109 protein-coding genes and 1 tRNA gene (2 of these 110 running past the window's edge) are annotated in these 112969 nt (G+C 73.6%); 49 read left to right on the top strand and 61 right to left on the bottom strand.

Annotated elements, in window-relative coordinates; genetic code table 11:
* The 8 genes from LC193_RS22890 to LC193_RS22855 all read left to right on the top strand — a co-directional run.
* Positions 1 to 2024, top strand: the 3' portion of a protein-coding gene (locus LC193_RS22890) for a hypothetical protein (RefSeq protein ID WP_318842181.1). 1285 nt of this gene lie to the left of the window's left edge; 2024 of the gene's 3309 nt are visible here — the last part of the coding sequence; its start codon lies beyond the left edge, outside the window; its stop codon occupies positions 2022 to 2024.
* Between the two features lie 224 nt (positions 2025 to 2248).
* Complete coding sequence (locus LC193_RS22885) at positions 2249 to 3190, top strand: coiled-coil domain-containing protein (protein ID WP_226077049.1); 942 nt, start codon at positions 2249 to 2251, stop codon at positions 3188 to 3190.
* A 113-nt stretch (positions 3191 to 3303) separates the two neighbouring features.
* A complete protein-coding gene (locus LC193_RS22880) occupies positions 3304 to 4218 on the top strand; it encodes an ATP-binding cassette domain-containing protein (RefSeq protein WP_226077048.1) in 915 nt (304 codons plus the stop codon).
* On the top strand, positions 4215 to 4982 hold the full coding sequence (locus tag LC193_RS22875; RefSeq protein ID WP_226077046.1) for an ABC transporter permease: 768 nt from the start codon (positions 4215 to 4217) through the stop codon (positions 4980 to 4982). Before LC193_RS22880 ends, LC193_RS22875 begins: the two co-directional genes overlap by 4 nt.
* Before the next feature lie 154 nt (positions 4983 to 5136).
* A complete protein-coding gene (locus LC193_RS22870; RefSeq protein WP_226077044.1) occupies positions 5137 to 5589 on the top strand; it encodes an SRPBCC family protein in 453 nt (150 codons plus the stop codon).
* Between the two features lie 80 nt (positions 5590 to 5669).
* Positions 5670 to 6092, top strand: a complete 423-nt coding sequence (locus LC193_RS22865) for an ester cyclase (protein ID WP_226077042.1) — start codon at positions 5670 to 5672, stop codon at positions 6090 to 6092.
* A gap of 194 nt (positions 6093 to 6286) precedes the next feature.
* Positions 6287 to 7618, top strand: a complete 1332-nt coding sequence (locus LC193_RS22860; protein ID WP_226077040.1) for an ABC transporter ATP-binding protein — start codon at positions 6287 to 6289, stop codon at positions 7616 to 7618.
* A complete protein-coding gene (locus LC193_RS22855) occupies positions 7615 to 8541 on the top strand; it encodes an ABC transporter permease (protein WP_226077037.1) in 927 nt (308 codons plus the stop codon). The genes LC193_RS22860 and LC193_RS22855 overlap by 4 nt, the downstream gene beginning before the upstream one ends.
* An 85-nt stretch (positions 8542 to 8626) precedes the next feature.
* On the opposite strand, the gene LC193_RS22850 is transcribed toward LC193_RS22855, so the two are convergent.
* Positions 8627 to 8941, bottom strand: coding sequence for an ATP/GTP-binding protein (locus tag LC193_RS22850; protein WP_086157925.1), 315 nt, complete (start codon positions 8939 to 8941; stop codon positions 8627 to 8629).
* 195 nt (positions 8942 to 9136) lie between these two features.
* Between LC193_RS22850 and LC193_RS22845 the strand changes: the two genes are divergently transcribed.
* Positions 9137 to 10204: an LLM class flavin-dependent oxidoreductase gene (locus tag LC193_RS22845; RefSeq protein WP_226077035.1), complete on the top strand. Its 1068-nt coding sequence runs from the start codon at positions 9137 to 9139 to the stop codon at positions 10202 to 10204.
* On the opposite strand, the gene LC193_RS22840 is transcribed toward LC193_RS22845, so the two are convergent.
* Positions 10173 to 10571, bottom strand: a complete 399-nt coding sequence (locus LC193_RS22840; RefSeq protein ID WP_226077034.1) for an SCO5389 family protein — start codon at positions 10569 to 10571, stop codon at positions 10173 to 10175. The genes LC193_RS22845 and LC193_RS22840 overlap by 32 nt on opposite strands.
* A 392-nt stretch (positions 10572 to 10963) precedes the next feature.
* Between LC193_RS22840 and LC193_RS22835 the strand changes: the two genes are divergently transcribed.
* The 3 genes from LC193_RS22835 to nucS all read left to right on the top strand — a co-directional run bounded on the left by LC193_RS22835 (position 10964) and on the right by nucS (position 12844).
* Positions 10964 to 11848 carry a helix-turn-helix domain-containing protein gene (locus LC193_RS22835; RefSeq protein WP_226077032.1) on the top strand — a complete coding sequence of 295 codons (885 nt, stop codon included), beginning with the start codon at positions 10964 to 10966 and terminating at the stop codon, positions 11846 to 11848.
* A gap of 11 nt (positions 11849 to 11859) precedes the next feature.
* Complete coding sequence (locus tag LC193_RS22830) at positions 11860 to 12042, top strand: hypothetical protein (RefSeq protein WP_226077031.1); 183 nt, start codon at positions 11860 to 11862, stop codon at positions 12040 to 12042.
* Between the two features lie 127 nt (positions 12043 to 12169).
* Positions 12170 to 12844: an endonuclease NucS gene (gene nucS / locus LC193_RS22825; protein WP_086157927.1), complete on the top strand. Its 675-nt coding sequence runs from the start codon at positions 12170 to 12172 to the stop codon at positions 12842 to 12844.
* Positions 12845 to 12862: 18 nt separating this feature from the next.
* On the opposite strand, the gene LC193_RS22820 is transcribed toward nucS, so the two are convergent.
* From LC193_RS22820 to LC193_RS22805, 4 genes are all read right to left on the bottom strand, one after another.
* On the bottom strand, positions 12863 to 13558 hold the full coding sequence (locus LC193_RS22820; protein WP_226077029.1) for an alpha/beta fold hydrolase: 696 nt from the start codon (positions 13556 to 13558) through the stop codon (positions 12863 to 12865).
* Positions 13559 to 13770: 212 nt separating this feature from the next.
* Complete coding sequence (locus LC193_RS22815; RefSeq protein WP_226077027.1) at positions 13771 to 16077, bottom strand: ATP-binding protein; 2307 nt, start codon at positions 16075 to 16077, stop codon at positions 13771 to 13773.
* A 115-nt stretch (positions 16078 to 16192) separates the two neighbouring features.
* Positions 16193 to 16486 carry an STAS domain-containing protein gene (locus tag LC193_RS22810; RefSeq protein ID WP_226077024.1) on the bottom strand — a complete coding sequence of 98 codons (294 nt, stop codon included), beginning with the start codon at positions 16484 to 16486 and terminating at the stop codon, positions 16193 to 16195.
* 259 nt (positions 16487 to 16745) lie between these two features.
* Positions 16746 to 17594: a 3-hydroxyacyl-CoA dehydrogenase family protein gene (locus tag LC193_RS22805; RefSeq protein WP_226077023.1), complete on the bottom strand. Its 849-nt coding sequence runs from the start codon at positions 17592 to 17594 to the stop codon at positions 16746 to 16748.
* A 231-nt stretch (positions 17595 to 17825) separates the two neighbouring features.
* Between LC193_RS22805 and LC193_RS22800 the strand changes: the two genes are divergently transcribed.
* Positions 17826 to 18398 (top strand): cob(I)yrinic acid a,c-diamide adenosyltransferase, encoded by a 573-nt coding sequence (locus LC193_RS22800; protein WP_226077022.1) that lies wholly within the window; start codon positions 17826 to 17828, stop codon positions 18396 to 18398.
* Between the two features lie 44 nt (positions 18399 to 18442).
* On the opposite strand, the gene LC193_RS22795 is transcribed toward LC193_RS22800, so the two are convergent.
* Positions 18443 to 19054: a hypothetical protein gene (locus LC193_RS22795; RefSeq protein WP_226077021.1), complete on the bottom strand. Its 612-nt coding sequence runs from the start codon at positions 19052 to 19054 to the stop codon at positions 18443 to 18445.
* Between the two features lie 189 nt (positions 19055 to 19243).
* On the opposite strand from LC193_RS22795, the gene LC193_RS22790 reads away from it, so the two are divergent.
* The 13 genes from LC193_RS22790 (at position 19244) to LC193_RS22730 (ending at position 28198) form a co-directional block, all read left to right on the top strand.
* Positions 19244 to 20503 (top strand): sensor histidine kinase, encoded by a 1260-nt coding sequence (locus LC193_RS22790; RefSeq protein WP_226077020.1) that lies wholly within the window; start codon positions 19244 to 19246, stop codon positions 20501 to 20503.
* Entirely contained in the window at positions 20500 to 21165 is a 666-nt protein-coding gene (locus LC193_RS22785; protein ID WP_226077019.1) for a response regulator, read from the top strand. The genes LC193_RS22790 and LC193_RS22785 overlap by 4 nt, the downstream gene beginning before the upstream one ends.
* Positions 21166 to 21253: 88 nt before the next feature.
* Entirely contained in the window at positions 21254 to 21535 is a 282-nt protein-coding gene (gvpO, locus tag LC193_RS22780; RefSeq protein WP_226077018.1) for a gas vesicle protein GvpO, read from the top strand.
* Between the two features lie 36 nt (positions 21536 to 21571).
* A complete protein-coding gene (gene gvpJ, locus LC193_RS22775; protein ID WP_226077017.1) occupies positions 21572 to 22039 on the top strand; it encodes a gas vesicle protein GvpJ in 468 nt (155 codons plus the stop codon).
* A 71-nt stretch (positions 22040 to 22110) separates the two neighbouring features.
* Complete coding sequence (locus LC193_RS22770; RefSeq protein WP_226077016.1) at positions 22111 to 22875, top strand: GvpL/GvpF family gas vesicle protein; 765 nt, start codon at positions 22111 to 22113, stop codon at positions 22873 to 22875.
* Position 22876: 1 nt separating this feature from the next.
* Positions 22877 to 23122, top strand: coding sequence for a gas vesicle protein GvpG (locus LC193_RS22765; RefSeq protein ID WP_226077015.1), 246 nt, complete (start codon positions 22877 to 22879; stop codon positions 23120 to 23122).
* Positions 23119 to 23562 (top strand): hypothetical protein, encoded by a 444-nt coding sequence (locus LC193_RS22760; protein ID WP_226077013.1) that lies wholly within the window; start codon positions 23119 to 23121, stop codon positions 23560 to 23562. The genes LC193_RS22765 and LC193_RS22760 overlap by 4 nt, the downstream gene beginning before the upstream one ends.
* 5 nt (positions 23563 to 23567) lie before the next feature.
* Positions 23568 to 24515: an SRPBCC family protein gene (locus LC193_RS22755; protein ID WP_226077011.1), complete on the top strand. Its 948-nt coding sequence runs from the start codon at positions 23568 to 23570 to the stop codon at positions 24513 to 24515.
* Positions 24516 to 24523: 8 nt separating this feature from the next.
* Positions 24524 to 24850: a gas vesicle protein gene (locus LC193_RS22750; RefSeq protein WP_226078856.1), complete on the top strand. Its 327-nt coding sequence runs from the start codon at positions 24524 to 24526 to the stop codon at positions 24848 to 24850.
* Positions 24847 to 25680, top strand: a complete 834-nt coding sequence (locus LC193_RS22745; protein ID WP_226077010.1) for a GvpL/GvpF family gas vesicle protein — start codon at positions 24847 to 24849, stop codon at positions 25678 to 25680. The genes LC193_RS22750 and LC193_RS22745 overlap by 4 nt, the downstream gene beginning before the upstream one ends.
* Positions 25677 to 25907 (top strand): gas vesicle protein, encoded by a 231-nt coding sequence (locus LC193_RS22740; RefSeq protein ID WP_226077008.1) that lies wholly within the window; start codon positions 25677 to 25679, stop codon positions 25905 to 25907. Before LC193_RS22745 ends, LC193_RS22740 begins: the two co-directional genes overlap by 4 nt.
* Positions 25904 to 26185 (top strand): gas vesicle protein K, encoded by a 282-nt coding sequence (locus tag LC193_RS22735; RefSeq protein WP_226077006.1) that lies wholly within the window; start codon positions 25904 to 25906, stop codon positions 26183 to 26185. The genes LC193_RS22740 and LC193_RS22735 overlap by 4 nt, the downstream gene beginning before the upstream one ends.
* Before the next feature lie 174 nt (positions 26186 to 26359).
* Positions 26360 to 28198 (top strand): glycosyl hydrolase family 18 protein, encoded by a 1839-nt coding sequence (locus LC193_RS22730; RefSeq protein WP_404819475.1) that lies wholly within the window; start codon positions 26360 to 26362, stop codon positions 28196 to 28198.
* A 71-nt stretch (positions 28199 to 28269) separates the two neighbouring features.
* On the opposite strand, the gene LC193_RS22725 is transcribed toward LC193_RS22730, so the two are convergent.
* The 24 genes from LC193_RS22725 to LC193_RS22610 all read right to left on the bottom strand — a co-directional run bounded on the left by LC193_RS22725 (position 28270) and on the right by LC193_RS22610 (position 52349).
* On the bottom strand, positions 28270 to 28719 hold the full coding sequence (locus LC193_RS22725; protein ID WP_226077004.1) for a DUF2550 domain-containing protein: 450 nt from the start codon (positions 28717 to 28719) through the stop codon (positions 28270 to 28272).
* Between the two features lie 72 nt (positions 28720 to 28791).
* Positions 28792 to 29175 carry a F0F1 ATP synthase subunit epsilon gene (locus tag LC193_RS22720; RefSeq protein ID WP_226077002.1) on the bottom strand — a complete coding sequence of 128 codons (384 nt, stop codon included), beginning with the start codon at positions 29173 to 29175 and terminating at the stop codon, positions 28792 to 28794.
* A gap of 112 nt (positions 29176 to 29287) precedes the next feature.
* On the bottom strand, positions 29288 to 30742 hold the full coding sequence (gene atpD / locus LC193_RS22715; protein WP_226077000.1) for a F0F1 ATP synthase subunit beta: 1455 nt from the start codon (positions 30740 to 30742) through the stop codon (positions 29288 to 29290).
* Between the two features lie 2 nt (positions 30743 to 30744).
* Entirely contained in the window at positions 30745 to 31674 is a 930-nt protein-coding gene (locus LC193_RS22710) for a F0F1 ATP synthase subunit gamma (RefSeq protein ID WP_226076998.1), read from the bottom strand.
* A gap of 2 nt (positions 31675 to 31676) precedes the next feature.
* Positions 31677 to 33248: a F0F1 ATP synthase subunit alpha gene (atpA, locus tag LC193_RS22705; RefSeq protein WP_226076996.1), complete on the bottom strand. Its 1572-nt coding sequence runs from the start codon at positions 33246 to 33248 to the stop codon at positions 31677 to 31679.
* Positions 33249 to 33343: 95 nt separating this feature from the next.
* Positions 33344 to 34168, bottom strand: coding sequence for a F0F1 ATP synthase subunit delta (locus LC193_RS22700; RefSeq protein ID WP_086157941.1), 825 nt, complete (start codon positions 34166 to 34168; stop codon positions 33344 to 33346).
* A gap of 49 nt (positions 34169 to 34217) precedes the next feature.
* Positions 34218 to 34781: a F0F1 ATP synthase subunit B gene (locus LC193_RS22695; RefSeq protein WP_226078854.1), complete on the bottom strand. Its 564-nt coding sequence runs from the start codon at positions 34779 to 34781 to the stop codon at positions 34218 to 34220.
* A 40-nt stretch (positions 34782 to 34821) separates the two neighbouring features.
* On the bottom strand, positions 34822 to 35046 hold the full coding sequence (atpE, locus tag LC193_RS22690; protein WP_086157943.1) for an ATP synthase F0 subunit C: 225 nt from the start codon (positions 35044 to 35046) through the stop codon (positions 34822 to 34824).
* A 91-nt stretch (positions 35047 to 35137) separates the two neighbouring features.
* Entirely contained in the window at positions 35138 to 35965 is an 828-nt protein-coding gene (gene atpB, locus LC193_RS22685; RefSeq protein WP_226076994.1) for a F0F1 ATP synthase subunit A, read from the bottom strand.
* Positions 35966 to 36193: 228 nt separating this feature from the next.
* Positions 36194 to 36619: a hypothetical protein gene (locus LC193_RS22680; protein WP_226076992.1), complete on the bottom strand. Its 426-nt coding sequence runs from the start codon at positions 36617 to 36619 to the stop codon at positions 36194 to 36196.
* A 195-nt stretch (positions 36620 to 36814) separates the two neighbouring features.
* Positions 36815 to 38170, bottom strand: coding sequence for an MraY family glycosyltransferase (locus tag LC193_RS22675; RefSeq protein WP_226076990.1), 1356 nt, complete (start codon positions 38168 to 38170; stop codon positions 36815 to 36817).
* A 288-nt stretch (positions 38171 to 38458) separates the two neighbouring features.
* Positions 38459 to 39154 carry an arsenate reductase/protein-tyrosine-phosphatase family protein gene (locus LC193_RS22670; RefSeq protein WP_404819474.1) on the bottom strand — a complete coding sequence of 232 codons (696 nt, stop codon included), beginning with the start codon at positions 39152 to 39154 and terminating at the stop codon, positions 38459 to 38461.
* Entirely contained in the window at positions 39151 to 39798 is a 648-nt protein-coding gene (locus tag LC193_RS22665; RefSeq protein ID WP_226076988.1) for an L-threonylcarbamoyladenylate synthase, read from the bottom strand. Before LC193_RS22665 ends, LC193_RS22670 begins: the two co-directional genes overlap by 4 nt.
* 31 nt (positions 39799 to 39829) lie before the next feature.
* Positions 39830 to 40744: a peptide chain release factor N(5)-glutamine methyltransferase gene (prmC, locus tag LC193_RS22660; protein ID WP_404819473.1), complete on the bottom strand. Its 915-nt coding sequence runs from the start codon at positions 40742 to 40744 to the stop codon at positions 39830 to 39832.
* Positions 40745 to 40769: 25 nt separating this feature from the next.
* A complete protein-coding gene (gene prfA / locus LC193_RS22655) occupies positions 40770 to 41840 on the bottom strand; it encodes a peptide chain release factor 1 (RefSeq protein ID WP_226076987.1) in 1071 nt (356 codons plus the stop codon).
* Between the two features lie 127 nt (positions 41841 to 41967).
* The gene (gene rpmE / locus LC193_RS22650) at positions 41968 to 42192 is read right to left on the bottom strand and encodes a 50S ribosomal protein L31 (RefSeq protein ID WP_226076985.1); all 225 of its coding nucleotides are present in this window, start codon (positions 42190 to 42192) and stop codon (positions 41968 to 41970) included.
* Between the two features lie 166 nt (positions 42193 to 42358).
* On the bottom strand, positions 42359 to 43471 hold the full coding sequence (locus LC193_RS22645) for an LCP family protein (RefSeq protein WP_226076983.1): 1113 nt from the start codon (positions 43469 to 43471) through the stop codon (positions 42359 to 42361).
* A gap of 124 nt (positions 43472 to 43595) precedes the next feature.
* On the bottom strand, positions 43596 to 45593 hold the full coding sequence (rho, locus tag LC193_RS22640) for a transcription termination factor Rho (protein ID WP_226076981.1): 1998 nt from the start codon (positions 45591 to 45593) through the stop codon (positions 43596 to 43598).
* A 436-nt stretch (positions 45594 to 46029) separates the two neighbouring features.
* Complete coding sequence (thrB, locus tag LC193_RS22635) at positions 46030 to 46956, bottom strand: homoserine kinase (protein ID WP_226076979.1); 927 nt, start codon at positions 46954 to 46956, stop codon at positions 46030 to 46032.
* 242 nt (positions 46957 to 47198) lie between these two features.
* The gene (thrC, locus tag LC193_RS22630) at positions 47199 to 48299 is read right to left on the bottom strand and encodes a threonine synthase (RefSeq protein WP_226076977.1); all 1101 of its coding nucleotides are present in this window, start codon (positions 48297 to 48299) and stop codon (positions 47199 to 47201) included.
* A gap of 78 nt (positions 48300 to 48377) precedes the next feature.
* A complete protein-coding gene (locus LC193_RS22625; protein WP_226076975.1) occupies positions 48378 to 49670 on the bottom strand; it encodes a homoserine dehydrogenase in 1293 nt (430 codons plus the stop codon).
* A 102-nt stretch (positions 49671 to 49772) separates the two neighbouring features.
* On the bottom strand, positions 49773 to 51164 hold the full coding sequence (lysA, locus tag LC193_RS22620; RefSeq protein ID WP_226076973.1) for a diaminopimelate decarboxylase: 1392 nt from the start codon (positions 51162 to 51164) through the stop codon (positions 49773 to 49775).
* A 19-nt stretch (positions 51165 to 51183) separates the two neighbouring features.
* The gene (locus LC193_RS22615) at positions 51184 to 51918 is read right to left on the bottom strand and encodes a DALR anticodon-binding domain-containing protein (RefSeq protein WP_226076971.1); all 735 of its coding nucleotides are present in this window, start codon (positions 51916 to 51918) and stop codon (positions 51184 to 51186) included.
* Complete coding sequence (locus tag LC193_RS22610; protein ID WP_226076969.1) at positions 51915 to 52349, bottom strand: response regulator; 435 nt, start codon at positions 52347 to 52349, stop codon at positions 51915 to 51917. The genes LC193_RS22615 and LC193_RS22610 overlap by 4 nt, the downstream gene beginning before the upstream one ends.
* A gap of 158 nt (positions 52350 to 52507) precedes the next feature.
* Between LC193_RS22610 and LC193_RS22605 the strand changes: the two genes are divergently transcribed.
* From LC193_RS22605 to LC193_RS22595, 3 genes are all read left to right on the top strand, one after another.
* A tRNA-Arg gene (locus tag LC193_RS22605) sits at positions 52508 to 52579 on the top strand.
* Positions 52580 to 52786: 207 nt separating this feature from the next.
* A complete protein-coding gene (locus LC193_RS22600) occupies positions 52787 to 53383 on the top strand; it encodes a DUF6932 family protein (protein ID WP_226076967.1) in 597 nt (198 codons plus the stop codon).
* Positions 53380 to 54372, top strand: coding sequence for a hypothetical protein (locus LC193_RS22595; protein ID WP_226076966.1), 993 nt, complete (start codon positions 53380 to 53382; stop codon positions 54370 to 54372). Before LC193_RS22600 ends, LC193_RS22595 begins: the two co-directional genes overlap by 4 nt.
* 317 nt (positions 54373 to 54689) lie before the next feature.
* On the opposite strand, the gene LC193_RS22590 is transcribed toward LC193_RS22595, so the two are convergent.
* Positions 54690 to 55052 carry an MFS transporter gene (locus LC193_RS22590; protein WP_226076964.1) on the bottom strand — a complete coding sequence of 121 codons (363 nt, stop codon included), beginning with the start codon at positions 55050 to 55052 and terminating at the stop codon, positions 54690 to 54692.
* 93 nt (positions 55053 to 55145) lie between these two features.
* Here LC193_RS22590 and LC193_RS22585 point away from each other — a divergent pair, with 93 nt between their 5' ends.
* A complete protein-coding gene (locus LC193_RS22585; RefSeq protein ID WP_226076962.1) occupies positions 55146 to 55685 on the top strand; it encodes a TetR/AcrR family transcriptional regulator in 540 nt (179 codons plus the stop codon).
* 79 nt (positions 55686 to 55764) lie between these two features.
* Here LC193_RS22585 and LC193_RS22580 read toward each other — a convergent pair whose 3' ends face one another.
* Positions 55765 to 56388: a pyridoxamine 5'-phosphate oxidase family protein gene (locus LC193_RS22580; RefSeq protein ID WP_226076960.1), complete on the bottom strand. Its 624-nt coding sequence runs from the start codon at positions 56386 to 56388 to the stop codon at positions 55765 to 55767.
* 361 nt (positions 56389 to 56749) lie between these two features.
* Between LC193_RS22580 and LC193_RS22575 the strand changes: the two genes are divergently transcribed.
* The 4 genes from LC193_RS22575 to LC193_RS22560 all read left to right on the top strand — a co-directional run bounded on the left by LC193_RS22575 (position 56750) and on the right by LC193_RS22560 (position 60554).
* Positions 56750 to 58336 carry a molybdopterin-dependent oxidoreductase gene (locus LC193_RS22575; RefSeq protein WP_226076958.1) on the top strand — a complete coding sequence of 529 codons (1587 nt, stop codon included), beginning with the start codon at positions 56750 to 56752 and terminating at the stop codon, positions 58334 to 58336.
* 86 nt (positions 58337 to 58422) lie between these two features.
* A complete protein-coding gene (locus LC193_RS22570; RefSeq protein WP_404819555.1) occupies positions 58423 to 59076 on the top strand; it encodes a fasciclin domain-containing protein in 654 nt (217 codons plus the stop codon).
* A gap of 126 nt (positions 59077 to 59202) precedes the next feature.
* Positions 59203 to 59802, top strand: coding sequence for a sigma-70 family RNA polymerase sigma factor (locus tag LC193_RS22565; RefSeq protein WP_226076954.1), 600 nt, complete (start codon positions 59203 to 59205; stop codon positions 59800 to 59802).
* On the top strand, positions 59799 to 60554 hold the full coding sequence (locus tag LC193_RS22560; RefSeq protein ID WP_226076952.1) for an anti-sigma factor: 756 nt from the start codon (positions 59799 to 59801) through the stop codon (positions 60552 to 60554). The genes LC193_RS22565 and LC193_RS22560 overlap by 4 nt, the downstream gene beginning before the upstream one ends.
* Positions 60555 to 60639: 85 nt before the next feature.
* Here LC193_RS22560 and LC193_RS22555 read toward each other — a convergent pair whose 3' ends face one another.
* Together LC193_RS22555 and LC193_RS22550 are read right to left on the bottom strand one after the other, a co-directional pair.
* Complete coding sequence (locus LC193_RS22555) at positions 60640 to 61266, bottom strand: hypothetical protein (RefSeq protein ID WP_226076949.1); 627 nt, start codon at positions 61264 to 61266, stop codon at positions 60640 to 60642.
* Positions 61263 to 61829: an RNA polymerase sigma factor gene (locus tag LC193_RS22550; RefSeq protein ID WP_226078851.1), complete on the bottom strand. Its 567-nt coding sequence runs from the start codon at positions 61827 to 61829 to the stop codon at positions 61263 to 61265. Before LC193_RS22550 ends, LC193_RS22555 begins: the two co-directional genes overlap by 4 nt.
* A 404-nt stretch (positions 61830 to 62233) precedes the next feature.
* Between LC193_RS22550 and LC193_RS22545 the strand changes: the two genes are divergently transcribed.
* Positions 62234 to 63691 (top strand): RICIN domain-containing protein, encoded by a 1458-nt coding sequence (locus LC193_RS22545; protein WP_226076947.1) that lies wholly within the window; start codon positions 62234 to 62236, stop codon positions 63689 to 63691.
* A 62-nt stretch (positions 63692 to 63753) separates the two neighbouring features.
* On the opposite strand, the gene LC193_RS22540 is transcribed toward LC193_RS22545, so the two are convergent.
* From LC193_RS22540 to LC193_RS22505, 8 genes are all read right to left on the bottom strand, one after another.
* Positions 63754 to 63954 carry a DUF397 domain-containing protein gene (locus LC193_RS22540; protein WP_226076945.1) on the bottom strand — a complete coding sequence of 67 codons (201 nt, stop codon included), beginning with the start codon at positions 63952 to 63954 and terminating at the stop codon, positions 63754 to 63756.
* A complete protein-coding gene (locus tag LC193_RS22535) occupies positions 63929 to 64777 on the bottom strand; it encodes a helix-turn-helix domain-containing protein (protein WP_226076943.1) in 849 nt (282 codons plus the stop codon). The genes LC193_RS22540 and LC193_RS22535 overlap by 26 nt, the downstream gene beginning before the upstream one ends.
* Positions 64778 to 64984: 207 nt before the next feature.
* Positions 64985 to 67312, bottom strand: coding sequence for an ATP-binding protein (locus LC193_RS22530; protein WP_226076941.1), 2328 nt, complete (start codon positions 67310 to 67312; stop codon positions 64985 to 64987).
* Positions 67313 to 67387: 75 nt separating this feature from the next.
* Positions 67388 to 68020, bottom strand: a complete 633-nt coding sequence (locus tag LC193_RS22525) for a DUF6879 family protein (protein WP_226076939.1) — start codon at positions 68018 to 68020, stop codon at positions 67388 to 67390.
* Positions 68013 to 68282 carry a hypothetical protein gene (locus LC193_RS22520; RefSeq protein ID WP_226076937.1) on the bottom strand — a complete coding sequence of 90 codons (270 nt, stop codon included), beginning with the start codon at positions 68280 to 68282 and terminating at the stop codon, positions 68013 to 68015. The genes LC193_RS22525 and LC193_RS22520 overlap by 8 nt, the downstream gene beginning before the upstream one ends.
* Positions 68283 to 68415: 133 nt before the next feature.
* Positions 68416 to 69297, bottom strand: coding sequence for a carbohydrate ABC transporter permease (locus tag LC193_RS22515; RefSeq protein WP_226076936.1), 882 nt, complete (start codon positions 69295 to 69297; stop codon positions 68416 to 68418).
* Positions 69294 to 70259 (bottom strand): carbohydrate ABC transporter permease, encoded by a 966-nt coding sequence (locus LC193_RS22510; RefSeq protein ID WP_226076933.1) that lies wholly within the window; start codon positions 70257 to 70259, stop codon positions 69294 to 69296. The genes LC193_RS22515 and LC193_RS22510 overlap by 4 nt, the downstream gene beginning before the upstream one ends.
* Positions 70260 to 70308: 49 nt before the next feature.
* Positions 70309 to 71592, bottom strand: a complete 1284-nt coding sequence (locus LC193_RS22505; protein WP_226076931.1) for an ABC transporter substrate-binding protein — start codon at positions 71590 to 71592, stop codon at positions 70309 to 70311.
* 311 nt (positions 71593 to 71903) lie between these two features.
* On the opposite strand from LC193_RS22505, the gene LC193_RS22500 reads away from it, so the two are divergent.
* Positions 71904 to 73088 (top strand): ROK family transcriptional regulator, encoded by a 1185-nt coding sequence (locus LC193_RS22500; RefSeq protein WP_226076929.1) that lies wholly within the window; start codon positions 71904 to 71906, stop codon positions 73086 to 73088.
* A gap of 103 nt (positions 73089 to 73191) precedes the next feature.
* Here the strand turns inward: LC193_RS22500 and LC193_RS22495 are convergent, their stop codons facing one another.
* The 4 genes from LC193_RS22495 to LC193_RS22480 form a co-directional block, all read right to left on the bottom strand.
* Entirely contained in the window at positions 73192 to 74916 is a 1725-nt protein-coding gene (locus tag LC193_RS22495) for an asparagine synthetase B family protein (protein WP_226076927.1), read from the bottom strand.
* A 13-nt stretch (positions 74917 to 74929) separates the two neighbouring features.
* Positions 74930 to 75439 (bottom strand): hypothetical protein, encoded by a 510-nt coding sequence (locus LC193_RS22490; RefSeq protein WP_226076925.1) that lies wholly within the window; start codon positions 75437 to 75439, stop codon positions 74930 to 74932.
* A 72-nt stretch (positions 75440 to 75511) separates the two neighbouring features.
* Positions 75512 to 76390, bottom strand: a complete 879-nt coding sequence (locus LC193_RS22485; RefSeq protein WP_226076923.1) for a hypothetical protein — start codon at positions 76388 to 76390, stop codon at positions 75512 to 75514.
* Positions 76387 to 77448, bottom strand: coding sequence for a hypothetical protein (locus tag LC193_RS22480; protein WP_226076921.1), 1062 nt, complete (start codon positions 77446 to 77448; stop codon positions 76387 to 76389). The genes LC193_RS22485 and LC193_RS22480 overlap by 4 nt, the downstream gene beginning before the upstream one ends.
* Positions 77449 to 77651: 203 nt before the next feature.
* Here LC193_RS22480 and LC193_RS22475 point away from each other — a divergent pair, with 203 nt between their 5' ends.
* Positions 77652 to 78386, top strand: a complete 735-nt coding sequence (locus tag LC193_RS22475) for a hypothetical protein (RefSeq protein WP_226076919.1) — start codon at positions 77652 to 77654, stop codon at positions 78384 to 78386.
* Between the two features lie 50 nt (positions 78387 to 78436).
* Here LC193_RS22475 and LC193_RS22470 read toward each other — a convergent pair whose 3' ends face one another.
* Positions 78437 to 79012 carry a TerD family protein gene (locus LC193_RS22470; protein WP_226076916.1) on the bottom strand — a complete coding sequence of 192 codons (576 nt, stop codon included), beginning with the start codon at positions 79010 to 79012 and terminating at the stop codon, positions 78437 to 78439.
* A gap of 209 nt (positions 79013 to 79221) precedes the next feature.
* Between LC193_RS22470 and LC193_RS22465 the strand changes: the two genes are divergently transcribed.
* From LC193_RS22465 to LC193_RS22455, 3 genes are all read left to right on the top strand, one after another.
* The gene (locus LC193_RS22465; protein ID WP_226076914.1) at positions 79222 to 79656 is read left to right on the top strand and encodes a GNAT family N-acetyltransferase; all 435 of its coding nucleotides are present in this window, start codon (positions 79222 to 79224) and stop codon (positions 79654 to 79656) included.
* Positions 79657 to 80066: 410 nt separating this feature from the next.
* Positions 80067 to 81254 carry an IS701 family transposase gene (locus tag LC193_RS22460; RefSeq protein WP_226076912.1) on the top strand — a complete coding sequence of 396 codons (1188 nt, stop codon included), beginning with the start codon at positions 80067 to 80069 and terminating at the stop codon, positions 81252 to 81254.
* A gap of 814 nt (positions 81255 to 82068) precedes the next feature.
* On the top strand, positions 82069 to 84915 hold the full coding sequence (locus tag LC193_RS22455) for a helix-turn-helix transcriptional regulator (RefSeq protein ID WP_226076910.1): 2847 nt from the start codon (positions 82069 to 82071) through the stop codon (positions 84913 to 84915).
* 3 nt (positions 84916 to 84918) lie between these two features.
* Here LC193_RS22455 and LC193_RS22450 read toward each other — a convergent pair whose 3' ends face one another.
* The 5 genes from LC193_RS22450 to LC193_RS22430 all read right to left on the bottom strand — a co-directional run bounded on the left by LC193_RS22450 (position 84919) and on the right by LC193_RS22430 (position 92277).
* Complete coding sequence (locus LC193_RS22450; RefSeq protein ID WP_264086278.1) at positions 84919 to 89469, bottom strand: caspase, EACC1-associated type; 4551 nt, start codon at positions 89467 to 89469, stop codon at positions 84919 to 84921.
* Positions 89459 to 89842, bottom strand: a complete 384-nt coding sequence (locus LC193_RS22445; protein WP_226076909.1) for an effector-associated constant component EACC1 — start codon at positions 89840 to 89842, stop codon at positions 89459 to 89461. The genes LC193_RS22450 and LC193_RS22445 overlap by 11 nt, the downstream gene beginning before the upstream one ends.
* A 122-nt stretch (positions 89843 to 89964) precedes the next feature.
* Positions 89965 to 90471: a GNAT family N-acetyltransferase gene (locus LC193_RS22440; protein WP_226076908.1), complete on the bottom strand. Its 507-nt coding sequence runs from the start codon at positions 90469 to 90471 to the stop codon at positions 89965 to 89967.
* A gap of 170 nt (positions 90472 to 90641) precedes the next feature.
* Positions 90642 to 91409: a thioesterase II family protein gene (locus LC193_RS22435; protein WP_226076907.1), complete on the bottom strand. Its 768-nt coding sequence runs from the start codon at positions 91407 to 91409 to the stop codon at positions 90642 to 90644.
* 571 nt (positions 91410 to 91980) lie between these two features.
* Positions 91981 to 92277 (bottom strand): YciI family protein, encoded by a 297-nt coding sequence (locus LC193_RS22430; protein ID WP_226076905.1) that lies wholly within the window; start codon positions 92275 to 92277, stop codon positions 91981 to 91983.
* A 186-nt stretch (positions 92278 to 92463) separates the two neighbouring features.
* Here LC193_RS22430 and LC193_RS22425 point away from each other — a divergent pair, with 186 nt between their 5' ends.
* The 4 genes from LC193_RS22425 (at position 92464) to solA (ending at position 97447) form a co-directional block, all read left to right on the top strand.
* Complete coding sequence (locus LC193_RS22425) at positions 92464 to 93015, top strand: TetR/AcrR family transcriptional regulator (RefSeq protein ID WP_226076902.1); 552 nt, start codon at positions 92464 to 92466, stop codon at positions 93013 to 93015.
* The gene (locus LC193_RS22420) at positions 93012 to 94544 is read left to right on the top strand and encodes an MFS transporter (RefSeq protein ID WP_226076900.1); all 1533 of its coding nucleotides are present in this window, start codon (positions 93012 to 93014) and stop codon (positions 94542 to 94544) included. Before LC193_RS22425 ends, LC193_RS22420 begins: the two co-directional genes overlap by 4 nt.
* Positions 94545 to 94793: 249 nt before the next feature.
* Positions 94794 to 96179 (top strand): sodium/glutamate symporter, encoded by a 1386-nt coding sequence (locus tag LC193_RS22415; protein ID WP_226076898.1) that lies wholly within the window; start codon positions 94794 to 94796, stop codon positions 96177 to 96179.
* A 134-nt stretch (positions 96180 to 96313) separates the two neighbouring features.
* Complete coding sequence (gene solA, locus LC193_RS22410; RefSeq protein ID WP_226076896.1) at positions 96314 to 97447, top strand: N-methyl-L-tryptophan oxidase; 1134 nt, start codon at positions 96314 to 96316, stop codon at positions 97445 to 97447.
* 97 nt (positions 97448 to 97544) lie between these two features.
* Here the strand turns inward: solA and LC193_RS22405 are convergent, their stop codons facing one another.
* The 6 genes from LC193_RS22405 to LC193_RS22380 form a co-directional block, all read right to left on the bottom strand.
* Positions 97545 to 98174, bottom strand: a complete 630-nt coding sequence (locus tag LC193_RS22405) for an HAD-IA family hydrolase (protein ID WP_226076894.1) — start codon at positions 98172 to 98174, stop codon at positions 97545 to 97547.
* Between the two features lie 109 nt (positions 98175 to 98283).
* Positions 98284 to 99180 (bottom strand): LysR family transcriptional regulator, encoded by an 897-nt coding sequence (locus tag LC193_RS22400; protein WP_226076892.1) that lies wholly within the window; start codon positions 99178 to 99180, stop codon positions 98284 to 98286.
* Between the two features lie 55 nt (positions 99181 to 99235).
* Positions 99236 to 101455, bottom strand: a complete 2220-nt coding sequence (locus LC193_RS22395) for an MMPL family transporter (protein ID WP_226076890.1) — start codon at positions 101453 to 101455, stop codon at positions 99236 to 99238.
* A 213-nt stretch (positions 101456 to 101668) separates the two neighbouring features.
* Positions 101669 to 102133 (bottom strand): arsenate reductase ArsC, encoded by a 465-nt coding sequence (locus LC193_RS22390; protein ID WP_226076889.1) that lies wholly within the window; start codon positions 102131 to 102133, stop codon positions 101669 to 101671.
* The gene (arsB, locus tag LC193_RS22385; RefSeq protein WP_226076887.1) at positions 102126 to 103226 is read right to left on the bottom strand and encodes an ACR3 family arsenite efflux transporter; all 1101 of its coding nucleotides are present in this window, start codon (positions 103224 to 103226) and stop codon (positions 102126 to 102128) included. Before arsB ends, LC193_RS22390 begins: the two co-directional genes overlap by 8 nt.
* A complete protein-coding gene (locus LC193_RS22380) occupies positions 103223 to 103618 on the bottom strand; it encodes an ArsR/SmtB family transcription factor (protein WP_226076885.1) in 396 nt (131 codons plus the stop codon). The genes arsB and LC193_RS22380 overlap by 4 nt, the downstream gene beginning before the upstream one ends.
* 84 nt (positions 103619 to 103702) lie before the next feature.
* Here LC193_RS22380 and LC193_RS22375 point away from each other — a divergent pair, with 84 nt between their 5' ends.
* The 3 genes from LC193_RS22375 (at position 103703) to LC193_RS22365 (ending at position 106331) form a co-directional block, all read left to right on the top strand.
* On the top strand, positions 103703 to 104104 hold the full coding sequence (locus tag LC193_RS22375) for an ArsI/CadI family heavy metal resistance metalloenzyme (protein WP_226076883.1): 402 nt from the start codon (positions 103703 to 103705) through the stop codon (positions 104102 to 104104).
* An 89-nt stretch (positions 104105 to 104193) separates the two neighbouring features.
* The gene (locus LC193_RS22370) at positions 104194 to 104793 is read left to right on the top strand and encodes a TetR/AcrR family transcriptional regulator (protein ID WP_226076882.1); all 600 of its coding nucleotides are present in this window, start codon (positions 104194 to 104196) and stop codon (positions 104791 to 104793) included.
* Positions 104790 to 106331 carry an MFS transporter gene (locus tag LC193_RS22365; RefSeq protein WP_226076881.1) on the top strand — a complete coding sequence of 514 codons (1542 nt, stop codon included), beginning with the start codon at positions 104790 to 104792 and terminating at the stop codon, positions 106329 to 106331. Before LC193_RS22370 ends, LC193_RS22365 begins: the two co-directional genes overlap by 4 nt.
* A gap of 31 nt (positions 106332 to 106362) precedes the next feature.
* Here LC193_RS22365 and LC193_RS22360 read toward each other — a convergent pair whose 3' ends face one another.
* Positions 106363 to 107028 (bottom strand): TetR/AcrR family transcriptional regulator, encoded by a 666-nt coding sequence (locus tag LC193_RS22360; protein ID WP_226076880.1) that lies wholly within the window; start codon positions 107026 to 107028, stop codon positions 106363 to 106365.
* A gap of 111 nt (positions 107029 to 107139) precedes the next feature.
* Between LC193_RS22360 and LC193_RS22355 the strand changes: the two genes are divergently transcribed.
* A complete protein-coding gene (locus LC193_RS22355) occupies positions 107140 to 108114 on the top strand; it encodes an SDR family NAD(P)-dependent oxidoreductase (protein WP_226076879.1) in 975 nt (324 codons plus the stop codon).
* Between the two features lie 43 nt (positions 108115 to 108157).
* Here LC193_RS22355 and LC193_RS22350 read toward each other — a convergent pair whose 3' ends face one another.
* The gene (locus LC193_RS22350) at positions 108158 to 111271 is read right to left on the bottom strand and encodes an FG-GAP-like repeat-containing protein (RefSeq protein ID WP_226076878.1); all 3114 of its coding nucleotides are present in this window, start codon (positions 111269 to 111271) and stop codon (positions 108158 to 108160) included.
* Positions 111272 to 111661: 390 nt separating this feature from the next.
* On the opposite strand from LC193_RS22350, the gene LC193_RS22345 reads away from it, so the two are divergent.
* A protein-coding gene (locus LC193_RS22345) for a S8 family peptidase (protein ID WP_226076877.1) crosses the window boundary here: on the top strand, positions 111662 to 112969 show its start. The gene runs 1998 nt beyond the window's last position; the window shows 1308 of its 3306 coding nt (coding positions 1–1308); its start codon is at positions 111662 to 111664; its stop codon lies off the right edge, out of view.

The following is a 112969-nucleotide window of genomic DNA, read 5'->3' as shown; positions in this document are numbered from 1 at the left end:
TGCAGCTCCAGGAGGAGGCGCGGCGGCTGCGCGGCGAGGCGGAGCAGCTGCGCTCGGCCGCGGCCGAGGAGGGCGAGCGGGTCAAGGCGGACGCCAGGCGGGAGTCCGTCGCGCAGATCGAGCAGGCGGCGGCCAGCGCCGAGGAGCTGCTCGCGCAGGCCAGGAGCGACGCGGAGGAGCTGCGTTCCGCGGCGACCGCCGAGAGCGAACGGGTCCGCACCGAGGCGATCGAACGCGCCACGACCCTGCGGAACCAGGCCGAGCAGGCGTTGCGCAAGGCCCGTGCCGAGGCGGACGAGCAGCGCGAGGAGGCCGCCCGGCAGGCCGAACGCGTCTCGCGGGAGGCCGAGGAGGCCGCGCGCCGGCTGCGGGAGGAGGCCAAGGCGGCCACCCGCGCCGAACGGGAGGCAGCGGGCGAGGAGATCGGCCGGCTGCGCGGCGAGGCGGAGCAGCGGGTCGCGGCGGCGGAGGAGGCCCTGGCCTCCGCGAGGGCCGAGGCGGACCGCCTGCGTTCCGAGGCGGGCGCGGAGGCCGAGCGGCTGCGTTCCGAGGCGGCCGAGCGGATCAGGGCGCTGACCGAGCAGGCCGAGCAGGCCGCGGAGCAGGTGCGCGATCAGGCCGCGACGGACGCGGCCAGGGCGCGCGCCGAGGGCGAGGACAGCGCCGTCCGGCTGCGCGCGGAGGCGAGCGCGGAGGCCGACCGGCTGCGCGAGGAGGCGCGGCAGGCGGCGGACCGGGTCCGCGCCGACGCGGCGGCCGCGGCCGAGCGGACGACGGCCGAGGCCGCCGAGACCCTGGCCGCCGCGCGCGAGGAGGCGGACCGGCTGCGCGCCGAGGCGGACCGGCTGCTGACCGAGGCGCGCGACGCGGCGCACCGGGAGCGGGCCCAGGCGCGCGACCAGGCCGAGGAGCTGCTGGCGTCGGCGCAGGCGCGGGTCGACGACGCGGAGCGCCGGGCGGAGACGCTGGTCGCCGCGGCCGAGCACAAGGCACAGCAGGTGCGGGACTCGGTCTCCGGGCTGCGCGAGGCCGCGGAGGCGGAGATCGCCACGCACCGCGCGGAGGCGGAACGCGAGGCCGCGCGCGTGCTGCGGGAGTCGGCCGAGGAGAAGGAGGCGGCCTCGGCGCTCGCGGAACGCACGGTGCGCGAGGCCATCGAGGAGGCCGACCGGCTGCGGACCGGCGCCCAGGAGGCGGCGGACCGCACCAGGGCCGAGGCCGACGAAGTGCTCGACCGGGCCAGGCAGGAGGCGTCGCGCAAGCGCGGCGACGCCGCGGCGCAGGCGGACGAACTGCTCGGCAAGGCGCAGGAGGAGGCGCTGCGCATGGCGTCCGCGGCCGAGGAGCAGTCCGACCGGATGGTCGCCGCGGCCCGCGGGGAGTCGGAACGGCTCGTCGCCGACGCGCGGGAGGCCGGTGCCGAACTGGTGGAGAAGTCGCGCCGGGACGCCAACCAGCTGCTTGAGGAGGCCCGTCGGGACGCGACGGCGATCAGGGAGCGTTCCGAGGAGCTGCGGGCCCGGGTCGAGGCGGAGGTCGAGGAGCTGCACGACCGGGCCAGGCGGGAGTCGGCCGAGCTGCAACGGGCCGCGGGCGAGCGCGTGGACAAACTGATGAAGGCGGCGGAGGAGCAGCGGGCCGAAGCCAGGGCGGCGGCCGAGAAGTTGAACACGGAGGCCAACGCCGAGGCGACCAAGGTGCGCATCGCCGCGGTGAAGAAGGCCGAGGCGCTGCTCAAGGACGCGGAGCGGCAGCGGTCCAAGGTGCTGCGCGAGACGCAGGACATGCGGGCCGAGGCGGAGCGGGAGGCGAAGCAGTTGGTGGACGAGGGCAAGCGGGAGTTGGAGAAACTGACCCGCCGCCGCGCCGACATCAACGCCGAGATCTCGCGTGTGCAGGACGTGTTGGAGGCGCTGGAGTCGTTCGAGGCGCCGAAGCCGAGTGGCAGGGGTGGCGGCAAGGGCGCGGTCTCCGCGGGGGCCTCGGGGTCCGGGTCCGGCGGCAAGCGGTCCGGCGGCCGGTGAAGTCGGGCCAATCACCTGAACACTCGATTGAGCGGAAGGGGCGAACATTCTCCACAGAGAAACCGGTTCCGCTCGAAGACACGCCGGTTCGCCCCCTAGGATGATGGCTCCGAGGGCATGGTCCCGTGTGTGACAAAGGCTTAAGGAACTCGACCTCGAAGCGCTGAACGCCCAGGCCCGACATTCCATCAACCCACTCACCCGTCTGATTCGACAGGAACCCCATGAGCGACACTTCCTCCCCCTTCGGCTTCGAGCTCGTGCGGCGCGGCTACGACCGCGGACAGGTGGACGACCGCATCTCGAAGCTCGTCGCCGACCGTGACAGCGCACTTGCTCGTATCACGTCCCTGGAGAAGCGGATCGAGGAGCTGCACCTCGAAACGCAGAACGCCCAGGCCGCCGTCACCGACTCCGAGCCGTCCTACGCGGGGCTCGGCGCCCGGGTCGAGAAGATCCTCCGCCTCGCCGAGGAGGAGGCGAAGGACCTGCGCGAGGAGGCGCGGCGCGCCGCCGAGCAGCACCGCGAGCTGGCCGAGGGGGCGGCCCAGCAGGTGCGCAACGACGCGGAGTCCTACGCGGCCGATCGCAAGGCGAAGGCCGAGGAAGAGGGCTCGCGCATCGTCGAGAAGGCCCAGGGCGAGGCGGCGGCCACGCGCGCCGAGGCGGACAAGGACGCCGCGGCCAAGCGCGAGGAGGCGGACGCCCTCTTCGAGGACACCCGGGCCAAGGCGGCGCAGGCGGCAGCCGACTTCGAGACCAACCTGGCCAAGCGGCGCGAGCAGTCCGAGCGCGACCTCGCCTCGCGCCAGGCCAAGGCCGAGAAGCGGCTGGCGGAGATCGAGCACCGTGCCGAGCAGCTGCGCCTTGAGGCCGAGAAGCTGCGCACCGACGCGGAGCGGCGCGCGCGTCAGACGGTGGAGACCGCGCAGCGGCAGGCCGAGGACATCGTGGCCGACGCGAACGCCAAGGCGGACCGCGTGCGCAGCGAGTCGGAGCGGGAGCTGGCCGCGCTGACCAACCGCCGCGACAGCATCAACGCGCAGCTGACCAACGTGCGCGAGATGCTGGCCACGCTGACCGGCGCCCAGGTCGCCGCGGCGACGCTCGGCGACGACGAGGACGAGACCGCCTCCAAGGGCGTGCCCGCCCAGCAGTCACGCTGAGTGGACGCCCTCGGGGCGCTCGCTTCCCGGTGCCGCCCGAGGCGGTCACCCCAACGGCGCAGGGGCCGCTGCCTGGACGGGCGGCGGCCCCCGCGCCGTTCTAGCGTCGAGCCATGATCGAGCTGGCGGAGCTGACCAAGCGCTACGGCCGCAAGACGGCCGTGGAGGGGCTGACGTTCGCGGTGCGCCCCGGTGTGGTCACCGGGTTCCTCGGGCCGAACGGCGCGGGCAAGTCGACGACGATGCGGATGATCCTGGGGCTCGACCGTCCGACCAGCGGTGCGGTCAGCGTCGACGGCCAGCCGTACGAGCGGCTGTCCCGACCGCTGACGCGCATCGGCGCCCTGCTCGAAGCCAAGTCGGTGCACCCGGGCAGGACCGCCCACCACCATCTGCTGTGCCTGGCCAGGAGCAACGGCATTCCTGAGCGGCGCATCGGTGAAGTGCTCGACCTGGTGGGTCTTGCGGGGGTGGCGAAGAAGCGGCCCGGCGGGTTTTCGCTGGGCATGGGGCAGCGGCTCGGCATCGCGAGCGCGCTGCTCGGCAATCCCGGCATCGTGATGTTCGACGAACCGGTGAACGGCCTTGATCCGGAAGGCATTCACTGGGTCCGCAATCTGATGAAGCAATTGGCGGCGGACGGGCGCACGGTGTTCGTGTCCAGTCACCTGATGAGTGAAATGGCGTTGACCGCTGATCATCTCGTGGTGATCGGGCGGGGCAGGCTGCTGGCCGACACATCGATGGCGCGGTTCATCGAGGAGAATTCCCGCGGCTTCGTCCGCGTGCGCTCGCCGCAGGCCCAGCGGCTGCGCGACCTGCTCGCGGCGGCGGGGCTGCGCCCGGGGCAGGGTCCTGAGGGCGCGATCGAGGTGGAGGGGGTGCCGGCCGCCCGGGTCGGCGAGATCGCCGCGGAGAACGGTCTGGTGCTGCACGAGCTGAGCCACCGGCAGGCGTCGCTCGAAGAGGCGTTCATGCGGCTGACCCAGGGGGCCGTGGAGTACCAGGCGCGGGGGGCCGGGCGATGACGCGCCCCGGCTGGGTGCTCGCCTCGGAGTGGACGAAGATCCGCTCGGTCCGGTCGACCGTGTGGACGCTGGCCGCGGCGGTCGTGGTGACGGTGGCGCTCGGCATGCTGATCTGCTTCCTGATCAGCGACAGCTTCGAGGACCTGTCGAGCGAGGAACGGCGCACGTTCGACCCGACGTTCATCAGCTTCGCGGGCACCTCGCTCGGGCAGCTCGCGATGATCGCGTTCGGCGTGCTCGTGGTCTCCAACGAGTACAGCACCGGCATGATCCGGGCCTCGCTCGCGGCCGTTCCGCAGCGCGGGGTGCTGATGGCGGCCAAGGTGTCGGTGGCGACGGCGCTCGCGCTGCTGGTGGGGATGCTCACCAGCTTCCTGACGTTCTTCCTCGGCCAGGCGATGCTGGGCGAGCACAGCACGGACCTCGGGCAGCCGGGCGTGCTGCGCGCGGTCGTCGGGGGCGGGCTCTACATGGGGCTGATCGCGCTGTTCGCGATGGGGGTCGCGTGGCTGCTGCGCAGCCCGATGCTGTCGTTCGGCGTGCTGATCCCGTTCTTCTTCATGATCTCCGGCATCCTGGCCAACGTCTCGGCGACGGAGAAGATCGGTGACTACCTGCCGGACCAGGCGGGTTCGCGCATCATGGCGGTGGTGGACGACGGCGAACGGCCCTACGGGCCGTGGACCGGCATGCTGATCATGCTGGCCTGGGTGGCCGCCGCGCTGGCCGCCGGGTACGTGGGGCTGAAGAAGCGGGACGCCTGAGGGCCGCCGCCCGCCGGGCGGACGCCGCCACCGGATCGCGAACGGCGGGTCCTGGCACGGGCGGGAACTCGGCGGCGCGCGACCGATGAGTTCCCGCGCACCCCAAGGTCTCTTCTGTGACGGCCCGTTGGGGGACGAGACAGGGAGACCGAACATGAGCACCGAGCAGACCGGCACGACCGAGGGATTCTCGTACGCGCTGCGGCGGACACTGGACGCCCCGGTCGCGGACGTGTGGCGGGCGTGGACGACGCCCGAGCAGTACGGCCGGTGGGCCGGCGCGGCTCCCGGCTCGGTCGAGCTCGACGTGCGTCCCGGCGGCGCGTGGAAGGCGACGATGGTCACGCCCGACGGCCAGGAGTTCCCGCTGACCGGCTCCTACGTGGAGGTCGTCGAGAACCGCCGCATCGTGATCGGCATGGACGTGCCGGGCAAGGCGTCCCCGGCGATCATGACCGTGGAGCTCGGCGAGCTGGACGGCGGCCGGACGGAGATCGCCGTCAGCCAGACCTGCGACACCGACGAGGAACGCGCCATGACCGAGCAGGGCAGCACCATGCTCCTCGACGGCCTGGACGGCTTCCTGTCCGGAGAGGCGCGGAGCTGACCCGCCGCCGGGCCGGCCGCGCCCCGGGGGGCGGCGGCCCCGGGGAGCGCCGCCGGGGTGACAGCCCCTACGTTGAGAACATGACTTCTCTCTACGACCGTTGGCTGAACGACCTGTGGAACGGCGACCTGGACACGTTGGACGACGTCGCGGCCGGCCTGGTGGCCGAGGACTTCACCGGGCACTGGCCGGGCAGGCCCGCGCTGGTGCGCGGGCCCGCCGCACTGGCCGAGGTGATCCGGCAGGGGCGGCTGCCGTTCGAAGGGCTCACGTTCACCGCGGAGGTGGGCCCGTTGGCCGAAGGGAACCTGATCGCGGCGCGCTGGTCGGCGCGAGGGGCGTACGCCGGTGGCGCGCACGCCCTGCCGGGCGTCACCGCGGCGCCCGGCACGGCCGTGGAGTTCCACGGTCACGACCTGCTGCGGATCGAGGACGGGCGCCCCGTGGAGTACTGGGTGATCTCCGAGGCCGAGCAGCTCATGGCCCAGCTCACCGGCGCGTAGCCGGCCCCCGGGCGCCGGGCGCTTCCGGCGGGGCGGACGGGCGGGCGAGCCGCCCGCCGGTTCCGCGGTGTTTCTTCACACCCCTGTCACGGGTGCCCGCCCGGGGTTCCGCCGGAGCTCCGGGCGACCGGACAGCCGATAGGGTCGTACTCCTATTGGGGGAAGCCTTCTCAGCTGTCTAGCGGGTGAATCACATGATCGAGGCTGTCGGCCTGACCAAGAGCTACGGCTCTCGGACGGCCGTGTACGACTTGACCTTCTCGGTGCAACCGGGCAAGGTCACCGGATTTCTCGGCCCGAACGGGGCGGGCAAGTCCACCACCATGCGCATGATCCTGGGGCTCGACCAGCCGAGCGCGGGGGCGGTGACCATCGGCGGCTACACCTACCGGCAGCTGCCGAACGCTCCCCGCCAGGTCGGCGCGCTGCTCGACGCGAACGCCAAGCACGGCGGGCGCAGCGCCCGGGCGCACCTGCTGAGCCTGGCGCAGCTGTCGGGCATCCCCGCCCGGCGGGTCGACGAGGTGCTCGGCGTGGTCGGGCTCCAGGGCGTGGCGAACAAGCGGTCGAAGGGCTTCTCGCTCGGCATGGGCCAGCGGCTCGGCATCGCCGCGGCCCTGCTGGGCGACCCGCACGTGCTGCTGTTCGACGAGCCGGTGAACGGTCTCGACCCCGAGGGCATCCTGTGGGTCAGGAACCTGATGCGGCGGCTGGCCGCGGAAGGCCGCACGGTGTTCGTCTCCAGTCACCTCATGAGCGAAATGGCGCAGACCGCGGATCACTTGATCGTGATCGGCCGGGGGCAGCTCATGGCCGACCTCCCGGTGCGCGACTTCATCCAGCAGAACTCCACGGGCTACGCGCGCGTCAGGGTCGCCGAGGGCCGGGACGAGGAGCGCGAGGCCCTGGTGCGGGCGCTCGGCGCGGCCGGCGGGCAGGTGCGGCCCGAGCCGGACGGCGCGTTCCAGGTCGTGGGCGTCGACCTGCCCCGCATCAGCGACCTCGCGCACGAGGCGGGCGCGCGGCTGTGGGAGCTGTCGCCGCACACCGCGTCGCTCGAAGAGGCGTACATGCGCATGACGCAGGGCGCGGTCGACTACCGGTCGACACAGGACCGGCGCGACGGCCTCCTCCAGCAGCCGCAGGCCGCGCCGGCCGCTGCCTGGCAACCGCAGCAACCGCAGGGGCCGCAGCAACACCAGGGGCCTTACGCGCCGCAGGCGCAACCGGTGCCCGCGGGCGCCACCATGGCGCTCGGCGCGCCCGCGGTGCGGCCCGCCGCGCCGGCCCAGCCGCCCGCCGCTCCCCCGCCCGCCGACGCGCCGGCCCAGCCGCCCGCGGGCGCGACGATGGCGCTCGGTGCCCCCGCCGTCGCACCGCCCGCCGGCGCGACCGTGGCGCTCGGCGCCCCCGCCGTGCGGTCCGAGGCCCCGCCGCCCGCCGAGCCGGGGACGGGGAAGGCGCCCGGCGCCGAACCCGCGCAGCAGCCGACCACCCCGTCAAGCAGCCCCGAGGACGCCCGATGACCGCCCCGGCCCACCTGCCGCCCCAGATGCCGCACCAGCCCCCGGCCCACCCGGGCCCGCCGCATGCCGTGTCCGGCTACGCGTCGCCGATCCCGGTCGTGCGCACCCACCTCGGCCACGCGATCGCCTCGGAATGGACCAAGATCAAGTCGGTCCGGTCCACGGTGTGGACGCTGGTGCTGATGTTCGTGATCACCGTGGGCGTCGGCCTGCTCCTCGCGGTGGCGCTCAGCTCCGACGACTACGTCGGCTGGCCGCTGCTGTCGGGCGGTTTCTTCGGCGTGATGTTCGGCCAGCTGTGCATCATGACGCTCGGCGTGCTGGTCATGTCCTCGGAGTACACCACCGGCGGCATCCGCACCACGCTCACGGCCTGCCCGCACCGGGGGCGCGTGCTGCTGGCCAAGACGATCGTGCTCTTCTCGCTGGCGTTCGTGATGACGCTGGTCGCGACCTCGCTCACCGCCCTGATCCACTCCTCGCTGCTCGGCGACCAGGACGTGCCGGTGTACGCCGCGCAGGACCCGCTGATGGAGGACTCGATCGAGAACGGGGAGCTCGTCGCCACCGCGGGCCACTGGATGGGCGCGACCCTCGGCGCCTCGCTGTACGTGTCGCTGCTCGGCGTGCTCGGCCTGTCCCTCGGCGCCCTGATCCGGCACTCGGCCGGCGCGATCACCACGGTGATCGGACTGGTGCTGCTCCCGCTGCTCGCGGCCATGTTCATGATGGGCGAGAGCCTGGAGTCGCTGCGTGACACCCTGATCGAGTTCTCGCTGCTCAACGGCCTGGCCACGCTGTTCAGGCTGCCGATGGAGGGGGACGAGTCGGCCACCGGCTGGCCGTTGCTCGCCATGCTCGCGGGCGTCACGGTGGGCGCCCTGGTCGCCGCCTACGCGCGGCTGACCTCCACGGACGCCTGACGGCGTCGCAAGCGCGGGCGCGCACACCCGGCGGGCGCCGGGTGTGCGCGCCCGCGCCGTTCACCGGTCGCGCGCCCCAACGGCCTCAGTAGCGCGGCGCGTTCCGTGACCGCGACGGGCGTACGCCCCTGCGGTCCCGGGCGTTCCAGCACGCGCCGTGCCAGTGCCTGCGGTCGTCCACCGCGCCGGCCCTCGGCCAGGTGACCACGTGCGGAACGCCGGGCGGGATCTCCTGGTCGCAGCCGGGACACCGGTAGTGCTTGGCCGCCGCGCCTCCCGTTATCCGCCGGACGACCCACTCCTCGCCCCGCCACAGGTCGGTCCGCTCGATGCCGAAGTCGGCCCCGCGCACGCCGGGCGGCGGGCCTGAGGCGCGCGGACGGTTGCGACGCGGGGACACGAGAACACCTCGGAGGTCTGACGGCAAGCTGTTTTCCGAGTCTACGCGGCGCCCACCGCCCCCTCCCGAATGATCATCCGAAGAACTTGCCACAGGCCCGTGCCTCCGGCACGCGTTCCGCGTTAGTGCCCACGGAAGAACGGGGCCAGGTGCGGTTCGGCCACCACGGCGAGAGGGGCCACGGCGATGCGGCCGTTGCGGATTGGGACATTTGTGCTGGCAGGTCAGTACCCGGGGCAGAGCGAACGGGAGGCCCTGGCGCGGGCCCTGCGGTCCGCCGAGGTGGCGGACGAGGTGGGCCTCGACGCGGTCTGGCTCGCCGAACACCACTTCGTCCCCTACGGAGTCGTCCCCTCCGCCGCGACCCTCGCCGGACTCCTCCTCGGCCGCACCCGCCGCGTCCGCGTCGGCACGGCCGTCAGCGTGCTGACCACCGCGCACCCGGTCGCCCTCGGCGAGCAGGCGGCCCTGCTGCACCTCGCGTCGGGCGGGCGGTTCACGCTCGGCGTCGGGCGCGGCGGGCCGTGGATCGATCTGGAGGTGTTCGGCGGCGGCATCGAGGCGTTCGAACACGGTTTCCCCGAATCGCTCGACCTGCTGATGCGCTGGCTGAACGAACCGCGCGTCGGCGCGGACGGCGCCCGCTACCGCTTCCCCGAGGTACCGGTGGTACCCAGGTCCTCCGACCGGCCGCCGGTGATCGTCGCCTGCACCTCGCCCGCCACCGTGCGGCTCGCCGCGCGGCACGGCCTGCCGATGCTGCTCGGCATGCACATCGGCGACGAGGAGAAGGCCGCGATGGTCGCGCACTGGCGGGCGTCGGCCGTGGACGCCGGCCGCGCACCGGAGGCCGACCACGTCGCCGCCGGGGTGTGCCAGGTCGCGGACAGCCACACGGAGGCCGTCGAAACGCTGCGCCGCGCCCTGCCCGGCTGGCTGCGCCGGGGACTCGACGCGCACAGGACCGCCGACGGCAGGGAGCGTTCGATGCGCGACCCGCTCGCCTACACGGAACTGCTGTGCGAGCTGCACCCGGTCGGTACGCCCCAGCTGTGCGCGGACCGGCTGGCCGCGACCGCGGAACGCACCGGCATCACGCGCTTCGCCCTGCTCGTCGAGGGCTCGGGGGACCTGGCCGCCACCGAGACGAACGTGCGGCGGCTCGCCGCGGACGTGCTGCCGCTCCTGCCCGGCGGAGCGGCAGGCACGGCAGCACGGCGCGGCACGGCCGTCAGCAGTCCCGCAGCTCCGGCGACTGGTTGAGCAACTGGCCGCGGATCGAGGTGAACCGGGCCAGTGCCGCGTCCGGCGCCTCGGACGTGTCGAGCGGGAAGACCGCCACCCGGTGGCAGTTCTGGAACGCGAGCCGCACGCCGAAGTGCCGTTCCAGAGCACCCCGGATGGCGTTGCTCGCCAGTGCGCGCAGCAACTGGCCGCGGGCCGCCTCGTCGGGCGGCGGCACGGTGTTGTCGGCGAAGTCCCCGCCGTCCACCTTCAGCCGGGCCACCAGGTTGCTGATCATGTCCCACGCGTAGGGCAGGGATGTGCGGACGCAGTCGACGAACTCCGCTTCGTCGACATCGCCCCGCTCGGCCTGTTCGAGCAGTGCCGGTGAGACGTCGAGCGACATGGGCTTCTCCTCTCGCGACCCCTGGCCAGGGGTCTGGCGGACGGCCGGAGAGCACACCGCCGCCGGGCCGGCCGCCGCGCGGCGGCGCGAGCGGAGGTCGGCGGTGCCCCCCGCGCCCACGGTAGGCCGCCTGGCCCGTTCATGTCAGGGGAACGGACCGATATCCGGCCAGCGCGGAATCCCACCGCCGCCACCCATGACACCGGTCACGCCGGCGCACATCCGCCACGCTCCCGGGCGCACCGGCGCGACGCCGTGCGACGGCCGTGCCATGGCCTGCCCGTCCGGGTGGCGTTTGCCGGAACACCCTACGGGCCGGCCGGTACGCACCTACTGTGACCGCGTCGCGGACCACGGTCCGTCAGCAGATTCGCGAGCGGAGAGGTGTGTCCATGCCGGCGAGGAAACCGATCACGGGGCGCGACCGGCCCTCCGCGCGGCTCATGCTCGCCCAGGAGCTGGACCGGTTGCGCAACGAGGCCGGCTGGTCGCTGCGCCGCCTCGCGGACAAGCTGGGCTGGGACCACACGCACCTGCACAAGCTGGAGCGGGGCGAGGGGCTCGGCGGTCCCGACGTCATCGCCGCGCTCGACTCCGCCTACGGCACCACGCCGCACCTGATGATGCTGTGGGAACTCGCGCGCGACGACGCCGCGCGCGAGGAGCACGGCGGCTACCTGCGGCTCGAAGCCCAGGCCAGGGCGATCCACCAGTACGCGGCCGGCGTGGTGCCCCGGCTCCTCCAGACCGCCGAGTACGCGCGCGAGGCGCTGCGCGCCGCGCGCCCGGGGCACGGGGATGTCGAGCCGCAGGTGGCGGCCCGGTTGGCGCGGCAGCTGATCCTGACGGCGGACGACCCGGCCGACTTCCGGGCCGTGCTCGACGAGGCGGTGCTGCGCCGCCCGCTGGCCGACCGCGCCGCCTGGCGGCGCCAGCTCGCGCACCTGGTGGAGATGGCCGCGCACCCCAACATCACGCTGCACGTGCTCCCGTTCTCCGCCGGACCGCACGGGCTGACCGCGACGGACCTCGCGCTGCTCTGGCTGCCCACAGGACGCACGGTGGTGTGCGCGGGTTCGGGCTGCTCCGGTGAACTCGTCCGCGAGCAACGGGAGATGGAACGGCTGCGCACCGTCTACGACCGGGTCCGCGACCTGGCGATGCCGCCGGCCGCGACGATCGCGTTCCTCGAACGCCTGCGGGCGGAGGAACGCCGCGGCACCGAGGAGCGGCCCGCCCGCGGGACGCCCGTCCCCGCGGACGGCTGCGGAAGGTGACGGGCCGCACGATGCCGACGGTGATCCACCTGTCCCGCGCGGAAGCTCTCGCACACCGCGAGGCACTGCTGCGGCGGGCCGGACTGACCTACGAGCAGCTGCGCGACCGGGCCGCCGTGTACGCGGTGACCATGGACCAGCTCATGGTGTGGCACACCGTCGAGGGGCTGGACTATCTCCTCTCGGACGAGTGAGGCCTCCGCTCCCCGGTGTCCTGGCACGGCACACCGCGAGGCACCGCCGTCGCCGGCTCCGGCCGCACGTCCGCTCGGTGGGGACCGGCCGGTCGGGGGCCCGCGGGCGTCGCACTAGGGTGGGCCCATGCGTCTCGTCATCGCCCGCTGCTCGGTCGACTACGCCGGCCGGCTCACCGCCCATCTCCCCCTGGCGCCCCGGCTGATCCTCGTCAAGGCCGACCAGTCCGTCTCGATCCACGCGGACGACCGGGCCTACAAGCCCCTGAACTGGATGTCGCCGCCGTGCACGCTCAAGGAGGCCGAGAACGAGGACGGCGCCCGGGTGTGGACCGTGCAGAACAAGGGCGGCGAGAAGCTGATCATCACGATGGCCGAGGTCCTGCACGACTCCTCGCACGAGCTGGGCGTGGACCCCGGGCTGATCAAGGACGGCGTCGAGGCGCACCTTCAGGAACTGCTCGCGGACCGCATGGACACCCTCGGCGACGGCTGGTCGCTGATCAGGCGCGAGTACCCCACGGCGATCGGGCCCGTGGACATCCTGGGCCGGGACGCGGAGGGCGGAACGGTCGCGGTGGAGATCAAGCGGCGCGGGGAGATCGACGGCGTCGAGCAGTTGACCCGCTACCTCGAACTCCTCAACCGCGACCCGCTGCTCGCGCCCGTGCAGGGGGTGTTCGCGGCGCAGGAGATCAAGCCGCAGGCCCGCACGCTGGCGACGGACCGCGGCATCCGGTGCGTGACCCTCGACTACGACGCGCTGCGCGGCGTCGAGGACGACAAGCTGCGGCTGTTCTAGGGCGGGTGCCGCGGGGGCTCACCGGGCGGAGGCCAGGTCGGCGAGGTGCCGGGCCGTTCCGGCGGGGTCGACGAGCTGGTGGAGGTGCGTGCCGGGCAGGTGCGCCACGCGCCAGCCGCGTGCGCGGGCCTCGGCGGCGAGGCCGCCGTACGGGGGGCTGAACAGCAGGTAGGAGCAGGGGTGGCCGTCCCAGCCTCCGGGCACCGGGATGTGCTGTTCGTAGTAGGCCAGCGGCAGGGTCGGCTGCTCCTCGACGACCGTACGGCGCACCTCCGGGTCGGGGAACATGGGCGCGATGTCCGCCTCGTCCCACCAATCGGTCCAGCGGGGCAGCCTGCCGTCCACCGCCATCGGGCGCAGGAACTCCAGCACCTCGGGTGGGGCGACCGGGCTGGAGCCGGTCCGGGCCGGCAGCGCGGCATCGACGAAGACCGCGCCGCCCGGCGGATGGTCGAGGCCCGCGCGGATTACCGGGAGGAGCAGGCCCGCGTTGCTGTGCGCCACCAACGTGACGGGGCTGGCGGCCGGGACCTGCCGCAGATCGTCGCGGACGGCCTCCACCACCCGCGGCCAGAAGGGGGGCGTTCCGGCACCCGCGCGCAGCAGGGACGGCACCCGCACCCGGTGCCCCGCCGCCGCCAGGTGCCGGGCCGCGGGGCGCCACGTCGAGGGGCCCACGGACGGACTGTGCAGGAGAACGAAGGTCGGCCGCATGGGATGATCCTGCCGCCCGCGCGGGCGGAGGCGCAGCCGTATCGGCCGACAGCAGAACGCCTCGCCCGCAAGACCGGCGCCCCAACGGGCCGCGCGCGGCGGTGCGTTGAGGCCGCGACGCGGGCGGTGACTCCGTCGGCGCATGCCGTGCCGGCACGGCCCCGCCCCCGGCCCGCCTGGTGCGGGCGGGCCGGGGGCGGGGCGCGACTCGTTCAGACGACCGGCCCGCCCGGGGACTCGGACGCGGTCGCCGTGGGGTCGCCGGTGGCCGTCGGGTCGCCCGTGGAGGTGGGGGGCGCACCGACGTTGGTGCCGCCCTCGTCGTCCTCGCCCCCGCCGCCAGGGGCGCCGCCCCCGCCGCCGTCGTCCTCGCCCGGCGGCGTGGTCGGCGGCGGGGGCTCCTCCGTCGTCGGCGGTGGCGGCTCCTCGGTGTCCGGCGGCGGCTCCTGCGTCACCGGCGGCGTGGTCGGCTCCTCGGTCGGGGTGCCGGGGCCGCCCGGCGTCTCCGGGGCGTCGGGCGTGGTCTCCTCCGTCGCACCTGAGTCCGGCTCCCGCTCCGGCTCCTCGGTGGTGGCCTCGTCCTCCGGGGTGGTCTCCGGCGCGCTCGGCGGCGCCGCCGGGCTCTCATCGGCCTCGGGCTCGGTGCGTTCCCGCTCCTCCGCCGGTGTGGTCTCGTCCTCGGTCGTGGCCTCGTCCTCGACGCCCGCGGGCGCGGTGTTGCGCCCGTCGTCCGGCTCGGGGTCGTCAGAACCGCCCGTGAGGCCGAACGCCACGACCGTGCCGAGCACCGCGAGCAGCACGGTCCCGGCCGCGGCGACGACGGCGTTGCGGCGGCGGGCCGCCGCCGTGGCGCGCGGCGCGGGACCAGCGGCCGACGCGTGCCGGGGTATCGCCTGCGTCGCGGCCTCGGTACCGGCCGGCGGCGTCGCGGACGCGGCGGGGAGCCGGGCCGTGGTGGCCGCCGCGGCGGCGGTCAGCAGGCCCGCCGGCAGGCCCACGGTGGGCACGCCGTCGGCCGGGGTCGCGGCGCGGCCTGAGCCGATGTCCTCGACGAGGGCCAGGGCGCGGCGGCCCGCGACGGCGCCGCTCACGTCGCCGAGGCTGTCGCGCAGCGCGGTCGAGGCGGTCAGCTCGGTACGGGCCCGGTCGAGCTGGCCCTGCGTGATGGCCAGAACGCCGCGCTCGTGCCGGAAGTACGCCTGCTGCGCCTCCTCCCCCGCCGTCCCCGCCGCCTCAAGACCGGCGTCGAGCGCCCGTTCCCACGCGCTCCAGCGCAGCCCGGCGGCCAGCCGGGGGGCGGCGGCGCGGGCCAGCGCGGCGACCGCCGCGTCGTGTCCCGCGCGCCTGGCCAGGTCGATCGCGGTGAGCAGCGGTTCCGTCTCGGCCGTGACGGCCGCGGTGGCGAGTTCGGCGCCGCCGAGCCACCAGGTGTAGTGCTGGGCCAGGGCGAGCAGCCGGTCGGCCGACCCCTCGCCGAAGCCGGCCGCGAGCAGTTCGGGAAGGGTGCCGGGGGCCAGGCGGTGCCCCGCGCCCGCCTCGGTGAGGAGCCCGGCCGCGACGAGGGCGGCGTGGTCGTCCGCGGCGGCCGGGTAGCCGGTGAGCGCGGGCAGCCGCTCGGGTCCTGGCACGTCGCCGCCCAGGGCGACGGCGTAGCGCAGGATCTCCCGCGCGCCCTCGGGCAGGGCGCGCACGAGGGTGGCGGTGAGGGTCGCGGCGTCGGGCAGCGGGGCGGCGGCTCCCGGCTCGCGGTGCCGCAGCAGTCCCGCGGCCTGCGTGAAGCGCAGCGGCAGGCCCTCCGTTTCGAACCACAGGTCCGCGGCCCAGTCGGTCTCGGTCTCGTCGAGGGGGCGGCCGATGGCGAGTTCGAGCAGTTCGAGGGACGCGGTGCGGCTGAGGCCGTCCGGCTCGAACGCCTCAAGGCGCCCTTCGGCCACGGAGAGCGGCACGTCGGCGTCCGCGGTGATCAGGAACGCGCACTCGGGTGTGGCGTCGAACAGGTCGTCGAGCGCCGCACCGCCGAACGCGATGTCGTCGATGACGACGATCGCCCCGATCTGCCGCAGCGCGGCGGCCAGTTCGGTCGGCCCCGGCCGGTGGGCCGGTGTGTGGTGCACGGCCGCGTACATCGCGTGCCGCAGGTCGGTGGGCGTGCGGCCCCGGCCGCTGAGGTGGATGACCCCGTCGGGGGCGAGGTCGGCGCAGTCGCGTGCCACGGCGTCGAGCAACGCGGTGCGCCCGCTGCCGGGAGCGCCCGCGAGGTGCACAGAGCCGCCGCGGGCGAGCATGCGGCGCAGGCGCTGCCGGTCCTCGTCACGTTCGAGCAGGGCCGTGGGCGAGGGCGGCTGGGGCGAGGCGCCGGCGGGGCCGCGGCGGGGCACGATGGGGCGGCGTCCGGGCGGGCAGGACTCGATGCCGCTGCCGTCCACGGGATTGATGGTGAGCAGAAAGTCACCCGTGACCAGCTCCACGGCCCTGACGGGTCCGTCGTCCGCGCCCCCTGCGGGGTGAGTGAGGTCCATGGTCAGTGTCTTTTCGGAAGCGGGGCGGCCAGGCGGCCTGTGGGGGCCCACGCTACCGTCGAGACTCGTGCGCCTCGTGACCGGTGTCGCGCAACACGTCGGAATAATCCGGGAATTACGGGGCAATCGTGAGGATGCGGTGAAGGCGCGTCGCGACCAGGACGCGCTGCACGTGCGGCGGAACGGCCCGCAGCACCAGCCGCCGGCCGCACCGGCCCGCGCGCCGGTGCACGCCCATGATCACGCCGAGGCCCGTGGCGTCGCAGGAGTCGAGGTGCTCAAGGTCGAGCACCAGGTCCCCCTGGCCGGCGTCGACAGCACGGTGCAGCGCCATTCTGGCGTCCGCCGCGCTGCGCACGTCCAGGCGTCCGCCGACGACCAGCTCCGCATGGTCGCCTTCGATCTGCATATACGCTCCCCGCTCCCCTGGGACGGCTGCTGGTGACCGCTGCCCGTGACGGCTGTCAACCAATGTCAATGACTGATAAATGTGACAGCTTCCTGACCCAAGAGTTGCTGTCTGTGTTCAAAGCGATACCGAAATCACTCGTGGAGGTGATTGATGCCGTCGGGCGCGGCCGTCCGGCCCGTTCGCGGCGCGGCGCGGCCGGCCCGTTCCCGACCGGGTCTGAGCAGCGCGGGAACGGCCCCGCGCCCGGCTTCCCCCCTCAGTAGCGGTGGAAGCCCTGCCCGCTCTTGCGCCCGAGGTCCCCGGCGTCGACCATGCGCCGCATCAGTTCCGGCGGCGCGAACTTCCCGTCCTGCGTCTCGGCGTGGATGTTCTGCGAGGCGTGCAGCATCACGTCGACACCGGTCAGATCGGCGGTCGCGAGCGGACCCATCGCGTGCCCGAACCCGAGCCGGCAGGCGGCGTCGATGTCCTCGGCGCTGGCCACCCCGGCCTCGTACAGGCGCGCCGCCTCCGTGAGCAGGGCGGCGAACAGCCGGGTCGTGACGAAGCCGGCGACGTCGCGTTCGACGACGATGCAGGTCTTGCCCACGGACTCGGCGAACTCCCGTGCCGTGGCCAGCGTTTCGTCGCTGGTGCGGTGGCCCCTGACCAGCTCGCACAGCGACATCATGGGCACCGGGGAGAAGAAGTGCGTGCCCACGACGCGGTCCGGGCGGCCGGTCGCGGCGGCGAGCTTGGTGATGGGGATGGCGGAGGTGTTGGAGGCCAGCACCGCGGTGTCCCGCACCAGGCCGTCCAGGGTCCGCAGCAGCTCCTGTTTGACCTCGACCTGCTCGAAGACGGCCTCGACGACGAGGTCCGCGTCGGCGGCGGCGTCCAGGTCGGTCGTCGTCGTCACGCGCGCGAGCGCGGCGGACGCGTCGTCCTCCGTCAGCCTGCCGCGCGCGGTGAACTTCGCGAGCGACGACTCGATGCCGGCTCGGCCCCTGGACAGCGCGGCGTCGGTGAGGTCGCGCAGGGTGACGTCCCAGCCGGCGACGGCGGCGACCTGCGCGATGCCTGACCCCATGAGGCCGGCCCCGATGACGGCGAGCTTCCTGGCCACGTTGATCTCCTTTGATGCGTGCCGGGCCGGAACCCCAGACCCTAGCGAGACGGGTGCGCCCGTGGGAACGGAAGAGACGCGCGTCACGGTGTGACTCCCGCCCCACCGGCCGCGCGGCGCCGCGTTCGGCGCGACTCAACGGGCGTGTGCCCGCACCAGTTTGGCGGACCGTCAGCGCCGCGGCCCACGCGCGGGGGCCGCGCGCCGGCGGGCGGCCCTTAAGCTCACCGCATGGTCAACCTCACGCGCATCTACACACGGACCGGGGACGACGGCACCACCGCGCTCGGCGACATGAGCCGCACGGCCAAGACGGACCTGCGCATCGCTGCCTACGCCGACGCCAACGAGGCCAACGCGGTCATCGGCACCGCGCTCGCCCTCGGCGCGCTGCCCGAGGAGGTCGGCGCGGTGCTGACCCGGGTCCAGAACGACCTGTTCGACGTCGGGGCCGATCTGGCCACCCCGGTGGTGCCCGATCCCGAGCACCCGCCGCTGCGCGTCGAGCAGTCCTACATCGACCGCCTGGAGGCCGACTGCGACCGCTTCCTGGCCGACCTGCCGAAACTCCGCAGCTTCATCCTGCCGGGCGGCACGCCCGGCGCCGCGCTGCTGCACCAGGCGTGCACCGTCGTGCGGCGCGCCGAACGTTCCACGTGGGCGGCGCTCGACGAGCACGGCCCCCGGATGAACCCGCTCACCGCCACCTACCTGAACCGCCTGTCCGACCTGCTGTTCATCCTGGCGCGGACCGCGAACAAGGCCACAGGCGACGTGCTCTGGGTGCCGGGCGAGAACCGCTAGCGGGGCGCTGGCGACGCGGGACCGCGCGGGGCCCGCGTTCCCGCTCACCAACGCCCGGACTCGCGTTCCCTGCCCGCCGCGCCCGGCCGCTCGCCGGGAGCACCGCCGGCCGCGGGCTCGCCCTCGGGCGCCTTCTTCCGCCACACCGAATAGCTCAGCGCGATGAGCCCGTGGATGCCGAGCGCGCGCAGCGCGGTGCCCTGCCACGCGCGCAGCGGGTCGTCGCGCTCCGCGTCCCCGACGACCCAGATCATGCCCTGGAGCACCGCGAGCGAGATGGCCGCGGCGACGAGCGTCATCGCCCACAGCCGCCACTCGTGCACGGCCCGCGCCGTCCCGTACCGCGGCGGTTTCGGCGGGCGCGGCCCACCGGCGAGACGATGCGCCGCGTGCCCGTCCGCCCAGCGGACGAGGTAGTGGCCGTAGGCCACGGTGAAGCCCAGGTAGAGCGCGGCGAGGCCGTGCGCGCCCGAGGGCTCGGCGCCGCGCCGCAGGTCCAGGGCCGTCGCCGTGAGCAGCAGCACGTCGATCAGCGGCACGCACAGCAGCAGCGCACCGCCCAGGCGCGGTCGGCGCAGCGCGTAGCGGACGGCGAGACCGGCGCCGAGCACGAGCCAGAAGCCGATCTCGGCGGCGACGATGAACGAGACGATCAACGGTGTTCTCCTCCCCCTGGGCTTCCCCGGATTCCCCTGGTTCCCCCTCGGTGTCCCGTCCTCAAGACTGGCGGACGGCGCGGCCCGCGCCATCGGCCCGCGCGCCGATCCGCGGGCACCGGCCTGCATCGTTCGATGTACACCGGACGACGGTGCCCACCGCGCGCCCCGGCGTGCTGAGATAGGGGCATGCTCAGCCGGCTCCGCCCCCTCCGCGACGACGCGCTGATCGCGGCGGCAGGACTGGTCGGCGGACTGGCCTCGTTCGCCTTCGGCTTCCACACGTGGAGCGCCTCCGTCCTGCACGGCCCGGCCGCCGCGGCCGGCCTGCTGCTCACGTGCGGCGCCGAGCTGCTGCGCCGCAACGCGCCCGGCACGGCCCTGCTGCTCGGCACGGCCGGCCTCGTCCTCGACTTCCTCGGCGGCGGGCTGCTCGTGGTGATCGTGCTGTTCAGCGATCTCGTGTACGCGGCGGCCCTCTACGGCCGGGCCCGCCCGACCCGGGCCGTGGTGCCCGGCAGTGTGGTCTTCTCCGTGGCCGTCACCCTCGGCACGCTGGCCTGGTTCCGCACCCCGGACGCCCTGCTGTTCGGCGCGGTGGCCGCCGCCACCACCGTGGCGCCCGCCTGGACCGGGCTGATCGTCCGCAACCACCGCGACGTCGCGGAGGCCGAGCGGCTGCGCGCCGAGCAGACCGCCCTGCTCGCCGAGAAGGACCGCGCCCAGGCCGTCGCGGCGGAACGCGCCCGGATGGCGCGCGAGCTGCACGACCGCGTCGCCAACCACCTGACCGCCATCGCGATCCACTCCACCGCGGCGCTGTCCCTGGACGAGCCCGCGGCCACGCGCGACGCGCTGGGCGTGATCAGGGAGAACAGCACCCAGGGCCTCGCCGAGATGCGCGGCCTCATCGGGCTGCTGCGCGAGGCAGGCGGCGGGCAGACCATCGAGGCGTCGCCGAGTCTCGACGGCCTCGACGCGCTGCTCGACGGCGCCCGCGGCGCGGGACGCGCGGGCCGGCTCGACTTCACCCTGCGCGACGAACGCCCCCGGGACGCGCCGCGCCCGCCCGCGCCGGTCGAGCTCGCGGCCTACCGCGTCGTTCAGGAGTCCCTGGCCAACGCCGTCAAGCACGCCGCGCCCGGCGAGGTCACCGTGACGCTCACGCAGTCGGCCGACGCGCTCCGCATCGCCGTGACGAGCCCGTACCACGCCAGGACCGCGTCGCGCGCGACGGGCGCGGGCGCGGGGCTGCTCGGCATGCGCGAACGCGTCGACCTGCTGCACGGCACCTTCGCGGCCGGGCCGCGCGAGGACCGCCACTGGCACGTGACGGCGGCCCTGCCGCTCGCCGGGCCGCCTCCTTCGAGACCACCGCGGGGCCGGCGCGGCGGCGGGCAGCCGGGCACGCCGCCGCGCCGGCCGAGGGAAGGGACACCACCGCCATGACCATTCGCGTACTCGTGGCCGAGGACCAGGCGGCCGTCCGGCAGGGCCTGGTGCTCATCCTGCGCAGCGCCCAGGACATCGAGGTCGTGGGCGAGGCCGCCGACGGCGCGGAGGCCGTCCGCCTCGCCGGCGAACTGCGCCCCGACCTCGTGCTGATGGACCTCCAGATGCCGCGGCTCGACGGCGTCTCGGCCACCGCCCGCATCACGGGCGAAGGGCTCGCGGAGGTGCTGGTGCTGACGACGTTCGACTTCGACGAGTACGTCTTCGGCGCGCTGCGCGCCGGGGCCGGCGGGTTCCTGCTCAAGGACAGCGACGCCGCCCAACTGCTCACCGCCGTGCGGACCGTGGCGGCGGGCGAAGGGCTCGTGGCGCCCGCCGTGACGCGGCGCCTGCTCGCGGAGTTCGCCCGCGCCCCCGCGCCGGGGCCCCGCGCGCCGGCCGTCGACGAGGCCCGCCTCGCCGGACTCACCCCGCGCGAACGCGAAGTGCTCGCGCGGCTCGGCGAGGGCCTGTCCAACGCCCAGATCGCCGAGGGCCTCGGCATGGCGGAGGCCACGGTGAAGACGCACGTGAGCCGGGTCCTGGGGAAACTCGGCCTGCGCAGCCGCGTCCAGGCCGCCGTTCTCGCGCGAGAGGCCGGCCTCGTCCCCGGGGCCTGACACCCCCGCGGGCCACTCCGCCCGCCGCGCCTTCCCGAATGGGCGTCTTCAACGGGTGCGCCCCGCGCGGCCCGCCGAGACTGAGGCCATGCCAGACCAAGCCGAGAAGTCCCAGGTCCGCGGCCCCATCGGGGCCGCCCGCCGGGCCAGCCGCCGACTGGCCCGGCTCACCGGCCATCCCGTGGACGGCGTCTCCGCGGTGACCCGCGCGGAACACGGGTGGCACGTCAACGTCGACGTCGTCGAGGTCGCCCGCATCCCGGACACCACGAGCCTGATGGCCACCTACGAGGTGCGGCTCGACGACGAGGGCCGCCTGCTCGAATACCGCAGAGTGCGCCGCTACCGGCGCTGCGCCACCGTCGACTGACGCCGCGGCGCCCGCCGGACGAAGGAGAAGCGCCCCATGACCGTCACCACCACCTACCGCGACGACCTCTCCTGCGTGCCGCGCGCCGGGACGCTGTACGACGTCGTCGACATCATCCTCGACCGCGGCATGGTGATCGACATCTTCGTCCGGGTCTCCCTGGTCGGGATCGAGATCCTGAAGATCGACGTCCGCGTGGTCATCGCCAGCATCGACACCTACCTGCGGTTCGCCGAGGTGTGCGACAGCCTGTGCTCCCAGGAGGACCCGAGCAGCCGGAGCCTGCCCGACCTGCTCGGCGGCGGCCTCGGCGGGACGACCGTCGGGGCCGGTCTGAAGAAGGCGACCCAGCACGTGGGCCGCAAGGCCAAGAACGCCCTGACCGGCGGCGAAGAACCGGAACGGCGGGGCGAGCACGCGCCGGGCGACGGCGGCGGGCGGGGCGGCCGTAAGCGGCACGGCGGCCATGGCCGCGGGCGCGGCGGACACGGCGACGAGGACTGACGGCAGGCCGGGGGGCACCGGCGGGCCGGCCGCCGGCATCGACCAAGGACTCAGGAAGAGGACCGAACACCATGGCAGCACGGCCCGTCTACGTCTACGGAGTGGTCCGGGCGGACCACAGGTTGCGCCCCGAGCACCGCGGGATCGGCGTGCCGCCCACCGCGCCGCGCACGCTGCGGGCCGGCGCGCTCGCGGCCGTCGTCGGCCCGGCCCCCGGTGAACTGCTCGCGCGCCGCCGGGACCTGCTGGCCCACCAGCACCTGCTGCTCTCACTGGCCGACGAGGGGCCCGTGCTGCCGATGCGGTTCGGTGTCGTGGCCCCGGGCGAGGCGGCGATCGTCGACCAGCTCGCCCGCGAGGAGGCGCGTTACCTCGAAGCCCTCGCCCGGGTGGCCGGCCGCCAGGAGATGAACCTCAAGGTGTTCCCCGCCGAGGACGCGCTGCCCGAGCTGGTCCGCACCGATCCCACGCTGCGCAGGCTGCGCGAGGCCGCCAGGCGCAGGCCGGGCTACGAGGCGAGCCTGCGCCTGGGCGAGGCGGTGGCCGGGGCGCTCAACGCCGCCGCCGCGCGCGCCGCCGGGCTCGTGCTGCGGCGGGTGGCGCCGTTCGCCGAGGCGACGGCGAACGGGCCCGAGGTCGCCGGATGCGTCAGGAACGTGTCGTTCCTCGTGCCGCGCGCCGCGCTCGACGACTTCAACGCCGCCGCCTCGGCCGCCACCGGGCCAGGCGCGCGTGCCGACATCCGGCTGACGGGGCCGTTGCCGTGCTTCAGCTTCGTCCCCGCGGTCGCGGGCCCGGCCACCGCCGAGGCCCTGCCCGCCGTCCGGGGAGCGTGACATGGGCCTGCTGACCGGCCTGCTGCTGCTTCCGCTCGCCCCGGCCCGCGGCGCGGCCTGGGTCGCGGAGCGCGTGGCCGACGCCGCCGAGCGGGAGGCGAACGACCCCGCGCCGGTGCACGCGCGGCTCGCGGCGCTGCACCGCGCGCTCGACGAGGGAGAGATCGGCCTCGACGCGTTCGAGGCCGAGGAGGAACGCCTCCTGCGCATGCTCAGGCCGGCAGGACCGAACGGAAGTGCCCGATGAACCAAGCAAGCAAGGCGGCGTTCGCGGCCGGCATCGCCGGCGGCTACCTGATGGGCCGGAGGAAACGGGCCAAGGTCGCGTTCGCCGTGGCCACCTACGCCATCGGCCGGCGCTTCCCGCTCGGCCCGCGCAAGCTCGCGGGCGAGGGCGTGCGGAGGCTGCGCGAGCACCCGCAGTTCTCCGAACTGGGCGGCCGGCTCGGCGACGCGGGCCGGACGGCCGCCTCGGGGGCCGTGGCCCAGCGGATCGAGTCGTTGACCAGCGCCGTCGAGGAACGCACGCACGCGCTGACCGGGCCGCCCGCGCGGGAGGACGGCGCGCGGGAGGACACCGCGCAGGCACCACCCGATGAGCGGGCCGGGCCCCGGGACCGCGCGGGAGAACGGGCCGAGCGGCCGGCGAAGCACGCGAAGTCCAGGAACGGCGGCGGACGGAGGTGACGGCCATGGACGGCAAGAACACAGCGCAGGGGTCCGACGGTCTCGCCCAGGGCCTCGAACGGCTCGGGACCGCGCTCGTCGGCCTCGTCGAGGCCCAGGCCAGGCACCTGGTGGACGCGGCGAGCGACAGGATCACCGACATGGCGGGCCGCGTCGGGGACTCGGCCCGCACGGCCTCGTCGGGGCCGAAGGCGGGCGCGGCCCTGGCCGGCGCGGGCGTCAAGAAGGCGAAGGACAGCGCCATGGGCACGGCACGCAAGGCGGTCGGCAAGAGCGACAAGGGCGACGGGGACGGCGGCGGAGGGGACAGCGGCGGGGGCGGGGGCGGCAGCCCGGACGCCAAGGTCACCACCATCGTCGAGACCATCGACGTCGGCGTCCCGCTCCGCGCCTGCTACAACCACTGGACCAGCTACGAGCACTTCAGCGACTTCATGAAGGGCGTGCAGAGCGTCGACCGCTCCGACGACACCGAGAGCGACTGGAAGCTGAAGGTCGGCCCGTCGAACCGCTCGTGGAAGGCGACCGTCCAGGAGCAGGTTCCGGACCGGCGCATCGAGTGGCGTTCCGAGGGCGGCAAGGGCAGCACCCGGGGCGTGGTCACGTTCCACGAGCTGGCCCGCGACCTCACCCGCGTGGTGGTGGTCGTCGAGTACTACCCGGCCGGGTTCTTCGAGAAGACCGCGAACCTGTGGCGCGCGCAGGGCCGCAGGCTGCGGCTCGACCTGAAGCAGTTCCAGCGCTACGTGACGCTCGTCGCGGACCAGGTGCCGCCCGGCTGGCGCGGCGAGATCCGCGACGGCGAGGTGGTGCGCGGCCCCGACGAGGAGGACGACGGGGACTACGGGGACGACGAGGAGGACGAGGACGAGGACGACGGCCGGTTCGAGGACGACGACCGGTTCGACGACGAGGACGACGAGGACGACGACGAGGAGCGTGACGAACGGTGACGGGCGGCGTGATCGAACCCCTGGTGGCCCATGAGCCCGCGGACGCCTGCCCGCCCCGGGCCGCCAACCTCGCCGACATCCTGGAGCGCGTGCTCGACAAGGGCATCGTCATCGCCGGCGACATCAAGATCAACCTGCTGGACATCGAGCTGCTGACGATCCGCCTGCGCCTGTTCATCTCGTCGGTCGACACCGCCAAGAAGGCGGGCATCGACTGGTGGGAGACCGAACCCGCGCTGTCCTCGCGCGCCGCGCGCGACGCCCTGGCCGAGGAGAACAGCAGGCTGCGGGACCGGGTCGAGGCGCTGGAGCGGCAACGCGAGGAGGAGCGGTGACCGGGGCGCACTCCGTACGGGTGTTCGCCGTCTGCCACGCGGCGGGCGCCGCGCCGCTCGCGGGCCTGCGCGGCCACGCGGGCGGCGGCGCCGTGCGCCGCCTGCGCGCCGGCGCGCTGGCCGCCGTGGTGCAGGCCGTGCCCGCCGCCGAGTTCACGCCCGAGGCGCTGCGCGGGCACCTGTCGGACCGGGCCTCGCTCGAACGGTTCGCGCGCGCCCACCACGAGGTGGTCGCGGCGGTGGCCGCCGCGGGCCCGGCCGTTCCCGTCCCGCTGACGACGCTGTACGCGGACGAGGACCGGGCGCGGCAGGCGATCACGGAGGCCGCCCCCCGTTTCCTCGCCGCCCTGAAGCGGGTCGCGGGCCGCGACGAGTGGGGCGTGAAGGTGTTCGCGACCGCCCCGGCGGGCGGCGGGGCCGAGGCCGCGGGCGGCCCGCCCCCGGCCGGTACCGGGCGCTCCGGCCGCGCCTACCTGGACCTGCTGCGGGAACGCCAGCGGGCGCGCGAGACCCGCAGGGACACGGTGCACGCGGAGGTGGAGCGGATCGACGCGGCGCTGCGCGCCTGCGCCGCCGACGCCCGCAGGCTCCGCACGCACGGCCCCGACCTGACCGGCGCCCAGCACCCGCAGGTGCTGAACGCGGCCTACCTCGTCGACCGGTCGCGGAGCGCCGAACTGGCCGCCACCGTCGCCGCGTTGCGCGGCGGAACGGAACGGGGCGCGCCGCTGCGGATCGAGCTGACGGGGCCGTGGGCGCCGTACTCGTTCGCCGAGGAGGACGAGCAGCGCCCGGCGGAACGGGCCGGCGGCGGGGGCGGGCGCCCATGACGGCCCACGACCCCGTGCCGTGGCAGGGCGCGGACGACCTCACGGGACCGCTGGGCGTGCCGCTGGTCGACCTGCTGGACCGCGTGCTCGCCACGGGCGTGGTGATCAGCGGCGACCTGGTCATCGCCATCGCCGAGGTGCCCCTGGTCCGGCTCTCGCTGCACGCGCTGCTCGCGTCGGTCAGCGACCGGGTGCCGGCGCCCTGGGCCGACAGCGGGCCGCTGTGAACGCCCCGGCGCGCCTCGACCTCGACGCCGACACGGTGGGCCGCGACCTCGCGGCCCTCGTGCTGACCGTCGTGGAGCTGCTGCGGCAGCTGACGGAACGGCAGGCCCTGCGGCGCGTGGACGCGGGAGAGCTGACGGACGCGCAGGTGGAGCGGGTCGGCACGACGCTGATGCTGCTTGAGGAGCGCATGGCGCAGCTGCGCGAGCACTTCGGCCTCGCCCCAGAGGACCTCAACCTGGACCTGGGGCCGCTCGGTTCACTGCTGCCCCGGGACTGACGCCCCCGGTCCGCACGGCCCACGCGCGGGCGCCGACCTTTGGTACAGACCTATTGACCCGTGGTCCAGACCACTCTACTCTCACCGCATCTGCGGTGAGCGCGACATGACAACAGCGCGTGCTCGCGGGCGGCGCAGACTCCCCGATCTGTCCGACCGACTTGAGGAGCGCCCTTGAGATCCGCACGATCCGTGCCCCGGGAACGACGCGGCGGCCTCAGCCGCAGGTTCCTCGCACTGCTCGCCGTTCTCACCCTCCCCCTCACCGGCCTCGTCGCGCTCGCCGGGCCAGCCCAGGCGGCCGAATCCGCCACCGCCACCTACACCAAGGGAGCGGACTGGGGCACCGGGTTCGACGCGCGGTGGACCGTCACCAACACCGGGACCACCACGATCACCTCATGGACGCTGGAGTGGGACTTCCCCGCCGGCACCAGCGTGACCAGCCACTGGGACGCCCGCGTCACCTCATCGGGCAACCACTGGACCGCGCGCAACACGGCGTGGAACGGCACCATCGCGCCCGGCGCGAGCGTCAGCTTCGGGTTCAACGGCTCGGGAGGCGGCAGCCCCAGCGGCTGCCTGCTGAACGGCCGCGCCTGTGACGGCACGGGACAGCCGGGACTCGGCGCGCCCGGCGGGCTCACCAGCGACCAGGTCGGCGAGAACACCGTGCGCCTGCGGTGGAACGCCGCGAGCGGCGACGTCCGCGACTACCAGGTGCTGCGCGACGGCCGCGCCGTCGCCACGACCACCGCAACCACGTACACCGACACCGGCCTGAGCGCCGGCACCTCCTACACCTACACGGTCGTGGCCCGCGACGCGAACGGCCGCACGGGCCCGGCCAGTTCCCCGCTCACCGTGCGCACCACGGGCGGCGGCCAGCAGCCGCCGGGCGACCACGTCAACCTCGGGTACTTCACCGAGTGGGGCGTCTACGGCCGGAACTACCACGTCAAGGACATCGTGGACTCCGGCACCGCCGAGCAGCTCACCCACATCAACTACGCCTTCGGCAACGTGCAGAACGGCGAGTGCACCATCGGCGACTCCTTCGCCGCCCACGACCGCTTCTACAGCGCCGCGGAGAGCGTCAGCGGCGAGGCCGACACCTGGGACAACGGCGCGCTGCGCGGCAACTTCAACCAGCTCCGCCAGCTCAAGGAGATGTACCCGCACATCAAGGTGGTCTGGTCCTTCGGTGGCTGGACCTGGTCCGGCGGCTTCGGCGACGCCATGCGCGACCCGCAGCGCTTCGCCCAGTCCTGCTACGACCTGGTCAACGACCCGCGCTGGGCCGGGGTCTTCGACGGCATCGACCTCGACTGGGAGTACCCCAACGCCTGCGGTCTCGGCTGCGACAGCAGCGGGCCCGAGGTGTTCGAGGACATGATGCGCGCCTTCCGCGGCGCGTTCGGCGACCAGCTGGTCACGGCCGCCATCACCGCGGACGCCTCGGAGGGCGGAAAGATCGACGCCGCCGACTACGCGGGCGGCGCCCAGTACGCCGACCACCTCGCGGTGATGACGTACGACTTCTTCGGGGCCTGGGCCACCGCGGGCCCGACCGCGCCCCACTCGCCCCTGACCGCCTACAACGGCATCCCGCAGCAGGGCTTCAACAGTGAGGCCGCCATCGACAGGCTCGTCGCCCAGGGCGTGCCGCCGGAGAAGCTGCTGCTCGGCATCGGGTTCTACGGACGCGGCTGGAACGGCGTCACGCAGGCCGCGCCGGGCGGCAGCGCGTCCGGGCCCGCTCCCGGCACCTACGAGCAGGGCATCGAGGACTACAAGGTGCTCGCCGAGCGCTGCCCGCCGACCGGCACCATCGCGGGCACGGCCTACGCGCACTGCGGCAACCAGTGGTGGAGCTACGACACCCCCGCGACCATCGCGGGCAAGATGGACTGGGCGCTGAACGAAGGACTCGGCGGCGCGTTCTTCTGGGAGCTGTCGGGCGACACGGCCGACGGCGACCTCGCGCACGCCATCGGGGCCGGGCTGGGCTGACGCCCTTCCCGACGCCCGCCACGACCGGCCGGGCAGGCGGACCGCCCCCGCCTGTCCGGCCACCCGCGCGCTCAGGCCACGTTGACGCGCTGCCCCGGCGGGGCGGCCTCCAGCCACGCGAGGAACCCGGTCAGGGCGTCCTCGCTCATCGCCAGCTCCACGTCCCACCCGTCGTGCCGGCAGCTCAGCACCACCGCGCCCGGCAGCAGCGCCAGCTCCTCCTCGCCGTGCGGGTGGCGCCGTTCACGCACCTGGATGCGGTCGCGCTGGAGCCAGCGGCGCGGGCGCGGCGCGTAGGAGAAGACCCGGAACCACTCGACCCGGTCCCCGTTGTACCGCGCGACGCCGTACAGCCAGCCCTTGCCCTGCGACTGACCGGCGCGCGGGGGCACGAAACGCGCGCTGCAATCGAACGTGCCACCGGGCCGCTGGATCAGCCGCCGGCGCACTCCGAACCCGACAAGCCCCAGGACCACCAGGGCGATCAGCGAGCCGAGCACCACAAGCAGGGCGGAGACCATGTCGATCGACCTCCTCGCCTCGTGGTGTGCCTGCGCGCCTCGTGTGCCGGGTTCCCCTGGTCGTACCGCCCGTCAGCGTCCCGCCGCCGCGGCCCGCAGCCGCACGTCGGCACGGCGCTCGGCCGCCGCGTCCGCGTCGGAACGAGCCTGGTCGAGCGCGCGCTGCGCACGCTCGACGTCGATCTCGTCCGCCAGCTCGGCGATCTCGGCGAGCAGCGACAGCTTACCGTCCGTGTATGAAATGAAGCCGCCGTGCACAGCGGCGACCACCGTGCCCTCGCCGCTCTCACCCGTCGTGCGGACGGTCACCGGGCCCGACTGGAGCACGGCGAGCAGCGGCTGGTGTCCAGGCATGATGCCGATCTCGCCCGAGACGGTGCGCGCGACGACCCGGCTGGCCCGGCCGGACCATACCTGCCGGTCCGCGGCGACCAACTCGACGTGCAGCTCAGCCACGATGGTTCCTCATCCCTTAGTACCTGGCTTGTCGAAGAATAGTTGGCATGCCCTGTCACTCATGGGGCGGGGTCCTGAGAACCCCGCCCCGAACGAGTACCGCGACAGCGCGTCAGGAAACGCCCAGCTGCTTGGCCTTGGCCTTGAGGTCGTCGAGGCCACCGCACATGAAGAACGCCTGCTCGGGGAAGTGGTCGTACTCGCCGTCGGCGATCGCGTTGAACGCCGCGATCGACTCGTCCAGCGGAACGTCCGATCCGTCGAGACCGGTGAACTGCTTCGCCGCGTGCGTGTTCTGCGACAGGAAGCGCTCGATCCGCCGGGCGCGGCTGACCGTGAGCTTGTCCTCCTCGCTCAGCTCGTCCATGCCGAGAATCGCGATGATGTCCTGGAGGTCCTTGTACTTCTGGAGGATCCCCTTGACCCGCGAGGCGCACTCGTAGTGGTCCTGCGAGACGTAGCGCGGGTCCAGGATGCGCGAGGTGGAGTCCAGCGGGTCGACCGCCGGGTAGATGCCCTTCTCGGAGATCGGCCGGGAGAGCACCGTGGTCGCGTCCAGGTGGGCGAACGTCGTGGCCGGCGCGGGGTCGGTCAGGTCGTCCGCGGGCACGTAGATCGCCTGCATCGAGGTGATGGAGTGGCCGCGGGTGGAGGTGATGCGCTCCTGGAGCACGCCCATCTCGTCCGCGAGGTTCGGCTGGTAGCCCACCGCGGAGGGCATGCGGCCCAGCAGCGTGGAGACCTCGGAGCCGGCCTGCGTGAAGCGGAAGATGTTGTCGATGAAGAACAGCACGTCCTGCTTCTGCACGTCGCGGAAGTACTCCGCCATCGTGAGGCCGGCCAGGGCGACGCGCAGGCGGGTGCCCGGCGGCTCGTCCATCTGGCCGAAGACCAGCGCGGTCTGCGGGAGCACGCCGGACTCCTCCATCTCCGCGATGAGGTCGTTGCCCTCACGCGTGCGCTCGCCCACGCCGGCGAACACGGAGACGCCCTCGTGCAGCTTCGCCACACGCATGATCATCTCCTGGATGAGCACGGTCTTGCCCACGCCCGCGCCACCGAACAGGCCGATCTTGCCGCCCTTGACGTACGGGGTCAGCAGGTCGATGACCTTCAGACCGGTCTCGAACATCTCGGTCTTCGACTCGAGCTGGTCGAACGCCGGGGCCTTGCGGTGGATCGTCCACCGCTCGCTGACCTCGGACTCGGCCTCGGGCTCGTTCAGGATGCGGCCCAGGGTGTTGAACACCCGGCCCTTGGTGACGTCGCCCACCGGCACCGTGATGCCGGAGCCGGTGTCGGTCACCGGGGACTGCCGCACCAGGCCGTCGTTCGGCTCAAGGGCGATGGTGCGGACCATGCCCTCGCCGAGGTGCTGCGCGACCTCAAGGGTCAGCGTCTTGGTCTTGCCCGCCTCCGCGGGGTCCGCGATCTGGACGTGGAGGGCGTTGTAGATCTCCGGCATGGCGTCGACGGGGAACTCCACGTCGACGACCGGGCCGATGACGCGCGCGACGCGGCCCGTCGCCGCGGCCTGCCCGGTGGCCGCCTCAGCAGCAGTAGTCATGGTTAGCGTTCACTTCCCGCGGTCGCGTCGGCCAAGGCGCTCGCGCCACCGACGATCTCGGTGATTTCCTGGGTGATTTCGGCCTGGCGGGCCGCGTTGGCAAGCCGCGTGAGGGACCGGATCAGGTCCTCCGCGTTGTCCGTCGCCGACTTCATCGCGCGCCGGGTGGCGGCGTGCTTGGAGGCGGCGGCCTGGAGCAGCGCGTTGTAGATCCGGCTCTCGACGTAGCGAGGCAGGAGGGCGTCGAGCACCTGCTCCGCCGACGGCTCGAAGTCGTAGAGCGCGTGGACGCCCGCACCCTTGGTGAAGGTCTCGGCGGACTCCTCCGCCGACTTCTCCAGCGTCAGGGGCAGCAGCCGGCGCTCGTGCGGCGTCTGCGTCATCATCGAGACGAACTCGGTGTAGGCGATGTGGATCTCGTCCACCCCGCCCTCGGCCGTGTCCCGCCCGATGGCCTCGATCAGGGGCGCCGCCACGGTCTTGGCGTCGACGTAGGTCGGGCTGTCGGTGAACCCGGTCCAGGACTGGGTGATCGCCCGCTCCCTGAACGCGTAGTACGCCACGCCCTTGCGGCCGACGACGTACGTGTCCACCTGCTTGCCCTGCGCGACCAGCTCGCTGGTCAGGTGCTCACCGGCCTTGATCGCGTTGCTGTTGTACCCGCCGGCCAGACCGCGGTCGGAGGTGATCAGCAGCACGGCGGCCCGCTGGGGCCGCTCGGCCTCGGTGGTGAGCGGGTGCTTGACGTCCGAGCCGTGCGCCACGGCCGTGACCGCGGCGGTCAGCTCGTCCGCGTACGGCTTGGAGGCCGCCACCTTGCGCTGCGCCTTGACGATGCGCGAGGCGGCGATCATCTCCATCGCCCGCGTGATCTTCTTCGTTGCGGTGACGGACTTGATCCGGCGCTTGTACACCCGAAGCTGAGCGCCCATGATCAGCCCTCGCCCAGCAGCTTGCCGTCCGACGTCTGGAACTGCCGCTTGAACTGGTTCACCGCGGAGCCGATGGCCTGCACCGTGTCGTCGGACATCTTGCCGCCCTCACGGATGCTGGTCATGAGGTCCTTGTGCTCGCGGCCCAGGTAGTCGAGCAGCTCCCGCTCGAAGCGGCGGATGTCGGAGACCGGGATGTCGTCCATGAGGCCGTTGGTGCCGGACCAGATGGACACGACCTGGTTCTCCGTCGGGTACGGGCTGTACTGCTCCTGCTTCAGCAGCTCCACCATGCGCTGACCGCGGGACAGCGCGGACTTGGAGGCCGCGTCCAGGTCGGAGCCGAAGGCGGCGAACGCCTCGAGCTCGCGGTACTGGGCCAGGTCCACACGCAGCGAACCGGTGATCTGCCGCACCGCCTTGTGCTGCGCGGAGCCACCGACGCGGGAGACGGAGATACCGACGTTGAGCGCCGGGCGCTGCCCCGCGTTGAACAGGTCGGACTCCAGGAAGCACTGACCGTCGGTGATGGAGATCACGTTGGTCGGGATGAACGCGGAGACGTCGTTGGCCTTGGTCTCCACGATCGGCAGGCCCGTCATCGAGCCCCCGCCCATCTCGTCCGACAGCTTCGCGCAGCGCTCAAGCAGCCGGGAGTGCAGGTAGAACACGTCGCCGGGGTACGCCTCGCGGCCCGGCGGGCGGCGCAGCAGCAGCGAGACCGCGCGGTAGGCGTCGGCCTGCTTCGACAGGTCGTCGAAGATGATCAGCACGTGCTTGCCGTCGTACATCCAGTGCTGGCCGATGGCCGAGCCGGTGTACGGGGCGATGTACTTGAAGCCGGCCGGGTCGGACGCCGGAGCCGCCACGATGGTGGTGTACTCGAGCGCGCCCGCCTCCTCCAGCGCGCCGCGCACGGACGCGATGGTGGAGCCCTTCTGGCCGATGGCCACGTAGATGCAGCGGACCTGCTTGCTCGGGTCGCCGGAACGCCAGTTGTCGCGCTGGTTGATGATCGTGTCGACCGCGAGCGCCGTCTTGCCGGTCTGCCGGTCGCCGATGATCAGCTGGCGCTGGCCGCGGCCGATCGGCGTCATGGTGTCGACGGCCTTGTAGCCGGTCTCCATCGGCTCGTGCACCGACTTGCGCTGCATCACCGTGGGGGCCTGGAGCTCAAGGGCGCGGCGGCCCGTGGTCTCGATGTCCCCGAGGCCGTCGATGGGGTTGCCCAGCGGGTCGACGACCCGGCCGAGGTAGCCGTCGCCGACCGCGACGGACAGCACCTCGCCGGTGCGGCGCACCGACTGGCCCTCCTCGATGCCGCTGAACTCGCCGAGGACGACGACGCCGATCTCCCGCTCCTCAAGGTTGAGGGCGAGGCCGAGGGTGCCGTCCTCGAACTTCAGCAGTTCGTTCGCCATGGCCGAGGGCAGCCCCTCGACACGTGCGATGCCGTCGCCGGCAACGCTGACCGTCCCGACCTCTTCCCGCGAGGCCGCGTCCGGCTTGTACGTCTGGACAAAGTTCTCCAGCGCGTCCCGGATCTCATCCGGCCGGATCGTGAGCTCCGCCATCTGGGTTCCCTGCTCTCCTTGTTGGGCCCGTAAGTTCGTCCATTACGGCCCAACCGGGCCGCTTGTCCTGCTTGTGTGGCCGGCCGTTGCCGGCGTCAGCCCGCCATCCGGCGGTTCACCTCGTCGAGGCGGTCCGCGACGGTGCCGTGGATGACCTCGTCGCCGATCCGCACGGAGATCCCGCCGAGCACCGCCGGGTCCACGTCGAGATTCAGCTGGATCTCCCGGCCGTACAGCCGGGCGAGGGCATCCCCGAGGCGCGCACGCTGCTGGTCGCTGAGCGGCACCGCGGAGGTGACCGCGGCGACCGAGCGGCCCCGCCTCGCGGCGGCGAGCGTGCTCAGCGCTTCGAGCCCACTGTCCAGGCTACGTCCACGCGGGCGTTCCACGAGCCGTACGACGAGCCGTTCCGTGACCGGGCGGGCACGCCCGCCCAGCAGGTCCCGCACCAGGGCGGCCCGCGCGGTGCCGCCCGAGGCCGTCTCGTCCTTGGTACCGAGGGCGGCCCGCAGCTGCGGCGCGCCGGCGAGGATGCGGCCGAAGCGGAACAGCTCGTCCTCGACCGCGCCCAGGCTGCCGTCGCGCTCGGCGGCGACGAGGTCCGCCGTGTCCGCCAGCTCCTCGACGGCGTCCACCAGGTCGCGCGAGGCGGACCAGCGGGACCTGACCATGCCGGAGACCAGGTCGACGGCCTCGCCGCCGACCTGCCCGCCCAGCAGGCGCCCGACCAGGTCCGCCTTGCCCTCGCCGGGCTGCGCCGGGTCGGTGAGGACCCTGCGCAGCGACGTCTCGCGGTCGAGCAGCGCGGTGACGGCCGCCAGGTCGGCGGCCAGCGCGGCGGCGTCGACGCCGGTGTTGTCCACCAGCGCGTCAAGCCGCTCGCGCGCGGCGTCGAGCGCCTCGCGACTCGCTCCGATCATCGGTCACGCCTCCCTGCTCGCTCGCGGCCGGCCCAAGCCGTGCCGACGGTCATCGTCCGGCCTCGGTGGACGAGGAGGGAACGGACCGGTCGGCCTGCTCCTCCAGCTCGTCGAGGAAGCGGTCGATGGTGCGGCTCTGCCGGGCGTGGTCCTCCAGGGACTCCCCGACGAGCCGGCCGGCCAGCTCGATGGCGAGCTTGCCGACGTCCTGGCGCAGCAGCTCCGCGGCCTGCTTGCGGTCGGCCGCGATCTGGGCGTGGCCCGCGGCGATGATCTCCTCGCGCTGCCGCTGGCCCTCCTCGCGCATCTCGGCGATGAGCGAGGCACCCTGCTCCTGTGCCTCCTGACGCATCCGGGCGGCCTCGTGGCGCGCCTCGGCGAGCTGCTCCTTGTAGCTCTCCAGCGTCTGCCGGGCCTCCGCCTGGACGGCCTCGGCCTTCTCCATGCCGCCCTCGATCGCCTCCCGCCGCTCGTCGAGCGCCTTGTTGATGGCGGGCAGCAGCTTCTTGTGGAAGACGAAGTAGACGACACCGAAGCAGATCAGGCCGATGACGATCTCGGGGACCACCGGGAGCACAGGGCTCATCGGCTCTTCGGCAGCCAGTTCGATCAGCATGGTGGACCTTTCGTCGGTAGTGGCGTCGCGGTCGCCGTCAGATGGCGAAGGCGAGCACGAAGCCCATCAGCGCCAGGGCCTCGATGACGGCGAAGCCGAGCAGCATGTTCTGCCGGATGACGCCGGTGGCCTCGGGCTGGCGGGCGATGGCCTGGACGCCGTTGCCGAAGATGATGCCGATGCCGACACCGGGGCCGATGGCCGCGAGGCCGAAGCCGATGGTGTTGACGCTGCCTTCAACTGCGGCGAGGGTTGCGGACATGTCCGTTTGATCCTTATCTCTGATGAGCCGGTGGCGGAATGTCCACCGGAGTGGTGCGGTCGGTATGCGGTGGTGGCCGGTGGGGCCTCTCTCAGTGCGCTTCTTCCAGCGCCTGGGAGATGTAGGTGGCGGTCAGCGCGGTGAACACGTACGCCTGGAGCGCCTGGATGAACAGCTCGAAGAACGTCAGGAGCACCGTCATGACCATCGAGGTGGCGGCGTAGAACGTGCCGACCACGGAGCCCAGGGTGTACCAGGTGCCGATGATGAAGACCAGCAGCAGCAGGTGCCCGGCGAACATGTTGGCGAAAAGCCGGACCGTGAGCGTCAGCGGACGGACGATGACGCTCGACAGGAACTCCATGGGCGTGAGGATCACGTAGATCCCCTTCGGGAGCCCGCTGGGCACGCACAGGTTCTTGATGCCGCCGACGAAACCGTTCGTCTTGAAGGTCAGCGTCATGTACGTGACCCAGACGATCAGGGCCAGCGCCGCCGGATAGGCGATGATCGACGTCGCGGGGAACTGGGCGAAGGGGATGATCGCCCAGATGTTCATGATCCACACGAAGAAGAACAACGACATCAGGAGCGGCACGTAGGCTTCCGCCTTCTTGCCGATCGTCTCGCGGGCGATGCCGCGGCGCACGAAGTCGTACAGCACCTCGGCGACCAGCTGGAACTTGCCCGGCACGACCTTCGGCTTCGAGAAGGCGAACCAGAAGAACGAGCAGACGATCGCCGTGCTGAGGACCACCAGCGCCATCGGCTTGTCCACTTCGAACGAGCCGATCGTGAAGAGCGGCTCGAAGATGAACGACCACTCGGACGGGGCGGGGAAGCCGCAGCCGTCGAAGAGATGGCAGTCGGTCTCGAAGGCGAGCACCTGGTCGTCACTCACCGTGAACTCCCTCGACATGACGCATGGATACGGCTACCTCGATGTGTCGGCGCGGCGGCAGGGGCCGCGGAACGGCACTGGACTGGTTGGGGCGGGAGGAGAGCCGGTCAACACCCGCGTGGCTGTCCCGCACAGCCCGCGCGCGGCCCGAAGTGCACGTGGGCACCGCGAACCGGCCTTCCGGCGAGGGACGATAGCAGCCCGCGACCAGGCGCCGTATGCAGCCCCCGCCTCCGTCGGCGCCGGTCACGGCCGGCCGCCGGTCGAGGAGGCGGCAGACGCCGGCTCGACGTACAGGGTCTTGACCTTGAGGTGGGCCCGCACCTGACCCGCGAGCCAGACGGCCGTGCCGGCCAGCACGCCGATCGCGAAGGCCCGCCCGTTGAGGAAGGAGGCGTCCCGCAGCAACAGCAGCAGACCGAGCAGGAAGCCCATCTGCGTCGTGTAGATCAGGAAGGCGGCGCCGAAGAACAGGTCGGGCCAGCGCCGGCCGACATAGCCGAGCGAGATCAGGCCGCCACCGAAGAACACCGCGGCGACGAGCACGCCGAGCGCGACTCCGAGCGCGCCGTCCGCCCCCGCGACCACGGCGCCGATGATGGTGGCGACGACGCCTGCGACAGCAGTGGGGATCGCGGCGCCACGGACGATCCGGGCGTCGTTGGACTGCATCGAAGTGCTTCTCCGGCGGGGCTTCGGGGACATGTCGTCATTGACGAGCGGGTTTCCGGCGCGTGGGGTACCGCGCCGGGTTTCGTGAACGCTATCACAAACTATTTGATGAGGTCTTTACCCGATGGATGTGCATGACCTCACACCATCGAGGTACCAGCGGCGTTGCGCGGCTGACATGGGCGCGGGCAGGTGCTAGGAGCGGGTGTCGATCTTGCGGCGCAGCGCGAACCGCTGCCTGTCCCCCACCGCCGTCGCACCGTGCAGACCGGCCAGCGAGGTCGGCTGGGTGCCCGGCGGCGCCGGCTCCCCGGCCTCCCGCTCCCCCGGCTCGTGCACGTCGGCCGCCGACTCCACCGGCAGCTGCGGGGCCAGCCGCCGCTTGCGGTCCCGGTACCGCGGCGGCACCAGGCCCTGGGCCCACCGGGGCACGCGGGGGGTGAAGCGCGGCAGCAGCAGCACCACGAGCCCGGCGGCGCTCAGCCCCATCACGGTGGGCACGAGCGCCGCGTTCGCCGACTGCACGGAGTAGGCGACCGCGCCGAACGCGATCAGCGCCGACCAGAAGTACATGATCAGCACCGCGCGGCTCTGCGAGTGGCCGATCTCCAGCAGCCGGTGGTGCAGGTGGCCCCGGTCGGCCGAGAACGGGGAGCGGCCGTTCCAGGTGCGGCGCACGATCGCCATCACCAGGTCGGCGAACGGCACGGCGATGATCGTCAGCGGCAGCAGCAGCGGCATGTAGACCGGGACCATCTCGATGACGGCGTCGCGGACGGAGCCGGAGAACAGCCCGATCGCGTCCGGGTCCACCTGCCCGGTGATCGACACCGCGCCGGCCGCGAGCACGAGGCCGATCAGCATCGACCCCGAGTCCCCCATGAAGATCCGCGCCGGGTGCAGGTTGTGCGGCAGGAAGCCCAGGCACATGCCGAGCAGCACGGCGGCGAAGAGCGTGGCGGGCGCCGCGGCCTCGATGCCGTAGCCGTACCAGATCCGGTAGGCGTACAGGAAGAACGCGGCGGCGGCGATCCCGACCATCCCGGCCGCGAGGCCGTCGAGGCCGTCCACGAAGTTCACGGCGTTGATGGTGATGACGACGATCGCCACCGTGAGCAGCGTGCCCTGGAGGGGGGTGAGCGCGACCATGCCCACGGTGGGCACCGGCAGCCACAGAATGGTCAGTCCCTGGAGCACCATGACGCCCGCGGCGATCATCTGGAGCCCTAGTTTGATCAGGGCGTCCACGCCGTACTTGTCGTCGAGCACACCGATCAGCCAGATCAGGGCCGCCCCCGAGAGCAGCGCCCGCGGCTCGTCCGAGACCCGGAACACCTCGCCGACGTTCGTCAGCTGCGAGGCGACCAGCAGGCCGGCGCACAGCCCGCCGAACATCGCGATGCCGCCGAGCCGCGGCGTCGGCTCGCGGTGCACGTCGCGCGCTCTGATGGGCGGCATCGCGCCCCACGCGATGGCGAACTTCCGTACCGGCCCCGTCAGCAGATAGGTGACGGCCGCAACGACGCAGAGCGTCAGCAGGTACTCGCGCACAAGATGCCCCAGAGGTCTCGCAGGACTACCGCGCAACACCCTCTCATGCCCGCGCCCGGTGGCGTGGACTCGGTGTTGCCCCTCCCCTGCCCCGATGTCGTCTCGAAATCGCGCGCCGGCGGCGCCAAGTCGGCCTGCCGGCCGCCTCGTTCGGGTGCCCACCGCTCCGGTGGCCGCCCCGCGGCGCCCCGCCGGGGCGCTGACGCCCTGGGGACTCCCCGGTGGCGCCGCCACCAGGGTAGGCCCGCGCGGGGCCGCCGCTCGCCACGCGCGGGCGCGGCGCCCCGGCTACAGCAGGACGCGCCCGGCCCGCGCGCCGCGCGGGGGCACGCCGGTGAGCGCCGTGACCACCGGGTCGAGCGCGGCGCGGATCTCCTCGCCGATCGACCGGAAGTACGGCAGCGGCGCCCCGTACGGGTCCTGCACCTCGTCCGCCTCGACGTTCGGCGCGAGCAGCCAGCCGCGCAGCGCGGCGGCGGCCCTGGCCAGCGCCCTGGCGCGTTCCACCAGTTCCTCCGGCGAGGCGGCCACCGGCAGCGTGGCCGTGTCGATGGCCCGCACCAGCCGGGTGAACTCCTTCAGCGTGAACGTGCGCAGCCCGGCGGAGTGCCCCATCGAGATCACCTGGGCCCGGTGGTCGCGGGTCGCGGTCAGCACCAGGTCGGCGTCGATGACGTGCTCGTCGAGCAGCTCCCGGCCCATGAAGTCGCCCGGGTCCGCGCCGTACTCGTGCAGCAGCTGGGCCGCGTGGGCCTCCATCGGCGCCCCCTCGTGCCCCCACGTGCCCGCGCTCTCCACGACCAGGCCGGTCGCCGAGCTGCCGAGCCGTTCGGCCAGGGCCTGCCGCGTGAGCCGTTCCGTGATCGGGGAGCGGCACACGTTGCCCGTGCTGACGTGCAGGATGCGGAACACCTGCCGCTGACCGCCGGGAACCTGCGGCGCCGGTATGCCAACGTCCGCGGGGCCGGCCGAGGGCGGCGTCAATGCGCGGTCTCCAGATCGGGAACGACCTTCCGCAGCTCCTCCTCGCTCACCGCCCCGGCACGCAGCAGGACCGGGACCTGCCCGGTGACGTCGACGATGGAGGACGGCACGGTGTCGGGAGTCGGACCGCCGTCGAGGTACACGGCGACGGAGTCGCCCAGCATGTCCTGGGCCGCGTCGCAGGTCTGCGGGGCCGGCTGGCCGGTCAGGTTGGCGCTGGAGACGGCCATCGGGCCGAATTCCTTGAGGAGTTCGAGCGCGACCGGGTGCAGCGGCATCCGGACGGCGACGGTGCCGCGGGTCTCGCCCAGGTCCCAGGTCAGCGAGGGCTGGTGCCGGGCGACCAGCGTCAGCGCGCCGGGCCAGAAGGCGTCCACGAGCTCCCACGCCAGTTCGGAGAAGTCGGTGACCAGGCCGTGCAGCGTGTTCGGCGAGCCGACGAGCACCGGGGACGGCACCCCGCGGCCCCGGCCCTTGGCGTCGAGCAGGTCGGCCACGGCCGTCGTGTTGAACGCGTCCGCGCCGATGCCGTAGACCGTGTCGGTCGGCAGGACGACCAGATCGCCCCGCCGGACGGCGGCGGTGGCCTCCCGCAGACCGTGCTTGCGATCGACCACGTCCGCGCAGTCGTAACGCCGTGCCATGACTGAATGTCCTCCTGTTGCCTCGCCCCGGCTACCGCGTGACGCGGCGGGCGGTGGCGAATCGAGGCCGGTTGTTGAGGTCCGGGTGATCCGCGGCGTCGGCCCAGCCCCGGTCCTCGGTGAAGATCCAGGGCACCTGCCCGCCTTGGGTGTCGGCGTGCTCGACGACCACCATGCCGCCGGGCCGCAGCAGCCGGTGCGCGGCCCGTTCCAGGCCGCGGATGACGTCGAGACCGTCCTCGCCGGAGAACAGCGCGACCTGCGGATCGTAGTCGCGCGCCTCGGGCGCCACGTACTCCCACTCGGTCAGCGGGATGTACGGCGGGTTGGAGATCACCAGGTCGACCTGCCCCGCCAGTTCCGGCAGGGCGGCCCTGGCGTCCCCCTGGTGCAGCACGACGCGGCTGCCCTCGACGTTCTGCCTGGCCCACTTCAGGGCCGCGCTGTCCAGTTCCACCGCGTGCACCCGCGAGCGCGGGACCTCCTGCGCGAGCGCGAGGGCGATGGCGCCCGAGCCCGTGCACAGGTCGACGATCAGGGGTTCCACGACGTCCATCGCGCGCACCGCGTCTATCGCCCAGCCGACCACCGACTCGGTCTCGGGGCGCGGCACGAAGACGCCGGGGCCGACCTTCAGCTCCAGGTAGCGGAAGAACGCCCGGCCGGTGATGTGCTGGAGCGGCTCGCGGGCCTCGCGGCGGGAGACGGCCTCCCAGTAGCGGGCGTCGAACTCGGCGTCCGGCACGGTGTGCAGCTTGGCCCGCTCGGTGCCGTGCACGAACGCGGCCAGCTCCTCGGCGTCGAAACGCGGCGACGGCACCCCGGCGTCGGCCAGCCGCTGGGTGGCCCTGGCCACTTCGGCGAGCAGCACGGAGCGGGACGCCCCGGAGGAGCCGGAGGAACCGGGAGAACCGGAGGAGCCGGGAGACCCTGAAGACGCAGTCACGTCGCCCACCCTACGCATCGTGCGCTCACCCCGCCGCCGCCAGCTTGGCCGCCGCGTCGGCGTCCACGCAGGCCTGGATGACCGCGTCGAGATCGCCGTCGAGCACCTGGTCGAGGTTGTACGCCTTGAAGCCGACCCGGTGGTCGGAGATCCGGTTCTCGGGGAAGTTGTAGGTGCGCACCCGCTCGGAGCGGTCCACCGTCCGCACCTGGCTGCGGCGCGCGTCGGACGCCTCGCGGTCGGCCTCCTCCTGCGCGGCGGCGAGCAGCCGGGCGCGCAGGATGCGCAGGGCCTGCTCCTTGTTCTGGAGCTGGCTCTTCTCGTTCTGGCAGGACACGACGATGCCGGTGGGCAGGTGCGTGATGCGCACGGCCGAGTCGGTGGTGTTGACCGACTGGCCGCCGGGGCCCGAGGAGCGGTACACGTCGACGCGCAGGTCGGCCGCGTTGATCTCGACCTCGACGTCCTCCGCCTCCGGCAGCACGAGCACGCCGGCCGCCGAGGTGTGGATGCGGCCCTGGGACTCGGTGGCGGGCACGCGCTGCACGCGGTGCACGCCGCCCTCGTACTTCAGGCGGGCCCACACGCCCTCGCCGGGCGGCGGGGTGCCCTTGGTCTTCACCGCGACCGAGACGTCCTTGTAGCCGCCGAGGTCCGACTCGTTGCCGTCGATGATCTCGGTGCGCCAGCCGACGCGTTCGGCGTAGCGCAGGTACATGCGCAGGAGGTCGCCGGCGAAGAGCGCGGACTCGTCGCCGCCCTCCCCCGCCTTGATCTCCAGGATCACGTCCTTGTCGTCGCTGGGGTCGCGCGGCACGAGCAGCAGGCGCAGCTCGTCCGTCAGCTCCGCGCGCCGCGCCTGGAGCTCCTTGAGCTCGCTCGCGAACTCGGGCTCCTCCGCGGCGAGTTCGCGTGCGGTCTCGATGTCCTCGCCGTGCTGCTTCCAGGCCAGGTAGGCGGTGATGACCGGGGTCAGCTCGGCGTAGCGCTTGCCGAGCCGCCGCGCGGTGGCCTGGTCGGCGTGCACGGACGGGTCGGCCAGCCGCCGTTCGAGGTCGGCGTGCTCGCCGACGAGATCCTCGACCGCCTCGAACATCGTGGTCTGCTCCTGTGGGTGCGTGGCGTGAACGTTGCGCGCGGGGCGAAGGGACGCGAAAGGCGCCGGGCGAGGCGGCCGGTGACGTGGCGCGTCACCGGCGGCCGGCCCGGCGCCGACGGGGTCGCTACTTGCGGGCGGACCCGGCGTTCTTGCCGAAGCGCGCCTCGAAGCGGGCCACGCGGCCACCGGTGTCGAGGATCTTCTGCTTGCCGGTGTAGAAGGGGTGGCACTCGGAGCAGATGTCGGCGCGGATGCGCCCCTCGCCGACGGTGCTGCGAGTGGTGAACGAGGCGCCGCACGTGCAGCTGACCTCGGTGACGTAGTACTCCGGGTGGATGTCGCGCTTCACGATCTCTCCTAGCTCACGGGACACCGGGTCGACGCGCGGGCTGCGCGTCGTGAACCGGGGCCGACGATCCAGTTTGCCAGCACCGGCCGTGCCCGCCAAAACGGGGCCGTCGGCGCCGGTGCGCGGCGGCCCGCGCGCGCAGGGCGCGCGCCCGGATCGCGCGGCGTCAGCCGCCCGCGACCGGCGGGCCGCCGCCCTCCTCCGAGGCCGTGCCCTCCTCGGCCGAGGCCGGTACCGGCTCGTCGCGCCGCAGCGCGCGCCACACCTGCTCGGCCTGGCGGTCCAGCGGCGTGACCCGGTTGGGGTCGGCCGGGTCGGGGCCGACGGGCAGCGTCACCAGCTGCATGTCGTCCGGGCCGATGCCGTCGAGCGCGCGGGCCAGACCGGCCAGCTCGCGGACCGAGCCGATGGACGCGTCGGTGGTGACGGCGGAGGTGGCCGCGTCCGCCATGTCGTACAGGCGCTTCGGGCTGCTCGTCAGGCCGACGCCGCCGACCTGCTCGGCCAGGGCCCGCAGGAAGGACTGCTGGAGTTCGATGCGGCCCAGGTCGCTGCCGTCCCCGACGGCCTTCCTGGTGCGCACGAGCGCCAGCGCCTGCTCCCCGTCGAGGGTGTGGGTGCCGGCCGGCAGGTGGAGGTGGCTGTCGTCGTCGTCGATGGCCCGCGTGGTGGTGATCTCCACCCCGCCGAGGGTGTCGATCAGCCGGGCGAAGCCGTCGAAGTCGACCTCAAGGTAGTGGTCCATGCGCAGGCCCGTCATGGCCTCGACGGTCTTCACCGCGCACGACGGGCCGCCGACCGTGTACGCCTCGTTGAAGACGGAACGGCCGGCCGCGGGCTCGGTCGAGCCGTCGCCGCGTTCGCACGCGGGCCGGGTCACGAGGGTGTCGCGCGGTATGGAGACGACCGTGGCCGCGTCCCCCGCCTCGTTGACGTGCACGATCATGGCGGTGTCGCTGCGGGCGCCCGCCTGGGCGTCCGGGCCGCCGAAGCCGCCGTTCTCGCCCGACCTGGAGTCCGAGCCGAGCACGAGGATGTCCTTGGAGCCGCCGGGGGTGTCGCGGGGCCGGTCGGGCCCGAGCGCGGCGTCGATGTCGACCCGGGAGAGGTTCCCGTCGAGCTTGACGTACAGCGCCGTGAGCCCGGCGCCGGCGAGCAGGACGACGGCGGCGAGGCCGAGCACCACGCCGCGCAGCACACGCCTGCGGCCGGGGCGGCGGGCCGTACCGGGACGGCGGGGCCGCCCCATCCGCTCACCATCGTCCGATTGGGGGCCCATTCACCCATTGTGCCCCGTTTGCCCGGGTGACGCCTCCCGGGCGGCCGGACGCCCCGCCCGGAACGCACGGCGGCTCCCGGCCCCGCGCGGGTGCGCGGGGCCGGGAGCCGTGCGACGGGCCGGGTCAGTCGCCGTTGCCCGGCGTCGGCGTCGTCTTCTGGATCTGGAGCAGGAACTCGGCGTTCGACTTCGTCTGCTTCATCTTGTCGAGCAGCAGCTCGATCGCCTGCTGCTGGTCGAGCGCGTGCAGCACCCGGCGGAGCTTCCACACGATGGCCAGCTCGTCGCTGCCCATCAGGATCTCCTCCTTCCTGGTGCCGGAGGCGTCCACGTCGACCGCGGGGAAGATGCGCTTGTCGGCGAGCTTCCGGTCGAGCTTCAGCTCCATGTTGCCCGTGCCCTTGAACTCCTCGAAGATCACCTCGTCCATCCGCGAGCCGGTCTCGACCAGCGCGGTGGCGAGGATCGTCAGGGAGCCGCCGTCCTCGATGTTCCGGGCGGCGCCGAAGAACTTCTTCGGCGGGTACAGCGCCGCCGAGTCGACACCACCGGAGAGGATCCGGCCGGACGCGGGGGCCGCCAGGTTGTAGGCGCGGCCCAGACGCGTGATGGAGTCGAGCAGCACGACCACGTCGTGGCCCAGCTCCACCAGCCGCTTGGCGCGCTCGATGGCCAGCTCGGCGACCGTGGTGTGGTCCTCCGCGGGCCGGTCGAAGGTCGAGGAGATGACCTCGCCCTTCACCGAGCGCTGCATGTCGGTGACCTCTTCAGGCCGTTCGTCGACGAGGACGACCATGAGGTGGCACTCGGGGTTGTTGCGGGTGATGGCGTTGGCCACCGCCTGCATGATCATGGTCTTGCCGGTCTTGGGCGGCGCCACGATCAGGCCGCGCTGCCCCTTGCCGATCGGCGAGACCAGGTCGATGATCCGCGTGGTCAGCGCGCCCGGCTCCATCTCAAGGCGCAGCCGCTCCTGCGGGTACAGCGGCGTCAGCTTGTTGAACTCGGAACGCCCGCGGCCGGATTCGCCCGGCATGCCGTTGACCGAGTCGAGGCGGACCAGCGCGTTGAACTTCTCGCGGCGCTCGCCGTCGCGCGGCTGACGCACCGCGCCGGTGACGTGGTCGCCCTTGCGCAGGCCGTTCTTGCGGACCTGGGCGAGCGAGACGTACACGTCGTTCGGGCCCGGCAGGTAGCCGGAGGTGCGCACGAACGCGTAGTTGTCGAGGATGTCGAGGATGCCCGCGACCGGGATCAGCACGTCGTCCTCGGCGATCTGCGGCTCGGTGACCTCGTCGCGCCCGCGCCGCCCGCGCCGGTCGCGGTACCGGCCGCGGCGGCCCCTGCGACCGCCGTCGAAGTCGTCGTCCCGGTTGTCCCGGCCGTCGCGGCCGTCGCGGTCGCGACCGTCGCGGTCCCGGCCGTCGCGGTCGCGGCCCTCGCGGTTGTCACGGCCGCCGCGGCCCTCGTTCTTGCCGCCCGACTGGCCCTGCTGCTGGCCGCCGCCCTGCCCGTCGTTCTTGCCCGACTGGCCCTGCTGCGCGCCGCCGCTCTTGCCGCCGCGCCGGTCGCGGTCCCGCTTGCCCTGGCGCTCCTGGCCCTGGCCCGCGTCGCCGCCGGGCGCCGCGTCGCCGCGGTCCTTGTCGGCCGGCTTCTCCGCGGCACGGTCCGCGGTCTTCCCGCCGGCGTCCTGGCCCGCGGCCTGGCCGGCGGGGGCCGCCTTGCCGTCCGAGCCCTGGCCCGGGATCTCGATCTGCGCCTGCGCGGCCGGCTCGCCCGTGCGGGTCCGCGAGGTCGCGCGCCGCTTCGGCTTGTCCGCGCCCGCGGGCTCGGACTGCTTGGCGTCCCCGTTCGCCGCCGCGCCCGAGGCGCCGGCGGCCTGCTTCTCCTTGATGACCTCGATCAGCTGGCTCTTGCGCATCCGCGCGGTGCCCCTGATCCCCAGCCCGGAGGCGACCTGCTGCAACTCGGCGAGAACCATGCCGTCGAGGCCGGTACCCGACCGCCGGCGCCTGGGCGCTGCGGTGGCGGCAGGAGCGTCCGTGGCGGACGCGGTGGCAGCACCGGACGTCTTGTCGGCGGTGTCGGCACTCACGCCCATCAGATCGGTGGTGTCGCTCACGTAGGGTCCTTCCCTGGAGCGGACGTCGGCCTGTCTGGCTCGGCGACCGGTCGTGCTGTCCGGCTGCGGTCTCGTGCGGTGGACCGGCCGGTGCGGTAATCCGCCTGCTCGTCGCGGCGGAAGATCAACTCAAAGGTGTGGTGCGGGAGGGATCGACGGAAGGGATCGTAAGAAACCCACGAACCGTCTCGCACCGGTTCCGGAGCGTGCTCGGCGCTACCAGGCAGGCTGCTCAGGCAGATGAGTGGAGGCTCCCGGAAGAGAATGGGGCGGCCCCGATCGAAGGGACCCCTGGAATTCCGCACGAAGCCCATGAGGCGGTACGTGCGGACTTGAGGTTAACACTACCGGATACTGCCTTCATTCCCCCTCTCCTCGGTCCCCTCGCCCCCCGCACGACCGCCGCGCGCGGCCGGTCCGCGCGAGGGGTCGCGGGTCACTGACCGGCCCCGGCGAGCGGCAGGACGCACGCGCCCGCCGTGTCCAGGGCCAGCCGGTTCCCCGTCCAGCCGTCACCGGCCAGCCGGGCGATCTTGTCGGCCTCGCCGTCCTCCGCGAACGCGAGCACCGTCGGCCCCGCCCCCGAGATCACGGCCGGCACACCGTCGGCGCGCAGCCGGCCGACGAGATCCATGCTCTCGGGCATCGCGGGCGCCCGGTAGTCCTGGTGCAGCCGGTCCTCCGTGGCCGGGAGCAGCAGCTCGGGGCGCCTGGTCAGCGCCTCGACGAGCAGCGCCGACCGCCCGGCGTTCGCCGCCGCGTCGACGTGCGGAACGGCGTGCGGCAGCAGCCCCCTGGCGGTCTCCGTCGCCAGCGGCGTCGCGGGCACGAACACCACGGGGACCACCGTGCGCGCCGGCTCCATGCGGATCGCGCGCACCGCCCCGTTCTCCCCCCAGGCCAGCGTGAACCCTCCGAGCAGGCAGGCCGCGACGTTGTCCGGGTGGCCCTCGATCTCGGCCGCGAGTTCGAGGAGCGCCGCGTCGTCGAGCTTGCTCTCCCCGCCCGTCGTCACCGCCCGCGCCGCCACGAGGCCCGCGCAGATCGCCGCCGAGGACGAGCCGAGGCCGCGGCCGTGCGGAATGCGGTTGGCGCACACGATCTCAAGGCCGCGGGGCTGCCCGCCCAGCGCGTCGAACGCCGTGCGCAGCGTGCGGACCAGCAGGTTCCGCTCGTCCCTCGGGACCGAGGCCGCGCCCTCGCCCGCGATGTCCAGGTGCAGCCCCGAGTCCGCGACCCGGACCACGACGTCGTCGTACAGGCCGAGCGCGAGGCCGAGCGCGTCGAAACCGGGCCCCAGGTTGGCGCTGGTGGCGGGCGTACGCACCCGTACGGCAGCGGCTCGGAAGGCGGGATGGGCCATCGCTCGATGACTCTCCTTGGTGAGATGTGCGGCACCGTCCCCACCGGGCGCGCGGCGCGGCTGCGGGCGGGTCGACCGTCGCGCGCCCTGGGTCGAGGGCACGGGCGGCGGGCAGGAGACCACCCCGGGACGAATACCAGCCTATCGAAGGAAGGTTCAGACGCGATACAGGGCAGGCAGGTGTCGTCGCCGCCACGGCGCGCGGGGCGCCGCGGCGGGAACGCCGGGCGGCCCCGCGCCCCTCAGGCCAGGCCGAGGCGCTCGGCCGCCGCGTCCGCGTCCACCGGCACCGTGACCGGCTGCGGCGCGCCCGCGACCGCCCAGTCCGGGTCCTTCAGGCCGTTGCCCGTCACCGTGCACACGATCCGCTGCCCGCGGTCGACCTCACCGGCCTCGGCCGCCTTCAGCAGCCCGGCCACGGAGGCCGCGGACGCCGGCTCCACGAACACGCCCTCGCGGGCCGCCAACAGCCGGTAGGCGGCCAGGATCTGACGATCCGTGACCGCGTCGATGCGACCGCCCGACTCGTCCCTGGCCCGCTCGGCCGACTCCCACGAGGCCGGGTTGCCGATGCGGATCGCGGTCGCCACCGTCGTCGGGTCCTTCACCGGCTCGCCGCGCACGATCGGCGCCGCGCCCGAGGCCTGGTAGCCCCACATGCGGGGCGTGCGCGCGGCGATGCCGTCGGCCGCGTACTCGCGGTAGCCCTTCCAGTACGCCGTGATGTTGCCCGCGTTGCCCACCGGCAGGACGTGCAGGTCGGGCGCGTTCCCCAGCATGTCGACGATCTCGAACGCCGCGGTCTTCTGGCCCTCGATGCGCACCGGGTTGACCGAATTGACCAGCGCCACCGGGTACTTCTCCGCCAAGCCCCTGGCCAGCGTCAGGCAGTCGTCGAAGTTCCCCTCGACCTGGAGGATGCGCGAGCCGTGCACCAGCGCCTGCCCCATCTTGCCGAGCGCGATCTTGCCCTGCGGCACCAGCACGGCGCACACCATCCCCGCGCGCACCGCGTACGCCGCGGCGGACGCCGACGTGTTGCCCGTCGAGGCGCAGATGACCGCCTGCGCGCCCTCCTCCTTGGCGCGCGAGATCGCCATCGTCATCCCCCGGTCCTTGAACGAACCCGTCGGGTTCGCCCCCTCGACCTTGAGATAAACGTCACACCCCGTGCGTTCCGACAGCTCCGCGGCCGGCACGAGCGGCGTGCCGCCCTCGCGCAGCGTCACGACCGGGGTGTCCGCGGTGACCGGGAGCCGGTCCCGGTACTCCTCGATCACCCCGCGCCACTGGGAACTGGTGCGCCCGCCGACACCGGCGGGAGACATGGCTGGTGCGTCCATGACGGAAGTCAGGCCCTTCTGTTCACTTCGCCGCCCCGGTGGGGCGGACATCCCGGTGCGGGGAGGCAGCCATGGCGCCTACTCGCCCTCGACCCGCATGGTGCTCGCGACACCGTGCACGGTGTCCAGTCTGCGCAACGACTCGACCGTCGCGCCGAGCGCCGCGTCGCTCGCCCGGTGCGTGACGACGACGAGCTTGGCCTCGCCGTCCTTGCCGGTCTGGCGCACCGTGTCGATCGACACCCCGTGGTCGGCGAACACCATGGCGCACTGGGCCAGCACACCCGGCTTGTCCGCGACGTCGAGGCTGATGTGGTACCGGGTGACGACCTCGCCCATCGGGCTCACGGGCAGCCGCGCGTACGCCGACTCGCCCGGGCCGACGCCCCCGCCGAGCTTGTTGCGGCAGGCTGCCACGAGGTCGCCGAGCACCGCGGAGGCCGTCGGAACGCCCCCGGCGCCCGGCCCGTAGAACATCAGCCGCCCGGCCGCCTCCGCCTCCACGAACACCGCGTTGTACGCCTCGCGCACCCCCGCGAGCGGGTGCCGGTCCGGGATCATCGCCGGGTGCACGCGCGCGGTCACGGAACGGCCGTCCTCGGCCCGTTCGCAGATGGCCAGCAGCTTCACCGTGCAGCCCATCTGCCGCGCGGAGGCCACGTCGGCCGCCGTGATCTCCGTGATCCCCTCGCGGTGCACGTCGTCCAGGCCCACGCGGGTGTGGAACGCGATGCCCGCCAGGATCGCCGCCTTGGCCGCCGCGTCGAAGCCCTCCACGTCCGCGGTCGGGTCCGCCTCCGCGTAGCCGAGCGCCGACGCCTCGGCCAGCGCCTCGCCGTAGCTCGCGCCGGTGGACTCCATGCGGTCGAGGATGAAGTTCGTCGTGCCGTTGACGATGCCGAGCACGCGGTTGACCTTGTCGCCGGCCAGCGACTCGCGCAGCGGGCGCAGCAGCGGGATCGCGCCGGCCACGGACGCCTCGAAGTAGAGGTCGGCCGCGTGCTTCTCCGCGGCGGCGTACAGCGCGGGGCCGTCCTGGGCCAGCAGCGCCTTGTTCGCCGTGACCACGCTCGCGCCGTGCTCGAACGCCGAGTTGATCAGCGTGCGGGCCGGCTCGATGCCGCCGATCAGTTCGAGCACGACGTCGATGTCGCCGCGCGCCACGAGACCGGCCGCGTCCGTCGTCACCAGCCCGGGCGGCACCTCGTCGCGGACCTTGCCCGGCCTGCGGACGGCGATCCCCGCCAGTTCGACCGGGGCCCCGATCCTGGCGGCGAGGTCGCCGGCGTGCGTCGTCATGAGGCGGGCCACCTGCGAGCCGACCACGCCGCAGCCGAGCAGCGCCACCTTCAGCGGACGCGTGCGCACCAATTCGACCCCGCCTTTCCGTTTCTCCGTACCACCAGTCTCACGCACCGGCGGGCCTGGCCCCGCCGGGCGTTCAGCATGCGGACGCCCCGCCCGCGCCTCTCGTCAGCCGACGTCGAGCGCGAGCAGGTCGTCCTCCGTCTCCCGGCGCACGATCGCGCGCGCCGAGCCCTCGCGCACCGCGACCACGGGGGGACGCGGCGTGTGGTTGTAGTTGCTCGCCATCGACCGGCAGTACGCGCCGGTCGCGGGCACCGCGATCAGGTCGCCCGGCACGACGTCGGCCGGCAGGTAGGCGTCGCGCACCACGATGTCCCCGCTCTCGCAGTGCTTGCCGACCACGCGGGCCAGCATCGGCTCCGCGTTGGAGGTCCGCGAGGCCAGCACCACCGTGTACTCGGCGTCGTACAGCGCGGTGCGGATGTTGTCCGACATCCCGCCGTCGACGCTCACGTAGGTGCGCAGGCCGCGCAGCGGCTTGACCGTGCCGACCTCGTACAGCGTGAACGCGCTCGGGCCCACGATCGCGCGCCCCGGCTCCACGGACAGCCGCGGCACGGCGAGACCGGCCGCCTCGCACTCCTTCGCCACGATCTCCCGCAGCGCGGCGCCGATCTCGTGCGGCTCGCGCGGATCGTCCTCGGAGGTGTAGGCGATGCCGAGGCCGCCGCCGAGGTCGATCTCGGGCAGTTCGACGCCGTGCTCGTCGCGCACCTCGCTCAGCAGCCCGATCACGCGCCGCGCCGAGACCTCGAAGCCCGCCATGTCGAAGATCTGCGACCCGATGTGGCTGTGCAGGCCGACCAGTTCGAGGTGCGGCTCGGCCAGCACCCGGCGCACCGCCTCGGCGGCCGTGCCGTCCGCGAGCGCCAGCCCGAACTTCTGGTCCTCGTGCGCGGTCGCGATGAACTCGTGCGTGTGCGCCTCGACCCCGACCGTCACCCGGATCTGCACCCGCTGCCGCGTGCCGTGCTCGCGCGCCGCGGCGGCGACGCGTTCGATCTCCTGGAACGAGTCGAGCACGATCCGGCCCACCCCGGCCGCCACCGCGCGGTGGATCTCGGCGACCGACTTGTTGTTGCCGTGCAGCGCGACGCGTTCGGCCGGCATCCCGCCGGCCAGGGCCGTCGCCAGCTCGCCGCCCGTGCAGACGTCGACGTTCAGGCCCTCCTCACACAGCCAGCGCACCACGGCCCGCGACAGGAACGCCTTGCCCGCGTAGAACACGTCCGCGTCAGGACCGAACGCCTCGCGCCACGCGCGGCAGCGCGCCCTGAAGTCGGCCTCGTCCAGCACGTACGCCGGCGTGCCGAACGACTCCGCGAGCGCCGTGGCGCTCACGCCGGCGACCCGCACGGCCCCGTCCTCCCCCCGGTCCACGGAACGCGCCCAGACGCGCGCGTCGAGTGCGTTCAGGTCGGCGGGGGGCCCGGCGTAGTGGCCCTCGGGCAGCACGTCGGCGTGACGGGGCCCCGCGGGGTGGGCGGAACGGCTCATGACGGGATTCCTCTGTCTGCTACAGGTGGTCGGGCGCGCTGATGCCCAGCCGGTACAGGCCGCCGGCCAGCACCGCCCCGGCGGCCTGGGCGAGTGCCAGCCGGGCGCGATGGGCGGCCGAGGGTTTCTCGTCCCCGACGGGCAGCGAGGACCTGGCCCGTTCGGTCGCGAGAAGGGCGTCGGCGACGCGGACGAGGTGCCGGGCCGAGCGCGCCCGTTCCCCGAGCAGGGCGAGCAGCGCGCGCTCCGGCGGCGCGTCGAACGCGGCGGCGCCCGGGTCCGGGCGCACGCCGAGCGCGCGCCCGCCGCGCAGCAGCGCGCGGGTGCGGGCGTGCGCGTACCTGACGCGGAACAGCGGGTTCTCCTCGCGCTGCACGAGCAGCCCGCGACCGCCGGCCGCGGCGGCCCACGCCGCCGCGTCGCGCGCGGGGTCGTCCGGCAGCGCCGGCGGCGCCGGGCGGGCCAGGACGGCGCGCAGCAGGGCGGCGTCGGCCTCCTCGCCGAGCCGGATGTTGAGGAACCCGGGGCCGCTGATCTCGACGCCGCGCACCCCGGGCTGCGCCACGAGGCGTTCGCGCAGCCGGGCCGCGGCCTCGGGCCCGGTCAGGCCGGCGGGGCCGGCAAGCGTCAACGCGATCCCGGTGCCCCACTCCCGCGCGCCGCGGGGGCGCAGCACGGCCCGTTCGGGCACGCGGGCGAAGCCCAGCTCGCGCGCGGAGCGCAGCAGGGCCTCGGAGAGCAGCTCGGGTGTCACGGGGCAAGCGTACGAGAGACCGGCGCCCCGCCCACCGGCGGTTTCACCCCTCGGACGGCGTCCGCCCGCCCGCGGTCGCACAGCATGCGGACGAGCCCGACCAGTTCGGCGGGTTCGAAGGGCTTGGCGAGCAACGCGTCGATCCCCGCGGGGGCGCCGTCCCCCGCGCTCGCGGACACCAGCACGAGGGGGATGGCCGCGGTCCTCGGGTCGACGCGCAGCCGCCCGACCGTGCGCGTTCCGTCGAGACGCGGCATGACGAGGTCGAGCGTGATCACGTCGGGGCGGAAGCGGTGCACCGTCTCCAGGCACTCGGCACCGTCCGCCGCGGTCACGACCTCGAACCCGTCCAGCTCAAGGTTGACCTTGATCAACTGCCGGATGACCTGGCTGTCGTCGACGACGAGGACCCGGCTCACAGCGCCTGGCACCCGTCCAGAGTAGGCGGCGGCCCCGCGCGGCGTCCGGGCTTTCCCGAAGTTGTACCCACGGGTAGCGGCGCCCGTACCCGCGTGCGGACAACGCCGGTAGGGGGGACCCGCCGGGAGCTGATAGAGTCCTTCACGTCGCCCAGCAGGGCGGCAAGCCCGCCCCCGTAGCTCAGGGGATAGAGCAACGGCCTCCGGAGCCGTGTGCGCAGGTTCGAATCCTGCCGGGGGCACTCGCCTAGGAACAGCAGAGATCAAGCTGACCAGGGCGCATGCCGACAGAAGAGGGCGGGAGTCAGTATCACTGACTCCCGTCCCTTTTTTGTTCCCTCTCAACATGCGCGACACACCTCCGACATGGTCGCTGAACCAGGGACACCCATGCGCTACCGGTTGTCAGAGGGTTCGTGTAGCGTCCGAGGGCTGGCGAGACTCAGGGGGTGTCGGTGCTCGACTTCAGTGTGTGTGCGAACGGTCAAGACTACTTCCTGGCACCTGGCAGGTACCGGGTAGAGGCGGACGAGGCCCGCGCGCTACTCGTGGAGAGCAGTCGCTTCAAGGAGAGCGCGACCAGAGAGCAGATATGGGATGGGTTTGAGCGCTACATGGGTCGCTTCTTCATCCTTGACGAGCACTTCAGCGATGTTCTCCAGGGTGAGTCCTTGGTTCACTCTGTGTGGCTCGGTGGCAGTTTCGTAAGCTCTCGCGTCGACCCTCGGAACGCTGACGTCACCGTCTTCGTCAACGACGCGGCGGCTACGGCCATCAAGGGGAAACCTAGAGCTGGCTGGATGACGCGGGCTTTCACTCGGGTCCACACTGAGAGGGAATACCTCCTCTCCGCGCTCGAAGTGCGCTACAGGCCGGTGCGGTCGGTGTTTGACCTGGAGGAACTCGAGCACACTGAGCTTGAGTATCTGCGCCAGCGCGGCGCATGGGACGACTGGTGGCAGCGGTGCAGGCCAGCCGGCGCGAAGGACGCGCCTACACTGGAAAGTGCCGCACCGAGACGAGGCTACTTGGAGGTGTCGCTGTGACCACGAACTGGCGTCAGCGCGTCCTAGAGAGCCATCGCGCAGACCTGGACGAGTGGCTCGAACATGAGGACACCACCGAACTAGACGAAGACACTGTCGACACAGCGCAAAGAATACAGTGGCTCTCTTCAGTTCGAAGGTGGCATCCGACTGCTCGCCATAGGGAAGAGCTGACCATCCGACTCACAGGCGGCGAAGCTGGCCGAGGAGGGCTGCGCTTTTCGGTCGGCAACGCGCTGTTGAAGCCGCTGCAGGACGGGGTCACGGCCTCAACCGACGAGGACGTGGAACTCGAACTGGTCGGCATCTCGGCTGGGAGCACAGTTCTGCATGTGCGGCCGACGACCTCTAATACTGCACCGCAGAAGCCCGCTACCGACAACCATTCAGCGGGTAGCGACGATGCCCCCGAAGCGGCCGAGCAAGCCATCAGTGTACTTTTCGACGCCGTCAAGACTGTCGAAGGAAGAGAAGACGTAACCGAGTGGACGCCTATGCTTTCCAGCCTGTCCCGGCTGGTCAGCGCCCTCGATCGCTTCGATCTAGCCGTCCAGTTTCGCTATTATTCGGGCGACGGCACTGTAAACAGCTCAGCGCTTACGGAAACAGGAAAGCAATACGTCCGGGAGTTGCGGAAGACACACAAGGATGCTCTCACGCGAGTGCAGTCAACAATCTTCGGCCGAGTGACAGAAATGAAGCTATCTGGCGTCGCGGTGATCAAACCACCGTCGAGCCCTGCCATCTCTGTCAAGTTCGACCCTGGGGAAATAACGCAAGTTCCGTGGAAACTCGGTGATGAGGTTCACCTGGTCGTCGAGGAGCGTCGCAGACTCGCACGAGGGGGTGGCAACACCGTCACCGATTACCTTTTCCTGGGCATGCCCACGGAAGATGACGTAATTGAGGTGTTTGACGACCCGGACGACTTCCCCGTGACAGTCCGCCACAGGGTCGCTCCACCGAACGAAGATAGGGACGCGCAGTAGGCGGAGAGGCAGAGGCAAGCTTCGCCTCTGCCTCTCCGCCTACTGGCCCCCTTCCGCTTCCGCAGCTCGTTCGTTTTTGTGTTTGCCTCTTCCTCGCGGCCGTTGATATAACCGTGATACTGACGGTGGATCACCTGGCGTCCAGCCATAGCCTGATGCAGGCGTGACACAGGTCATAAGGGCGGCCAGCCAGCGGCGAGTCAATGTGTCCCAGCGGAAGGGCGTACCCGAGATCCCTTCCACACCCGCCAGTAGGTGGACGAGCCGACTACTCCCCCGGGCAAGGCCAGGGGCCATCCGTTGCCCCCGAAGGCGCCTTAGCGGAGCACCAGGGGGAACGAGGGGGCCGGGGCGGTGCCGATGACGCCGATCAGGTAGAGGGCGACGGCGAGTTGGAGGACTCTGTGGCGCGGCCAGGCGGCGGTGAGGGTGCCGAGGACGGGGGACATCACGGCGCAGGTCAGGGCGAAGACCGTGACGACCTGGCCCGCGGTGGTGACCGGGACGTCCAGCGAGTCGCTGAACTCGTGGAGCACGCCGGCGAGCACGAACTCGTCGGTGCCGACGGCGAAGGTGCCGAAGCCCAGGACGAGGACACCGCGCCACGCGGACGCGTCGGGGGCCTTGCCGGAGTCATCCGGGGCTAATGCCCCGCCGCCCTGAGATGACGGACGCGCCATGGGAATCCTCGATTCGGTACTGGTCGATCCCGTTTCGCCGAACGGTACCGATCGGTTCCGTTCCGCGTCAACACGATCGGTTACCGTGAGGGCATGGCGACGCGCGCTCGCGACCGGCTCCTTGAGGCCGCCGAGGAACTGTTCTACGCGGAAGGCATCCACGCGGTCGGGGTGGAACGCCTGCTGTCCGTGTCCGGGGTGGGCCGCGCCTCCTTCTACCGGCACTTCGCGAGCAAGGACGACCTCGTCATCGCGGTGCTCCAGCGGCGCGACCGGCTGTGGCGCGCCTGGCTGGAGGCCAGGGTGGCCGCCCACGGCGGGGGGCCGCTCGCCGTGTTCGACGCCCTGGCCGAGGGCGCCGAGGAGCCCGGCTTCCACGGTTGCGCGTTCATCAACGCGATGGCCGAGACCGCGGACCCGGACAGCGAGATCTACCGGCTGGCCGGCGAGCACAAGCAGCGGGTCACCGACCTGCTCGCCCGGTTGCTCGCCAACGCGGGGCACCAGGACAGCGACAGCCGCGCGCGCCAGCTCGCGCTCCTCATGGAGGGGGCGATCGTCACCGCGATGCGCGAGCGCAGCGGCGAACCGGCGCGGCAGGCCCGGAGCATGGCCGAGCAGCTGCTCTCCTGACGCACCGCACGCCAGGTCCAACGGCCGAGCTACCTTCAACGGCCGGGCCAGGTTCAACGACCGTAAGCGGCCCGGCCGGTCACGGCCTGCCGGCCAGCCGTTCGCGCAACGCCTTGTTCTCCGCCTCCAACTCGGCCATGCGCGAGCGCACGGGCGCGAGCGCCTCGGCCACCTCGGCCTCGGAGAAGCGCGGGGTGATGTACTGCGCGCAGTTCCAGTCGAAGCCCTCGACCGTGACGACGACCAGCCGCTCCACGTGGCCGTCGGTGCGCGTGCGGCCCAGCCGTTCCGCCAGCTCCGGGTGGCTCTCCAGGGGCCTGACCCCGGCCCGGCCGAAGATCTTCAGCCGCGCCCGGCGCGGATAGTCCATGAGGAACAGCGCCACCCGCCCGTCGGCGCGCACGTTGCCCGTGGTGATGTACTGCCGGTTGCCGCGCACGTCCGCCCAGCCGATGGTGTGCTCGTCGAGCACGTGCGCGAAGCCGGGCGGCCCGCCGCGGAACTGCACGTAGGGCCAGCCCGTCTCACTCACGCTGGCCAAGTAGAACCCGTCCCGTGACTCGATGAACGCGGCCTCCCGCGGGCCGATCGGGTCCGGCGTGTCCTCGTGCGCGAGCCGGCGGATGCCCACCAGGGCGCTGCCCTGCTCGCGCTGCACCTCGCGCACGCTCTCCGTGTACGCCAGATGTGCGTAACGACTCATCCGAGGTCCTCTCCTCCGTCGCCCCCGGGGCGGCGGGCCGACCCGGCGACGCCCCTTCCCCAAGATGGTACCAATCGGTACCACTCCTGTCCGCCGGGCCTGTGCCGGGAGGAGCGACGTCGGGCGTCGGGGCACCGAGCGCCGGCCCCGAAGCCGTCCCGCGCCCGCGGCGAACTGCCGGTGGCGGGCGGTCGGTTCCACCTTGCGCTCCCGAATCCCACGCGGGGCCCGGGCGGTTCGTCGGGTGGCTACACCCGTCATTCGGGACGTCCGGCTCCTGAACGGCTCGCGGCGGGCGGCGCCGCGGAACTTTCCTCGGTTCGCGACCCATCCGGCGGCGGTCCGGCGCCGAAGAACGGATGTGAGCGACGAGGAGAAGGTCCACAACGGCCGGCGGGCCGCCGTGCTCGCGGCGGCGTTCTCCGGGCTGCTCGCTGCCGGGGCCGGGCTGGCGGTGGCGGAACTGGTGGCCTCGGGCGTGCGGCGCGAGGCGGGTCCGCTCACCGCCGTCGGCGGCGCGGTGGTGGACCGCACCCCGGCGGCGGTCAAGGACTGGGCGATCGCCACGTTCGGCACCCACGACAAACTCGCTCTGCGGCTGGGCACGTTGGGGCTGATCGCGGCGTCCGCGCTCGTGCTCGGCGTGCTCGCGCCGCGTTTCCCGCGCTCCGCGGCGGCGGGGGTGCTGGCGTTCGGCGCCGTGGGCGCGGTCGCCGCGGCCGGCCGGCCCGGCGCGGAGCGGTTCGACGCGCTGCCGTCCGCCGCCGGGGCGGTGGCCGGGGCGCTGGTGCTCACGCTGCTGGCCGGGCAGGTCGGCGCCGGCCGCGCCGGCCGCCGACTCGGCGCGGACGGCGGGGAGTTCGACCGGCGTCGGTTCGTGGCCGCCGTCGGGTCCGTCGCCGCGGCCTCGGCCGGAGCCGGGCTGATCGCCTCCCGGGTGAACGAGGCGGGCCGGGCCAGGGCCGCGGCGGCCCGTGGCACCGTGCGGCTGCCCGCGCCCGCGTCCCCGGCCGGCCCGGTGCCGCGCGACGCCGAGCTGTCCGTGCCGGGCCTGGGCCCGTTTTTGACGCCGAACGCCGACTTCTACCGCATCGACACGGCGCTGACCGTGCCGCGGGTGGACGCGGGCGCGTGGCGGCTGCGGATTCACGGCGCCGGGGTCGAACGCCAGGTGACCCACACGTTCGATGACCTGCTGCGCCGGGACCTCGTCGAACGGCGCATCACGCTGACCTGCGTGTCGAACCAGGTCGGCGGCCCGTACACCGGCAACGCCCGCTGGATCGGGGTGCCGCTGGCCGACCTGCTGCGCGAGGCGGGCGTGCGCCCGCCCTCGCGCGGCGGACCGGCCGATCAGCTGGTGTCCCGTTCGGTGGACGGCATGACGATCGGCACGCCGCTTGAGACGGTCATGGACGGCAGGGACGCGCTGCTCGCGCTCGGCATGAACGGCGAACCGCTGCCGTTCGTCCACGGTTTCCCGGTGCGCATGGTGGTGCCCGGCCTCTACGGCTACGTCTCCGCCTGCAAGTGGCTGACGGAGCTCGAACTCACCACGTTCGCGGACTACGACGCCTACTGGGTGAAGCGCGGCTGGGCCGAGAAGGCACCGATCAGGACCCAGTCGCGCATCGACACCCCGCGCGGCCTCGCCGGCCTGCCCGCGGGACCGGTGCGCGTCGCGGGCGTGGCCTGGGCCCAGCACACCGGCATCGACAGGGTCGAACTGCGCGTCGACGAAGGCCCGTGGCGGGAAGCCGAGTTGGCCGAGGAGGACTCCCCCGACACCTGGCGGCAGTGGCGCTGGGAGTGGGACGCCTCCCCCGGCCGCCACCGCATCGAGGTGCGGGCCACGGACCGTTCCGGCGAGACGCAGACCGCCGACCGCTCCGACCCGATCCCGGGCGGGGCCACGGGACGGCACTCGGTGGTGGTCAACGTGACCTGACCAGGACAACGCCCCGAGCGGGCCCGCGAGACCACCCGTGCCGACCGATTCATGACATCAGGAGACCCACCGTGAACATCAACCGCATGCGCCGCACCACCATCGCCCTCGTCGCCGCCGCCGTGCTGCCCCTGGGCCTCGCCGCCTGTTCGTCGGACGACGAGGACGAGCCGGCCGAGGAGACCGGGCAGAACCAGGAGTCGCAGGACACGCAGGACGGCGAGGACGCCGGGGGCCGGGAGGACGCCGGGGAGGGCATGGCGGCGGCGGGCGAACCGTTCGGCTCGGCCTGCGCGGCCGTGCCCCAGGACGGTGCGGGCAGCTTCGACGGCATGGCCCAGGACCCGGTGGCCACCGCGGCGGGCAACAACCCGGAACTCGCGACCCTCGTGAGCGCGGTGACCGCCGCCGGTCTCGGCGACACGCTCAACAACGCGGAAGCGCTCACCGTGTTCGCGCCGGTGAACGACGCGTTCGCCCAGATCCCCGAGGCCGACCTGAACGGGCTGCTGGCCGACGAGACGGCGCTGACCGACGTGCTCACCTACCACGTGGTCGGCGAGCGGCTGTCGCCCGAGCAGCTTGCGGAAGGCGAGTTCGAGACGCTCCAGGGCGGCACGGTGACCACGACGGGCTCGGGCGAGTCGTTCGAGGTCAACGGGGAGGCCGCGGTCGTCTGCGGCAACGTGCGGACCGCCAACGCCACCGTGTACCTGATCGACTCCGTGCTGATGCCGTAACGTCGGCAAACGTTCCGGCCCGGGCGCCGCGGCCGGCGTCCCGGCCGGGCGCCGGGACCCGGCCCATCCGCGGCGCCCGCGGCTCCGAATACCGGGCTGAGCCCCACCCCGATTCCGGAGGATCGCATGCCACCCCGCTCGCCCGTCCCCTTGATCCCGCCGGGAGGCGACGGGTCCCCCGCGCCGGACCTGGCCGAACGCCTCGCGGAGGTGGCGCGCGGCGACCGCGAGGCGTTCGCCGCGGTGTACGACGCGGTCGCCGGGCCGGTGTTCGGACTGGTCCGCAAGGTGCTCAGGGACCCGGCGCAGTCCGAGGAGGTCACGCAGGAGGTCCTGGTGGAGGTGTGGCGCCGCGCCGCGCACTACCGGCGGGAACTCGGCACGCCGATGGGCTGGGTGATGACCCTGACGCACCGCCGCGCGGTGGACCGGGTGCGTGCGGCGCAGGCGGCGAGCGACCGCGAGCACCGGGCCGCGCTGCTGGAGCGCACGCCCGCGTTCGACGACGTGACCGAGCAGGTGGAAGCCCGCCTGGAACGCGAGCAGGTCCGCCGTTGCCTGGGTTCCCTCACCGAACGGCAACGGCAGTCGGTGGCCCTGGCCTACTACCGGGGGCTGACCTACCGGCAGGTGGCCGAACTGCTGGCGCTGCCGCTCGGCACGGTCAAGACCCGGCTGCGGGACGGACTCATCCGGCTCCGCGACTGCCTGGGGGTGTCGGCGTGAACGCGGAAGCGGCGGAACTGCACCTGCTCAGCGGTGCCTACGTGCTCAACGCGCTCGACGAGGACGAACGCGCCGAGTTCGAGCGGCATCTGAGCCAGTGCGCGGCCTGCGCGGCCGAGGTCGGCGAGCTGGCCGAGACGGCGGCCAGGCTGGGCTCGGCCGTGGCCGTGCCCCCGCCGCCCGAGATGCGGCACCGGCTGCTGCGCACCATCGCGACCGTGCGGCAGGACCCGCCCGCCGCCGCTCCCGGCTCCGCGCGGCGCGCGGGGCCGCGCCTGTGGCGCGCGGGGCGGCTGGCGCTCGCGGCGTCCGTCGCCGCGGCGGCGGCCCTGGGCGGCGCCGCGGTGTGGCAGTGGCAGGAGGCGCGGGAGGCCGAACAGCGGGTCGAGCAGGCCAGGGAGGAGGCATCCCGTCTCGCCCGGGTGCTGTCGGCCGCGGACGCCACGACGACCAGCGGCCGGCTCCCGGACGGCGCGCGCGCCATCGTGGTCGCCTCGCGCGCGGAGGACCGGGCCGCGTTCGTCGCCTCCGCGCTGCCCGCGCCGCCGGACGGGATGGTGTACCAGCTGTGGTTCGCCGATGACGGCGCGATGCGGCCGGCGGGGCTGCTCGACCCGGAGGCGACGCAGCAGGCGCTGCTGATGGACGGGCCGTTGGCGGAGGCGTCCGGCATGGGCATCACCGTCGAACCCGCGGGCGGTTCGCGCCAACCCACGTCCGAGCCGTTGGCCGTCCTGGCCTTCGGCTCCTGACCACCGGCCGGGCCCCCGCGGGGGCCCGGCCGGGCCGCGCGCGGGCCGCCGCGCCATGGCCGGTACGGCGGCCGTCAGGCGGCCGTTACGCGGCGGGTTCGCAGATGACGCCCTCGTAGATCGCGGTGACGGACATGCCCTCCGCGCCGGTGTCGAAGATGACCGTGTCCCCGGCACGGACCGTGACCACCCCCGCCTCCCCGGGCGCCGGGCGACCGCCGGTGCCCTCGGACTCCTCGGGGACGACCGTGACCAGCGATGTGTAGTCCACCGTGCCGTCGGGCTGCGTCAGAACGCTCCGCACGCGCTCGCCCCCCGGCTGGTCGAGCGGAACGTACGTCTCCCGCTCGCCGCAGCTCAGCGGGCCTGCCGGCTCGTGCACGGTGTGCACGCCCGCGTCGTTCAGCGCGGGGGACAGCTCCTCCCACAGCGCGGCCCTGCTGTCCGCCGCCAGGTACTCGTCCCAGGTGATCGTGACCGAGCCGTCCGGGTTGTGCTCGACCGCGTAGGCGGGCGAGGTGCCGGCGCCGCCCGGGAGGCCGATGAGCAGCCCGCCGGCGACGGCCGCCGTCGCGGTGGCGACCACGGCCACGCGCAAGCGCGTGACCACGGGCCGCCGGGCGGGCGCGGGCGCCGGTGCGTCGGCCTCCCGGGCGGCGATCTCCCGCTTCAACTCGGTCAGCAGCCGGTCCTCGAACGTTTCGCGGGTCATGCCGTGCTCCCTGTGTACGCGGTGACGGTGGTGGTGGCGGTGCGGTCGGCGGGTGGTTCCGCGACATCGCGCAGGCGGCGGCGCGCCCGGAAGAGGCGGCCCCTCGCGGTGACCTGGCGGATGCCGAGCGCGGCGGCGGCCTCGGCCACGCTCAGCTGGTCGACGGCGACCAGTTCCAGTACGGCTCGCTCCCCGTCGGGGAGGCCGGCCATCGCCGCCATGGCGCGGCGGCCTGTGCCCTCGGCCGCGAGCTTGTCCTCCAGCCTGGCGATGTCGTCCTCGGCCAGCAGCCGGCGGCCCGCGACGCGGCCCCGCAGGTGCGCCTCGCGGGCGGCGCGGCGGCGTTCGGCCGACATGGTGTTGCGGGCGATGCCGTAGAGCCAGGCGCGTTCGCTGCCCAGGGCCGACCGGTAGGTGTGCGCCGAGTCGATGACCGCGAGGAACACCTCGGTGGTCAGGTCGGCGACCGTGTGCGGGTCGTCGACCCGGCGCGCCATGAACCGCGTGACCGCGTCCACGTGCCGCCGGTAGAACTCCTCGAAGAGCGCCGGGTCCCGGGCCATCGCGGCCGGGCCGCCGCGGTTCGTGCGCGGTATGTCCACGTGAGGTCTCCCGTCCTCGTCCTGCCGTACACCCCTACTTGGCGGCCGGGCGGGAAAGCGTTCGCGCGCATCGCGTACCGGAGGCGGCCGGGCGTTCAGGATCTCAGGGGGCGGCCCCGCGGCTCGCGGCTGCCGGGAACGGGGAGCTGCCGCGCGCATGGACGCGGTGCGTCGCCTTCACTACGTTCCGAACGCGCGGAAGCGCTCCTGTGCATGACCGCGCCCGCTTCCTCGCTCCCCCACGCGCCACTTCATGCCTCTCCGGCGGCCCGCCCCTGGAATGAAAGATTTCAACGCTCCAGCCGCCCCGAGCGCGCCCGGCGCCCGCTCTGTCGGAAAGCTTCGAGAAAGGGAGTCCCCCACCCATGCGCACTTCCAGACGGCGCGGGCCGTTCGCCGCGCTGATCCTCGCGCTCTGCGCGCTGCTGCTCGGCGTGCCCGCCCAGGCGGGCGCCACCGTTCCGGCCGCCGCCCCGGCCCCCTTCGCCGTTCCATCCGACGGCGGCACGTACCAGCTCGCGATGGCGGGCAACGGCCGCTGCCTCGACGTGCCCGGCGCCTCGACGGCCAGCGGCGCGAAAATCCAGCTCTGGGGCTGCACCCCCGACTCGCCGTGGCAGGACTTCCGGCTGGTCGGGGTCGGCTCGGGCCAGTACCACCTCGTGAACGCCAGCAGCGGCAAGTGCGCCGACGTCACGGACTGGTCGACGGACAGCGGCGCGGCGGTGCAGCAGTGGGGCTGCGACGGCGCCCAGGGGAACCAGCGCTGGAGCCTGACCGCCTCGACCGGCGGCACCTACCAGGTCGTCAACGCGCACAGCCGCCTGTGCCTGAGCGCCCAGAACCCGTCCGCCGGCAACGGAACGGCGATCACCCAGCAGCCGTGCACCACCGACGCGAGCCGCCGGTGGACGTTCGTGCCCGTCGGGAGCGCCGACTGGTCGGACACGCCGGAGGGGTTCGCCTCGACCAACGGCGGAACGACCGGTGGCGCGGCAGGCAGCACGGTCACGGTCACCACCCTCGCCGACCTCCAGCGCTACGCGAGCGCGAGCCAGCCGCACGTGATCAGGGTGGCGGCGGCGATCAACGTCAATCCCAAGGGCCACGAGATCCGCGTCGCGTCGAACAAGACGATCGTCGGCGTGGGCACCCAGGGCCAGATCGTCGGAGGCGGCTTCTTCCTCGACGGCGTCTCGAACGTCATCATCCGCAACCTCACGATCCGCGACACGCGCATGGCGGACGACGATCCCGGCGACGACGCCTACGACTTCGACGGCATCCAGATGGACGGCGCCAACCGCGTCTGGATCGACCACAACCGCATCGAGCGCATGAACGACGGCCTGATCGACAGCCGCGAGGACACCACGAACCTGACGGTGTCCTGGAACATCCTCAACGAGGGCAACAAGTCGTTCGGCATCGGCTGGACCGAGAACGTCACCGCGCGGATCACCATCCACCACAACTGGATCCGCAACACGAACTCGCGCAACCCCAGCACCGACAACGTCGCCATGGCGCACTTCTACAACAACTGGCTCCAGGACACGCGCAGCGGCAACTGGTCGCGCGGCGCGACGCGCGCGGTCATCGAGAACAGCTACTACGAGCGGGTGCGTGACCCCTACTACCGGGACGCGACGGCCGCGTTGACGCAGCGGGGCAGCATCCTGGTCGACACCTCAGGACGCAGGGAGACGGGCGGCACGACGTTCGACCCGCGCGCCCAGTACGCGTACACGCTGCACCCCGCCGCCGACGTGCCCGGCCTGCTCCGCTCGGGCGCGGGACCCCAGGCGAGCATCGGCACCTGACCAGCGCCACGGCAAGCAGGCAGTCGGCCGGGCGAACGCGGACCCGCCCGGCCGACCCGCGCTCAGCCCTTCGCGTGCGTCACAAACGCCCGCCACGCGGCAGCCGGAACCACCAGCACAGGACCGGCGGGACGCTTGCTGTCCCGCACCGGAACGACACCGCCCACGCCGTCCGCCACCTCCACGCAGTTGGCGCCCTCATCGTTGCTGTAACTCGACTTCCGCCACGCCACGCGCTCACGCACTCCGAACCACTCGCTCATCAACCTCGTACTCCTCGCGATATCGCCGCATCACATGGACTGACTCGTCAATGGAAAGAGCCTGGCACCTGGCCATGTCGAACTTGCGCGTCAGCTTGATCAGCCGGTTCGCGCTCAGGACCGGCTCCCCCACCATCATGCCCTCGACATGGCCGATCAACGTGCCGTCGTCGAGGTTGAGCAGCGTCGCGCTGCCGCCTGTGAGCGATCCCGCGCCGGCTGCGAACGGCAGCACCTGCATCACGACATTGGGGTTTTCGAGCATGCCGAGGAGATGGTCCAGCTGTCCTCGCATGCACCGGGGGCCGCCGACCGGGCGCGCGAGAACCGCCTCGTCGAGCAGCGCCCAGTACTGCGGTGGGACCTCGCGCCGGAACAGCTCCTGGCGGCGCATGCGGATGGCCGTCCACTGGTCCAGCTGCTCCTCCGAGTCCCAGAGGTGCCCGACGCGGAACAGCTCCCGCGCGTACTCCTCGGTTTGCAGCAGCCCGGGGACCACCGTGCTGGTCATCTCCTGGATGCGCAGCGCCTTCTTCTCCTTGCGCAGCAGCATCCGGCCGTAGTCGGGGATCGCCGCGTCGTCAGCCGCCTTCAGGAGGTCGGCGAAGAGGGCGGGGACGCCGAAGAAGGTGTCCATCGCCTTCGCCAGGTTCTCCGAGGGCAGTTGCTCGCCCCGCTCCACGCGGCCGATGTATCCGTAGGGGAAGCGGAGTTCGGCGGCGAGCTCACGGATCGAGAGCTTGGCGTTCTTGCGGTGCCGGGCCACCTGGCGGCCCAGCACGACCCGGTAGGTCAGTCGGTCGTCGTCGGGGTTCAGTTCCATGGTCGGGACCTCCGTCGCCCCGCCGTGTGGCCCGCGTGAACTCGGGCACAGGGAGGGGCGTTTCCTGGTGGGTGTCTGCGTCGATGACAGGAAGGAGGGTTTCGTCAGCGTCACAGACCCATCACAGGGAGTGCAGCCCCATCATGAACCGCCGTTTTCCCATCCGCAAGCTCTGCCCAACGGTCCGAGCGGCCGTGCGTGTCGTCCTCAGTCCGGACTCGACAGGCGGCGCTCGATGTCCTGCCGGAACCGCACGGCTCTCGGATCCTCGTAGTCCCCGATGAGTTCGAGCGCATGAGTCCGGTGGCGGCGGGCCCGGTCGGCGTCCTCGCCGTCAAGCGCGGCTGCCAGGGCGTCGAGGGCGACGGCCTCGTGCCAGGCGTCGGAAAGATCCCGGAAGACATCGACCGCCTGGCGGTGGAAGCCGACGGCTTCCTCGGGACGCCCCATGCTCCGGTAGGTCTCGCCTGTGGCCAGCCAGGCGAGCGCCTCTCGGCTGCGGTTGCGGAGTCGCCGGTGCAGGGAGGCGGAGCGCTGGTGGGAGCTCAACGCCTCGGCGTACTGGCCGAGGGCCCGTTGGGCGTTGCCCAGACTGATCAGCCAGATCGCCTCGGCGAACTGGTTGCGCAGGCCGAGCGCGATCTCCACCGCGTCCTGAGCAGTGCGCAACGCGCCCTCGCCGTCCCCTCGTTCGCACTGGATGTCGCTCAGCGTCCACAGCGTGTTGCCCTCGCTCAGCCGGTTGCCTGCCGCACGTTGGTAGGAAAGCACGGCGAGGCCGATCTCCTCGGCCGCCGCCAGCCGCCCGGCCCGGTAGTGCGTCAGTGCGAGGTTGGCCCGTGCCACGGCTTCGAAGTACTCGGCGCCCAGGTCCCGGAAGAGGGAGATGGCCTGCTCGAAGTGGTCACCGGCCGCGTTCAGCCGACGTCGGTTGAGGTGGGTGAGGCCGAGGAGGTTCAGCGAGTTGGCTTGTCCGTACCGGTCCCCCAGCTCCCGCCGGACGGACAGAGCGGCCCGGTGGCACTCCTCCGAGGCGGCCAGATCGCTGAGCCGGGCATACGTCATCCCGAGGTCTTCGAGTAACGCCGCCTCCCCCGCGCGTTCGCCGAGGCGCCGGGCCGCCGCGAGGCCGGTCCGGCCCGCGTCGAGCCAGTTCAGAGCGGAGGCCGAGGGCGCCTGGGCGAGGTAGAGCACGGCGGGCAGTTGCCAGGCGTGAGCATCGAGACCCGCTGCCTCCGCCGCCCGCGTCGCGGCGAGGATGTTGGCGTGTTCGTGCTCCGACCAGCTCGCTGCGGCGTCGTAGTCGGGGAACGAAAGAGGCGTCACCGCCCGGTCCGGCGGGTCGAGTTCCCAGTGCGCCTCCTCGGGTTCGAGCCAACTCTGTGCCGCGTCGGCGGTGTGCAAGTACCAGTCGAGTACGCGGCGCAGGGCGGCCGAGCGCCGGTCGGCGGGTTCCTCGTTGCGTGCCTGGTCGGCTGCATAGGCCCGGAGGAGATCATGGAACTCGTAACGGTCAGGAGCGGTCTGCTCCAGGAGGTGGGCCCCCACCAGCGTGTCGAGGAGCTGACGGGCGCGATTCACCCGTGTTCCAGCGAGGGCGGCGGCGGCATGCAGGCCGAACTCGGGACCAGGGTGCAGGCCCAGGAGGCGGAAGAGTCGTGCGGCTTCGGTGGGCAGCGAGCGGTAGGACCAGGCGAAGACGGAACGGATGGCTTCGGCATCGTCGTCCTCGCCCGCGCTGAGGGCGTCCCACAGGGCGGATTCGTCGCGCAGCTCGGCGATCAGGTCGTCGATGCGCAGGTGGGGGCGGGTGGCGGCTCTTTCCGCCGCGATACGCAGGGCCAGCGGCAGATGCGCGCACAGGCGTGCGAGCTGGATGAGCTTGTCCCTCTCGTCCTCGGGCCGGTGGCCGGCGGTGACGGCGCGAATCAGGGCCACAGCCTCCGGCTCCCCCAGGGTGCCGAGCGTCAGACGGTGCGCTCCGTCCCGGATGGCGAGGCCGGACAGCCGACTACGGCTGGTGACGATGGCCAGGGAACGGGAGTTTCCCGGCAACAATGGCCTGACCTGCGCGGCGGTGGCGGCATTGTCGAGGACGAGGAGCGTCGCGCGTTCGGCGAGCAGCGAGCGGTAGAGCGCGGCGGCGGCATCCGGGTCGGCGGGAACGGAGCCGGCGGGGACGCCGAGCGCGGTCAGGAAACGGTGCAGTGCCTCCGGCGGGGCGACCGGCTGCCCCGGGTCGTAACCACGCAGATTGATGTACAGCTGCCCGTCGGGGAACCGGTCCCGCACCTGATGAGCCCACCGCAGCACGAGCGACGTCTTGCCCGCCCCGGCTGTTCCGGCTACCACGCAGACCGTGGTGTCGAGACTGCCTCCGACCTCGGCGGGGAGAAGTGCGTCCAGATGGACGAGTTCATCGGCCCTGTTGACGAAGCCACTGAGGCGGCCCGGCAGTTGGCGCGGGATCAGGGGAACCGGTCTGTCCTCGCCATGGAAGTGGATGCCGCCGGTGACGTTGCCGGCCTGGACCACGTCGCGGGACGAGCCGGACAGTTCGGAGCGCGTGCCACCGGGGCGTTGCTCTTGGTGTTCGGGCCCGTCGATCGTCTACTCCGTCGTCAGCCGGGGCGGTGGGAGGGGGGCCACTTCGCGGGTGAAGTAGCGGTCGAGGTCTTCGCCGGCCGTGAACAGCACCCGGATGGTGTGCTCCCAGCCCGCGACGAGTTCGATGTCCGTGAAGCGGATGCAGCCGTCGAGCACGCCTTCGTCGGTGTAGAGGACCTGGTAGAGCGTCCGGCTGCCGATGACGACGAGTTCCGGCAGCGGGCTGCCCTGCTCCACGTCGGTGAGGTCGGCGGCGTCGATCACGTGGACGGCCTCGCCGTACTCGGCGTTGAGGCGCAGCGAGTGCAGCTCCCACTGGATGTAAGGCGTGAACGGCCGTTCGACCACGCGGACGCGATGGAAGACCGTGCCCCGCTCGCGGTCCTGCTCCCCCTCCTCGCGCAGGCCCTCGCGCCGGGTGTCGAGCAGCCGGATCGCGCTGTCCCAGTCGCCTCGCGCGAGCGCTTCCCGGCTCGGGCTGTTCTGCTCGACGAAGTGCTGGCCCCGCTCCAGCTTCCAGGAGTCGCGCCCGTGGAGGTTCGCGTAGCGCTGCCAGAAGTCACGCTCGTAGGCGTCGTTGTCCAGGCGCTCGCCCAGGGCCGGGTCGAGGTGGGGTGGTTGGAGGAGGTCAGGCATCCGGGATGTCCGCTTTCGCCGCGCTGAGCATGGTGCCGGGGAGGATCACGAGCCGCTCGTCCGGGGCGAGGGTCACGCCCTCGGGCAGGCGGGGCAGGTAGGTGTCCGTGAGGTCCCGCCCGATGACGGCCACGTCGCCGTTGTCGAGTCGCCAGATGTCGGGGCAGCCGGTCTTGCCGTCGGTGTGGCCCAGTTCCTCGGCCGACTTGCCCAGGCGGTGCACGAATAAGGCCGAGGGGTCGGCCTCCCAGGGACGGGACATGGCGACCTCCAGGTGATGCTTCCGGACTGGTGCGTTACGGAATGTACTCGGCCGTGTCATGCCCGGCAACGAACAGCTCGTGAAATGGCCCGAAGGGGTCACGTTCAGGTGGCCGCCCCGCGCCGGGAGGGGGTCAGCCCTTCAGGCCGCCGCTGATGACGTCCAGGCGCCAGAAGCGCTGGAGGAACAGCAGCAGCAGGATGAGGGGGATGACGGAGACGGCGGTGCCGATGATCGCCATGGTGTAGAGCGAGGGTTCGCCCGAGCCCTTGGAGAGCAGCGTGTACAGGCCCACGTTGATGGGGTACTTGCTCTCGTCGGCGAGCATGATGAACGGCAGCAGGAAGTTGTTCCAGTTGCCGACGAACTGGAGCATGAAGATCGTCACCATGCCGGGCAGCATCATCGGCAGGCCGATGGAGCCGAAGATGCGGTACTCGTTCGCGCCGTCGATGCGGGCCGACTCGATGACGGAGTCGGGCACCGACGCCTCGGCGTAGACGCGGGCGAGGTAGATGCCGAACGGCGAGATCAGCGTGGGCAGCAGCACGGACCAGTAGGTGCCGACCATGTCGACCTTGGTCATGATGATGTACTGCGGGATCGCGAGCGTCATACCGGGCAGCAGGACGCCGGCGAGGATGAGGTAGAAGACGGTGTCGCGGCCCCGGAAGCGGTACTTGGCCAGCGCGTAGCCGGCCGCCGTGGAGATCAGGGTGCACAGGGTGGAGCCGACGCCCGCGTAGAGCAGGCTGTTGCCCGCCCAGGTCACGAACTGGCCGTCCCCGTAGGCGAACAGGTCCCGCACGTTCTCCCACAGCCCGCTGCCGGGCGCGAAGGTGAACGTGGAGAAGAGTTCGGCGTTCGTCTTGGTCGAGGCGATCAGGACCCAGGCGACGGGCACCAGCGTGTAGAACGCGCCGATGAGCAGCACGGCCGTGGGCAGGATCTTGGCGCGCTGGTGCGGCAGCATGGTGGCGCGCCGGTTGTCGCGGCGCAGCGAGAGGTCGGTCACCGCATGCCTCCTGAGGTGCGCCGCTGGGTCGCCTTGAGCAGGATGAGCGAGACGACCAGCGTGCCGACGGCGAGGATGACGGAGCCCGCGGCGGCCATGGGGAGGTCGTCGCGGATGAAGCCGTCGCGGTAGATCTGCATGAGCGGGACCCAGGTCTGCGAGATTTCCGTGGTCATGGGCGCGAGCATGGTGGGCTCGCCGTACACCTGGAGCGTTCCGATGAGGGCGAACAGGCCGGTCAGCACGAGGGCGGGGGCGACCAGCGGGACCTTGATCCGCCAGGCGATCTGCCATTCGGTGCACCCGTCGATGCGGGCGGCGTCGCAGAGTTCGGCGGGGATGCCGCGCAGCGAGGTGTAGATGATGATCATGTTGAAGCCGACGCCGCCCCAGATGGCGATGTTGGCCATGGACGGGTAGATCGCGTTGCCGTCGAGGAACGGGATGGTGCCCAGGCCCCAGGCTTCGGTCAGGTGGCTGAACGGGCTGGTGGAGGGCAGGTACATGAAGCCCCACATGAGCGAGGCGACGACGGCGGGGATCGCGTACGGCAGGAAGATGGCGGTCCGGGAGAACCGCTTGAACCGGGCGCTGCCGTGGTCGATCAGGAGCGCGAACAGCAGCGCGAGGCCGAGCGTGAGCGGAACGGCGATCAGGCCGTAGGCGGCCAGCCGCAGGAAGCCGGCCCAGAACTCGCCGTCGGACAGGATCTGCCGGTAGTTGGCGAAGCCGACGAACACTTCGCCGCGGATGCCGAAGATGCCCTCGTCCTTGATGCGCAGCCCCTGTGCGCTCAGCCAGAGCGCGTAGCCGATGGGGATGGCCATGAAGGCGATGAAGAGGGCGAGCGCGGGCGCGAGCAGCACCAGCGGGGCGAAGGTCTTCCGGTGCCGCACGGGAGACGGCGGCGCGGCGGGCTCGCCGCGGGTGGCCCGTTCCTCGACGGTGGCCGCTGGGGTCATCGTGGTGTTCACCTGTCTCGTGCCGTCGGGGCCGGGCCGCTCGGTGTGTTCACTCCACGACATCGAAGCCGACCCGTTCCATCTCGCCGACCACGGTGTCCTGGGTGCCGCGGATCGCCCGGGGCAGTCCGGTGCCGTCCCTGACCGCGGCCGTCATGGCGTCGCCGAAGGCGTCGCTGGCGGTGTTGACGTTGGGCCCCCACGTGATGCCGCTGACCGTGTTCGCGGCGGCCTCGGTGGCGACCTGCCAGTAGTCCTCCTGGTTGGCCATGAGTTCGGGCGGCGGCCCCTGGGCGGCGGCCTGCTGGCCGGCGATGGCCGCCGGGTACTGGCCGGCGGCGATCTGCATGGTGTAGGCGGTCTCGTCCGTGTTCATCCACATGGCGAACTCGGCGGCCTCGCGCGGGTGCTCGGAGTTCTTGGTCACGGTCAGGGCCGTGCCGCCCTGGAGCGCGACGTCCTGGCTGCCGCCCTCCCAGTGCGGCAGGGGCGCGATGGCCCAGTCGCCCGCCTGCCGTTCCGCCACGCCGAAGAGCACGCCGGGGGCCCACAGCGCCGAGGGCCAGGTCAGGATCTCGCCCTGGTTGACGCGGTTGTTCCACTCGGGTGTCAGCAGCGGTTCGGGCATGATCAGGTCCTGATCGATGAGTCCCTGCCAGTACTCGGCGACCCGGAGCGTGGGTTCGTCGTCGATGCCGACGGTCCACTGCCGGTCCTCGACCGACCACCAGGAGGCGCCGGCCTGCTGGGCGAGGCCGGCGAAGTTGCCGAACTCGGTCGGGCCGAACGTGGCGAGGTAGGAGGACGGGTCGCGCTCGCGGACGTCGGCCGCGACCTCGGCGAACTCCTCCCAGGTGCGGGGGACTTCGAGGCCGAGTTCGTCGAAACGCCGCTGGTTGTAGAGCATCACCATCGGGCCGACGTCCTGCGGGATGCCGTAGACCTGCCCGTCGAACCTGGTGGTCTGCCAGGTCTCAGGACTGAACGCGTCCTCGACCGGGCCGGTGTACTCGGAGATGTCCGCGAGCACGTCGGAGACGACCATGGCGGGGATGGTCTGGTACTCCACGCAGGAGACGTCGGGAGCGTTGCCGGCCCGGCTGGCCGTGAGCAGCTTGGTCGAGGAGTCCCCGCCGCCGCCCGCGTCGGTATGCCGCACCTGGATGTCCGGGTGGGCCTCGTTGAACGCCTCGACCTTCTCACTCATGGACTGGCTCCAGCACCAGTAGTCCAGGGTGACGACGCCGTCCTCGGCCTGTCCGCCCGAACAGCCCGCGAGGAACGCGGCCGCGCCCATGAGGGCGACGGCTCGGGCCCGGATCCGCCTGTACATACACACCTTCTTTCGGGTTCCCTCGGGCCCGGTGGGCCCGTGCGCACGCGCGGTGGGAGTGCCGTCGGCACGCCGAATCGGCCAAGTCGGCTTCGCGGCAAAGTCAAGGTAGGTGACGTATGGCCTCCTGTCACTACTTCCTGCATAAATCCTCGACGGTCCACGTCACTTGTTGCGACGCATGCGACAAAGTAAGCTTCGCGAAGAAACTGATTCGAGCTGTGGTGCGGCCCGCATGGCCATGCGGTCGCGGCACGGCAGGATGCCTCGGGAGGGGCCGGAGCGGGAGAGCGATGTCCTATGCTGCGCGCATGGTCCCGCCATCCGGGGCGGTCGGCCTTCGCTCGTCCATTGGGCTGTGGGGGTCGGTCGCTCATTCCGCCCGGCCCGTCCTGCGGGAGCTTCTGGTCAACGGCCCGCAGACGCGCACCCAACTCGCCCGCACCCTGGGGATGTCCACCGGCAGCCTGACCCGGCTCACGAAGCCGCTGGTGCACTCGGGCCTGGTCGTCGAACGCGGCGTGGTGCACGATCCGGACAACGGGCGTCCCACGCGCCCGCTCGATGTCGCGGCCGACAAGCACCGTTTCCTGGGCGTGAAGATCACCGCCGACCGGCTGCACGCGGTCACCACCGACCTGCGGGCCCGCGTGCTGCGCCGCGCGGACGAACCGCTCGACAGCCGGGACCCGGCCGACGTCTGCGCGCGGATCGCGGGGCTCAACGAGCGCCTTGCCGCCGGCGGCCCGGCCCACCTGGCGGTGGGTGTCTCGCTCGGCGGCCACCGGCAGTCGGCGGACCCGGCGGGACCCGCGCTGTTCGACGCGCCGTTCCTCGGCTGGGAGGGCGCCCCGCTGCCCGAACTGCTGGCGCGGGCACTGCCGGTGCCGTGCACGGTCGAGAACGACGTGTTCGCCCTCGCTCAGGCCCAGGCGTGGTTCGGCGGCGGCCGTGACCTGACGGACTTCGCGCTGCTGACCGTGGGCGCCGGCATCGGGTACGCGCTGGTCGTCCAGGGGCGGGCGCTGCCGCTGACCCCCGCGGACCAGTGGGAGTTCAGCCACCACGTGCTCGATCCGGGGGGACCGATGTGCCCCGAGGGCCACCGTGGGTGCGTCGGCGCCTACTTGAGCACGCGGTCGATCCTGGGCGCGGCGGCCCACGGCCTGCACCGGGCGGTCACGCTCGACGAGGTCATCGGGCTGGCGCGGCAGCGGGAGCCGGTCGCGCTCGGCGTGGTGAGCCTGGCGGCCTGGGCGCTGGGCGCGACGATCGCGACCATCGCGAACGTCTCGCTGGTCAAGAACGTCGTCATCGGCGGGGAGCTGGTCGCGCTCGCCGACGAGGGAAGGCAGCACATCGAGGACGGCTTGGCGCAGCGGCGGCACCGGGACCACAGGGCGCTGACCCTGTCGCTGCTGCCCGCGGACTTCACCGAGTGGGCGCGGGCCGCGGCGGCGGCACCGATCCGCTCCCTCATCCTCAACGAGGGCTGACCGCCCGGCGGCCGGGCACGCGTCCGCGCCCGGCGCGGGGTCGCGGCGACCATCGGCCAGGTACCGGCGCGCTCCGGTCCGGGAACGGCGGCGCCGTGCCCGTTCAGGGCTCGATGTCGAACGAGCGCAGCCACAGCTCCAGGGTCAGCACCAGCCACAGCTTGCCGCCCTGCCGGGGCAGCAGCGTGCCCCGGCCGCGCAGCCACGTGCGCACGGTGTCGGGGCGGAACAGGCCGCGGGCGCGGGCCGCGCGGCTCAGCAGCAGGTCGTGGCCGAGGTCGCGCAGCGGCCCGTTCAGCCACTGCTGCACCGGCACCCGCATGCCGCTCTTGGGCCGGTCGACGACGGTGGCGGGCAGCAGGTCGCGCACCGCCTCCTTCAGGATCCACTTCTCGGCGGTGCCCGCCAGCTTCTGCCCGGGCGGCACCCGGAACGCGTGGTCGACCACCGCCCGGTCGAACAGCGGCGCGCGGCCTTCGAGTCCGGTGGCCGCGGTGATGCGTTCCACCTTGGTGAGGATGTGGTGCGCGCCCTTGGTCCGCAGGTTCGCGTGCAGCAGCTGGTTGAGCAGGCCGGTCATGCGCCCGGGGCGCAGGTAGGGGGCGACGGCGTCCGCCGGGGGCGGGGCGCCGTCGAGCGCGGCGAGCGTGTCGGGGGTCAGCAGCACCGGCAGGTCGCCGTGGCACTTGCGGTAGGAGTCGATGTACGCGCGGGCGCGCGCGCCGGGCGAGGGGTCATCGCGGTGCAGCTCGTGGATGAGCATCGGCAGGTTCTTCGGGCCGCCGAACACCGGGTCGCCGCCCTCGCCGTTGAGCACCACCCGCATCCCGTCGGCCGCGACGGCCTCGGCGAGCAGCAGGTTCGGCACGGTCAGCGGGTCGCCGACCGGGGAGTCGAGCAGGGCCACGGTCTCGGGCAGCCGGGCCGCGACCGCGGAGCCCGGCACGGTCAGCACGCGGTGCCCGGTGCGGCAGTGGGCGGCGACCAGGCCCGAATAGCCCAGCTCGTCCTGGGTGTCGGGGCCGAAGGCGATCGAGTAGGTGTGCACGGGCGCGTCGTGCAGCCGCGCGGCGAGCGCCGTGACCAGGCTGCTGTCGACGCCGCCCGACAGCAGCACGGCGGCCGGTCCCGCGGCGGGCAGGCGGCGCGCGGTGGCGTCTTCGAGGAGCGCGCGCAGGGCGGCGGCGTGCTCGGACGGCGGCAGGTCGGCCACGTCCTCCGCCGGCTCCCAGAACGTCTCCTCCGCCGTGCTCCCGTCGGCGCGCAGGCGCAGGCAGCGGCCAGGCAGCGCCTCCCGCACGCCGCGCAGCAGCGTCTCGCGGCCCGGCAGGTAGGCGAAGGTGAGGAACGAGCGCACCGCGGGCAGGTGCAGCCCGGCGTCCACGCCGGGCCAGCGGCGCAGGGCGCGCAGCGAGGTGGACGCCGCGAACGCGTCGCCCGCGCGGGCCCAGAACAGGGTGCGCGCGCCCACGTGGTCGCGGATCAGGACGAGTTCGTCGCCGTCGGCGACGGCGAGCGCGAACATGCCCTCGGCCGCGGCGAGTCCGGCCGTTCCGAGCTTGGCGTAGGCGTGCAGCAGCAGTTCGCCGTCCGTGCGGTCCTGGGGCACGGCGCCCTGGCCGAGCAGGGCGCGCAGCCGGTCCGCGTTGAACAGCGTCACCTCGCCCACCGCCGTGAGACCGGCCGCCTCGAACGGCCCGCTGGCCGGTCCCGGGCCGTCGAACAGCCCGAACGCCTGCCGCCCCACGGCCCGTACCGACCCGGCGCCGGCCGCGCCGAGCGGTCCTGCCGGATCGCGGGCCGCCAGGCACGCGCCCCATCGCGCCACGGTTCGCTCCTCCTCAGCCGAAGTCGTCGTCGTCGAATCCGCCGGTGTCGTCCCAGTCGCCGTAGTCGCCCTCCTCGTCGGCCCCGGGATCACCGCCGCCGCCCGCGCCGCCCTGCGCCTCGGCCTCGCGCCGCAGCTCCTCCTCCTCGTCGGCGCCCAGGACGGTGGGCGGCAGGGCGATCGCGCCGAGCGCGAGCCCGCCCGCGACCGCCGCGACGGCGACGCCGGAACGTCCGCCCGCAGAGGTGCGGTTGACGGTGAGCACGCCGTCGCTCCACAGGGTCCTGCCCCAGCCGCCCTCGCGGCCGTAGAGCACCCGGCCGTCGGCGTACGCGCGCTTGACGAGGTCGCGGCCGAGCGGCTCGTCGGTGCCGTGGGCACCGCGGTCGTCGCGCCAGTGCACCATGCGGCCGGCGCCCCGGCTGCGCCACTCGGAGCGGCCGTCGGAGTAGCGGCGGTGCACGGAGCGGTCGGCGAGCAACTCGTCCGTGTAGGTGATCTCACGCCTGGGCGGCTGGGACACGGGGCCTTCCGTTTCTTCCGTCGTGGTCCGGTGGCGCGGTGGCCGGCGGGGTGCGGCCGACGGGCCCGGCCCTCATGCCGCGGGCCAGGTGAGGAATCCGCTCGCGCGCGCCTGGCGCCGCCCGGCGCGCGGCGGGGCGCGCCGGACGCCGCGCACGAGCCGGTGCACGGTGCGCAGCAGCGCGGCGGGGCGGACCGCGGCGACCTCGACGCCGCGACCGCGCGCGAGCCAGCGGTGTTCCCACGCGTCGGAGGACGCCGGGGGCGGCGCGGCCGGTTCCTCCCCGGTGCGGTGCGGCAGGTGCAGCGCGCCGGCCTGCCGGGGGCGCAGGCCGATGGGCACGACCGCGACGCCGGGCGGCACCCCGGCCTCGGCCGCCGCGCGGGCGGCGAAGGCCAGTCCTGCGGGCGAGGCGTCGTGCAGGACGTACACGCGGGCCCGTTCCGCGTGGGCCAGCATGCCCGCCACCCGTGCGTCGAGCGGGAGTTCGGCCGCGCCGAACACGGGGCACGCGGACTCCATCGGCAGCCCGTTGGCCCGCAGCATCGCGGCGATCTCGTCCGACTCGCACAGCAGCAGCCGGGGCAGGCCGTAGTCGAACAGGTCGGGTTCCGGCGTGTGGCGCCCCGGCGCCCGCCGGGCGGCCGGGGCGGGCGGCAGCAGCCCCGGCACGTCGCCCGCGCGGCGCAGCGCGGCCTCGAACGCGGCGGGCCGCACCGGCGGGCGCGCCGTGAACCGGAGGCGGCGCGGCGCGAGGTGCCAGGGCCGCAGGCCGCGGCACAGCTCGTAGTACAGCTGGCGTTCGGTGAACAGGATGCCGCCGGGCTCGGCCGCGCGCCGGGCGGCGGCGCGCAGCGCCCGGTCGAGCAACGCGCCGGACGGTCCCGCCCGTTCGCCCGCCCCGGCCGTCCCGGCCGTCCCGTCCTGCGGTGTCGGCCGCGGGGCGGTCACCGGGCCTCCGGCCAGGTGAGGAAGCCGGTCTCGCCCGCCCCGCGCCCCGCGGGCGCGGCGGCCCCCGCGGCGGTGACCCGGGCGACGGCGCCCGCCACCGCCGCGAGCAGCTTGGCCGGCGGTATCGCGGCCACAGGGAACCACCAGCCGCCGGCGGCCCACGCCGCCTCGTCCTCGCGCAGCCGCACCGGCGCGGCGTGCACCCACTGGAGCCGCGCGGTCAGGTCCACGGCGCGCTTGGGCGCGTCGGCGCGCAGGAGGACGGCCGTCCTGGGGTCGCGGCGCATCACGCTGCGCGGCAGCAGGCCGATGCCGCGGGCGCGCGGGCCCAGCCGCGCGCGGGCGACGGCCCAGTGGTGGAGTCCCTGGCCGCCGGCGTCGTGCAGCACGAGCACCGGCACGCCGTCCGGCACGTCCTCCGGCGTGGCGGCCAGGGCCATGCGGTGGGTCTCGGCGGCGCCGTTGGCCGCCAGGCAGGCGAGCACGCCCGCGTCGTGGCACAGCAGCGCGACGCGCGGGTGGGCGACGGCGGGCAGCGGGACGCGGGTCTCGTCGACGAGACCGGGGGGCGGTGAGCCGTAGACGGCGGGCCAGCGCTCAAGCACCAGGGGCCTGAACTCCTCGTAGGGCATGGGGACGTCGATCGGTCCCCACTTCCTGGCCCGCCGGCGTCCCCGCAGGACGAGAAGCGTGACGATGAGCAGCAGCCCCAGGGCGCCGACGATGATGGGTGTGAGCGCCTCGGCCCGGTTGTTGGTGATCGCCGCCGCGATGGCGGTGAGCACGACCAGGACGAACGCGGCGCCGCCCAGGCAGCCTTCGAGGGACTGGTCCGCCGCGGGGATGCGGCCCCGGGCGGCGGCGTACCACAACTGCCGTGCCGTGTAGGTGGTCCGCCCCTCGTCGCCGAGGCGCGCGGCGAGCTTGCGCACGCGCACGTCGTGCAGGTGGAGGTCGTTCTCCTTGGGTTCGAGCGCGAACTGCCGCTTGCACACGGAGCAGGTGCGGTCCTTGCGCTCGACCTGTTTCAGACTGCTGTCGCAGTGCGGGCAGATCATGCGGCCCCCCTTCCGCGATACACCGGGGGCGATCGTACCGGAGGGCACCGACAGAGGGGAGGGACAGAAGGGAGGGGCAGAGGGGAGGGGCGCGCACGACGGAGCGTGACCGCCCGCTGTTAAAATCTGCGCGGAATTCCGGCGTTCTCACCGCGCCGTGACCGCGTTCTTCACCGGGGGGCCGCACCGTGCCGGAACATCGCATGAAGGTCGACGCCGACGCGGAGAACGAGGTGCGGGACGTGGCGGCCTTCACCGACGCCGCCCGCTGCGTCGTGACGCCGGTGCTGCGGCTTCCCGAGGACGTGGCGCTCGCGGTGGTCGGCGCGTTCGCGCGCGTGGTGCGGGACGCGAAGGCCAGCGCGGCGGCGACGGCGCCCGACGGCGAGGGGATCGTGCGGTCCCAGACCTTCGAGGAGGGCGACGTCTACATGCTGGAGGCGCCCTTCGACGGGTTCTTCGCGGACCGCTATCTGATGGACTTCTACAACGTGCGCGAACGCGACCTGTGTTCGCGCATGCACGTCCATACCGGGCTGCGTTTCGTGCGGATGATGACCGGTCCTGACACGCGGATTCGGGTGAGCAGCCTCTCGCCGTTCGACGTCACGCACGTCGAGGGGGTCACGCCGTTCGTGCCGCACACGTTCGAGGACGACCTGCCCGACGCGCCCGCGGGCGTGCGGCGCACGCGGCACAACCTGGTGGTGCCGCCCTGCTCGTTCGTCGACGTGCAGATACCCCGGGGCGTGAGCCACCAGTTCAACGCGGTGGGCGAGCACGCCGTGATCGACTCCGTGCACCCCGAGGAGTCGATCGAGACGTTCAGGGAGCGGATGTCGGGCTACCGGATGATGGCGCAGACCGTGTTCCTGGCCGAGGAGTTGCCGCCGGCCGCGACGTGCGCGGACCTGCCCCCCGGGCGGCCCGGCGTGTGAGCCCCGCCGGGCGCGGGGCTCACGCGCCCCGCGCCCGGGGGCAGGCGGTGTCAGATCGCGACGCCGAAGTCCTGCGCGATGCCCGCGAGGCCGCTGGCGTACCCCTGGCCCACGGCGCGGAACTTCCAGTCGGCGCCGCTGCGGTACAGCTCGCCGAAGACCATCGCGGTCTCGGTGGCCGCGTCCTCGCTGAGGTCGTAGCGGGCGATCTCGGTGCCGTTCGCCTGGTTGACGATGCGGATGTACGCGTTCCGCACCTGGCCGAAGTTCTGGCCGCGGGAGTCCGCGTCGTAGATGGACACCGGGAAGACGATCTTGTCCACGTCGGCGGGCAGCCCGGCGAGTTCGACGTTGATCTGCTCGTCGTCGCCCTGGCCCTCGCCGGTGCGGTTGTCACCGGCGTGCACGATGGTGCGGTCGGGCGTCTGCTTGTTGTTGAAGAAGACGAAGTGGCTGTCCGAGTACACCCGGCCGGCCGCGTTCACGGCGATGGCGCTGGCGTCCAGGTCGAAGTCGGTCCCGGTGGTGACGCGCACGTCCCAGCCGAGCCCGACGGCGACGGCGGTCAGGCCCGGGGCCTCCTTCGTGAGCGAGACGTTTCCGCCTTTGGTCAGGGACACGGCCATGAGGTCTCCTTGGGCTGCGGGCGCCGGAGTTGTCGCCCGGCGCCGGAGTCGAGTGCACCCCAAACTACGGCACGCCCGCACGGACCGGACGGCCAGGACCGCGCCGGGCGGCGGCCGGCGGGAACGGCCCGCACGCCGCCCGGCCGCCTCGGGTCCCCCGCCCGCGGCGGCCGGCGGGCCTGTCGGCGGGCGTCGTTAGGATGGCCGGTGTGGAGCTGGAGTTCGCCGACATAGCGCCGGGCGACGCCCGGCTGGAACGGGACGTGGCGCCCCTGATCAGGACGCTGCGGCCCGCACTCGGCGCGGCGGGGTTCACCGCGTTCGCGAACGAGGCGCACGGGCAGGGCCTGGTGTTCACGGCCGCCTACGACGCGGCGGGGGGCTGCCCCGGCGTCGTGACGCACCGGGTGCTTGCGACCAGCCGCGGCCGGGTCCTGTGCGTCGACGACCTGGTGACGGCGCCCGACCGGCGCTCGGGCGGCGTGGGGCGGCGGCTGATGGACGAGATGGCGGACCGGGCGCGGCAGGCGGGCTGCGTGCGGATCGAGCTGGACTCGGGGACCGGCAACCACCGCGCGCACCGCTTCTACCACCTGTGGCGCATGTCCATCTCGGCGCTGCACTTCACGCGCGACATCGTCTGAGGCGGGGTCGCGCGCGGCCGGTAGGGGGCGCGGGTAAGGGGGGCCGGCCGGCCTGGGGTCCGCGGGGAACGGACGATACGGGCGTGACGCGTGCGGCCTGAGGGGCCGCCGCCCGGCGGAACCAGGGCTTTCGCGGGCATATCCCCCACAGGCCCGCCCACCGCACCGGTACCGCCCCCGCCTCCGGACCGGTGTGCCGGGCGGCGCGCGTAGGGGACGGCTAGGGGCTGACGGCCGGGGGCTGCCGATCGTAGCCTCCTTGGTGCACGCGACCTGCCGGTGCCAGGCCGCGGGAAAGCGCTGGTCACGCGGCCGATGGCGGCGCGGCACCCCCGGTGCCCGACGCCCGCGGCCGGGGGCGCGCCGCCGAGGGCGCGGCGGGCGACGGCCGGGCCCGGATGGGGGGACGCATGATCGCCGGAATCGGTGCCGTCGACCGGATCGAAGGCGCCGCCCCCGTGGGCCCGCGGGCCGACGACGAGGTCCTGAGCGCGTTGTGCGCGGCCCTGTTCGCCTCGCTGCCGCGTGCCGACCAGCGCAGGCGCGGCGCCGACTACGTGCGCGGGCTGCTGCACGTGCCCGGCCGCAAGTCCATCCGCAACATCGCGTCGCTGCTCGGCGGCGGAGCCGCCGTGGAGCAGCGTCTGCACCACTTCGTGTGCGGTTCCACGTGGCGCTGGGACCCGGTGCGGGTGGCGCTGGCCCGGCACGCGGCCCGCGCGGCGCCGCCGAGCGCGTGGGTGGTGCGGCCGATGAGCATCCCCAAGAGCGGCGGCGGTGCCGTGGGGGTGGAGCGGTGCGGCTCGCCGGCGTTCTACACGCAGCGGGCCATGGGCGTGTGGCTGGCCTCGGAAACGGCCGCGTACCCGGTGAACTGGCGGTTGCTGCTCTCCCGCGCCTGGCTGGAGGACCGGGTGCGGCGGACGCAGGCGTCCGTTCCCGACTCCGCCCGCCCGGAGACGCCGGGGACCTGCGCGGTCGAGGCGTGCCTCGGCCTGGCGCGCGCCGGGCGGCTGCCGCCCAGGCCGGTGGTCATGGACGCCCGGCGGATGGACGCGGTCGCGGTGAGCGGGCGGCTGAGCGCGGCGGGGCTGCCGCATCTCCTGCGGGTGGACGGGGCGTTGCCGCTCGCGGCGGCCGACCCCGCGCTCGACGCGTACCACGGCGCCCCGCTGCCCGCCGAGCGCCTGATGCGCGCGGCGGCGCGCATGCGCCGCCCGTTCCGCTGGAGCGGTTCCGGGCCCGGCGGTCTCGCGGCGGCGGCGCGGGTCCGCCTCCCCGAACGGCGGGCGGGCGCGGTGGGCGCGCGGCACGGGGATCTCGCGCTGGTCGGCGTGGCCGGCCCTGGTCAGCGGTGGCCCGGCGAGCTGTGGCTGACGGACGTGCCCGCGCCGGCGCCGGAACTGGCCCGGCTGACGCGGCTCGTGCAGCGCGTCGGCCGGGAGTTCGCCGAGGTCGGCGACCGGGTCGGCATCCGGGACTTCGTGGGCCGGTCGTTCGCGGGCTGGCACCGGCACATCACGCTCGCGTCGGCCGCGCACGCGGTGACGGTGCTCTCGCGGCCGACCGCGGCGGGCGAACTCGCGGCGGCGTCCTGAGCACGCGGGGGCCGGCGGCTGCGGCGGGCGCGCGCCGGGTCCCGCCGGAATGTCTGGTTCCCGTTTTCTCGCGCCCGGATTCCGTGGCATTTCCCGTCCGTGGCCGCACACGGAATGCGACAATTCCCCGGCCCATGCTGCGCAGCGTTATCACTACCAATGGGTAACGCGAAGATCGCGGCGCTTTGTGCGCGCCCGCGCCCCCCGTCAACCCCTATCGGCCCGTGGATCACCCCCGAAGTTGGCACCTGTTCGGGGTAACGGGCCCGTTCTTCGTGTGACACACTCCTGCCCAGTGATTCCGGCGGGGACGACGGCGACCCCCGGGCAGCACGGCGGGTGGGCACACATGCGCGGAGAAGCGCCTGTGCGTGCGCACCTCTCCGCCGGGCGTTCCGGTGGCCGAACCGTGCGCTGACCCCGCACGCGGCGGGCCGTGCGGCCCCGCGCCGGATCACACGGGGACGATCGCGGCTGCCGCCTCGACCGGGCGGTCCTCGCGCGGACGCCCCCGGGAACCATCGGACGTTCAGGGGGAACGGGGATGCGCGAACAGTTCCTCGGCGCCCGGCCCGGCCGCTCGCGCGGCCCGGCCGGCCCACGGGGGCACACCCGTGATCACGGCGCCCGCACGCGGTCGCGGGCCGGAGCGGGCGGAAGCCGCGCGGCGCCTTTACCTTCGTGAACGCGGGCCCTCCCGCTTTCCCTCTCCACCGACCGGCCCTGTGCCGGACAACGGCCGCGCCGCACGCGGAACGCTGTGCTGCGCGCATCTCCCTTTGCTCGACCTGCCGCACACGAGGAGACTCACCGCGTGGTTCTGGTGCAGCGCGAAGAACAATTCACGCACGTAAAAAACGCGTTCGACAACTGCCGTGGCAAACGCCGCGGACACGTCGCGCTCATCTCGGGCGCGGTGGGCAGCGGAAAGACCTCGCTGCTCGAATCCCTCAGCGAACAATTCGCCCGGGACAACGGACATGTGCTGCGCGCCGCGGGATCGCCGTCGGAACGGGACATTCCGCTGGGCGTCATCGGGCAGCTGCTGCACGGCGCGGATTTCCCGGAGCGCATCCGGCGCCTCATCGAAGGACTGCTGCCCGCGTACGCGCCGCACCGCGCGGGCGCGCCGGCCGTACCGAGACCCTCGCTCGCCGGCCGGCACGCCCCGGTGCTGCACCGGCTGTTCGCCGCACTCGGTGAACTGACGCGCGGCGGGCCCCTGGTGCTCGCCGTCGACGACGTGCAGCACGCCGACTCGGCCTCGCTGCACTGCCTCCTGTACGTCATCAGGCGGCTGCGGCACGAGCCGGTGCTGGTGCTGATGACGGAGGCGCCGATGCTGCGGCTGCCGCACCCGCACTTCCGCGCCGAACTGCTCAGCCAGCCCCACTTCTCGCGGGTCGTGCTCCAGCCGCTGACCCGCGACTCCCTGACGCGGCTCGCCGGGCGCGGCCTCGACCCGTCCGAGGCCAGGAGCGCGGCGGAGCGGGCGCGGGCCCTCACCGGCGGCAGCCCGCTGCTCGCGCGGGCGCTGCTCGACGACCCCTCCGCCCGGCTCGGCGACTCCGAGGGCGCGGTGCCCCCGGGCGGCGGGCCGTTCGAGCAGGCGGTGCTCGGGTGCCTGTACCGGCACGAACCCGCCGTGCGCCAGGTCGCGCAGGCGCTCGCCGTGCTCGGCGGGGACGCGTCGGCGGACGTGGTGGCGCACGTGCTCGGCGTCGCCGCGGAATCGGTGGTGCGCGCCGCGCACATCCTGCGCGTGTCCGGGCTCGTCGAGGGCGACGAGCCGCGGCACCCGCGGATCACCCGCGCGGTGCTCGGGGACATGCCCGCGGACGCGCGCCGCCGGCTGCACGCGCGCGCCGCCGAACTCCTGCACCGCCGCGGGGCCAGTCCCGCGGTCGTGGCCGGCCACCTCGTCGCGGCCGACCGGGCGGAGGACGGGTGGGCGGTCCCGGTGCTCCGGAAGGCCGCGGCGCAGGCGCTGTCGGCCGGGCGCCCTGAGTTCGCCGGGGCCTGCCTGCGGCAGGCGTGGCGGGCGGAGTCCGACGAGGACCGGCGGGCCGACCTCGAAGCGCGGCTGATCATGGCGCGCTGGCAGGTCAACCCGCTGTCGGCCGAGGCCCATCTGCCCGAGCTGCTGGCCACCATCGGGCAGCGCGGCGCCTCGGTCTCCGGCGCGGTGTCCGCCGTGACCTCGCTGCTGTGGCAGGGGCGGGCCGACGAGGCGGGCGACGTGCTCGACCGGTGCGCGAGCGCGGACGGGCGGGACGCCGCGGACGCGGCCCTGCTGACGGCGATGCGCATGCTGCTCGCGCTGTGCCGGCCCGGTCTCGCGGCCGACGCCCTGGCCGCCTCGGGCCGCACGCGCGGCGGCCCCCGCGTCCCGGTGGTGAGCCCGCAACTCGAAGCGCTGACCGTGCTGTACGAGGCGCTGTTCCCCTCGGGGGAACGCGGGCTCGTGGCGCGCGCGGAGCAGATCGTCAGGCGCCACAACGGCGAGGCCGGGGCTCCCGGACTGCTGGCAGGGCCGCTGCTCGCCCTGCTGTGGGCGGGGCGCGCCGACCGGGTCGCGGCCTGGACGGACACGCTGCTCGGCCGCCCCTCGGCGCGGCACGCGCCCGTCTGGCGGGCGATATGGGAGGCCGTCAGGGCCGAGGCGCTGCTGCGGCTCGGGGACCTGCGGGGCGGCGAGCGGCACGCCAGGTCGGCGCTCGAATCGATCACGCCGCAGGCGTGGGGCGTCGCGGTGGCGGGGCCGCTCGGCACGCTCATCACGTGCGCCACGGAGGCGGGGCGGCTCGACGAGGCGGAGACGTGGCTCGCGCACCCGACGCCGGACGGCATGTTCCGCACGCCCCTCGGGGCGCACTACCTGGCGGCCCGCGGCAGGTACCACCTGGCGGCCGGGCGCGCCGGGGCCGCGGGCGAGGACATCGAGCGGTGCGCGGACCTGATGGGGCGGTGGCGGCTGGACGCGGCGGGTTTTGTCCCCTGGCGGCTCGAACTGGCCCGGGTGCGGCTGGAGTCGGGGCAGGAGGCGGAGGCGGCGGGGCTGTTGCGGGAGCAGCTGGCCGACGAGGGGCGCCTGGACGAGCGCACGCGCGGGCGCGCGTTGCGATTACTGGCCGGGACGGCGGGTCACGACCGCGCGGAAGGGCTGCTCTCGGAGGCCGTCGACGTTCTCCAGGCGGCGGGCGACAAGGTCGGACTGGCCCGCGCCCTGGGCGATCTGGGGCACGCGCTGCGGCGTGCGGGCGACTCGGTCCGCCCGCACCCGCTCCTGCGCAGGGCGCATCAGCTGGCGCTCGAAGCGGGGGCCATGGCCCTGGCGAACGAGCTGATGTGGCCCGGCCCCGCGCCCGGCGCCGTTCCCGTGCGGGAGGTGGCCGGTGGCGGGCGGGGGCCGGGCGACCCGGGGCACGAGGCGTCGCGGGTGGGGCACGGCCTGAGCGAGGCGGAGTTGCGGGTGGCCGCGCTCGCGGCGCTCGGGCACACCAACCGGCAGATTTCGAGCAAGCTGTTCATCACCGTGAGCACCGTGGAGCAGCACCTGACGCGTGCCTACCGCAAGCTCGGGGTGAAGCGCCGCGCCGACCTGCCGGCCGAACTGGTCGCCCACGCCGAGGAGGCGGCCGACGCGTCCGAGGCGGTGTGAGCGTCAGCCGCCGTCGCGGCACAGGCCGCGGCCCGGGCCGCCCGTCCCCTGCGGGGCGGGGCCCGGGCCGACCACGCGGCAGGCCAGGCCGACGGGGTCGGCGGCGATCTCCGGGTGGGCGCCCAGGTCCCACGTGAAGAAGCCGCCCACGCCGTTGGAGGTGACCAGGGTGCGGCCGTCGGGGGTGAAGGCGATGTTCTCGTGCACGTTCGCCTCGACCACGGTGGCCAGGTGGGCCTCGGCCGGCTCCGCCACGTTCCACAGCCAGACCCGGCCCTCGGCGTCGGAGACGCCCAGCAGCGCGCCGCCCGAGTGGTACGCCATGTCGAGGTCGACAGGGCCGTCGTTCCCGGGCCACCGGGTGCCGCCGACGGCCGGGACCGTGACCGGGGCCTCGCGGAAGTCCCAGAGGGTGACGGCCCGTTCGCGCCCCTCGGCGTCGGGGCCCACCGCGCTGGTCGCCAGCCGCGTGCCGTCCGCGCCCAGGGCGAACGGCGCGCGGGGCCGGACCACATGGTCGTCGGGCGGCGGCACGAAGACGTCGTCCGGGAGGGGGTCGCCCGTTTCCGCGTCCAGCAGGCGCGAGCGGCCGAGCCCGTCGGGCACCAGCAGGTGGCGGCCGTCCGGGGTCCACGCGACGGCGGGGCCGACGGCGGCGTCGGCCTGGGCCGCCAGGTCGGGCGCCGGGCTCGCGGGGTCACCGACATCCCACACGCGGAGCACGTCGCCCAGGACGGCGAGCCGGGGCGCGTCAGGCGCGAAGGCCAGGGCGGCCTCGTCCGAGGGGCCCGCCGCCGCGCCGACGACCTCGGGGCGGCGGTCGGAGAGGTCCCACAGCAGCACGCGCCCGTCGCGGTGGGCGCTCGCCAGCAGGGCGCCGCCGGCGTCGAGCGCCGTGTCCAGGACGACGCTGCCCGGCCCCGGCGCGGTCGCGATCTCCTCCGGTGCCGCCGGGTCGGTGAGGTCCCACAGGGTGAGCCGTTCCGTGGTGAGCGTGACCAGGGTGCCGCCGTCCGGGGTCAGCGCCAGGTCGGGAACGCCGTCGGTGACCCGGGAGGCGAGCGGGCGCGGCCCCGGCAGCCGGCCGAGGTCCCAGCGGACCAGCTCCACCCCGTCCCTGCCCTCGCCGCCGCCGAGGTCGTCGTCGCCCCAGGTGTCCACCGACAGCAGCGCGCCGTCCTCGGGGTCGAACGCGAGCGCGGCGATGTCCACGGGGCCGGCGTAGCGGCCGGGGCCGTGCCCCGGCATGCGGGCCTCGCGCTCCGGCGCGGCCGGCTCGCTCAGGTCCCACACGGCGACGGCCCGGTCCTCGGTGCCGCCGGTGGCCAGGCGCCGGCCGTCGGGCGAGAACGCCAGGCCGCTGATGTCCGCGTCGTGGGCGCGGCGCACGCGTTCCTCCTCGGGGTCCGCCGGGGTCGTCACGTCGATCACCACCAGGTCGCGGCCGTCCGCCGCGGCCACCGTGCGGCCGTCCTGGCTCAGCGCGATCCGCCGGACCCCGCCGGGCACGAGCCCGCCGGGGCGGGGGCGGGCGGGGTCGGTGAGGTCCCAGGCGCGGACGCCGCGTCCGCCCAGGACGTTGCCGGTGTCGAACGGCAGGTCCGGGTCCCGGGCGCGCCCCTGGCGGGCGGCGGTGGCGAGCACGGTGCCGTCGGCGTTCAGCGCCACCTCGTCCGTCTCGTGGACCCCGCCGGTCACGGAGAGCCGACGGGGCCGCGCGAGGTCGCTCAGATCCCACAGGGCGAGGGTGCCGCGCTCGGCCTCCGCGACGGCCGGGTCCTCGCTCCACCAGCCGGCCGCGGCCAGGACCGTGCCGTCGGCGCTGAGGGCCAGCGTCTGGGGAACGCCCTCGGCGCCCTCGACGCCGAGCGAGGCGACGCGGCGCGGCTGCGCGCCCTCCCGCAGGCCCGACAGGTCCCACACCGACACGCTTCCGTCGCAGAGGGCGGCCAGCGTCCTGCCGCCCGGCCCGGCGAGCGCGAGGTACGGGTCGGGGAAGTAGGAGGCGCAGGGCAGCCGGGCCAGGGGCGTGCGCAGGGGCGCGTGCGGGCGCGCGGTGTCGGGGCCGATGTCCCACAGGGCCAGGCCCTCGCTGTCGCCCGCCGTGACCAGGGTGCGGCCGTCCGGTGCGAGCGCGGCGTGTCCCTGCTCCTCCCCGATGCCCGTCGAACCCCGGTAGGGGGTCGCGGCCAGCGTCTCGTACAGGGCGCGGCGGGTGTCGGCCGAGGGGCGCAACGCGTGGGCGTCCAGGCCGCGTTCGAGCGAGGTGCGCGGGTCGGTCGCGCGCAGGTTCTCCGCCTCCGCGAGCGCGGCGCGGTGGTCGGCCCGCTCGCCCTGCTCCCGCGCGTGGTCCCGCTGGCGCGCCGCGTCGCGCTGCTGCGACACGGCGACCGCGGCGGCGAGGACCGCGAGGCACGCGGCGACGGCCACGCCGGCCAGGGCCCGCCGCAGCACGGTGATCCGGCGCTTCTCGTGGCGGCGCTCGCGTTCCCTCGCCGCCTCGCCCGCGGCCAGGAACTCGCGTTCGTGGGCGGGTAGTTCGGTGAGGCGCAGGGCCGCGTCGAGGCGGCTGCCGCGCAGCAGGTAGGCGGGGTCGCGGTCCGAGGCCCGCCAGTCCTCCGCGGCCGTGCGGACCTGCTGGCGCAGCAGCAGCGCGGCGGCGTCCTCCTCGATCCAGCGGCGCAGCCGGGGCCAGGCGCGCAGCAGCGCCTCGTGCGTGATCTGGGCGCCGTCCCGGTCGACCGTGATCAGGCGGGCCGCCGCGAGCCGGTCGCGCAGCTCGCCGGCCGCGTCCGGCAGGCCGTCGAGCAGTTCCGCGAGCGGGACGCGGCGGCGGGTGGCGGCGCGGGCGTCGGCGCGGTCGGGGGGCACGTGCAGCATGCGCAGCAGGAGTTCGCGCAGCACCGTGCGGTGCGCCGGACTCAGCTCCTCGTGCAGCCGCTCGGTGGTCGTGGCCACCGAGCGCCAGATGCCGCCGGTGGCCTCGTAGCCGGCGAGCGTGAGGCGGGTGCCGGAGCGGCGCAGCCAGGTCTCGCGCAGCGCGTGGGCGAGGAACGGCAGCGGCCCGGCCGCGTCCTCACCGGAACGGCCCTCGCGCAGGTCGTGCAGCAGCCGTTCGGTGAGGCCGGGTTGCAGGTCGAGCCCCACGGCGGCGGCCGGGCGCGCGACGGCGTCGCGCAACTCCCGCTCCCCCATGGGCGGAACGGTCACCTGCCCGCGATTCAGGGCCCGTTCGAGCGCGGGGTGGGCCAGGCAGCTGCCGTAGTGGTCGGCGCGCAGGCCGAGCACCACGCGCGGGCCGTCCCCGCCGCCGGTCAGGGCGGCGACGAAGGCGGCGCGCTCCGCGTCGTCCTCGCAGCGGGTGAACGTTTCCTCGAACTGGTCGACGATCAGCAGCCGGGGCGCCGTGCGGCCCGGGCGCGGTCCTGGGAACCGGCCGGCCCGCAGGGCGGCGGCCACCTCCGCGTCCTCGCGCCCCGTGGCCTCGGCCCAGGCCGCGGCCAGGGCCGCGACCGGGCGCGGTCCGGGGGCGGGGAGGAGCAGCGCGGGCCCGGCGGCCGACTCGCGCGCGGCCCACCGGCGTTCGAGCGCGGCCGTGAGCCCGGCGCGCAGCAGCGAGGACTTGCCGGAGCCGGACGCGCCGACCAGGACCACGGGCCCGGCCTCGGGTCCTGTGCGGTCGACGGCGGCCACGAGCCGGGCGATCAGCTCGTCGCGGCCGAAGAAGTGCCGGCTGTCCTCGGTGCGGAACGGTTCGAGGCCCGGGTAGGGGCAGGGCACGTCGGCCGGCGGCTCCTCGTCGCGCGCCGGGGCCGGGTAGGCGCGGTTGGCGGCCAGGCGCAGCGCGCCGAGCGTGCCCTCGCTCCTGCGGGCGGGCCGCACCCGGCCGTCGTCCGCGAACTCCCGTTCCAGCGCGGCGTGCAGGGCCTCGGGCGTCAGCCACGGCGGCCCCGCCGGGTCGCCCTCGGCCAGCAGCCGCAGCAGGCGCCCGCTGAACGCGGTGTGGCGTTCTCCCTCCGGCGCGAACGACAGCGCGTAGTGGGACGCCGAGGTGAGCAGGAAGCTGCCGCGCGGGCGCGCCGACGCGAACGCGCGCCGCGCGCCGCCGTCCGTGCGCGGTGCGCCGGCGCGGCCGGAGAAGCAGCAGTCGAGAACGGCGATGCTGCCGTGCGGCGCCTCGCCCAGCAGGTCGCGCACGGTGCGGTAGGGCACGGCGCCGGCGACGTGCCGCTCGGAGAGGCCGCGGCGGGTGGCGAGGTACAGGTCGTCGCCGGGGCCGAGCAGGCCGTGCCCCACGTAGTACAGCAGCACGGGGCCCGCCGCCCGCTGGACCGTTTCCTCGACGGCCGCCACCACCTCGTCCGGGCCCGCGCCGCCCGGCACCCGCGTGACCTGGCCAGGGGCCGCCATGCCGCAGACCTCGCGCAGCGCGGCGGCCAGGTCGTCGAGCGTGCGGTCCACGGCGGGCAGGGCGGCGAGGCGGGAGCCCGGTGCGTGCCGCCCGGTCCCGATCAGAATCGCGCGGGCACCGGGGGCGGACAGCTCACCCGCCATCGCCCGGGTCCGCGGGCGGACGGGCGAGCCGTTCGGCCAGCTCGGCCAGCTGCTCTGGCGTCAACTCGCGTGCCTGGCGGGTCGATATGGTGATCTCGGTGCCGTCGGGGCGCACGACGGTGACCGTGTGGCTGCCGCGGCGGGTCTGCACCCAGGCGATGAGCGCGCCCGCGAACGCCGCGGCGACGCCGCCGGGTTCGAGCAGGGCGACCAGCGCGTCCGCTCCCGGGCCCATCGCCCCCGGCACGGGCGGCGCCGCCTCGTCCCGCCCGACCCGGCCGCGCAGCTCGGGGACGTCCCGCAGCCAGCCGTGCAACTCGTGGACACCGGACGGCGAAGTCCCTTCGCCGGCGACGGTCATGACGACACGCATGGTCCTCCCCCTGTGTTCTGCCGCCCCCGCGTCCGAGGTTACCCACCCGGGGGCCGCGGCGCCGCTCCGATGCCCGGATTCGCCCCGGGACCCGCGGGGGCGAACGCGCCGGCGCACGGGGCTCATGCGCGAAGCGCCCTGGTGAGCATCCGCTCGCCGGGCGCGCCGCCCGCGCCCCCGCGCGCTCCCGCCGGGACGAAGCCGTGGCGCCGGTAGAGGGCGAGGGCGGGCGCGTTGTCCGTCAGGACCGCGAGGTCGAGGGCGGCCGCGCCCGACCGCGCGGCCCACGCCGCCACGGTCTCGATCAGCAGGGAGCCGAGGCCGTCGCCCCGCGCCCCGGTGCCGACCCACGGCGACCGCAGTTCGCTCCGCCGCCCGTCCCGCGGCACGCCCCTGACCATCCCGACGGGCTCCTCGCCCCGCAGGGCGACGACGTTGAGGGAGCCCGCGATGGCCAGCCGGGCGCGCCAGCGTTCCCTGCCGCCCGCGTGCCAGTCGGCGAGCCCGACGGTGAACGCGTGCGGCGCGTCGGTCAGCGCGGCGAGCCTGGCCCGCTCCCAGAGGGGCAGGTCGTCGGCCGTGAGCACCGTCAGCCGGACGCCGCCCGCGCCCGGGAGCCGCGCCGTCACGCGGTCCCGTTCCCCGGCGCCGGGGAACGGCCGGTCGGGGAACCGGCCGGGGGAACTCCGGGGGCGAGCCACGTCGTGAGCGCCATGCCCGTGGGAACGCGCCGGGGCCCCCGCGGGTTCCGGACGCATCGCGGTTCCCGGCGAAGTCCGGGCACGGAGGCGCCCGTTGGCTAGCGGGCGGCGCGGAAGGCCGCGATGCTCTCCCTGATGGCGGCCGTCACCTCCTGCTGGCGCCCGTTGAGGTAGAAGTGCCCGCCGGGGAAGGACCGCAGGCTGAACGCGCCGGTGGTGACCTCCTCCCAGGCCCGCGCCTCCTCAAGCGTGACGCGCGGGTCGCTCTCGCCGGTCAGCACGCTGATGGGGGCGCGGACCGTTTCCCCGGGCCTGTGCCTGTGGGTCTCCACCGCGCGGTAGTCGGCGCGGAGGGCGGGCAGCACGAGTTGGAGCAGTTCCTCGTCGGCGAGCACGCCCGGGTCGGTGCCGGCCAGTTCCTTCATCTCGGCGATGATGCCCGCGTCGCCGCGTTCGTGCACGACCTCGTCGCGGTGCCGCGTCGGGGAGCGCCGGCCCGAGGCGATGATGCCGAGCGGCACGTCCCCGACCTCCTTCTCCAGGCGCAGGGCCAGTTCGAACGCGAGGACCGCGCCCATGCTGTGGCCGAACAGCACCAGCGGCGTTCCCGGCTTGGCGTCGAGCACGTCGAAGATCTGGTCGGCCAGGACGTTCAGGTCCTCGGCGGCCGGTTCGAGGCGCCGGTCCTGCCGGCCGGGGTACTGGACGGAGACGACGTCGACGGCCGGGGCCAGTGCCCTGGCGAGCGGCAGGAAGTAGGGGGCGGAGCCGCCGGCGTGCGGCAGGGCGATGAGCTGGACGGCGTCCGGCGCCGCCTGCTGGAACCGGCGGAACCAGGTTTCCCGCGTACCGGAAACGGTTGTCATGGGGTGTTCGAACCTCCTGCTGGTGGCCGGGCCGCCGCTGTCGTCGGCGCCGCCGGGTGGTGTTCTGTGGTGCCGCCCGGCGCGTGCCGCCGTCGGGCGCGGTGCGGGCACTGACGGCGCTGTCAGTGTGCGGAACGCGCCCGGCGCGGACGCCGTGCGCGCTCCGCTCCCCCGGTCGGCCGGGGGCCTGGCGGAACGGACCTGGCCCTGGGTCGTTACCCCGCGGGCCGGTCCCGCGCACCGCCGCGCGGCGCGGCGGCGGGTGTGCCGGTGGGCGCGACCGGCGCGGCCGGGTGGTCAGGCGCGCGGCGCGGCGCGTCTGAGGGCGGGGGCGGGGGTCAGGCCCGTCGTCGGGTCCCGCGGGCCGGGGGCGGTCCGCCCGCGCGTGCACAGCTGATACGCCATGCTGCCACGCTAGGCAACCGGGCCCGCCCGGTGTACCCCTGCCCGGCCCCTAAAGTGCGCCCCCGGGCCCCGGGGTGACCGGCCGGTGGCCGCGCGGTTCCCCGCCGCTGCCCGGGCCGGGCCCGCCACCGGGCGGCCCGGCCGCGGCAGCCGTGCGACGGCGTCGTCAGGAGGCGTCGTCGGCCAACTGCCCCATGACCGGCCGCCACTCGGTCGCGGTGACCTCGGCGACCAGCCCTTCGGCGCGGAACGGGTCGGCCTCGGTGGCGGCGAGCGCCGCCTCCTTGCTCTCGGCGCGGATCAGCAGCAGCGCGCCGGGGCGCTCGCCGGGACCGAACGGCCCCGAGGAGACGTTGACGCCGCTCTCGACGAGGCCGCGCAGGTACGCGCGGTGCGTGGGGCGGAGCCGGTCGAGGGCGGCGGCGTCGTCGACGTAGGCGTAGGTGACGGCGAAGAGGGGCATGGCGCGTGGTTCCTTCCGGTGCGGGGGCGGGCCAGGCGGCCCGTGGCCGCGGAGGCTGCGGATCGCACCCCATCGAAGCAAGCCGGGCGGCGGCGTGCGGCGCCCGGGTGGCCCCGACTCCCGCCCACGAGAGTCATATGCGTCACACATGAGGCGTTCATGTCTCATGCGGGTTATCGTTGGCTCATGGCTTTCGATCGTGATCACGTGCTGCGGGTGGCCGCCGATCTGCTGGCGCGGCGCGCCACGGCGACCATGGAAGAGGTCGCCAGGGCCGCCGGAGTCAGCAGAGCCACGCTGAACCGGCACTTCGCGGGGCGCGACGCCCTCGTCCGCGCCCTGGAGGAGCTGGGCATCGCCGAGTGCGAGGCGGCGCTCGACGCGGCGCGCCTCGGCGAGGGCACGGCCACGGACGCGGTGCGCCGCCTGGTCCGCGAGGTCCAGCCCTGCACGGGCCTGCTCACGTTCCTCTACTCCGAGAACCAGCTGTTCGAGGGCGAGGAGCAGAACGCGGGCTGGGCCCGCATCGACGAGCGGGTCAACGCCCTGTTCCGCAGGGGCCAGGAGAGCGGCGAGTTCCGCATCGACCTGAGCGTGGCGTGGCTCACCGAGGCCCTGTACGGCCTGCTGGGCGCCGCCACCTGGGCCACCCTTGAGGGCCGCGTGGCCCGCAACGACTTCTCCCGCATGGTCGTCGAGCTGCTGCTCGGCGGCGCGACACGAAAGGACACACCGTGACGAACGCGCCGCACCCGGCCGGCCGGGAGGGCGAGCGGTCGGGCCCCGGGCGCTGGATAGCCCTGGGCGTCCTGGTCCTCGCGGTGCTGCTCGTGGCAGTGGACGCCACCGTTCTGGGACTGGCCACGCCCTACCTCAGCGAGGACTTGCAGCCCTCGGGCACCCAGCTGCTGTGGATCGGCGACTCCTACTCGTTCGTGCTCGCCGGCCTGCTCATCTCCATGGGCAGCCTGGGCGACCGCATCGGCCGCAAGCGCCTGCTGCTGATCGGCGCCACCGCGTTCGGGCTGGTCTCGGTGCTCAACGCCTACGCGCACACGCCCGAGGCGATGATCGCCGCCCGCGCGCTGCTCGGGGTCGCCGGCGCCACGCTGATGCCCTCAACCCTCGCGCTGATCCGCAACCTCTTCCCCGACCCACGCGAACGCAGTCTCGCCATCGGCATCTGGAGCGCCGCCGCCTCCGCGGGTCTCGCGCTGGGGCCGATCGTCGGCGGCGCGCTGCTCGAACACTTCTGGTGGGGCTCGGTGTTCCTGATCAACCTGCCCGTGATGGCGGTGCTGGTCGTCGTCGGGGCCATGCTGCTGCCGGAGTCGCGCACCCCCTCGCCCGGTCCTTGGGACCTGCCGAGCGTCCTCCTGTCGCTGATCGGGATGGGCTGCGTCGTCTACGCGATCAAGGAGGCCGCCGCCGACGGGTTCGTGTGGCCCACGCTCGCGGCGGGCCTGGTGGGCGCCACCGCCCTCGTCCTGTTCGTCCGGCGCCAGCGCGGGCTGCCGGCCCCGCTGGTGGACGTCGGGCTGTTCCGGCACCGCGGGTTCAGCGGCGCCGTCCTGGCGGACCTGCTGACCATCCTCGGGCTGTCGGGACTGCTGTTCTTCCTCTCCCAGTACCTGCAACTCGTCCAGGGCAGGGGCCCCATGGAGGCGGGCATCGCGGAACTGCCCGCCGCCGCGGGCGCGGTGGCCGCCGGGCTGGTCGCCGGTGCCGCGGCGCGGCGGGTCTCGGTGCGCGCGGTCGTGTCGACCGGGCTGGCCGTGATCGGCCTGGCCCTGGCCGCGCTGACCACGATCGGCCAGGCCACCGGCTATCCCCTGCTCGGCACCGTCCTGCTGCTCGTCGGCTTCGGCACCGGACTGTCGTTCACGGTCACCGCCGACGTCATCCTCACCGCCGTGCCCAAGGAGCAGGCGGGCGCCGCGTCGGCCGTCTCCGAGACCGCGTACGAACTGGGCGCCGCCCTGGGGATCGCCCTGCTCGGGTCCGTCGTCACCAACGTCTACCAGGACTTCACCGGACCGGTCGGCACGCCGGAGGGGGCGCACGAGTCGCTCGGCGGGGCCGTCGTGGCCGCGGCCCACATGCCCGCCGACGCGGCCGGGGCGCTGCTCGACGCGGCTCGCGCGTCGTTCGTCGAGGGGGTGGCCCTGGCCGCCGGCGTCGGCGCCGCCCTGCTGCTCGTGGCTGCTGCCGCCGCCTGGTTCCTGCTGCGCGGCCAGCGGCTGGGCGACGAACCCGTCCGGCACTGAGCGGACCGCCCGCCCCCGGGCGCCCGGGGGCGGGCGGCCGTCGGGGGCGCGGGGGGCCGCCGCCGTGTTCCGGCGGGGTTTCGTGCCGGTGACGATTTCGGTCCCGCATTCGGCGGACAGTCCGCATACCGTTGGACCATAACCACCGCGTATGGCACCATCCGCTTCTTCGTATGGGTTTCCCTCTGTTCCGGTTCCCGATAGCGGTGATAGAAATCCGGCGTCACCTGCGATCGACGAGGAGTTCGGATGGATTACACGCCCTGGTCACTTCTCAGTGACGCCGGACTCATCGCGGCCCTGCTCGTCACCGGAACGATCGCCCGCGCCCGGCTGGTTTTCGTGCAGCGGCTGATGCTGCCGTCCAGCGTCATCGCCGGAGGGCTCGGCCTGCTGCTCGGCCCTGAAGTCCTCGATATCCTGCCGTTCTCCGACCAGTTGGGCACCTATTCCTCCGTGCTCATCGTCGCCGTATTCGCGTGCCTCGCGTTGTCGAGCGACAGCGGGTTCGGCGCCTTCGGGAAGTCGACGGGGAGTTTTTCCCTCTATTCCATCGGCATGTATGCGGTGCAGGTCGGTATCGGCCTGGCTTTCGCGCTGATTCTGCTCGGCCCCGTCTGGGGAACCCCGGACGCGTTCGGCACCCTGCTATTCGCGGGCTGGGCGGGCGGATTCGGGACCGCGGCGGCGCTCGGCACGGCGTTCGAGGACGACGGCTGGCAGGAGGCCACCTCGCTCGGCTTCACCTCCGCGACCGTCGGCATGCTCGTGGGCATCGTCGGCGGCATCATCATCACCAACTGGGGTGCGCGCCGCGGGCACGCGGGCGGTGTGGGCCCGTTCGCCGGGCTGCCGGAGGAACTGCGCTCCGGCCTGATCCGCGAGGAGAAGGACAGGACCGCCACCGGCCGGGCCACGACCTCGGCGGTGTCCATCGAGCCGCTGGCCCTCCAGGTGTCGCTGGTGGCCGCGGTCGCGGCGGCGGCGTACGGGCTGTCGGAGTGGGTCGGGGACCTGTGGCCCGACTTCGCGGTGCCGGTGTTCGCCGTCGCGTTCCTCGTCGGTCTCGTGCTGCGCCTCGCGGTCGGCCGCACCCCCGCCTGGCGCTACGTCGACCCCCAGACGATCAAAAGTGTGTCCGGATCGGCCACCGACGTGCTGATCGTGTGCGGCATCGCCTCCATCGTGCCCAGCTTCGTGGCCGACTACCTGGCTCCGCTGCTCCTGCTGTTCGCGGCCGGTCTTGCCGTGTGCCTGTTCCTGTTCCTCGTCGTGGCGCCGCGCGTGTTCGACCGGCACTGGTTCGAGAGGGCGCTGTTCACCTGGGGCTGGGCGACCGGATCGGTGTCCACGGGCGTGGCCCTGCTGCGCATGAGCGACCCGAAGCTGAAGACCCGGACCCTCGACGAGTTCGGCCTCGCCTACCTGCCGCTCGCGCCGGTGGAGACGCTGACGGTCACGCTGACCCCCACCATCATCGCCGCGGGCGCCGTCTGGGCGCTGGCCGGCGGCTACACCGTGCTCGGCCTCGTGACCTGCGCACTCGCCCTGCTGCTCGCGCGCGGCGCGCTGCGTGCCGCGCGCGGCGGCGGCCCGGAAGGCCCCCGGGGCGGCGGGACCGCGGGGACGCCCTGACCTCCGTTCGCACGCGAACCGCGCGCTTCCGACGGAAGACCCGACCCGTAGAGCCGATCCCACCCGACCCGACTCAACCCGACTCATCCCGACTCAACCCGAAGACTCGTACGAGAACGAGAAGGAGTGTCCTCGTGGACGCCGACATCGCAGTGATCGGTCTGGGCGCCATGGGCTCCATGACCGCCTGGCAACTGGCACGGTCCGGCGCGTCCGTGCTCGGCTTCGAGCAGTACGGCCTCGGGCACGACCGGGGCGCGTCGGCGGGCGAGTCCCGCCTGTTCCGCATGGCCTACCACGAGGGCGCCGCCTACGTGCCGATGCTGCGCCGGGCCCGCGCCCTGTGGCAGGAGCTGTCCGACAGCTCGGGGCTGCCGCTGTTCCGGCCCACCGGCTGCCTGTCGATCGGCCTGCCGGAACTGCCGCAGATGCGGCGCGTGCGGGAGTCGGTGGACGAGCACGGCCTCGACCACGAGATCCTCGACCCCGACGTGCTCGCGGCCCGCTACCCGCAGCACCGCGTGCACGACGGCGAGATCGGCATCCTGGACGCGGGCGGCGGCGTCCTGCGGCCGGAGCTGGCCGTCCTCGCCGCCTGCGCGCAGGCGCAGCGGCACGGCGCGCGGCTGCTGCCGCACACTCCGGTGGAGAACGTGCGGTTCGAGGACGACCGGGTGAGGATCACCGCGGCCGGCACCGAGTACACCGCGCGCACCGTGGTCTTCACGGCCGGTCCGTGGAGCAGGCAGCTCGTGCCCGGCCTCGCGCCGCACCTGACGCTGCGCCCGCTGGTCCTGACCTGGTTCGCGCCCACGGGCGACCCGGCGGAATGGGCGCCGGAGCGGTTCCCCGCATTCATCCGCGACACCGACGGCGTCCACCTGTTCGGCGTGCCGATGATGGACGGGATGTCGGTCAAGACGGGCTTCGCCGACGCGTTCGGCGACCTGTCCGGCACGGACGAGTACACCCGCGACCTCGACGAACGGCGGCTGCGCCCGATAGGCGAGGCCGTGCGCAGTTTCCTGCCCGGCCTGCACCCCGACCCGGTCCGCTACAGCGTCTACATGGACGCGTACACCAGCGACCGCACCGCCGTCGTCGACCGGGTGCCCGGCACAGAACGCGCCCTGGTGCTGGCCGGCTTCTCCGGCCACGGCTTCAAGCTGGCCCCCGCGTTCGGCCGGATCGCGGCGGACCTGGCGCTGCGGGGCGGCACGGACCTGGATCTGGGCGCCATGTCGGCCGCGCGGTTCACCGCGGCCTGACCCCGGGCCCGTCGCAGGGAACGCCGTGAACGGCCGGGACCGGCGACGGGCCCGGCCGCGCGGGAACGGCCGCCGGGCGCGGGCGGCGGCGCGGTGGTCAGCCGGACAGGTGGCCGAGCGGAAGGCCGAGCGCGGCGCGCAGGCCGTCGGCGGTCCTGTAGTGGTGCGCGCGCAGCCCGGCAGCCCGCGCGGCCTCGACGTGCCCGGCGGTGTCGTCGACGAACAGGCACCGCGCCGGGTCCGCGCCCACCCGACCGGCCGCCGCGTGGAGGACGCGCGGGTCGGGCTTGGCGAAGCCGATGCGCGAGGTGTTGACGACGGCGTCGAACGCCCCGTCGAGGCCGAGTGCCGCGAGATCGGCCTCAAGCCGCGTGGTGGCGTTGGACACGAGCACGACGGGCACGGTGCGCCTGACCCGCCGCAGCAGCGCGACGGCCTCGGCGTCGACCCGCCCGGTCAGGGCCGACCACTGCCGCACCGCGTCGCGCGCCGCGTCCCGCGAGCCGCAGGCGTCGGCGAGCCCGGCCGCCACCCGCTCCCGCCACTGCTCGTCCGTGATGCGCCCCGTCACCGCCGCGTCGAGCAGCGGCGGGTGGAACGCGGCGGCGGCCAGCGACCCGTCCGGCAGTCCCGTGGCGCGGTCGATGGCGCGCATCTCCTCGGCGTCCCACAGGCGCACGACGCCGTCGAGGTCGCACAGCAGGGCGTCGAAGTCCTGAGCGTTCACCCGCACGATGGTGCCACGGGGGGCGTGTTCCGGCCCAGGGGCGTGCACGGACCGGGCCCACGCCCCGACGGCCCCGACCGCACCGCGCGCCGTGCCCCCACGCGGCGGGTCAGCCGCCGTCGGGCGGGCGGAGCGCGCGCAGCGCCTCGCGCAGCAGCAGCGCTGCCTCGGGCGGGCCCCCGGCGCTGACGATCACCGACAGGGGCGTCACCGCGTGCGCGTCGACGACCGGCAGGTACCTGACGCCGCGCACGGCGAGCCGCGTGGTCAGCTCGGGCACCAGCGCCACGCCGAGTCCGCAGGCGACGAGGCCGAGGATGGCCTGGTCGTTCTCCGCCTCCTGGCTGAACCGGGGCGAGAAGCCCGCCCGCATGCACACCGACACGATCGTGTCGTAGGCGACCGGGGCGAGCGCCCTGGGGAAGCCGACGAGGTCGCGCCCGGCGAGCGCCGCCAGCGGAACGGGCCCCGCCCCCAGCGGGTCGCCCTCGGCGACGGCGCAGCACAGCGGCTCGTCCCCCAGCGGCTGCACGTGGACGGCGGGCCCTGCCTCGCCGCGCGGCAGCCGGCAGACGCCGATGTCGATCTCGCCGTTGCGGACCGCGTCGGCCTGCCTGCGCTGCCCCATCTCGTACACCCGGGGCAGCACCCACGGGTGGCGGCCGAGGAACGCGGGCAGCACGCGCGGCAGCAGCCCCGAGACGGCCGAGGCGATGGCGCCGACGCGCAGCACGGTGCGTTCCTGCCCCTGCGCGTGCGGCACGAGGTCGGCGATCTCGCGGGCCCGCTCCAGCAGGGTCCTGGCCTCCGGCATGAGCAGCCGGCCCGCGGCGGTGAGCCGCAGCCGGCCGCCGCCGCGGTCGAACAGCGGCGCGCCGAGCTGCCGTTCGAGTTTGGTGATGGCCTGGCTGAGCGCGGGCTGCGCCATGTGGAAGCGGCGGGCCGCGGCCGTCACGCTCAGCTCCTCGGCGACGGCGAGGAAGTACCGCAGCTGCCTGAGTTCCACCACGCGCACCCCGCCTCGTTCACCCGGTATGTCCGGTCCGGTCGCTGGGACCCTTTCACACCCCGCCGTCCGCACGCGAGCCGGCCGGGGCGGGCGCGGCGCCGGTGCGGTGGCGCAGCCGTTCGCCCTCGATGTCGAGGTCGGGCAGCGCGCGGTCCAGCCAGGCGGGCAGCCACCACGCGTGGCGGCCGAGGAGGGCGAGCACCGCGGGCACGAGCGTCATGCGGACGAGGAACGCGTCCACCATGACGCCGAGGGCCAGCGCGAACGCCATGGGCTTGATCGTCGTGTCGTCGGAGAGCACGAAGCTGGCGAACACGAACGTCATGATCAGCGCCGCCGCCGTGACCACGCGCGAGGCGTGCCCGGCGCCCGCGGTGATGGCGGCGCGCGGCGCGGCGCCGCGCACGTACTCCTCGCGCATGCGGGACACCATGAACACCTCGTAGTCCATCGCGAGCCCGAACAGGATGGCGATGAGGATGATCGGCAGGAAGCTGACGACGGGCCCGGTCTGGGTCACGCCGAACACGTCGGAGAGCCAGCCCCATTGGAAGACCGCGACGACCGCGCCGAACGAGGCGCCGACCGTCAGCAGGAAGCCGAGCGCGGCCTTGAGCGGCACGAGCAGCGAGCGGAAGACGAGGATCAGCAGGAGCAGGGCCAGGCCCACCACGACGGCGGCGAACGGCACGAGCGAGTCGCCGAGGCGCTGCGAGACGTCGACGCCGACGGCGGTGTTGCCGGTGACGGACAGGCCCTCGACCCCGGCGGCCTCCGCGACGCGCGGCGCGCTGTCGCGGATCTCGTGCACGAGGTCGGCGGTCGCCGGGTCGCGCGGACCGGTCTCCGGCACGACCTGGACCACGGCGGTGCCGCTGTCCGGGTCGCCCTGCGCGGGCGCGGCGAGTACCACGCCCGGCAGTTCGTTCAGCGTGCCGGCGACCGTGCCCGCGGCCTGTTCGAGCGCCTGGGGGTCCTGCCCCGCGCCGTTCACGAGGACGAGCAGCGGGCCGTTGACGCCGGGCCCGAACGCGTCGCTGATCAGGTCGTACGCCTGCCGCTGCCCCGAGTCCTCGGCCGCGGTGCCGTTGTCGGGCAGGGAGAGGCTGAGGTCGCGGGCCGGGAGGGCGGCGAGGCCGAGCAGCACGACGACGCCGAGGACGACGGGCAGCGGGCGGCGCACGGCCAGCCGCGCCCAGCGTTCGCCGCCGGTGGGGGTGGTGCCGGCCGCGGCCTCGCGCTCGCGGCGCGCGGCGCGCGAGCCCGGCGCGGGCACCAGCCGGTGCCCGGCGAGGCCGAGCAGGGCGGGCAGCAGCGTGACGGCGACCAGGACGGCGACCAGGACGGTGGCGGCGGCGCACAGGCCCATCACGGTGAGGAACGGGATGCCGACGACCGCGAGCCCGGAGAGCGCGATGATCACGGTGAGTCCGGCGAAGACGACGGCGCTGCCGGCCGTTCCGGTGGCGACGCCCGCGGATTCCTCGGGGTCCATGCCGTTCGCGAGCTGGGAGCGGTGCCGGGAGAGGATGAACAGCGCGTAGTCGATGCCGACGGCGAGCCCGAGCATCAGGGCGAGCGTGGGCGCGGTGGACGAGACGGTGGTCGCGGCGCTGAGCAGCATGATCCCTGCCAGGCCGACGCCGACCCCGATCAGCGCGCTGACCAGCGGCATTCCGGCGGCGAGCAGGGAGCCGAACGTGATGACCAGGACGAGCAGCGCGACGGCGACGCCGATCAGCTCGACGGGCGAGACGTGCACGGCGGTCATGCTGTAGGCGACGCCGCCGACCTCGGTGCGCAGGCCCGCGTCGCGGGCGGCCTGCGCCGCGTCCTCGACGGCGTCGAGTGAGGAGTCGCGCAGGTCGGGCAGTTCGACCTCGAACTGCACCTGGGCCAGCGCGACGCGGCCGTCCTCCGAGACGGTGCCCGCGGTCGCGGGGTCGACGACGGCGGCCACCTGCGGGCCCTCGGCGGCGGTGGCGACGGTCTCCTCGATCGCCGCCGCGTACGCGGGGTCGGTCACGGAACGGCCTTCCGGGGCCTGCACGACGATCTGCGCGCTGGTGCCGGCGGCGGCGGGGAAGTCCGCGGCCAGGGCGTCCAGCGCCTCCTGGGACTCGGAGCCGGGAATGGTGAACTCGTCGTCGAACGATCCGCCGGCGGCCGCTGCGCCGGCGACGACCGCGACGAGGGCCACCAGCCACAGGCCGAGCACGAGGCGGCAGCGCCGGAAGGCCCCGCGGCCTATCCGGTGGAGGAGGGTCGCCATGGTGGGAAGCTCCTTCTGCTGTTCAGATGTGGGCGGGGCGGCCCGCCACCGGGACGCACCCGGGCAGGCTCCCCTGACCGGGTATCCCGTGGCGGCCCGGTCACGCCACCGCCGGGCGCCGGGTCGCGCGCGCGGGCGCCCGGCCCGGCCGCACGAGCCGGCCAGCCCGTCCGCACGAGCCGGTGCCGGCTCAGCCGCCGGTGCGCTGCCGGTTCAGCCGCCGGTGCCGGACCGGTCGCCGGTGCCCGGGCCGGCGCCGCCGCCCCCGGCCGGTTCGACGCCGAGGTCGGCGAGCAGGCCGCGCACGCGGCGTTCGATATCGTCGCGGATCGGCCGGACCGCCGCCAGATCGCGCCCCGCCGGGTCGTCGAGCGCCCAGTCGAGGTACCGCCGGCCGGGCAGGACGGGGCAGGCGTCCCCGCAGCCCATGGTGATCACGACGTCCGAGGCCCGCACGGCGTCCGTGGTGAGGACCTTCGGGGTCTCGGCGGCGATGTCGACGCCCACCTCGCGCAGCGCGGCCACCACGACCGGGTTGACGGCGCCGGCCGGCGCGGACCCGGCGGACCGCACCTCGACCCGGTCCCCGGCGAGGCGGGTGAGGAGGGCGGCGGCCATCTGGGAGCGGCCGGCGTTGTGGACGCAGACGAACAGGACGGAGGGGCGGGCGTCAGACACGTGCGGTGCCTTCCTGCGGGGCGCGGGCGGCCGGGGCCGGGGCGGACGGTTCGGGGAAGAAACGGCGGGCGGCGAGGGCGACGCGCACGAGTCCGATGAGGACGGGCACCTCGATGAGCGGCCCGACGACACCGGCCAGGGCCTGCCCCGACGAGGCGCCGAAGGTGGCGATGGCGACGGCGATGGCGAGTTCGAAGTTGTTGCCCGCGGCCGTGAACGCCAGCGTCGTGGCACGCGGGTGGCCGAGGCCGGCGGCGCGGCCGAGCAGCATCGCCCCGGCCCACATCAGCCCGAAGTAGACCAGCAGCGGCGCGGCGATGCGGGCGACGTCCAGCGGCCGGGAGGTGATGGCCTCGCCCTGGAGGGCGAACAGGACGACGATCGTGAACAGCAGCCCGTACAGGGCCAGCGGCGCGACGCGCGGCACGAACGCGGCCTCGTACCAGGCGCGGCCCCTGATCCGCTCGGCCACGCGGCGGGTGAGGAAGCCGGCGGCGAGCGGGACGCCGAGGAAGATCAGCACGCTGCGCGCGATCTCCCACACCGACACGTCGAGCGCGGTCTGCTGGAGGCCGAGCCAGCCGGGCAGCACGGACAGGTAGAACCAGCCGAGGGCGGAGAACGCGACCACCTGGAACACCGAGTTGATGGCGACGAGAACGGCCGCGGCCTCGCGGTCGCCGCAGGCCAGGTCGTTCCAGATGACGACCATGGCGATGCAGCGCGCCAGGCCGACGATGATCAGGCCCGTGCGGTACTCGGGCAGGTCGGGCAGGAAGATCCAGGCGAGCGCGAACATCAGGGCCGGGCCGACGACCCAGTTCAGCACGAGGGACCAGATCAGCAGCGGCCGGTCGCGGGTCACGGTGCCGAGCCGGTCGTAGCGCACCTTGGCCAGCACCGGGTACATCATCACCAGCAGCCCGACGGCGATCGGCAGCGAGACGCCGGTCACCGTCACGGTGGCGAGGGCGTCCCCGAGCCCCGGGACGAGGCGGCCCAGCCCGAGGCCCGCGGCCATCGCGGCGAGGATCCACACGGCGAGGTAGCGGTCGGTGAACGACAGCCGGGCCGTCCCGGGCGGCGCGCTCACGCGCCGGCTGCCGCGAGCACGGGCAGCGGCTCGCCCGCGGGGCGGGTGAGCAGGCCGGCCAGGCGGTCGGTCGCCCCCGGGACGAGCCGGTAGTACACCCACGTGCCCCGGCGTTCGCAGTCGATCAGCCCGGCCTGCCTGAGCAGCTTCAGGTGGTGGGAGATCGTCGGCTGGGACAGGTCGAACGCCGGGGTCAGGTCGCACACGCACACCTCGCCCCCGGCGCGCGAGGCGATCATCGACAGCAGCCGCAGCCGCACCGGATCGCCGAGCGCCTTGAACACCGGGGCCAGTTCCGCCGCCTGCTCCTCGTCGAGCGGCGCGGTCAGCAATCCGGGGCAGCAGTCCGCGGCACCGCCGGTCCGCGCGCCCTCACCAGCTTGTTTCGACATGTGCCTATGTTGACATTCTTCGATTCAAGCTGCAAGCTGCAACCTGCATCGACAAACGTCGATCCAGACCGATGGGAGACCACCATGTCCCGCGTTCAGCTCGCCCTGCGCGTCCCCGACCTCGACGCGTCGATCGCCTTCTACTCCCGGCTACTGGGCACCGGGCCGGCCAAGCGCCGCGAGGGCTACGCCAACTTCGCCGTCACCGAGCCCCCGCTCAAGCTCGTCCTGATCGAGGGCGAGGCCGGAACGGACACCGGGCTCGACCACCTGGGCGTCGAGGTGGCCGCGACCGAGGACGTCGCCGCCGCCACCGCGCGCCTCGCGGACGCCGGTCTCGCCACGTTCGAGGAGAAGGACACCACCTGCTGCTACGCGCTCCAGGACAAGGTCTGGGTCACCGCGCCGGGCCGCGAGCGCTGGGAGGTCTACACGGTCAAGGCCGACGCGGACGGCAGCGGCGAGGCCCCCGTGCTCGCCCGCTGACCGGCCGCCCCACCCGCCCCGCCCGTTCCTGTACGCCTGTACTATTACATGCGTACCAGTCCACACGGTCTCTTCCGGAAGGTGGTCCCGTGGCTGCCGCGAGCGGGCACGAGAAACGCGTTCCCCCGGCGCGCCGGGACCCCGAGGGCCGCCGCCGGTCCCTCGTCAGGGCGGCGGCGGAGCTGACCGTCGAGGGCGGCGACGAGCTGACGCACCGGCGGGTGGCGGAGCGGGCCGGCGTGCCGCTCGGGGCCACCACCTACTACTTCTCCACCCTGGAGGAGCTGCGGGAGGCGGCCCTGCGCCTGCTCGCCGAGGAGATGGACAAGGAACTGGCCAGGCTCGCCGAGGCGCTGGCCGACGGCGCCGGCAGCCCCGCCGCCCTGGCCGAGGCGCTGCACTCCTACCTGGCCGACCGCCCCCGCGTGCAGGCCGACGCCGCCCTGTACTTCGCCGCCGTGCGGCGCCCCGCGCTGCGCCCGCTGGCGCTGCGCTGGTTCGACGGGCTGGTGCACGTCCTGTCCGCCCACACCGACCCCGCCTCCGCGCTCGCGGTGGCGGTGTTCACCGACGGCGCGGCCGACCACGCCATGCTGCACGACGAGCCGCTCGACGTCGCCGCCCTCACCCGCGCGCTCGCCGCGCTGATGCCCAGCCGGGCCACGGAAAGCAAGGAAACCGCACAGTGAACGCCCCGGGCTCCGCGCCCCTCGCCCTGTCCACCCGGCGGCGGTGGGCGGCCCTGGCCGTGCTCTCGGCCAGCCTGCTCGTCGTCGTCATGGATATGACGATCCTCAACGTCGCCCTGCCCGACCTGACCGCCGACCTGGCGCCCTCCGCGAGCCAGCAGCTGTGGATCGTCGACATCTACTCGCTGGTCCTGGCCGGGCTGCTGGTGGCGATGAGCGCGCTGGCCGACCGGTGGGGCCGCAAGCTCCTGCTGCTGGCCGGCTTCGCGGTGTTCGGCGGCGCCTCCCTCGTGGTCCTGATCGCCGACACCCCCGGCCTCGTCATCGCGGTCAGGGCCCTGCTCGGCATGGGCGGCGCGATGATCATGCCGACCACCCTGTCGATGATCAGGGCGGTGTTCCCCGACCCGGCGGAACGCGCCACCGCGCTCGGCGTGTGGGCCGCCACCTCCTCGCTCGGCGCGGCCGTGGGCCCCATCATCGGCGGGTTCCTGCTCGAACACTTCTCGTGGCGCGCCGCCTTCCTGGTCAACGTGCCCCTCATGGCCGCGGCCCTGATCGCCGGGCTGCTCCTGCTGCCCGAGTCGCGCGACCCGGCCCCCGGCCGCTGGGACGCGGCGGCCACCGTGGTGTCGATCGCGGGCATGGTGGCCCTGGTCTGGGCGATCAAACGCTTCGCCAAGGACGGCTTCTCCGCGCCGCCCGCGTGGGCCGCGCTGCTGGCGGCGGCCGTGCTGCTGACCTGGTTCGTCCTGCGCTGCCTGCGCCGCCCCGATCCGCTGCTCGACGTGCGGCTGTTCCGCCGGGCGCCCCTGACGGCCGGTTCCGTCGCCGCGCTGGCGTCGATGTTCGCGATGGGCGCGCTGCTGCTGCTCGTCGCCCAGTGGCTGCAACTCGTCGAGGGCCACTCGCCGTTGAAGGCCGGCGTGTACCTGCTGCCGATGGCCGCGGGCGCGGGTGTCGCCTCGCTCGTCGCCCCGCCCCTGGCGATGCGGATCGGGGCGAGGACCGTGCTCGCCGGCGGGCTCGGCGTCGCCGGGCTCGGCTTCCTCGCGATGTGGGCCGTCCCCGGGGCCCTCGGCTACCCGGTGGTCGCCCTCGCGCTGACCCTGCTCGGCGCGGGGGCCGGGTCCCTCGCGATCGCGTCGGCCATCATCATGTCCGGCACGCCGCAGGCCAAGGCGGGGAACGCCGCCGCGATCGAGGAGACCTCCTACGACCTGGGGAACGTGCTCGGCGTGGCGATCCTGGGCAGCGCCGCGTCCGCGGTCTACCGCGCGCACCTGGACATCGAGCACATCCCGGGGCACGGCCTCGACGACGCGCAGGTCGCGGCGGCGCAGGAGTCGGTCGGCGCGGCCCTCGACATCGCCTCCCGCACGGGCTCGGAGGAACTGGCCGCGCGCGCCGGCGAGGCGTTCACCGACTCGCTCGCCCAGACCGGCCTCGCCGGCGGCCTGGCGATGCTCGCCGCCGCGGCCGTGGTCTTCTTCCTGGTCCCCCGCGACCTCGACCTCTCCGAGCAGCAGCACCACTGACCGGCCGGGCGAACGGGCGGCGGGCCGCCGGTCAGCCGCGGGGCAGCACGCCGAGGAGGGTGGCGTTCAGGGACAGCTCCAGGGAGTCCTTGAGACCCAGGTGGAAACGGGCAAGCTCCGGCTCGGCCTCGTAGGCCGCCCGCAAGCTGGGCGGGGGCGTGCTGTAGGCCGACAGCGCACCGGCCATGGCCATGGTGTGCAGGCAGAACAGGGTCGCGTTCCCGCCCAGCTCCGGCAGGTACGCGCGGATCAGGCCGGCCATGGCGGCCAGGCGTTCCAGGGAGGCGCGCTTGTAGCGCGCCACGACCTCGACGGAGACGTTGTGCTCCAGTACGCCGCCCTGCGCGCCGAAGAGGTCGCACAGCACCACGCGGCCCGCGAGTGAGCGGCTGAGGGTCCCGGCCACTGCCACCGCCCGTTCGGCCATGGGCCGTTCCTCGTCGACGTCGGCGGACAACGCGCCCGCCAGTTCCGTCAGCCACTCCTCCAGGTAGCGGTCGAGCAGTTCGAGCAGCACCGCCTCGCGGGACTCGAAGTAGCGCAGGACGTTCGGCTTCGCCAGGCCCACCCGGCGGCTCAGCTCGTTCAGGGTGACGGCGGCCACGGGCATCTCGTCGAGCATCGCCGACGCCGCGTCGAGGATCGCCCGCCGCCGGATCTCCCGCTGCTCTTCGGTTCGTGCCCGCTGGAACGTCACGACCGCCAGCCTAACTTACGTACCCCCGGTACGTTGACAGCGTACCGGGGGTACTTTACTGTCGTCAGCACAAGATACTTCCGGTACGTTAATTGACCTGGGGAGCCTGCCATGGGCGAGAAATGGACGACGGCGCACATACCGGACCAGCGCGGGCGGGTGGCCGTGGTGACCGGGGCCAACACCGGACTCGGGTACGAGACCGCCAAGGCCCTCGCCGAGCGCGGGGCGTCCGTGGTCCTCGCCGTGCGCGACGCCGGGAAGGGCGAGCGGGCCGCGGCCCGCATGAGGGGCGACGTGACCGTGCAGGCGCTCGACCTGGCCTCGCTCGGCTCCGTCAGGACCGCGGCGGCGGCGCTGCGGACCCGTTTCGACCGGATCGACCTGCTGATCAACAACGCCGGCGTGATGCACACCCCGAAGCGGACCACCGAGGACGGCTTCGAGATGCAGTTCGGCACCAACCACCTCGGCCACTTCGCGCTCACCGGGCTGCTGCTCGACCTGATGCTGCCGGTGCCAGGATCGCGCGTGGTGACGGTCAGCAGCACCGGCCACCGTATCCGGGCCGCGATCCACTTCGACGACCTCCAGTGGGAGCGGTCGTACAGCCGGATCGCCGCCTACGGCCAGTCGAAGCTGGCCAACCTGATGTTCACCTACGAGCTGCAACGCCGGCTCGCCCCGCACGGCACCACCGCCGCGCTGGCCGCGCACCCCGGCGTGTCCAGCACCGAACTCGCCCGCAACCTCCCCGCGGCACTCCGGCTCCCCATCACCTGGCTCGCGCCGCTGCTCACCCAGTCCCCGGCGATGGGCGCGCTGCCGACGCTGCGCGCCGCCACCGACCCCGCCGCGCTCGGCGGCCAGTACTACGGCCCCGGCGGACGCCGCGAGGTCAGGGGCCACCCCAGGCCGGTCACCTCAAGCCAGGAGTCGTACGAGGCAGCCGCCCAGCAGCGGCTGTGGGCCGTCTCGGAAGACCTCACCGGGGTGAGGTTCCCCCTCGCCGGGCCCGAGCGGAACGCGTGCCCCGCGGCGCCCCGGGAAAGCCCGGGGCGCCGCGGGGCCGGATCACCTGCCTGATGAGGCAGCGCGGTTCGGCACCCGTGCGGCGGGTGCCGCCCCGTCAGCCGAAGTTGATCCAGGCCCGGGTGGCACCGGACCTGGGATCGACGTCGAGGTAGTCCTCGCGGCGGTCGGCGTCGATGTCGGCGAACTGGATCCGGCCACCGGGCACGCCGACGCCGGAGGCGGTCGTGCCCTGCGGCGCCCAGTACCAGTCGCCGCCCTCGGGCTTGGGCCCGCCATTGGCCCACAGGTCGACCGCGCTGTTGGCGTGCACGACGAGGTAGTCGGCACGTCCATCACCGGTGAGATCGGCGAAGCGGACGTTGCGGCCGGGCGCGCCGACGCCGCCGGCGATGGTCCCCTGCGGCGCCCAGTACCAGTCGCCGCCCTCGGGCTTGGGCCCGCCGTTGATCCATGCCTGAACCGAGCTGTTGTCGTTGACGGCCACATAGTCGGCCCGGCCGTCGCCGTTGAGGTCGGCGAGCCGCACGTTGCCGCCGGGCACTCCGACGCCGCCGGCGATGGTCCCCTGCGGAATCCAGTACCAGTCGCCGCCCCCGGGGTTGGGCCCGCCGTTGATCCACGCCTGGACCGAGCTGTCCGCGTTGACGACCACGTAGTCGGCACGGCCGTCGCCATTGAGGTCGGTGAAGCGGACGTTGCGGCCACGCGCGCCGACACCGCCGGCGATGGTCCCCTGCGGCGCCCAATACCAGTCGCCGCCCTCGGGCTTGGGCCCGCCGCCGAGCCACGCCTGAACCGAGCTGTCCGCGTTGATTTGCAGGTAGTCGGCCCGGCCGTCACCGTTGATGTCGGCGTAGACGGCCTGGCTGGTGTTGGCTGCCGTGATGGAACCCTGCTGCTGCCAGGTCCAGCCGGGGCCGGCGGGTTGGCCGCCGTTGCGCCACAGCCAGGTTTCGCCGGTGGCGGGGTTCACATCGAGGAGGTCCGCCCTGCCGTCGCCGTCCAGGTCGGCGAACTGGATCTGGCTGCTGGGCGAACGGAGGCCGGTGGCGATGGTGCCCTGCGGGCGCCAGACGTAGTCGCCGCCTTCGGGCTTGGGCCCGCCGCCGAGCCACGCCTGAACGGTGCCGTCGGGATCGACGACCAAGTAGTCGGCCCGGCCGTCCCCGTTGATGTCGGCGAAGCGCACATGGCCACCCGGCTCGCCGACGCCTGAGGCAACCACCTGCGGTTCGCTGGTCCAGGGGGCCATGACGCCGGGTTCATGCCGGATGGCTTCGACCGAGCTGTTGGGGTAGACCTGCAACCATTCGGCCGCGCCGTCGCCGTCGATGTCGGCGAAGCGGTGATTGATGTTCAATGAAGAGCGGGGTTGGTGGCGGAATTGCGAACCGGCGCCGTAAAGCACATCGACCATCTCGCCGTTCGGTCCCTCGCGGGGCGCGACGGTCATCGCGAAGACCCGGCCGTCGCCGTAGACGTCGACAAAACTCCATCGGGCCGCGGGGAGGCCCCAGAGCTTTTGCGCGGAGTGGTTCCAGGTGATGGTGCCGTCGGTATTGACGCCGCCGTTGAACCAGACATCGGCCTCGCCGACTTCGCGTGAGACGATGAAATCCGCCCTGCCATCTCCGTTGATGTCGGCGTAATGGACCCGATCACCGCCGCTCAGGGACAGACTGCCGGGTGCGGAGACCGGAGCCATGGTGCCGCTTGCGACGGTCCCCTGCGGAACCCAACCCCGGACCGGGCCGCCGGTGCCCCCACCGGGGGAAGTCGCCGGCGGGCTGATCCAGCCCGCCGACGCGGCAGCCTCGATCCCCTCGTAGAAGACTTCGCCCATCTTGCGGTAACCATCGTCGCTCGGATGCAGCAAGTCGGCCAAGTCGGACGCCTCGTCCAACGCCGAGAAGTTGTCGACCAGCCATACGCGCTTGCCGTCGCGCTGCCGTTCGTAGACCTCCTGGGGCAAGCTGCGGTTGAAGTCGACGATGCGCTGCTCAGTGACATCGTAGGCCGACGGGACGAGGGTCGAGACGATCAACGTCACGTCCGGCTGCTTGGCGAAGATCCTGTCCATCAGGCTGCCCAGCCGGTCAGGAGCGCCGACCGGATCGATGGCCTCGTTCATGTCGTTGGTGCCGATGTGCAGCAGCACCACGTTGGGCTTGTAGGTGTCCATCACGGAATCCGTGATGCCGATGAGATCGTTGATCTTCCAGTTCGGATGGCCCTCGTTCTCGTTGTCCGGAATGTTCCCGTAGCGCTGGGAGCCGACGTAGTTGACCGTGGTGTTCTCCCACTGCCGCAGCTCATCCAACAGCGGCCCCCGGTACGCGGCGGTCGTACTGCCCGCGCCGAACGTGATCGAATCGCCGAACGGGAGTATCCGCAACTCCGGCGGCTCGGCCGCGGCACGCATCGCGCCGATCGCCACCGCGTAGTGATCGGGGCTCGCTCCGGGCAGCCTGGCGACCGGATGGTCCGGGATGTTCTCCGAGGAGACGGCGTAGTCCAACTCCTGACCATTCTGGTGGGTCGCCTCATGCGTCCGGTAGAGCCAGGTCTGCGGCGGCCGGAAGAACGAATCGGGATCGCGGTTGAAATCGCCGAGCACGGTCCACGTCCGGTTCTGCCCCTGGTTGTTCACGAAGTTGGCGATCGCATCCAGCATCGCCGGGGCGTCCACGCCACCGCCGGAGAGAGCGTGGTAGCTGAAGTACCAGTTGTCACCGAAGCGGACACCCAGAGCGTTGCGACCGGCTGGGTTCGGGTTGGTCACGATGGTCACCTCATCCGCCGGCCGCTGCGTGACTATGGCGAGGTTGTTGCGGTTTCCCACATAGGAACCACCAGCCGAATCGGTTTGCAGGAAGTAGACCTCGTACGACTCGCGGAACGGCGTCCATTGACGATGCTGGACGAAGCCGGAGTTGCCGGGTGCGTTGGGATTGATAACGGTGCGGTCGATGCTACCGCTTCCCGGCGGCTCCGGACCCGCCTCCTGAAGCGCGACAATCTCCGCGGCCCGTGCGAACCCCGCCACTGACGTGCTCCATTTGCTGTCACCCCCGGAAGTGGCGCCCTGCAAGTTGTTGGTGATCACCGGCCACAACTGGAGGCCGGCGGCCGAAGCCGGGCTCGCCGCCGCACCGACAACCGACAAGAGACTCATCAGGATCGCCGACACGGCGATCAATGCACGCAAGCGCACAAAACCGTCCTCATCCGCGCCCGGCCGTGTCCGGCCCGGCCGCTGGCCCCCCGCCCGCCCGATGCGGGCCGTCGGTCTCTGGCGCGAGGCGGCAGACGGACGCGAGTCTTCGGCTGCCGTATGGCGACACCCGGAAGCCGCCCCCCTCGCCCGGGAGAAATCTACAAGGTTGTCGGTGGCGGCGTCGAGATCGCCCATCATGCCCGCAGTTGGGCTCGCCACCAGACCATCACCGCCCCCGACCCCGGCCACGCCGCGGCGGTCGCTGCCGAACTTCTGCGGAACCGCCGGTCGTTCGCGGACAGATACAGGTGTGACCGGACACCCGTGCCGGTTCCCCCCACCCGGGGGCGCACCAACGACCAAGATCCTAGGAGGACTTGGATGCGCCGAAGGAAAAACCGACCCCCCGCGCCCGCCGTCGCCACACTGCTGACAGCCGCGTTCGCGGGCCTGACACTCGGGGCGTCGCCCACGCACGCCGCGACCCCCCACGCGCCGACCGGCGGCGAGGGGAACGCCACCGCGGCGGACTCCGTCCTGCTGATCACCGGGGACCGTGTTCCGCTCGACGCGCACGGCGAGCCGACCGGGTTCGTTCCGGCCGAGGGCCGCGAGGGGATGCGGGCCACGGTGTCGGAGGAGGGCGACAGCCGGTTCGTCATTCCGTCCGACGCCATGCCGCTGGTCGAACAGGGCGTCGTCGACCGGCGGTTGTTCGACGTCATGGAGCTGCGCAGGCCCGAGTACGACCGGCTGGCCGACGGCGGTCTGCCCGTCGTCGTCCGCTACGAGAACGCCACCGCCGCCGCCCGGGGCGACGCGCCCGGCACAGCGCACGCCGAGTTGGACAGCCTGAACGCGCGGGCGCTGGTCCTCGACGAGAGCACCGCGAGCGCCACCTGGAACGCCCTCACCGACAGCCCCGGCGACAACCCGCGGCTGCGCACCGCCGCCCCCGGCGTGGCGGGCATCGCGCTGGACGCCGTCCGCGAGGCGCTGCTCGACACCAGCACCGCGCAGGTCGGCGCCCCGGCCGCGTGGGAGGCCGGATTCGACGGTTCCGGGACCCGTATCGCGGTCCTCGACACCGGCATCGACGCCACCCACCCCGACCTGGCGGGCAGCAAGGTCGTCGCCGCCGAGAACTTCTCCGAGGCCCCCGACCTCGCCGACCGCGACGGCCACGGCACCCACGTGGCGTCCATAGCCGCCGGCACCGGCGCCCACTCCGGCGGGACGTTCAGCGGCGTGGCGCCCGGCGCCGAGCTGCTGAACGGGAAGGTGCTCGACGACGAGGGCTTCGGTCTCGAATCCGGCATCGTCGCGGGCATGGAGTGGGCCGTCGCGCAGGACGCCGACATCGTGAACCTCAGCCTCGGCGGCTTCGACGAGCCCGGTATCGACCCGCTGGAGGAGGCCGTCAACCGGCTGTCGGCCGAAAGCGACACGCTGTTCGTCGCCGCGTCGGGCAACAGCGGCAACGAACCGGGCGGTCTTTCCAGCCCGGCCAGCGCCGAGGCGGCCCTCGCCGTGGGCGCGGTCGACGACGCCGACGCGCTCGCCGAGTTCTCCTCCGTCGGCCCGGGGGCCGACGGCGGCGGCCTGGTCAAGCCGGACCTGACCGCGCCTGGCGTCTCCATCGGCGCGGCAGCCGCCGAGGGCAGCGCCGTGGCCGAGCACGGCGAGCCT

Origin of the sequence: Streptomyces marincola, from assembly GCF_020410765.1 — a bacterium.
GTDB classification, from domain to species: Bacteria; Actinomycetota; Actinomycetes; order Streptomycetales; family Streptomycetaceae; genus Streptomyces; species Streptomyces marincola.
The sequence above is the reverse complement of the archived record's forward strand: the minus strand, read 5'-3'. Positions and strand labels throughout refer to the sequence as shown.

Bases quoted from the DNA above. Each gene is read 5' to 3' on its own strand.
- LC193_RS22885 (WP_226077049.1), top strand. From the start codon at position 2,249: ATGAGCGACACTTCCTCCCCCTTCGGCTTCGAGCTCGTGCGGCGCGGC.
- LC193_RS22880 (WP_226077048.1), top strand. From the start codon at position 3,304: ATGATCGAGCTGGCGGAGCTGACCAAGCGCTACGGCCGCAAGACGGCC.
- LC193_RS22875 (WP_226077046.1), top strand. From the start codon at position 4,215: ATGACGCGCCCCGGCTGGGTGCTCGCCTCGGAGTGGACGAAGATCCGC.
- LC193_RS22870 (WP_226077044.1), top strand. From the start codon at position 5,137: ATGAGCACCGAGCAGACCGGCACGACCGAGGGATTCTCGTACGCGCTG.
- LC193_RS22865 (WP_226077042.1), top strand. From the start codon at position 5,670: ATGACTTCTCTCTACGACCGTTGGCTGAACGACCTGTGGAACGGCGAC.
- LC193_RS22860 (WP_226077040.1), top strand. From the start codon at position 6,287: ATGATCGAGGCTGTCGGCCTGACCAAGAGCTACGGCTCTCGGACGGCC.
- LC193_RS22855 (WP_226077037.1), top strand. From the start codon at position 7,615: ATGACCGCCCCGGCCCACCTGCCGCCCCAGATGCCGCACCAGCCCCCG.
- LC193_RS22840 (WP_226077034.1), bottom strand. From the start codon at position 10,571: ATGTCGCTCGACGTCTCACCGGCACTGCTCGAACAGGCCGAGCGGGGC.
- LC193_RS22835 (WP_226077032.1), top strand. From the start codon at position 10,964: ATGCCGGCGAGGAAACCGATCACGGGGCGCGACCGGCCCTCCGCGCGG.
- LC193_RS22830 (WP_226077031.1), top strand. From the start codon at position 11,860: ATGCCGACGGTGATCCACCTGTCCCGCGCGGAAGCTCTCGCACACCGC.
- nucS (WP_086157927.1), top strand. From the start codon at position 12,170: ATGCGTCTCGTCATCGCCCGCTGCTCGGTCGACTACGCCGGCCGGCTC.
- LC193_RS22820 (WP_226077029.1), bottom strand. From the start codon at position 13,558: ATGCGGCCGACCTTCGTTCTCCTGCACAGTCCGTCCGTGGGCCCCTCG.
- LC193_RS22815 (WP_226077027.1), bottom strand. From the start codon at position 16,077: ATGGACCTCACTCACCCCGCAGGGGGCGCGGACGACGGACCCGTCAGG.
- LC193_RS22810 (WP_226077024.1), bottom strand. From the start codon at position 16,486: ATGCAGATCGAAGGCGACCATGCGGAGCTGGTCGTCGGCGGACGCCTG.
- LC193_RS22800 (WP_226077022.1), top strand. From the start codon at position 17,826: ATGGTCAACCTCACGCGCATCTACACACGGACCGGGGACGACGGCACC.
- LC193_RS22790 (WP_226077020.1), top strand. From the start codon at position 19,244: ATGCTCAGCCGGCTCCGCCCCCTCCGCGACGACGCGCTGATCGCGGCG.
- LC193_RS22785 (WP_226077019.1), top strand. From the start codon at position 20,500: ATGACCATTCGCGTACTCGTGGCCGAGGACCAGGCGGCCGTCCGGCAG.
- gvpO (WP_226077018.1), top strand. From the start codon at position 21,254: ATGCCAGACCAAGCCGAGAAGTCCCAGGTCCGCGGCCCCATCGGGGCC.
- gvpJ (WP_226077017.1), top strand. From the start codon at position 21,572: ATGACCGTCACCACCACCTACCGCGACGACCTCTCCTGCGTGCCGCGC.
- LC193_RS22770 (WP_226077016.1), top strand. From the start codon at position 22,111: ATGGCAGCACGGCCCGTCTACGTCTACGGAGTGGTCCGGGCGGACCAC.
- LC193_RS22765 (WP_226077015.1), top strand. From the start codon at position 22,877: ATGGGCCTGCTGACCGGCCTGCTGCTGCTTCCGCTCGCCCCGGCCCGC.
- LC193_RS22760 (WP_226077013.1), top strand. From the start codon at position 23,119: ATGAACCAAGCAAGCAAGGCGGCGTTCGCGGCCGGCATCGCCGGCGGC.
- LC193_RS22755 (WP_226077011.1), top strand. From the start codon at position 23,568: ATGGACGGCAAGAACACAGCGCAGGGGTCCGACGGTCTCGCCCAGGGC.
- LC193_RS22740 (WP_226077008.1), top strand. From the start codon at position 25,677: ATGACGGCCCACGACCCCGTGCCGTGGCAGGGCGCGGACGACCTCACG.
- LC193_RS22725 (WP_226077004.1), bottom strand. From the start codon at position 28,719: ATGGTCTCCGCCCTGCTTGTGGTGCTCGGCTCGCTGATCGCCCTGGTG.
- atpD (WP_226077000.1), bottom strand. From the start codon at position 30,742: ATGACTACTGCTGCTGAGGCGGCCACCGGGCAGGCCGCGGCGACGGGC.
- LC193_RS22710 (WP_226076998.1), bottom strand. From the start codon at position 31,674: ATGGGCGCTCAGCTTCGGGTGTACAAGCGCCGGATCAAGTCCGTCACC.
- atpA (WP_226076996.1), bottom strand. From the start codon at position 33,248: ATGGCGGAGCTCACGATCCGGCCGGATGAGATCCGGGACGCGCTGGAG.
- LC193_RS22700 (WP_086157941.1), bottom strand. From the start codon at position 34,168: ATGATCGGAGCGAGTCGCGAGGCGCTCGACGCCGCGCGCGAGCGGCTT.
- atpE (WP_086157943.1), bottom strand. From the start codon at position 35,046: ATGTCCGCAACCCTCGCCGCAGTTGAAGGCAGCGTCAACACCATCGGC.
- atpB (WP_226076994.1), bottom strand. From the start codon at position 35,965: ATGTCGAGGGAGTTCACGGTGAGTGACGACCAGGTGCTCGCCTTCGAG.
- LC193_RS22680 (WP_226076992.1), bottom strand. From the start codon at position 36,619: ATGCAGTCCAACGACGCCCGGATCGTCCGTGGCGCCGCGATCCCCACT.
- LC193_RS22665 (WP_226076988.1), bottom strand. From the start codon at position 39,798: ATGGCACGGCGTTACGACTGCGCGGACGTGGTCGATCGCAAGCACGGT.
- prfA (WP_226076987.1), bottom strand. From the start codon at position 41,840: ATGTTCGAGGCGGTCGAGGATCTCGTCGGCGAGCACGCCGACCTCGAA.
- LC193_RS22645 (WP_226076983.1), bottom strand. From the start codon at position 43,471: ATGGGCCCCCAATCGGACGATGGTGAGCGGATGGGGCGGCCCCGCCGT.
- thrB (WP_226076979.1), bottom strand. From the start codon at position 46,956: ATGGCCCATCCCGCCTTCCGAGCCGCTGCCGTACGGGTGCGTACGCCC.
- thrC (WP_226076977.1), bottom strand. From the start codon at position 48,299: ATGGACGCACCAGCCATGTCTCCCGCCGGTGTCGGCGGGCGCACCAGT.
- lysA (WP_226076973.1), bottom strand. From the start codon at position 51,164: ATGAGCCGTTCCGCCCACCCCGCGGGGCCCCGTCACGCCGACGTGCTG.
- LC193_RS22590 (WP_226076964.1), bottom strand. From the start codon at position 55,052: ATGGCGCGTCCGTCATCTCAGGGCGGCGGGGCATTAGCCCCGGATGAC.
- LC193_RS22585 (WP_226076962.1), top strand. From the start codon at position 55,146: ATGGCGACGCGCGCTCGCGACCGGCTCCTTGAGGCCGCCGAGGAACTG.
- LC193_RS22580 (WP_226076960.1), bottom strand. From the start codon at position 56,388: ATGAGTCGTTACGCACATCTGGCGTACACGGAGAGCGTGCGCGAGGTG.
- LC193_RS22570 (WP_404819555.1), top strand. From the start codon at position 58,423: ATGCGCCGCACCACCATCGCCCTCGTCGCCGCCGCCGTGCTGCCCCTG.
- LC193_RS22565 (WP_226076954.1), top strand. From the start codon at position 59,203: ATGCCACCCCGCTCGCCCGTCCCCTTGATCCCGCCGGGAGGCGACGGG.
- LC193_RS22555 (WP_226076949.1), bottom strand. From the start codon at position 61,266: ATGACCCGCGAAACGTTCGAGGACCGGCTGCTGACCGAGTTGAAGCGG.
- LC193_RS22550 (WP_226078851.1), bottom strand. From the start codon at position 61,829: ATGGCCCGGGACCCGGCGCTCTTCGAGGAGTTCTACCGGCGGCACGTG.
- LC193_RS22545 (WP_226076947.1), top strand. From the start codon at position 62,234: ATGCGCACTTCCAGACGGCGCGGGCCGTTCGCCGCGCTGATCCTCGCG.
- LC193_RS22540 (WP_226076945.1), bottom strand. From the start codon at position 63,954: ATGAGCGAGTGGTTCGGAGTGCGTGAGCGCGTGGCGTGGCGGAAGTCG.
- LC193_RS22535 (WP_226076943.1), bottom strand. From the start codon at position 64,777: ATGGAACTGAACCCCGACGACGACCGACTGACCTACCGGGTCGTGCTG.
- LC193_RS22525 (WP_226076939.1), bottom strand. From the start codon at position 68,020: ATGCCTGACCTCCTCCAACCACCCCACCTCGACCCGGCCCTGGGCGAG.
- LC193_RS22520 (WP_226076937.1), bottom strand. From the start codon at position 68,282: ATGTCCCGTCCCTGGGAGGCCGACCCCTCGGCCTTATTCGTGCACCGC.
- LC193_RS22510 (WP_226076933.1), bottom strand. From the start codon at position 70,259: ATGACCCCAGCGGCCACCGTCGAGGAACGGGCCACCCGCGGCGAGCCC.
- LC193_RS22505 (WP_226076931.1), bottom strand. From the start codon at position 71,592: ATGTACAGGCGGATCCGGGCCCGAGCCGTCGCCCTCATGGGCGCGGCC.
- LC193_RS22500 (WP_226076929.1), top strand. From the start codon at position 71,904: ATGGTCCCGCCATCCGGGGCGGTCGGCCTTCGCTCGTCCATTGGGCTG.
- LC193_RS22480 (WP_226076921.1), bottom strand. From the start codon at position 77,448: ATGATCTGCCCGCACTGCGACAGCAGTCTGAAACAGGTCGAGCGCAAG.
- LC193_RS22475 (WP_226076919.1), top strand. From the start codon at position 77,652: ATGAAGGTCGACGCCGACGCGGAGAACGAGGTGCGGGACGTGGCGGCC.
- LC193_RS22470 (WP_226076916.1), bottom strand. From the start codon at position 79,012: ATGGCCGTGTCCCTGACCAAAGGCGGAAACGTCTCGCTCACGAAGGAG.
- LC193_RS22460 (WP_226076912.1), top strand. From the start codon at position 80,067: ATGATCGCCGGAATCGGTGCCGTCGACCGGATCGAAGGCGCCGCCCCC.
- LC193_RS22450 (WP_264086278.1), bottom strand. From the start codon at position 89,469: ATGGCGGGTGAGCTGTCCGCCCCCGGTGCCCGCGCGATTCTGATCGGG.
- LC193_RS22445 (WP_226076909.1), bottom strand. From the start codon at position 89,842: ATGCGTGTCGTCATGACCGTCGCCGGCGAAGGGACTTCGCCGTCCGGT.
- LC193_RS22435 (WP_226076907.1), bottom strand. From the start codon at position 91,409: ATGACAACCGTTTCCGGTACGCGGGAAACCTGGTTCCGCCGGTTCCAG.
- LC193_RS22430 (WP_226076905.1), bottom strand. From the start codon at position 92,277: ATGCCCCTCTTCGCCGTCACCTACGCCTACGTCGACGACGCCGCCGCC.
- LC193_RS22425 (WP_226076902.1), top strand. From the start codon at position 92,464: ATGGCTTTCGATCGTGATCACGTGCTGCGGGTGGCCGCCGATCTGCTG.
- LC193_RS22415 (WP_226076898.1), top strand. From the start codon at position 94,794: ATGGATTACACGCCCTGGTCACTTCTCAGTGACGCCGGACTCATCGCG.
- LC193_RS22395 (WP_226076890.1), bottom strand. From the start codon at position 101,455: ATGGCGACCCTCCTCCACCGGATAGGCCGCGGGGCCTTCCGGCGCTGC.
- LC193_RS22380 (WP_226076885.1), bottom strand. From the start codon at position 103,618: ATGTCGAAACAAGCTGGTGAGGGCGCGCGGACCGGCGGTGCCGCGGAC.
- LC193_RS22375 (WP_226076883.1), top strand. From the start codon at position 103,703: ATGTCCCGCGTTCAGCTCGCCCTGCGCGTCCCCGACCTCGACGCGTCG.
- LC193_RS22355 (WP_226076879.1), top strand. From the start codon at position 107,140: ATGGGCGAGAAATGGACGACGGCGCACATACCGGACCAGCGCGGGCGG.